The organism is Halomonas heilongjiangensis (assembly GCF_002879645.1).
Taxonomy (GTDB): domain Bacteria; phylum Pseudomonadota; class Gammaproteobacteria; order Pseudomonadales; family Halomonadaceae; genus Halomonas; species Halomonas heilongjiangensis.
Window position 1 is genome coordinate 55,414 of the sequence record NZ_PNRE01000019.1, and the last position, 111,787, is coordinate 167,200.

102 protein-coding genes, 1 tRNA gene and 4 pseudogenes (1 of these 107 cut by a window edge) are annotated in these 111,787 nt (G+C 67.4%); 66 read left to right on the forward strand and 41 right to left on the reverse strand.

What is annotated here, in order from left to right:
• Window positions 1-624: the 5' portion of a chromosomal replication initiator protein DnaA gene (gene dnaA / locus C1H66_RS03465; protein ID WP_102626523.1), read on the reverse strand. Its footprint begins 852 nt before the window's first position; the window shows 624 of its 1,476 coding nt (coding positions 1-624); the start codon lies at window positions 622-624; its stop codon lies off the left edge, out of view.
• A gap of 519 nt (window positions 625-1,143) precedes the next feature.
• Between dnaA and rpmH the strand changes: the two genes are divergently transcribed.
• The 4 genes from rpmH (at window position 1,144) to mnmE (ending at window position 5,066) form a co-directional block, all read left to right on the forward strand.
• Window positions 1,144-1,278 carry a 50S ribosomal protein L34 gene (gene rpmH, locus C1H66_RS03470; protein WP_010626003.1) on the forward strand — a complete coding sequence of 45 codons (135 nt, stop codon included), beginning with the start codon at window positions 1,144-1,146 and terminating at the stop codon, window positions 1,276-1,278.
• 13 nt (window positions 1,279-1,291) lie between these two features.
• Complete coding sequence (gene rnpA / locus C1H66_RS03475) at window positions 1,292-1,663, forward strand: ribonuclease P protein component (RefSeq protein ID WP_102626524.1); 372 nt, start codon at window positions 1,292-1,294, stop codon at window positions 1,661-1,663.
• Window positions 1,664-1,901: 238 nt separating this feature from the next.
• The gene (gene yidC, locus C1H66_RS03480) at window positions 1,902-3,593 is read left to right on the forward strand and encodes a membrane protein insertase YidC (protein WP_102626525.1); all 1,692 of its coding nucleotides are present in this window, start codon (window positions 1,902-1,904) and stop codon (window positions 3,591-3,593) included.
• 102 nt (window positions 3,594-3,695) lie between these two features.
• Window positions 3,696-5,066 (forward strand): tRNA uridine-5-carboxymethylaminomethyl(34) synthesis GTPase MnmE, encoded by a 1,371-nt coding sequence (mnmE, locus tag C1H66_RS03485; RefSeq protein WP_102626526.1) that lies wholly within the window; start codon window positions 3,696-3,698, stop codon window positions 5,064-5,066.
• Between the two features lie 5 nt (window positions 5,067-5,071).
• Here the strand turns inward: mnmE and C1H66_RS03490 are convergent, their stop codons facing one another.
• The 4 genes from C1H66_RS03490 to rdgB all read right to left on the reverse strand — a co-directional run bounded on the left by C1H66_RS03490 (window position 5,072) and on the right by rdgB (window position 8,544).
• Window positions 5,072-5,920 carry a 23S rRNA (adenine(2030)-N(6))-methyltransferase RlmJ gene (locus C1H66_RS03490; protein ID WP_102626527.1) on the reverse strand — a complete coding sequence of 283 codons (849 nt, stop codon included), beginning with the start codon at window positions 5,918-5,920 and terminating at the stop codon, window positions 5,072-5,074.
• Between the two features lie 86 nt (window positions 5,921-6,006).
• Window positions 6,007-6,687 carry a YiaD family glycine zipper/OmpA-like lipoprotein gene (locus C1H66_RS03495; RefSeq protein ID WP_240618206.1) on the reverse strand — a complete coding sequence of 227 codons (681 nt, stop codon included), beginning with the start codon at window positions 6,685-6,687 and terminating at the stop codon, window positions 6,007-6,009.
• Window positions 6,688-6,727: 40 nt separating this feature from the next.
• A complete protein-coding gene (hemW, locus tag C1H66_RS03500; protein WP_102626617.1) occupies window positions 6,728-7,924 on the reverse strand; it encodes a radical SAM family heme chaperone HemW in 1,197 nt (398 codons plus the stop codon).
• 8 nt (window positions 7,925-7,932) lie between these two features.
• On the reverse strand, window positions 7,933-8,544 hold the full coding sequence (rdgB, locus tag C1H66_RS03505) for an RdgB/HAM1 family non-canonical purine NTP pyrophosphatase (protein WP_102626528.1): 612 nt from the start codon (window positions 8,542-8,544) through the stop codon (window positions 7,933-7,935).
• A gap of 407 nt (window positions 8,545-8,951) precedes the next feature.
• Here rdgB and C1H66_RS03510 point away from each other — a divergent pair, with 407 nt between their 5' ends.
• Window positions 8,952-9,650: a response regulator transcription factor gene (locus C1H66_RS03510; protein WP_102626529.1), complete on the forward strand. Its 699-nt coding sequence runs from the start codon at window positions 8,952-8,954 to the stop codon at window positions 9,648-9,650.
• Between the two features lie 12 nt (window positions 9,651-9,662).
• Here the strand turns inward: C1H66_RS03510 and C1H66_RS03515 are convergent, their stop codons facing one another.
• The 5 genes from C1H66_RS03515 to C1H66_RS03535 all read right to left on the reverse strand — a co-directional run bounded on the left by C1H66_RS03515 (window position 9,663) and on the right by C1H66_RS03535 (window position 15,480).
• Window positions 9,663-10,916 (reverse strand): P-loop nucleotide/nucleoside kinase family protein, encoded by a 1,254-nt coding sequence (locus C1H66_RS03515; RefSeq protein ID WP_102626530.1) that lies wholly within the window; start codon window positions 10,914-10,916, stop codon window positions 9,663-9,665.
• Between the two features lie 38 nt (window positions 10,917-10,954).
• Window positions 10,955-12,244: a glutamate-1-semialdehyde 2,1-aminomutase gene (gene hemL, locus C1H66_RS03520; RefSeq protein WP_102626531.1), complete on the reverse strand. Its 1,290-nt coding sequence runs from the start codon at window positions 12,242-12,244 to the stop codon at window positions 10,955-10,957.
• Between the two features lie 165 nt (window positions 12,245-12,409).
• A complete protein-coding gene (gene thiD, locus C1H66_RS03525) occupies window positions 12,410-13,261 on the reverse strand; it encodes a bifunctional hydroxymethylpyrimidine kinase/phosphomethylpyrimidine kinase (protein ID WP_240618207.1) in 852 nt (283 codons plus the stop codon).
• Entirely contained in the window at window positions 13,261-13,692 is a 432-nt protein-coding gene (hemJ, locus tag C1H66_RS03530) for a protoporphyrinogen oxidase HemJ (RefSeq protein WP_102626532.1), read from the reverse strand. Before hemJ ends, thiD begins: the two co-directional genes overlap by 1 nt.
• A gap of 9 nt (window positions 13,693-13,701) precedes the next feature.
• Entirely contained in the window at window positions 13,702-15,480 is a 1,779-nt protein-coding gene (locus C1H66_RS03535) for a chloride channel protein (RefSeq protein WP_102626619.1), read from the reverse strand.
• Between the two features lie 160 nt (window positions 15,481-15,640).
• On the opposite strand from C1H66_RS03535, the gene argC reads away from it, so the two are divergent.
• The 26 genes from argC (at window position 15,641) to C1H66_RS03665 (ending at window position 42,855) form a co-directional block, all read left to right on the forward strand.
• Window positions 15,641-16,675, forward strand: coding sequence for an N-acetyl-gamma-glutamyl-phosphate reductase (gene argC / locus C1H66_RS03540; protein ID WP_102626533.1), 1,035 nt, complete (start codon window positions 15,641-15,643; stop codon window positions 16,673-16,675).
• 122 nt (window positions 16,676-16,797) lie between these two features.
• Complete coding sequence (erpA, locus tag C1H66_RS03545) at window positions 16,798-17,151, forward strand: iron-sulfur cluster insertion protein ErpA (RefSeq protein WP_102626534.1); 354 nt, start codon at window positions 16,798-16,800, stop codon at window positions 17,149-17,151.
• A gap of 96 nt (window positions 17,152-17,247) precedes the next feature.
• A complete protein-coding gene (locus C1H66_RS03550) occupies window positions 17,248-18,036 on the forward strand; it encodes a transporter substrate-binding domain-containing protein (RefSeq protein ID WP_102626535.1) in 789 nt (262 codons plus the stop codon).
• A gap of 86 nt (window positions 18,037-18,122) precedes the next feature.
• The gene (locus C1H66_RS03555; RefSeq protein WP_102626536.1) at window positions 18,123-18,794 is read left to right on the forward strand and encodes an amino acid ABC transporter permease; all 672 of its coding nucleotides are present in this window, start codon (window positions 18,123-18,125) and stop codon (window positions 18,792-18,794) included.
• A 31-nt stretch (window positions 18,795-18,825) separates the two neighbouring features.
• A complete protein-coding gene (locus C1H66_RS03560; RefSeq protein ID WP_102626537.1) occupies window positions 18,826-19,593 on the forward strand; it encodes an amino acid ABC transporter ATP-binding protein in 768 nt (255 codons plus the stop codon).
• Window positions 19,594-20,156: 563 nt separating this feature from the next.
• A complete protein-coding gene (gene mnmG, locus C1H66_RS03565; RefSeq protein ID WP_102626538.1) occupies window positions 20,157-22,052 on the forward strand; it encodes a tRNA uridine-5-carboxymethylaminomethyl(34) synthesis enzyme MnmG in 1,896 nt (631 codons plus the stop codon).
• Complete coding sequence (gene rsmG, locus C1H66_RS03570) at window positions 22,049-22,708, forward strand: 16S rRNA (guanine(527)-N(7))-methyltransferase RsmG (protein WP_102626539.1); 660 nt, start codon at window positions 22,049-22,051, stop codon at window positions 22,706-22,708. The genes mnmG and rsmG overlap by 4 nt, the downstream gene beginning before the upstream one ends.
• A gap of 60 nt (window positions 22,709-22,768) precedes the next feature.
• A complete protein-coding gene (locus tag C1H66_RS03575) occupies window positions 22,769-23,539 on the forward strand; it encodes a ParA family protein (protein ID WP_102626540.1) in 771 nt (256 codons plus the stop codon).
• Window positions 23,540-23,576: 37 nt separating this feature from the next.
• Complete coding sequence (locus tag C1H66_RS03580) at window positions 23,577-24,485, forward strand: ParB/RepB/Spo0J family partition protein (protein ID WP_102626541.1); 909 nt, start codon at window positions 23,577-23,579, stop codon at window positions 24,483-24,485.
• 184 nt (window positions 24,486-24,669) lie between these two features.
• Window positions 24,670-25,065: an ATP synthase subunit I gene (locus C1H66_RS03585; protein WP_102626542.1), complete on the forward strand. Its 396-nt coding sequence runs from the start codon at window positions 24,670-24,672 to the stop codon at window positions 25,063-25,065.
• Between the two features lie 17 nt (window positions 25,066-25,082).
• The gene (atpB, locus tag C1H66_RS03590; protein WP_102626543.1) at window positions 25,083-25,910 is read left to right on the forward strand and encodes a F0F1 ATP synthase subunit A; all 828 of its coding nucleotides are present in this window, start codon (window positions 25,083-25,085) and stop codon (window positions 25,908-25,910) included.
• Window positions 25,911-25,978: 68 nt separating this feature from the next.
• A complete protein-coding gene (atpE, locus tag C1H66_RS03595; protein WP_089682691.1) occupies window positions 25,979-26,206 on the forward strand; it encodes a F0F1 ATP synthase subunit C in 228 nt (75 codons plus the stop codon).
• 72 nt (window positions 26,207-26,278) lie between these two features.
• Window positions 26,279-26,749, forward strand: coding sequence for a F0F1 ATP synthase subunit B (locus C1H66_RS03600; RefSeq protein WP_102626544.1), 471 nt, complete (start codon window positions 26,279-26,281; stop codon window positions 26,747-26,749).
• Between the two features lie 11 nt (window positions 26,750-26,760).
• Window positions 26,761-27,297 carry a F0F1 ATP synthase subunit delta gene (locus C1H66_RS03605; protein ID WP_102626545.1) on the forward strand — a complete coding sequence of 179 codons (537 nt, stop codon included), beginning with the start codon at window positions 26,761-26,763 and terminating at the stop codon, window positions 27,295-27,297.
• Between the two features lie 16 nt (window positions 27,298-27,313).
• Window positions 27,314-28,858 carry a F0F1 ATP synthase subunit alpha gene (gene atpA, locus C1H66_RS03610; RefSeq protein ID WP_102626546.1) on the forward strand — a complete coding sequence of 515 codons (1,545 nt, stop codon included), beginning with the start codon at window positions 27,314-27,316 and terminating at the stop codon, window positions 28,856-28,858.
• 69 nt (window positions 28,859-28,927) lie between these two features.
• The gene (gene atpG, locus C1H66_RS03615) at window positions 28,928-29,818 is read left to right on the forward strand and encodes a F0F1 ATP synthase subunit gamma (protein ID WP_102626547.1); all 891 of its coding nucleotides are present in this window, start codon (window positions 28,928-28,930) and stop codon (window positions 29,816-29,818) included.
• Window positions 29,819-29,883: 65 nt separating this feature from the next.
• Window positions 29,884-31,260 carry a F0F1 ATP synthase subunit beta gene (atpD, locus tag C1H66_RS03620; RefSeq protein ID WP_102626548.1) on the forward strand — a complete coding sequence of 459 codons (1,377 nt, stop codon included), beginning with the start codon at window positions 29,884-29,886 and terminating at the stop codon, window positions 31,258-31,260.
• Between the two features lie 25 nt (window positions 31,261-31,285).
• Window positions 31,286-31,714 (forward strand): F0F1 ATP synthase subunit epsilon, encoded by a 429-nt coding sequence (locus tag C1H66_RS03625; RefSeq protein ID WP_102626549.1) that lies wholly within the window; start codon window positions 31,286-31,288, stop codon window positions 31,712-31,714.
• 138 nt (window positions 31,715-31,852) lie between these two features.
• Window positions 31,853-33,226, forward strand: a complete 1,374-nt coding sequence (gene mgtE / locus C1H66_RS03630; RefSeq protein ID WP_102626550.1) for a magnesium transporter — start codon at window positions 31,853-31,855, stop codon at window positions 33,224-33,226.
• Window positions 33,227-33,344: 118 nt separating this feature from the next.
• The gene (locus tag C1H66_RS03635) at window positions 33,345-34,142 is read left to right on the forward strand and encodes an undecaprenyl-diphosphate phosphatase (RefSeq protein ID WP_102626551.1); all 798 of its coding nucleotides are present in this window, start codon (window positions 33,345-33,347) and stop codon (window positions 34,140-34,142) included.
• A 34-nt stretch (window positions 34,143-34,176) separates the two neighbouring features.
• On the forward strand, window positions 34,177-35,250 hold the full coding sequence (locus tag C1H66_RS03640; RefSeq protein WP_102626552.1) for an FAD:protein FMN transferase: 1,074 nt from the start codon (window positions 34,177-34,179) through the stop codon (window positions 35,248-35,250).
• 83 nt (window positions 35,251-35,333) lie between these two features.
• On the forward strand, window positions 35,334-36,701 hold the full coding sequence (glmU, locus tag C1H66_RS03645; RefSeq protein WP_102626553.1) for a bifunctional UDP-N-acetylglucosamine diphosphorylase/glucosamine-1-phosphate N-acetyltransferase GlmU: 1,368 nt from the start codon (window positions 35,334-35,336) through the stop codon (window positions 36,699-36,701).
• Between the two features lie 11 nt (window positions 36,702-36,712).
• The gene (gene glmS / locus C1H66_RS03650) at window positions 36,713-38,548 is read left to right on the forward strand and encodes a glutamine--fructose-6-phosphate transaminase (isomerizing) (protein WP_102626554.1); all 1,836 of its coding nucleotides are present in this window, start codon (window positions 36,713-36,715) and stop codon (window positions 38,546-38,548) included.
• 154 nt (window positions 38,549-38,702) lie between these two features.
• Window positions 38,703-40,412, forward strand: coding sequence for a DUF945 family protein (locus C1H66_RS03655; protein ID WP_170064078.1), 1,710 nt, complete (start codon window positions 38,703-38,705; stop codon window positions 40,410-40,412).
• Window positions 40,413-40,493: 81 nt separating this feature from the next.
• Complete coding sequence (locus C1H66_RS03660; protein WP_102626556.1) at window positions 40,494-41,324, forward strand: DUF72 domain-containing protein; 831 nt, start codon at window positions 40,494-40,496, stop codon at window positions 41,322-41,324.
• A gap of 190 nt (window positions 41,325-41,514) precedes the next feature.
• Window positions 41,515-42,855 carry a sodium-dependent transporter gene (locus tag C1H66_RS03665; protein WP_102626557.1) on the forward strand — a complete coding sequence of 447 codons (1,341 nt, stop codon included), beginning with the start codon at window positions 41,515-41,517 and terminating at the stop codon, window positions 42,853-42,855.
• A gap of 118 nt (window positions 42,856-42,973) precedes the next feature.
• On the opposite strand, the gene C1H66_RS03670 is transcribed toward C1H66_RS03665, so the two are convergent.
• The gene (locus C1H66_RS03670) at window positions 42,974-43,189 is read right to left on the reverse strand and encodes a PA3496 family putative envelope integrity protein (protein WP_102626558.1); all 216 of its coding nucleotides are present in this window, start codon (window positions 43,187-43,189) and stop codon (window positions 42,974-42,976) included.
• 273 nt (window positions 43,190-43,462) lie between these two features.
• Between C1H66_RS03670 and hexR the strand changes: the two genes are divergently transcribed.
• From hexR to C1H66_RS03685, 3 genes are all read left to right on the forward strand, one after another.
• Window positions 43,463-44,326, forward strand: a complete 864-nt coding sequence (gene hexR, locus C1H66_RS03675; RefSeq protein WP_102626559.1) for a transcriptional regulator HexR — start codon at window positions 43,463-43,465, stop codon at window positions 44,324-44,326.
• Between the two features lie 192 nt (window positions 44,327-44,518).
• Window positions 44,519-46,726, forward strand: coding sequence for a DNA helicase II (uvrD, locus tag C1H66_RS03680; protein ID WP_102626560.1), 2,208 nt, complete (start codon window positions 44,519-44,521; stop codon window positions 46,724-46,726).
• Between the two features lie 174 nt (window positions 46,727-46,900).
• A complete protein-coding gene (locus C1H66_RS03685) occupies window positions 46,901-48,001 on the forward strand; it encodes a TRAP transporter substrate-binding protein (RefSeq protein WP_102626561.1) in 1,101 nt (366 codons plus the stop codon).
• Between the two features lie 61 nt (window positions 48,002-48,062).
• On the opposite strand, the gene C1H66_RS03690 is transcribed toward C1H66_RS03685, so the two are convergent.
• Window positions 48,063-48,470 carry an acyl-CoA thioesterase gene (locus C1H66_RS03690; RefSeq protein ID WP_102626562.1) on the reverse strand — a complete coding sequence of 136 codons (408 nt, stop codon included), beginning with the start codon at window positions 48,468-48,470 and terminating at the stop codon, window positions 48,063-48,065.
• A 161-nt stretch (window positions 48,471-48,631) separates the two neighbouring features.
• Here C1H66_RS03690 and C1H66_RS03695 point away from each other — a divergent pair, with 161 nt between their 5' ends.
• From C1H66_RS03695 to C1H66_RS03725, 7 genes are all read left to right on the forward strand, one after another.
• Window positions 48,632-49,576 (forward strand): PstS family phosphate ABC transporter substrate-binding protein, encoded by a 945-nt coding sequence (locus C1H66_RS03695; protein ID WP_102626563.1) that lies wholly within the window; start codon window positions 48,632-48,634, stop codon window positions 49,574-49,576.
• Window positions 49,577-49,641: 65 nt separating this feature from the next.
• Window positions 49,642-50,871, forward strand: a complete 1,230-nt coding sequence (locus tag C1H66_RS03700) for an ABC transporter permease subunit (protein ID WP_102626564.1) — start codon at window positions 49,642-49,644, stop codon at window positions 50,869-50,871.
• A complete protein-coding gene (gene pstA / locus C1H66_RS03705) occupies window positions 50,871-52,427 on the forward strand; it encodes a phosphate ABC transporter permease PstA (RefSeq protein ID WP_102626565.1) in 1,557 nt (518 codons plus the stop codon). The genes C1H66_RS03700 and pstA overlap by 1 nt, the downstream gene beginning before the upstream one ends.
• 36 nt (window positions 52,428-52,463) lie before the next feature.
• Window positions 52,464-53,279, forward strand: coding sequence for a phosphate ABC transporter ATP-binding protein PstB (gene pstB, locus C1H66_RS03710; protein ID WP_102626566.1), 816 nt, complete (start codon window positions 52,464-52,466; stop codon window positions 53,277-53,279).
• Window positions 53,280-53,302: 23 nt separating this feature from the next.
• A complete protein-coding gene (phoU, locus tag C1H66_RS03715) occupies window positions 53,303-54,031 on the forward strand; it encodes a phosphate signaling complex protein PhoU (protein ID WP_102626567.1) in 729 nt (242 codons plus the stop codon).
• 94 nt (window positions 54,032-54,125) lie between these two features.
• On the forward strand, window positions 54,126-54,857 hold the full coding sequence (gene cysZ / locus C1H66_RS03720) for a sulfate transporter CysZ (protein WP_102626568.1): 732 nt from the start codon (window positions 54,126-54,128) through the stop codon (window positions 54,855-54,857).
• 65 nt (window positions 54,858-54,922) lie between these two features.
• Window positions 54,923-55,402 carry a copper chaperone PCu(A)C gene (locus C1H66_RS03725; RefSeq protein ID WP_102626569.1) on the forward strand — a complete coding sequence of 160 codons (480 nt, stop codon included), beginning with the start codon at window positions 54,923-54,925 and terminating at the stop codon, window positions 55,400-55,402.
• Window positions 55,403-55,478: 76 nt separating this feature from the next.
• On the opposite strand, the pseudogene C1H66_RS03730 reads toward C1H66_RS03725, so the two are convergent.
• A pseudogene (locus tag C1H66_RS03730) lies at window positions 55,479-55,772 on the reverse strand (cytosine permease); the annotation flags it as partial.
• Between the two features lies 1 nt (window position 55,773).
• Here C1H66_RS03730 and C1H66_RS03735 point away from each other — a divergent pair.
• Window positions 55,774-56,001 (forward strand): annotated as a pseudogene (locus C1H66_RS03735) (4Fe-4S dicluster-binding protein); the annotation flags it as partial.
• Window positions 56,002-56,081: 80 nt separating this feature from the next.
• Here the strand turns inward: C1H66_RS03735 and phoR are convergent.
• From phoR to C1H66_RS03755, 4 genes are all read right to left on the reverse strand, one after another.
• Complete coding sequence (gene phoR, locus C1H66_RS03740) at window positions 56,082-57,419, reverse strand: phosphate regulon sensor histidine kinase PhoR (protein WP_102626570.1); 1,338 nt, start codon at window positions 57,417-57,419, stop codon at window positions 56,082-56,084.
• A 1-nt stretch (window position 57,420) separates the two neighbouring features.
• Window positions 57,421-58,110 carry a phosphate regulon transcriptional regulator PhoB gene (gene phoB, locus C1H66_RS03745; protein WP_102626571.1) on the reverse strand — a complete coding sequence of 230 codons (690 nt, stop codon included), beginning with the start codon at window positions 58,108-58,110 and terminating at the stop codon, window positions 57,421-57,423.
• A gap of 87 nt (window positions 58,111-58,197) precedes the next feature.
• A complete protein-coding gene (gene ubiA / locus C1H66_RS03750) occupies window positions 58,198-59,094 on the reverse strand; it encodes a 4-hydroxybenzoate octaprenyltransferase (RefSeq protein WP_102626572.1) in 897 nt (298 codons plus the stop codon).
• Between the two features lie 37 nt (window positions 59,095-59,131).
• Window positions 59,132-59,698 (reverse strand): chorismate--pyruvate lyase family protein, encoded by a 567-nt coding sequence (locus C1H66_RS03755; protein ID WP_370741205.1) that lies wholly within the window; start codon window positions 59,696-59,698, stop codon window positions 59,132-59,134.
• Between the two features lie 109 nt (window positions 59,699-59,807).
• Between C1H66_RS03755 and C1H66_RS03760 the strand changes: the two genes are divergently transcribed.
• The 4 genes from C1H66_RS03760 to yccS all read left to right on the forward strand — a co-directional run bounded on the left by C1H66_RS03760 (window position 59,808) and on the right by yccS (window position 64,185).
• On the forward strand, window positions 59,808-60,968 hold the full coding sequence (locus tag C1H66_RS03760) for an FAD-dependent oxidoreductase (protein ID WP_102626573.1): 1,161 nt from the start codon (window positions 59,808-59,810) through the stop codon (window positions 60,966-60,968).
• 228 nt (window positions 60,969-61,196) lie between these two features.
• Complete coding sequence (locus C1H66_RS03765) at window positions 61,197-61,472, forward strand: HU family DNA-binding protein (RefSeq protein WP_102626621.1); 276 nt, start codon at window positions 61,197-61,199, stop codon at window positions 61,470-61,472.
• 77 nt (window positions 61,473-61,549) lie between these two features.
• Window positions 61,550-61,906: a hypothetical protein gene (locus tag C1H66_RS03770; RefSeq protein ID WP_102626574.1), complete on the forward strand. Its 357-nt coding sequence runs from the start codon at window positions 61,550-61,552 to the stop codon at window positions 61,904-61,906.
• A gap of 110 nt (window positions 61,907-62,016) precedes the next feature.
• Window positions 62,017-64,185 (forward strand): YccS family putative transporter, encoded by a 2,169-nt coding sequence (gene yccS / locus C1H66_RS03775; protein ID WP_102626575.1) that lies wholly within the window; start codon window positions 62,017-62,019, stop codon window positions 64,183-64,185.
• A 17-nt stretch (window positions 64,186-64,202) separates the two neighbouring features.
• Here yccS and recG read toward each other — a convergent pair whose 3' ends face one another.
• Both recG and C1H66_RS03785 read right to left on the reverse strand, forming a co-directional pair.
• Complete coding sequence (gene recG / locus C1H66_RS03780) at window positions 64,203-66,296, reverse strand: ATP-dependent DNA helicase RecG (protein ID WP_102626576.1); 2,094 nt, start codon at window positions 66,294-66,296, stop codon at window positions 64,203-64,205.
• Window positions 66,293-67,213, reverse strand: a complete 921-nt coding sequence (locus C1H66_RS03785; RefSeq protein ID WP_102626622.1) for a hydrogen peroxide-inducible genes activator — start codon at window positions 67,211-67,213, stop codon at window positions 66,293-66,295. Before C1H66_RS03785 ends, recG begins: the two co-directional genes overlap by 4 nt.
• A 113-nt stretch (window positions 67,214-67,326) precedes the next feature.
• Here C1H66_RS03785 and C1H66_RS03790 point away from each other — a divergent pair, with 113 nt between their 5' ends.
• A complete protein-coding gene (locus tag C1H66_RS03790; protein WP_102626577.1) occupies window positions 67,327-68,208 on the forward strand; it encodes an SDR family oxidoreductase in 882 nt (293 codons plus the stop codon).
• Window positions 68,209-68,289: 81 nt separating this feature from the next.
• Here the strand turns inward: C1H66_RS03790 and C1H66_RS03795 are convergent, their stop codons facing one another.
• The 16 genes and pseudogenes from C1H66_RS03795 to C1H66_RS23150 form a co-directional block, all read right to left on the reverse strand.
• Window positions 68,290-68,793 (reverse strand): acyloxyacyl hydrolase, encoded by a 504-nt coding sequence (locus tag C1H66_RS03795; protein WP_102626578.1) that lies wholly within the window; start codon window positions 68,791-68,793, stop codon window positions 68,290-68,292.
• A 31-nt stretch (window positions 68,794-68,824) separates the two neighbouring features.
• A complete protein-coding gene (gene thpR / locus C1H66_RS03800) occupies window positions 68,825-69,340 on the reverse strand; it encodes an RNA 2',3'-cyclic phosphodiesterase (RefSeq protein WP_102626579.1) in 516 nt (171 codons plus the stop codon).
• Window positions 69,337-69,726 (reverse strand): RidA family protein, encoded by a 390-nt coding sequence (locus C1H66_RS03805; RefSeq protein WP_102626580.1) that lies wholly within the window; start codon window positions 69,724-69,726, stop codon window positions 69,337-69,339. Before C1H66_RS03805 ends, thpR begins: the two co-directional genes overlap by 4 nt.
• 93 nt (window positions 69,727-69,819) lie before the next feature.
• A complete protein-coding gene (locus tag C1H66_RS03810) occupies window positions 69,820-71,955 on the reverse strand; it encodes a RelA/SpoT family protein (protein WP_102626581.1) in 2,136 nt (711 codons plus the stop codon).
• Between the two features lie 66 nt (window positions 71,956-72,021).
• On the reverse strand, window positions 72,022-72,282 hold the full coding sequence (rpoZ, locus tag C1H66_RS03815) for a DNA-directed RNA polymerase subunit omega (protein ID WP_102626582.1): 261 nt from the start codon (window positions 72,280-72,282) through the stop codon (window positions 72,022-72,024).
• A gap of 94 nt (window positions 72,283-72,376) precedes the next feature.
• A complete protein-coding gene (gene gmk, locus C1H66_RS03820; RefSeq protein ID WP_102626623.1) occupies window positions 72,377-73,009 on the reverse strand; it encodes a guanylate kinase in 633 nt (210 codons plus the stop codon).
• A 65-nt stretch (window positions 73,010-73,074) separates the two neighbouring features.
• Window positions 73,075-74,028 carry a glutaminase B gene (gene glsB / locus C1H66_RS03825; protein WP_306417653.1) on the reverse strand — a complete coding sequence of 318 codons (954 nt, stop codon included), beginning with the start codon at window positions 74,026-74,028 and terminating at the stop codon, window positions 73,075-73,077.
• A 106-nt stretch (window positions 74,029-74,134) separates the two neighbouring features.
• Window positions 74,135-75,598, reverse strand: coding sequence for an alanine/glycine:cation symporter family protein (locus tag C1H66_RS03830; RefSeq protein ID WP_102626583.1), 1,464 nt, complete (start codon window positions 75,596-75,598; stop codon window positions 74,135-74,137).
• A gap of 380 nt (window positions 75,599-75,978) precedes the next feature.
• Window positions 75,979-77,403: a sigma-54-dependent transcriptional regulator gene (locus C1H66_RS03835; protein ID WP_102626584.1), complete on the reverse strand. Its 1,425-nt coding sequence runs from the start codon at window positions 77,401-77,403 to the stop codon at window positions 75,979-75,981.
• Window positions 77,404-77,456: 53 nt separating this feature from the next.
• The gene (locus tag C1H66_RS03840) at window positions 77,457-79,226 is read right to left on the reverse strand and encodes a transporter substrate-binding domain-containing protein (RefSeq protein ID WP_102626585.1); all 1,770 of its coding nucleotides are present in this window, start codon (window positions 79,224-79,226) and stop codon (window positions 77,457-77,459) included.
• Between the two features lie 366 nt (window positions 79,227-79,592).
• Window positions 79,593-81,137 carry an SLC13 family permease gene (locus C1H66_RS03845; RefSeq protein ID WP_102626586.1) on the reverse strand — a complete coding sequence of 515 codons (1,545 nt, stop codon included), beginning with the start codon at window positions 81,135-81,137 and terminating at the stop codon, window positions 79,593-79,595.
• 171 nt (window positions 81,138-81,308) lie between these two features.
• Window positions 81,309-83,414: a dihydrolipoyl dehydrogenase gene (gene lpdA / locus C1H66_RS03850; RefSeq protein ID WP_102626587.1), complete on the reverse strand. Its 2,106-nt coding sequence runs from the start codon at window positions 83,412-83,414 to the stop codon at window positions 81,309-81,311.
• A gap of 12 nt (window positions 83,415-83,426) precedes the next feature.
• Window positions 83,427-84,704 (reverse strand): dihydrolipoyllysine-residue acetyltransferase, encoded by a 1,278-nt coding sequence (aceF, locus tag C1H66_RS03855; RefSeq protein WP_102626588.1) that lies wholly within the window; start codon window positions 84,702-84,704, stop codon window positions 83,427-83,429.
• Between the two features lie 17 nt (window positions 84,705-84,721).
• Window positions 84,722-87,385: a pyruvate dehydrogenase (acetyl-transferring), homodimeric type gene (aceE, locus tag C1H66_RS03860; RefSeq protein ID WP_102626589.1), complete on the reverse strand. Its 2,664-nt coding sequence runs from the start codon at window positions 87,383-87,385 to the stop codon at window positions 84,722-84,724.
• Window positions 87,386-87,421: 36 nt separating this feature from the next.
• Window positions 87,422-89,692 (reverse strand): NADP-dependent malic enzyme, encoded by a 2,271-nt coding sequence (locus C1H66_RS23465; RefSeq protein ID WP_102626590.1) that lies wholly within the window; start codon window positions 89,690-89,692, stop codon window positions 87,422-87,424.
• Between the two features lie 195 nt (window positions 89,693-89,887).
• Window positions 89,888-90,005 (reverse strand): annotated as a pseudogene (locus C1H66_RS23150) (TAXI family TRAP transporter solute-binding subunit); the annotation flags it as partial.
• 346 nt (window positions 90,006-90,351) lie between these two features.
• Between C1H66_RS23150 and C1H66_RS03875 the strand changes: the two are divergent.
• Window positions 90,352-90,661, forward strand: a pseudogene (locus C1H66_RS03875) (transposase); the annotation flags it as partial.
• A gap of 95 nt (window positions 90,662-90,756) precedes the next feature.
• Here C1H66_RS03875 and C1H66_RS03880 read toward each other — a convergent pair.
• Window positions 90,757-91,620, reverse strand: coding sequence for a YicC/YloC family endoribonuclease (locus C1H66_RS03880; protein ID WP_102626592.1), 864 nt, complete (start codon window positions 91,618-91,620; stop codon window positions 90,757-90,759).
• A 113-nt stretch (window positions 91,621-91,733) separates the two neighbouring features.
• On the opposite strand from C1H66_RS03880, the gene rph reads away from it, so the two are divergent.
• Complete coding sequence (gene rph / locus C1H66_RS03885) at window positions 91,734-92,456, forward strand: ribonuclease PH (RefSeq protein ID WP_102626593.1); 723 nt, start codon at window positions 91,734-91,736, stop codon at window positions 92,454-92,456.
• Window positions 92,457-92,565: 109 nt separating this feature from the next.
• Here the strand turns inward: rph and C1H66_RS03890 are convergent, their stop codons facing one another.
• Window positions 92,566-93,333, reverse strand: coding sequence for an exodeoxyribonuclease III (locus C1H66_RS03890; RefSeq protein ID WP_102626594.1), 768 nt, complete (start codon window positions 93,331-93,333; stop codon window positions 92,566-92,568).
• A gap of 76 nt (window positions 93,334-93,409) precedes the next feature.
• Here C1H66_RS03890 and pyrE point away from each other — a divergent pair, with 76 nt between their 5' ends.
• The 4 genes from pyrE (at window position 93,410) to rep (ending at window position 97,378) form a co-directional block, all read left to right on the forward strand.
• Complete coding sequence (pyrE, locus tag C1H66_RS03895) at window positions 93,410-94,123, forward strand: orotate phosphoribosyltransferase (protein WP_102626625.1); 714 nt, start codon at window positions 93,410-93,412, stop codon at window positions 94,121-94,123.
• 45 nt (window positions 94,124-94,168) lie between these two features.
• Entirely contained in the window at window positions 94,169-94,729 is a 561-nt protein-coding gene (locus tag C1H66_RS03900; protein WP_102626595.1) for a YfaZ family outer membrane protein, read from the forward strand.
• Between the two features lie 78 nt (window positions 94,730-94,807).
• Window positions 94,808-95,323 (forward strand): tRNA (uridine(34)/cytosine(34)/5-carboxymethylaminomethyluridine(34)-2'-O)-methyltransferase TrmL, encoded by a 516-nt coding sequence (trmL, locus tag C1H66_RS03905; protein WP_102626596.1) that lies wholly within the window; start codon window positions 94,808-94,810, stop codon window positions 95,321-95,323.
• 3 nt (window positions 95,324-95,326) lie between these two features.
• Window positions 95,327-97,378, forward strand: coding sequence for a DNA helicase Rep (rep, locus tag C1H66_RS03910; RefSeq protein WP_102626597.1), 2,052 nt, complete (start codon window positions 95,327-95,329; stop codon window positions 97,376-97,378).
• A 112-nt stretch (window positions 97,379-97,490) separates the two neighbouring features.
• Here rep and C1H66_RS03915 read toward each other — a convergent pair whose 3' ends face one another.
• Window positions 97,491-98,390, reverse strand: coding sequence for a c-type cytochrome (locus tag C1H66_RS03915; protein ID WP_102626598.1), 900 nt, complete (start codon window positions 98,388-98,390; stop codon window positions 97,491-97,493).
• A 248-nt stretch (window positions 98,391-98,638) separates the two neighbouring features.
• Here C1H66_RS03915 and C1H66_RS03920 point away from each other — a divergent pair.
• From C1H66_RS03920 to C1H66_RS03935, 4 genes are all read left to right on the forward strand, one after another.
• Window positions 98,639-98,715, forward strand: a tRNA-Arg gene (locus C1H66_RS03920).
• A 374-nt stretch (window positions 98,716-99,089) separates the two neighbouring features.
• Window positions 99,090-99,653 (forward strand): alkyl hydroperoxide reductase subunit C, encoded by a 564-nt coding sequence (gene ahpC / locus C1H66_RS03925; RefSeq protein ID WP_102626599.1) that lies wholly within the window; start codon window positions 99,090-99,092, stop codon window positions 99,651-99,653.
• Window positions 99,654-99,825: 172 nt separating this feature from the next.
• The gene (gene ahpF / locus C1H66_RS03930; protein ID WP_102626600.1) at window positions 99,826-101,382 is read left to right on the forward strand and encodes an alkyl hydroperoxide reductase subunit F; all 1,557 of its coding nucleotides are present in this window, start codon (window positions 99,826-99,828) and stop codon (window positions 101,380-101,382) included.
• Between the two features lie 241 nt (window positions 101,383-101,623).
• On the forward strand, window positions 101,624-103,309 hold the full coding sequence (locus tag C1H66_RS03935) for an EAL domain-containing protein (RefSeq protein WP_102626601.1): 1,686 nt from the start codon (window positions 101,624-101,626) through the stop codon (window positions 103,307-103,309).
• Between the two features lie 8 nt (window positions 103,310-103,317).
• On the opposite strand, the gene C1H66_RS03940 is transcribed toward C1H66_RS03935, so the two are convergent.
• The 3 genes from C1H66_RS03940 to flgA all read right to left on the reverse strand — a co-directional run bounded on the left by C1H66_RS03940 (window position 103,318) and on the right by flgA (window position 104,920).
• Window positions 103,318-103,767 (reverse strand): flagella synthesis protein FlgN, encoded by a 450-nt coding sequence (locus C1H66_RS03940; RefSeq protein ID WP_102626602.1) that lies wholly within the window; start codon window positions 103,765-103,767, stop codon window positions 103,318-103,320.
• The gene (flgM, locus tag C1H66_RS03945; protein WP_102626603.1) at window positions 103,764-104,051 is read right to left on the reverse strand and encodes a flagellar biosynthesis anti-sigma factor FlgM; all 288 of its coding nucleotides are present in this window, start codon (window positions 104,049-104,051) and stop codon (window positions 103,764-103,766) included. Before flgM ends, C1H66_RS03940 begins: the two co-directional genes overlap by 4 nt.
• 155 nt (window positions 104,052-104,206) lie before the next feature.
• On the reverse strand, window positions 104,207-104,920 hold the full coding sequence (flgA, locus tag C1H66_RS03950; protein ID WP_102626604.1) for a flagellar basal body P-ring formation chaperone FlgA: 714 nt from the start codon (window positions 104,918-104,920) through the stop codon (window positions 104,207-104,209).
• A 167-nt stretch (window positions 104,921-105,087) separates the two neighbouring features.
• Here flgA and flgB point away from each other — a divergent pair, with 167 nt between their 5' ends.
• The 9 genes from flgB to C1H66_RS03995 form a co-directional block, all read left to right on the forward strand.
• Window positions 105,088-105,501: a flagellar basal body rod protein FlgB gene (gene flgB, locus C1H66_RS03955; protein ID WP_102626605.1), complete on the forward strand. Its 414-nt coding sequence runs from the start codon at window positions 105,088-105,090 to the stop codon at window positions 105,499-105,501.
• 26 nt (window positions 105,502-105,527) lie between these two features.
• Complete coding sequence (gene flgC, locus C1H66_RS03960) at window positions 105,528-105,932, forward strand: flagellar basal body rod protein FlgC (RefSeq protein WP_102626606.1); 405 nt, start codon at window positions 105,528-105,530, stop codon at window positions 105,930-105,932.
• A 4-nt stretch (window positions 105,933-105,936) separates the two neighbouring features.
• Window positions 105,937-106,629 (forward strand): flagellar hook assembly protein FlgD, encoded by a 693-nt coding sequence (locus C1H66_RS03965; protein ID WP_102626607.1) that lies wholly within the window; start codon window positions 105,937-105,939, stop codon window positions 106,627-106,629.
• Between the two features lie 53 nt (window positions 106,630-106,682).
• On the forward strand, window positions 106,683-107,933 hold the full coding sequence (flgE, locus tag C1H66_RS03970; RefSeq protein WP_102626608.1) for a flagellar hook protein FlgE: 1,251 nt from the start codon (window positions 106,683-106,685) through the stop codon (window positions 107,931-107,933).
• A 25-nt stretch (window positions 107,934-107,958) separates the two neighbouring features.
• Window positions 107,959-108,714 carry a flagellar basal body rod protein FlgF gene (locus C1H66_RS03975; protein WP_102626609.1) on the forward strand — a complete coding sequence of 252 codons (756 nt, stop codon included), beginning with the start codon at window positions 107,959-107,961 and terminating at the stop codon, window positions 108,712-108,714.
• A gap of 44 nt (window positions 108,715-108,758) precedes the next feature.
• On the forward strand, window positions 108,759-109,541 hold the full coding sequence (flgG, locus tag C1H66_RS03980) for a flagellar basal-body rod protein FlgG (protein ID WP_102626610.1): 783 nt from the start codon (window positions 108,759-108,761) through the stop codon (window positions 109,539-109,541).
• A gap of 25 nt (window positions 109,542-109,566) precedes the next feature.
• The gene (locus C1H66_RS03985; RefSeq protein WP_102626611.1) at window positions 109,567-110,250 is read left to right on the forward strand and encodes a flagellar basal body L-ring protein FlgH; all 684 of its coding nucleotides are present in this window, start codon (window positions 109,567-109,569) and stop codon (window positions 110,248-110,250) included.
• 30 nt (window positions 110,251-110,280) lie between these two features.
• Complete coding sequence (locus C1H66_RS03990; protein WP_102626612.1) at window positions 110,281-111,411, forward strand: flagellar basal body P-ring protein FlgI; 1,131 nt, start codon at window positions 110,281-110,283, stop codon at window positions 111,409-111,411.
• On the forward strand, window positions 111,411-111,787 hold a 377-nt coding region (locus C1H66_RS03995; RefSeq protein ID WP_205738623.1), incomplete at its 3' end, for a rod-binding protein. The genes C1H66_RS03990 and C1H66_RS03995, both read left to right, overlap by 1 nt.

A 111,787-nucleotide genomic window follows, 5' to 3' on the forward strand; every position in this document is an offset into this window, starting at 1 on the left:
GGCATGCATCAGGTGGGTCTTGCCGAGACCCACGCCCCCATAGAGGAAGAGCGGGTTGTAGGCCCCTCCAGGATTCTCGGAGACCTGCCTCGACGCCGCCCTCGCCAACTGGTTGGACTTGCCCTCGACGAAGGTCTCGAAGGTGAAGTTCGGATTCAGTCCGCTGTTGTGCTTGAGGCTGCCCTCTACCTGGACCTGGCGCTCGCCGGGACGCCGACCGGCTGCGCCCCCCTCATCGCGCAGCGCTTCGATCTCGCGCTCGTCCCCGACCTCTCCGCGGCCACGCGACGGCACCTGGACCGCCGGTGCCACCGGTTGTCGGGGGCTGGCCGACACCGGATTGCCGAGTTCCCGCGGCTGGGGAGCGGTCGCCGTGCGACGACTGCCCACCGACAGCACCACCTTGGGTGGCTTGGCGGGCGACAGCTCCCGCATCAACTCACTGATGCGCTTGGCATACTTGTCGCTGACCCAGTCACGGACGAACCGGTTGGGTGCCAGCAGACAAAGCTCGTTGGACTCCCCCTCCTCCGCCTGCAAGGGGCGAATCCAGGTATTGAACTGCTGGGAATTCAGTTCGTCCTGCAGGTAGTCCAGACACTGTTGCCAGAGAGCGAGCGACACGCGACCTCACCATTCATCGAAAAAACGACCGACATTGTATCGTTCAGGGCCAAGGTTATCCACATGAGCCACCCCCTCGCGGCATGCTGTGGACAACCCGGATGATCGGCGGGGACAGCCGCGGGATTCCCCTGGGGGCGGCCCGGCCCTGTGGATGGATGCCCGGCGGGGTACACCGTCGATGCACAGGCCATCCTCCGGTCATGCGAGACTTGCCCACAGCCAAGTCTATCAAATAACATTTTGATCTAATGCGGTTAATTGCACATATCCACAGAAGCTGTCCCCAGTATTAATAACAACATCATCTAAAGATCTTTAATTATAATGACTGATTCGTGGCAGGGCGGCGTTCCCCTTCCCCTGCCATCCACCGGCATCGATACGGAAAAATTGCACCCGAGCACCGAAATCACTACAATTTCCGGTCTTGAGCCGAATCCCCCCGGGTTCCGATACGGGATCCGGACGCCTCGACATTGTCGATTCTTCCTGAAAACCACGTGGGAATAACGAGTTATGAAACGCACCTTTCAGCCCAGCGTTCTCAAGCGCAAGCGCGTGCACGGCTTCCGTGCCCGCATGGCCACCAAGAATGGTCGTGCCGTTCTGGCGCGTCGTCGCGCCAAGGGTCGCAAGCGCCTGAGCGCCTGAACGCGGACCGCACGTGTCCCGTCAGGATTTTCCCCGGCGTCTGCGTCTTCTGACGGCCGGGGATTTTCGGCGCGTCTTCGATACGGCTGCATACAAGGTCCATGGCAAGGGGTTGATGGCACTGGCCTCTCCCAACGACCTGGGACACCCCCGACTCGGCCTGGTCTTCAGCAAGAAGAACGTCCGGCGAGCCGTCGACCGCAACCGCCTCAAGCGACTCGCTCGCGAGTCGATCCGGCTGCAGCAACAGCGCCTGCCCTCCGTGGACATCGTGATTCTGGCCAGGCGTGGCGTTCACGAGCTCGACAACGCCAGCCTGCATCGCCAGCTTCACGGCATGTGGAAGCGTCTGACGCGAGACGTGCAGAAGTCGAAGACCGGCTGATGGGCCCAGGGCAACTTGCCAGCTGCGTCGCCGCGTATCGGCATCGGCGCGGCGCGGCCAGTCACGGAGTCTGCATGAGAGCCACCACCTCTTGCCGGACGATCATCGCTACCAGCATGCCGAGTGCCGAGAATCCGTGTACTGAGCCTAGCCTGCCTTCGGCAGGCTTTCGTGTATATCGGGCGTGCGACCCGCACCACGCCATCGGAATGTTCACCACCCATCGGGCAGACCCCTCATGGACGTAAAACGACTCCTCTTGCTGATTCCCCTGGCGGTGCTCGCCTACCTGATCGTCGTGCAGTGGAACCAGGATTACGGTCAGGTAGCGCCTGAACCGACAGCCCCCTCCTTCACCACTGGAGCCCCTGGCGAGGACACCGCCGCCCCGGATGGAGACGACGACCTCGCCGTCCCGACGACGCCGCGGGCCGAAGGTGAGGTGGGCCAGGAGATGCCCGGCGAGCCGACCACGACCACGCGCAGTCGCGACCTGGTGGCCGTGATCACCGACGTGCTGGATGTGCGCATCGACCCGCAGGGGGGAGACATCGTCTATGCCGCCCTACCGCAGCATCGCTTCACGCTGGACTCCGAGCGCCCCTACGTGCTGCTTTCCGACGGCGAAAGCCGCAGCTACGTGGCACGGTCGGGGCTACAGCTCGATGGCCACGCCGGGCGCATCACCTTCACGCCCGAGAGCACCGAATATCGCCTGACCGAGAACGACAATCGCCTCGAGGTGGACCTGTCCGCCGAGGTCAACGGCGTCGATGTCGTCAAGCGCTTCACCTTCGAGCGCGGCAGCTACGCCGTGGACGTGAACTACTACCTCGCCAACCCTACCGAGGAGCCGGTCAGCGCCCGCTTCATCGGCCAGTTGGCCCGGGACAACAGCCCCGACCCCTCCAGCGGCGTGGCGCTCGGCATGAGCAGTTACCTGGGCGCCGCCTACTCCTCGCCGGATGACCGTTACCAGAAGGTCGGCTTCGACGATATCCAGTCAGGCAAGTTCACGAACCGTGACGTCGAGGGCGGCTGGGTGGCCATCATCCAGCACTACTTCGTCTCGGCCTGGGCGCCACCCCAGAACCAGCAGAACCTCTTCTACGCCACTACCGACTCGCAGAATCGCAACGTGGCGGCCTTCGCCGGCCCGATCAGCAGCGTCGCCCCGGAGGGCGAGGCCCGCCTGGGTGCCACCCTGTACATGGGACCCAAGGTCCAGGACTACATGGAGGCCGTGGCCCCCAACCTGCGCCTGACCGTGGACTTCGGCTGGCTGTGGTTCATCGCCAACCCGCTGTTCTGGCTGCTCGACCAGATCCACAACCTGATCGGCAACTGGGGCTGGTCGATCGTCTTCCTCACCGTCCTGGTCAAGCTGGCCATGTGGCCGCTCTCCGCCAAGGCCTACAAGTCCATGGCCCGCATGCGCAAGCTGGGGCCGGAGATGCAGCGCCTCAAGGAGCAGTACGGCGACGACCGCCAGAAGATGTCCCAGGAGATGATGAAGTTCTACCAGAAGGAGAAGATCAATCCTCTGGGCGGCTGTCTGCCCATCCTGGTGCAGATGCCGGTCTTCATCGCGCTCTACTGGATGCTGCTCGAGTCCGTCGAGCTGCGCCATGCGCCCTTCATGTTCTGGATCCAGGACCTGTCGGTGAAGGATCCGTTCTTCATCCTGCCGATCCTGATGGGCGCCTCGATGTTCGTGCAGCAACTGCTCAACCCGACCCCGCCGGACCCCATGCAGGCGAAGATCATGAAGATGCTGCCGATCGTCTTCACCTTCTTCTTCCTGTGGTTCCCGGCCGGCCTGGTCATCTACTGGGTGGTCAACAACGTCATCTCGATCGCCCAGCAGTACGTGATCACGCGCAAGATCGAGAGCGACCCGAGCGTCGGCAAGGGCATGAAGACCAAGTAACCCGGTCCCGCCCCGCGCCCGAAGACCCCCGCCCCTGGCGGGGGTCTGGCGTTTCCGGCCCCCCGTGCAGACAATGGCGCAGAGCGCGACGAGGAGAAGACGATGGCCGAGCCCCTTTACGTCCAGGACACCATTGCGGCACTCGCCACCCCGCCGGGACGTGGCGGGGTGGGCATCATACGTGTCTCCGGGCCTGCCTGTGCGGCGATCGCCGAGGCGATGATCGGGCACTGCCCTGCCCCGCGCCGCGCCCACTACGGCCCGTTCCGGGGCCAGGCCGCGGTGATCGACGAGGGCCTCGCGCTCTACTTCGCCGGCCCCTACTCGTTCACCGGAGAGGACGTGCTCGAGCTGCAGGGCCACGGTGGCCCGGTGATCATGGACCTGCTGCTGGAACGCTGCGTGCAGCTGGGCGCCCGCCTCGCCCGCCCCGGTGAGTTCTCCGAGCGCGCCTTCCTCAACGACAAGCTCGACCTGGCCCAGGCCGAGGCCATCGCCGACCTGATCGATGCCAGCTCGCGCAGCGCCGCCGAGAACGCCCTGCGCTCGCTGCAAGGCGAGTTCTCGCGCCGGGTCGAGGCCCTGGTACGACGGCTGGTCGAGCTGCGCATGTACGTCGAGGCGGCCATCGACTTCCCCGAGGAGGAGATCGACTTCCTCGCCGACGGCAAGGTCGCCGCGATGCTCACCGCCGTCCAGGCCGAGCTGGCCGAGGTGCGTGCCGCCGCCGGCCAGGGCGCATTGATGCGCGAAGGCATGAGTGTGGTGATCGCCGGACGCCCCAACGCCGGCAAGTCGAGCCTGCTCAATGCCCTCACCCAGCAGGACACCGCCATCGTCACCGAGATCGAGGGCACCACCCGGGACGTGTTGCGCGAACATATCCACATCGATGGCATGCCGCTTCACGTGATCGATACCGCCGGCCTGCGCGATACCCCCGATGCCGTGGAAAGGATCGGCGTGGCCCGTGCCTGGGACGAGATCGGCAAGGCCGACCGCGTGCTGTTGATGGTCGACGCCGCCATGACCGACGTCACCGACCCCATGGTCATCTGGCCCGAGTTCGTCGCTCGCCTGGCCGACCCCTCTCGCCTGACCCTGGTGCGCAACAAGATCGATGCCAGCCACGAAGCCCCAGGCATCGACTCGTCCACAGCCACCCCGGTGATCCGGCTCTCGGCGAAGACCGGCCAGGGGGTGGATAATCTCAAGGAGCACCTCAAGGCGGTGATGGGCTATGCGGCTACCACCGAGGGGCACTTCTCGGCGCGTCGACGCCATCTGGACGCTCTCGACCGGGCGAAGCGAGCGCTCACCAACGGTGAGGAGCAACTGGCCGGCTACGGTGCCGGGGAGCTGCTCGCCGAGGACCTGCGCGACGCCCAGCAGGCACTGGGCGAGATCACCGGGGAAGTCAGCGCAGACGACCTGCTCGGCGAGATCTTCGGCAGCTTCTGCATCGGCAAGTGAAGCCCCTACTCGGCCACCCACCACTCGTCGCGGTAGGTCGCGGTGTCACCCAGCAACGGCGTGATTCGGGCCATGGCGGCGGCGAGCCGCTCGTCGAGCCCCCAGGGTGGATTCACCACCAGCATGCCGCTGCCATACATGCCCCGCTCGTCCGTGGCGGGCTCGCGCAGGCTCAGCTCGCTGCGCCAGATCTTGCGCAGCCCACCGTCGCGCAGGCCCTCCAGCAGTTCGCGGTGACGCCCGGCCGGCAGCAGCGGATACCACACCAGCATCACCGCATGACGCGCCTTCCCCATTGCACTCGACACCGCCTCCGCCACCTCGGCGTACTCCGCCTTGCGCTCGAAGCTGGGATCGACCAGCACGCAGAGCCGCGGCGTCGATACCGGCAACCGCTTCAGGAGCCCCTGCAGACCATCGCCGTGGGTGCGCCGCACGTTGTCCGGCAGGTGCTGACGGGCCAGGTGATCGTGTTCGCCGGGATGCAGCTCGAACAGCCTCAGGCGGTCCTCGGAGCGTAGCCGCTGGGCCAGCCACCAGGGCGACCCGGGATAGTGATCCAGTTCTCCTTCCCGCTGCTGCACCCTCGCCAGGGACTCCAGCCAGGCGCGGAGCAGTGGCTCCTCCGCCAACGCCTGGCGTGCCTGCCAGAGCGGCACCACCCCCTGGCGGTACTCCTGCAGCTTTCGCGTCTCCTCCGCCGCCAGCGGATAGAGGCCCCGACCGGCATGGGTATCGATATACGTAACAGGTGAAGATTTACGTAATAAATGATCGATGACGGCAAAAAGCGTCAGATGCTTGTGAACGTCGGCGAAATTGCCGGCATGGTAGGCGTGCTGATAGGAAAGCATGGATCGACATCCGTGATTCGGCAAGCAAAGGGCCCGCCACTGAGACAGTGGCGGGCCCGTATCGGCGACATCGAGCAACAGCGGGCTTATTGCTGGAACTGGGACTCGATGGGCGACAGGGTGATCTCGACGCGACGGTTCTGGGCACGCCCCGCCTCGTTGTCGTTGCTGGCGACGGGCTGGGTCTGGCCGTAGCCCCTCATCTGGAGGCGGTTACGCGCGACACCGGACTGGGCCAGATAGTTGCCGACGGCCTCGGCACGACGCTCCGAAAGCCGCTGGTTGTAGTCGGCATTGCCGGTACTGTCGGTATGGCCGGCGATGTTGACCCGGGTATCGGAGTATTGGGTCAGTACCGAGGACACGTCATTGAGCGCATTGCGGGCGTTCATGGTCAGTTCGCTGGAATCGAAACCGAAGGTCACGCCGCTCGGCATGTTGAGCACGATGTCGTCACCACGACGATCGACCTCGATCCCGGTGCCCTGGGTGCTGGCGCGCAACTGCTCCTCCTGACGGTCCATGTAGGCGCCGACGCCGGCACCCGCAGCGGCACCCACGGCGGCACCGATCAGCGCGCGATCACGGCGGCTGGTGCTGCCGCTGCCGGAGAGCGCGCCCGCAGCCGCACCCACGGCGGCACCGATGCCGGCACCGGTCATGGTACTCGAGCGCTGGGTCTGCCCGGAGTAGGGGTCGGAGGTGGCACAACCCACCAACAGGGCGGCGGCGGCCACCGGCACGAAAAGACGAAGAGGCTTGATCATGGGGTCGTGTCTCCTTGGTATTCGAAATGACCTGCGATGCTCATCCCTGACAGCCCCGGTCCTGACTGATCAGGGCCAGCAGCTCGTTCAAGAATAATAGACCTTGAGGGGATGCCTGCAGTCGGCCGGCATCTTCCACAAGAAGTCCTTTTTTGCGCGGCGCCGCCAGCCTGTCCTCCAGGCATGACGGCGCCCGACCGGTACGCGTCGACCAGGCAGAGAGGGGAACGCCCTCCACCAGGCGCAGGGCGTTCATGGCGAACTCCAGTGGCAGCTCCACTTCGTCGATGAGGCTGCGGCCGGCGACGAAGCCGCGCGGATCCTTGGAGCGCCGCAGGTAGGCATCCGGTTGGCGCGATTTCCAGCGCCGCTCGATGGCCATCACACCCTCGGCACCGAACCGGCTCAGCTTGCCGTGAGCCCCCGCACCGATCCCCAGGTAATCGCCGAAGCCCCAGTAGTTGAGGTTGTGACGCGAGCGCCGGCCGCCACGCGCATAGGCGGAGATCTCGTAGCGCACCAGGCCGGCCGCTTCGAGGCGCTCGTGGCCCAGGTCCTGGATGTCCCACAGCACCTCCTCCTCGGGCAGCGGCGGCGGGTGGGAATGAAACGCGGTGTTGGGCTCCAGGGTCAGCTGGTACCACGAGAGGTGCTCCGGTGACAGCATGAGAGCCGCCTCCAGGTCGGCCAGGGCCAGGGCCGGGGTCTGTCCCGGCAGGCCATGCATGAGATCGAGGTTGAGGTTGTCGAAACCGGCCCGCCGGGCCTCGTCGACGGCCGCCGCGGCATCGGCACCCGAGTGGATCCGTCCCAGCGCCGCGAGCTGCTCGTCCTGGAAGCTCTGCACCCCCAGCGACAGGCGGTTGATCCCTGCGGCCCGGTAACCGGCGAAGCGGCCACGCTCCAGGGTGCCCGGGTTGGCCTCCAGGGTGATCTCGATGTCCCGCGCCAACGGCAGCCTCTCCGCCAGGGCCTCGAATAGCCGCGAGTAGAAGTCGGCGGACATCAGGCTAGGGGTACCGCCGCCGATGAAGATGCTGGCAAGCGGGCGCCCGGCGGCCAGCGGCAGATCGGCATCGAGATCGGCGATCAGGGCCGCCAGGTACTCCTCCTCGGGCAGCACCGCGCCACGCCCGACCCCATGGGAGTTGAAGTCGCAATAGGGGCACTTGCGCACGCACCAGGGTACGTGGACATAGAGCGCCAGCGGCGGCAGGGCAGGGGCGTCGTCCATCATGCGGTCGCTCATCGACGATCGGGCGCCTCGCGCAGGATCTCCACCAGGGCCTGCAGGGCACGCCCACGGTGGCTGAGGCGATTCTTCGCCTCGGGTGCGAGTTCGGCAACGCTCATGCCCTGGTCGGGGAGCCAGAACAGCGGATCATAGCCGAAGCCGGCTTCGCCGCGCGGATGCGCCAGGATCTCGCCTTCCCAACTGCGCTGCACGATCAGCGGCACCGGATCCTCGGCATGGCGCAGGTAGACCAGCACACACCAGTAACGCCCGGTGCGACGCCCCTCGGCCACCGCGGACAACGCCTCCAGCAGCTTCGCGTTGTTGCGCTCATCGCTCCTGGGTTCGCCGGCATAGCGCGCCGAATGGATACCCGGCCGGCCATGCAGGGCATCCACCTCGAGTCCGGAGTCATCGGCCAGGGCAGGCAGACCGCCGACCCGGCTCGCCTCGCGGGCCTTGAGCAGGGCATTCTCGACGAAGGTCAGCCCGGTCTCCTCGACGTCGGCCACCCCGAAGTCCGCCTGGGGCCGGACCTCGAAACCCAGCGGACCGAGCAGTTGATGGAACTCCCGCAACTTGCCGGCATTACCGCTCGCCAGCACCAGAGGGGTCGGGGTCATGGGCGGTTCTCCAGGAAGGGGGCGTGGGTGCCCATTCTACGGGTCGGGCCTGGCCAGGGGAATGCGGGCGAACGGGCGATGAACGTCATCCTGTCGGCATGTAAAAAGCCATGCTAAAGATTGAGCATGAAACACAAGACTGGCACGGAATGAGCATGAATTTCATTGTCTCGGCGATTGGCGACACCCGTTCCAGAGTCCTGCGAGCCATACAACAGTCTGTTTTGCCTGGGCATTTATATAAGACAAGAAATATCGTCTAAAAGGGAAGAAAGAAATAACCAAAAGTTAGTAATAAATTGTTACATTTTGTCCAACACTCAGTTGACCACTTAAGAAAGTCCCGCTCAGCCTGAAGGGTGGTCAGGGATGGGGGGCTCTACCCGCTCTTCCGTGGGAGTCGCATCATGAATCAGGACAAAGGCATCGTACTGCTGGTGACCACCAGCAATCCACAGACGCAGCTTTTCATCGATTATCTGCATCAGCAACTCGACTGTCCGGTATCGGTCGTGGCACCGGCGGCCGACTGGAAGGGCAGGGACCCCGCTCGGGTGCTGGTGCTGCTCGATGCGGATCACATCGACGAAGCCACCATGCAGCAGTGGCATGTCAAGGCGGCCGAGGAGGCCGGCATGACGCTGGCCGCCTTCAACCTGCGTGACGAGGATCATGCGGTAGAGGTGCTGTCCGCCATGAACCTGCAAGGCGTCTTCTACCGCAGCGACCCCCTGCCGTTGATCTGCAAGGGACTCAATACCCTGCTCGAGGGCTATCTCTGGATGTCGCGCTCGCTGATGACCCGCATGATCCAGTTCTTCCGTCGCCAGCAGCTCAACTCCTACCGCCCGGTCTGCGGCCTGACCCATCGGGAACTGGAGATCATCGCCATGCTGGGGACCGGGGCCTCGAACACCGAGATCGCCGACCAGCTGTTCGTCAGCGAACACACCGTCAAGTCGCACCTCTACAACATCTTCCGCAAGATCAAGGTGCACAATCGCATCCAGGCAGTGAACTGGGCGCGCCAGAACCTCGGGGCCCCGCCGCCTCTGGTCGGCCGACGACGACGCAACGAGCCCCCGGCGGCGTCCAACGGCCACTGAGCCGGGAACACCTCAGAACAGCCGAACGTGCTCCTGGATCAGCCCCGCCAGGGTCTCGGCGGCGTTGTCGGCGGTGGTATCGAGATGGACCAGGTGGAGTCGCTCCTCGTCGGCGAAGGGCTCGAGATCGGCCTGCTGACGGGTCAGCACCGACAGGCTCTCTTCCACGGCCCCCCCCTGCTGCCGGGCCCGTTTCTCGATGCGCCGTCGCAGGGTGGCATCGTCGGCCTCGAAACTGACCAGCAGGCACGGCAAGCCCCGCGCCTCGGCCTGCTGGCGCAACAGGTCGCGCTGCCAGCGGCGCAGGAAGGTCCCATCGACACAGGCCGGGATCCCGGCGTCCAGGAGCACACCGGCGCAGGAGGCGAGTCGCCGGTAGGTGCGTGCCGTCGCCGCCTCGGAAAAGATATCCACAGGGGCGCCACCGGCGACGTCCTGAGGATAAGTCACATCGAGACCGTGCAGGCGTCGACGCTCGATATCGGAACAGACCCGGATCGCTCCGAGCCGCGACACCAGTCCGCTGGTGAAGCGACTCTTGCCACTGCCGGCGACGCCCACGGCGATCACCAGCGGCGGGAAACGAAACTCGGCGATGACCTCGGCAAGGGCGAGGAAGCGACGGCACTCGGCCATGCTCTCGGCCTGCAACGCGGGATGTTCGGGATCCCGATTCAGTGGCGGACGCCGCGAGAGCGCACGCCGCGCGCCGCTCAGGGCATGACAGGCCCCGAGCAGCGACAGCAGCCGCGTCATCTCGTAGTCGCCGGAGAGCCGCAGATAGCGATCCAGGGCCAGCCGCGTCAGCGCCGTCTCCTCGCGACTCTTCAGGCCCACCAGCAGCGCGGCCAGGTCACTGGCCGGATCGGCGGGAAGATCGCCCCCGGGGACACCAGGATCCCGACCGATGGCATTGGCCAGCAGGACCCGCCCCTGGTGGCAGAGCCGGCTATCGGCGTTCTCGAGAGCCCAGCTACGACAGAGCCGCTCCCGGCGGGCCTCGAAGACCGGTGCGAGACGCTGGATATCCTGCTCCAGCCACGCGGCGAGGTGCTCCAGGCGCTCCCGGTCGTCGTCACCGTCGAGGCACTCGCGGATCGCCCGCACTTCGCCCCTGGCCATGACCAGCGCCGCCTGCTGCCCGGCACCGGCGGAAGCCGCCGGCCTGCCGGCGTCACGGTGAAAGGCCACCAGTCGCTCGACCAGCGCCTCCAGTTCGAGGACATCACCACCAGAGGAGGGGGCGAACCCCGTTGCCTGGCTCATATCACGTCTCCTTCCGGTATCGGCAAGCGGGCGGCGTCTCAAGCCTTCTGCATGGCGGCCAGGGCCTGTTCGGCCGCATCCAGCGTCACCTGGATGTCCTCCGGCGTATGGGCACTGGACATGAAGCCGGCCTCATAGGCCGAAGGCGCCAGGTAGACCCCCCGGTCGAGCATCGCCGAGAAGAAGCGACGGAAGGCGTCGGCATCGCAGGCGGTGGCCTGGGCGAAATTGTCGACCCGGCTCTGGCGAGTGAAGAAGACACCGAACATGCCGCCGACCCGCTGGGTGATCATGTCGACACCGGCCGCATCGGCGCGCTCCTGCAGGCCATGGCAGAGGGTATCGACCCGCTGGGCCAGGGCATTGTGGAAGCCCGGGACCCGCAGCTTGGTGAGCAGGGCGATGCCGGCGGCCATGGCCAGTGGATTGCCCGAGAGGGTACCGGCCTGGTAGATCGGGCCCAGTGGCGAGATGTTCGACATGAGCGTCTCGCTGCCGCCGAAGGCGCCCACTGGCATGCCGCCGCCGACGATCTTGCCCAGGCAGGTGAGATCCGGCGTGACGCCATAATGGGCCTGGGCACCGCCCAGGGCGACCCGGAAACCGGTCATCACCTCGTCGAAGATCAGCACGCTGTCGTGGGCGTTGCAGACCCGGCGCAGGGTCTCCAGGAAGCCCGGCTGCGGCGGGATGCAGTTCATGTTGCCGGCGACCGGTTCGACGATGATGCAGGCCACCTGGTCGCCGATCTCCTCGAAGCACTGCTCCACCGCATCCAGGTCGTTGTAGGGCAGGGTGATGGTGTGCTCGGCCAGGGACGCCGGCACGCCCGGCGAACTCGGCTCGCCGTGCGTCAGGGCGCCGGAGCCGGCCTTGACCAGCAGCGAATCGGAATGGCCATGGTAGTTGCCCTCGAACTTGACGATCTTGTCGCGCCCGGTGACGCCGCGCGCCAGGCGAATCGCCGACATGGTGGCTTCGGTACCGGAGTTGACCATGCGCACCATCTCGATGGAGGGGAGCATCTCGCAGATCAGGTCGGCCATGGTGGTCTCGATGGCCGTGGGCGTCCCGAAGGAGAGGCCGTTGTCGAGCCGCTCGCGCACCGCGGCGAGCACGTCGGGGTCGGCATGGCCGGTGATCATCGGTCCCCAGGAACCGACATAGTCGACATAGCGCTTGCCTTCCACATCGAACAGGTAGGCGCCCTGGGCACGCTCCATGAACACCGGCGGGCGCTCCAGCCCCTTGAAGGCACGTACCGGCGAATTGACGCCACCGGGGATGTGACGGCAGGCCTGTTCGAAGAGCTGTGCGGATGTGGTCATGTCTACCTCAAGCAAACGAAGATGGTGTCAGCCCGTGGCACCGGGCTGTGGACAAGTCACTGGACAACCTGCCGGCAAGCGGGGGAAGGGCGGTGAAGAAGTCCCCCTGCCTGCCGACCGCTATGCTCCATTCTCGGTGGTCGCGTCGGCGATGGCCAGCCCCCCTCATCCACGCGACGTGTCACCGGGGAAGCTCACCACCGCCGGCAGCTGCCAGAGCCGCCGCGGCAGCGCCTGATCGTGACCCGGTCGCCAGCCATGGGCCAGCGCCTGCCAGGTGAACGCCTGAGCCTGCTCGCAGGCCGTCACCACCGTCTCGCCGGCCGCCAATCGCGCCGCCAGTGCCGCGGCGAGCGTACAGCCTGATCCATGGAAGGTGCCGCCGAGGCGCGGCCAGGACCACTGCCGGCTCACGTCCGTGGCATGCAGGGTGTGCTCCACCCGGTCGGCCGGCACGCGCCCGCTCGGGTCGTCGGTGCCGGTGACCAGTACCGCCTGGCAACCCAGGGTCATCAGTTCCACCGCCCGCTCGGTGTCATCCCCCTCGGCACCGGCCGACAGCCTTGCCAGCTCCTGCCGATTGGGGGTGAGGATATCCACAAGGGGCAGCAGCCGCTCGCGGAAGGCATCCACCAGCTCGGCTGTGGATAACTCACTGCCGCCGCCGGCACGTAACACCGGATCCACCACCAGCGGCACCCCGGGATGACGGCGCACGATATCGGTCACGGCATCGAGGGTCGCCGTGTGGGCCACCAGTCCTACCTTGATGGCGGCGATTTCGAACCCCTCGAGTGCAGCCACCATGCGCCGCATGGTACCGGGATCCACCGGCACCACCTCGGCCACATCGCGACAGTTCTGCACGGTCAGCGCCGTGGGAACGGTCAACGCCCAGCCGCCACAGGCGGCGATCGCCTCGGCGTCGGCCATCAGGCCGGCCCCCCCGGTGGGGTCGTGACCCGCCAGCACCAGCACCACCGGCAGATGGGGGGCAACATTGGAAGTGGTCATCATCAGAACGGCTTGAGCACGGCGAGCAGGACGATCGCCAGCAGCGCGATCACCGGCAGCTCGTTGAACCAGCGGAAGAAGACGTGACTCCTCGTGCAGCGGCCCGCGGCGAACTGCTTCAGGTAGATCAGGCAGACATGGTGATAGGCCACCAGCAGCGCCACCAGCAGCAGCTTGACGTGCATCCAGCCCTGGCCGAGCCAGACCGGTGTCAGGAAGAGCATCCCGCCACCCAGCACCAGCACGGCGATCATCGACGGCGTCATGATGCCGCGGTAGAGCTTGCGCTCCATCACCAGGAAGTGATCGATGGCCTGTTGCTCGCCACGATCACGGGCCATGGCGTGATAGACGTAGAGTCGCGGCAGATAGAACAGCGCGGCGAACCAGGTCACCATGGCGATCAGGTGCAGGGCCTTGATCCACAGGTACATTTGGGCTCCTCAGGAGGGCGACGACGGGTCGAAACGGTAATAGCGCTCGATGGCGCCGCGGGTGATGATACCGGAAATCCGCTTCTGCTTCGGCCGGTGACCATGCTCCACGTAGAGGGCATCCACCGCCTGGTCGTTGAGACGGGCAAAGGCCTCCGAGAGGGTCGCCTGCAGGTGGATCGGTGCCATCTCCAGGCGCAGGCCGGGAATCTCCAGCAGGTCGAGCAGTTCACCCTCATCGCGCTCCCGCTCGTCCTCCGTCGCCTCCTGCCCCATCAGCCAGCGCGCCAGGTCGGCGGCCTTGAGGGCCAGGGTCAGCTTGTCGTCGGTGGAGCGTTCGATCAATACCCAGACCGGGTTGGCCTCGAGCAGACCCCGTGCCTGGTCGCGGGTCACCATCCGCGGCGTGCGCACCAGGTTGCGCTCCATCACCGCCGGCACCGAGACCCGGGAGAGCGCCTGCATCAGCGGCTGCTGCAGGGGATGCAGGCCGTGGCGGGTGACGCTGATGAAGAACCCGTCGCAGCGACACAGCTGGCGGGTGGTGAGGCCGGATACCACCACCGCCAGCATGCCGGGCAGGATGATGTTGGGGTTATGGGTCAGCTCGAGCAGCGCCATCAGCGCCGCCAGTGGCGCCTGCAGCACCGCCCCCATCATGGCCGCCATGCCGAGCATGGCATAGAGCCCCGGGTCGGCGGCGGTGCCCGGCCACAGCCAGCCCCCCGCCAGGCCCATCAGGGCACCCGCGGCGGCACCGATCACCAGCACCGGACCGATGATGCCGATGGGAATGCCGCTGGCCACGGTGATCGCCGTGAGCAGCAGCTTGGCCACCACCAGCGCCAGCAGCACGTCCACGGCCAGGTCACCGACGAGCGACGCCGCCAGGCTGTCATAGCCGATGCCCTGTGCCTCCGGGTACCACCAGGCCACGCCCGCCGTGGCCACCGCCACCAGCGACAGGCGCAGCCAGACCGGCAGGCCGGTGAGCCGCGCGCTCTTCGCCACATGGATGAAGGCGCCGGCCAGCAGTCCGATCAGCAGGGCGGTGATCACGATCCAGGGCAGGTTGAACATCGACCCCAGGCTCACCGTGGGTACCTGGAAGGCGGGTTCGGAACCGTAGACCAGCTGGGCCACCACGGCCCCCATGGTCGAGGCGAGGATCACCGGCATGAAGCCGGCGATGGTGTACTCCATCATCACCACTTCCATGGCGAAGATGACCCCCGCGATGGGGGTATTGAAGGAGGCCGAGATACCCGCCGCGGTACCGCAGGCCACCAGTACCCGCAGGCTGTTGTGGGGCAGCCGCAGCCGTTGCCCCAGGCCACTGGAGGCCGCCGCCCCCAGGTGGATCGCCGGCCCCTCGCGGCCGGCGGAGAGCCCGCCGAGCACCGAGACCACGCCGACCCACCACTGGTTGAGCCAGTTGCGCAGCGGAAAGCGCCCCTGGTGGTAGGTCAGTCGCTCGATCACGTGGCCGACGCCCAGCTTGCGGGCCGCCGCCGGCTGGCGCCACAGCAGGAGTCCGATGACGGCCACCGCCACCATCGGCAGGGCGGCCCGCACCTCGCGGGAGAGCCCCTCGAAGGCCTCGGAATCGCCCCCCGGCATGAAGGCCAGGGCCCCCAGGTCGAGCAGCAGGCGGAACCCCACCATCAACCCCCCGGTGATCAGCCCCGAGAGCACGCCCAGCACGCACAGCTGGGGCAGGGCATCGACATTGGCCAGCTGGCGGCGGAAGCCTTCCAGGCTGAGGTCGGGGAGCGAGAAGCGCGGCACGGCGACGGTCCTGTTCATCCGGTGGCGGAGAGCGGCCTGGGTAGGCGCCCCCTCTCTTGTGTATCATAAGCGTCATCAGAGGTCCCGGCTGCGGCAGGCGTTCGACGCAGCGTCCACGCCGGGGCGACAGGCTCGTCAAACCATCGGGAAGGAGGGCATCGTGATCAAGGTCGGAATCGTCGGCGGCACCGGGTACACCGGGGTCGAATTGCTCAGGCTGCTGGCGCAGCACCCCGAGGTCGAGGTGGAGGCGATCACCTCCCGCTCCGAGACGGGCGTGCGCGTCGGCGACATGTACCCCAACCTGCGCGGCCACTACGACGACCTCGCCTTCAGCGAGCCCGACGCCGAGCGCCTCGGCGCCTGCGACGCGGTGTTCTTCGCCACCCCCCACGGGGTCGCCCACGCCCTGGCCGGCGAGCTGCTCGACAAGGGCACCCGGGTGATCGATCTCTCGGCCGACTTCCGCCTGCGCGACGCCGCGGAATGGGCCCACTGGTACGGCCAGCCCCACGGCGCCCCGGCGCTGCTCGACGAGGCGGTCTACGGCCTGCCGGAGATGCACCGTGAACGCATCCGCAAGGCGCGCCTGATCGCCGTGCCCGGCTGCTATCCCACCGCCGTGCAGCTCGGCCTGCTGCCGCTGCTCGAGGCCGGCCTGATCGACGCCGACCGGGTGATCGCCGACTGCAAGTCCGGTGTCACCGGTGCCGGCCGCGGTGCCAAGGTGCCCTCGCTGCTCGCCGAGGCCAGCGAATCGATGAAGGCCTACGGTGCCGGCGGCCATCGCCACCTGCCGGAGATCCGTCAGGGGCTCGGTGATGCCGCGGGCGGCCCGGTGGGACTGACCTTCGTGCCCCACCTGACGCCGATGATCCGCGGCATCCACGCCACCCTCTACGGGCGGCTCACCGCCGAGCCGGACGACCTCCAGGCGCTGTTCGAACGGCGCTTCGCGGACGAGCCCTTCGTCGACGTCATGCCCGCCGGCAGCCACCCCGAGACGCGCAGCGTCAAGGGCGCCAACCTCTGCCGTCTCGCCGTGCACCGCCCCGGCGACGGCGACACCGTGGTGGTGCTGTCGGTGATCGACAACCTGGTCAAGGGCGCCTCCGGCCAGGCGGTCCAGAACCTCAACCTGATGTTCGGCTTCGACGAACGCGCCGGCCTGTCGGCCCCCGCGCTGATGCCCTGATCTCACTCCCCTGGACATTGAGGGCGCCGAGGGAAGGTCCCTCCCACAAAAGTTGACCCTTTTGCTGGGGATTGGGGATAATGGACGGTCGAATACTCCATTTCCCTTCAGGGAGCTCTTCCATGAGCGGTGCCGAATCCTTCGTCCCCACCCCCTTGATGCTGTCGGACAGCGCCCGTGCGCGCCTCACGGCATTGATCGAGGAAGAGGGCAATGCCGAGCTGAAGCTGCGGGTCTACGTGACCGGCGGCGGCTGTTCGGGCTTCCAGTACGGCTTCGACTTCGCCGACGAGATCGCCGAGGACGACACCCTGATCCCCTTCGGCGATGTCGCCCTGGTGGTCGACCCGCTCTCCTACCAGTACCTGGTCGGCTCCACCGTGGACTTCGAGGAGGGGCTGGCCGGTGCCCGCTTCCTGGTCCAGAACCCCAACGCCACCACCACCTGCGGCTGTGGCGCGTCTTTCATGGTCTGATCCCCCGCTTCCCCGCGACTTGACGCTGTCATGGAACCTCGCCAAGGTTGAAAGGGCGAATCCCACCGGTAAAAGTCCTACAAAACGGGGAGCCACATGAACAGATCCACCATCGCTTCATCGCTGCCGAAGCAATCCGCACTGGCCGCCACCCTGGCGCTGGGCCTCGGCCTCGCCGGCCAGGGCATCGCCCAGACGCCCACCGTCAAGGTCGTCACCGACCCGAGTTTCGTCCCCTTCGAGATGATGGATCCGGACACCGGCGAGATGATCGGGTTCGACATGGACGTCATCAACGCCGTCGCCGAACGGGCCGGCTTCGAGGTGGACCTCACCACCATGGAGTTTGCCGGGATCATTCCCGCGGTGCAGACCGGCAGTCAGGAGATCGCCATCGCCGGCGTGACCATCACCGAGGAACGCGCCGAGATCGTCGACTTCTCCGACCCCTACTACGACTCCGGCCTGCAGATCATCGTGCGTGCCGACAACGACAGCGTCGAGACCATCGAGGACCTCGAGGGCATGTCCATCGCCACTCGTATCGGCTCCACCAGCTACGACTTCCTCGAGGAGACCCTGGGCGACCGCGCCGACATCACTCCCTACCCGGGCAACAGCGACATGTACATGGCGCTGCTCGGCCGCAACGTCGATGCCGCCTTCTACGACGCCCCCAATGTCGCCTACTTCTCCCAGACCCGCGGCGAAGGCCGCACCAAGGTGGTCGGGCCGCTCTACGAGGGCCAGCAATACGGCATCGTCTTCCACAAGGGCAGCCAGTGGGTCGAGCCGGTGAACCAGGCGCTGGCCGAGATGCGCGAAGACGGCACCTACGACGAGATCTACGAGAAGTGGTTCGGCGAGTCGCCGAGCGACGACTGAGCGACCAGTCGGCCTGAGCGGGGCCGGGCGGCAGGCGCTCCCGGCCCCGCGTCGTTTCCGGCCCCCGACACTCCGGAGAACCTCACGTGGAAGTGACCTTTCAATTCGACTGGGCGGCGGCCCTGCGCTCGATTCCGCACCTGTTGCCGGGCATTCCCTGGACCCTGCTGATCTCCTTCGGCGGCCTGGCCATCGGCTTTTTCATCGGTATCTTCTTCGGCCTGCTGCGCATCAGCCCACTGCGCTGGCTGCGCTTTCCCGCCATCCTCTACATCGAGGTGTTCCGCGGCACCCCGATCCTGGTCCAGGTGCTGTTCATCTTCTACGGCCTGCCACAGCTCCTCGGCGGCCCGATCAACGCCCTCACCGCCGGCATCGCCGCCATCGCGGTCAACTCCGGCGCCTACATCTCCGAGGTGGTGCGTGGCGGCGTTCAGTCCATCGAGCGCGGCCAGCGCGAGGCGTCGCTGTCGCTGGGGCTCTCCCGCGCCCAGGCCTTCCGCTACGTGATCTGGCCCCAGGCCTTCCGACGCATGATCCCGCCCCTCGGCAACCAGGGCATCATCAGCATCAAGGACACCTCGCTGTTCTCGGTGATCGGCGTCGGCGAACTGGTGCGCCAGGGGCAGATCTACATCGCCACCACCTTCACCGCCCTCGAGGTCTACTTCATGGTGGCCCTGATGTACCTGGCCATCACCTGGAGCCTCTCCATCGCGCTGCGCCTGCTCGAGCGCCGCGGCCTGGTCGGCCAGTGAAGGTCCACGAGACTGCTAGGGGAACCACCGCATGACACAGAGCAAGACGACCACGACGCCCATCGTGCGCATGGCGAGGGTCAACAAGCACTTCGGTAACCTGCACGTGCTCAAGGATATCGACCTCGAGGTCCAGCCCGGCGAGGTGGTAGTGGTGATCGGCGCCAGCGGCTCCGGCAAGTCGACCCTGATCCGCTGCATCAACGGCCTCGAGGAGTTCCAGCAGGGCCATATCGAGGTCGACGCCAAGGAGTTGCTGCCCGACGGCAAGAGTGCCAGGGCGCTGCAGAAGATCCGCACCGAGGTCGGCATGGTGTTCCAGCAGTTCAACCTCTTTCCCCATCTCAGCGTGCTCGACAACGTCATCCTGGCCCCCATGAAGGTGCGCGGCTGGAGCCGGGCGGATGCCGTCGAGACCGCCGAACGGCTGCTCGAGCGCGTCGGCATCGCCGACCAGAGTGCCAAGCATCCCGGCCAGCTCTCCGGCGGCCAGCAGCAGCGGGTGGCCCTGGCCCGGGCGCTGGCCATGGAACCGCGGCTGATGCTGTTCGACGAACCCACCTCGGCGCTCGACCCGGAGATGATCGGCGAGGTGCTCGACGCCATGCGTGAACTGGCGAAGGAGGGCATGACCATGGTGATCGTCACCCACGAGATGGGCTTCGCCCGCGAGGTGGCCGACCGGGTGATCTTCATCCACCAGGGGGAGATCGTCGAGCAGGCCCCCCCCGAACGACTCTTCGACTCACCGCAGAACGAACGCACCCGGAACTTCCTGTCACGGGTGCTCAAGCACTGAATCCTGCCTTTCCGGCCACCTTCGCGGCCCTGTCGTCAACGACAGGGCCTTTTTTCTGCCTGTGGACAGAATTCCTGCACAGGTCCTCTCCAAGGCGCTGAACCCCCCGCCACCGTCGGCTTCGTTGCACCCGCGAAGGGATGTTCACAGCTACGGGCACAAGCCCGGTAGCCGGCGGTGGACAAGCGGTGCGCCCGCGTCGCTGTGGGCAAGTCGCCATTCCGTCCACAGCCTCTCGACCAGCTGTACGCAGCCACCCGCCCCCTTGTCCAGCTCTTGGTCAACAATGCAACCAGTGGATAATAAAAGAGAAAACATGGTTATCCCCGGATTTTGTCCACACCTATAGTCACTACCACAACAGAACTTCTCTCTTTTATTCTGTTTTATCTGATTAGCTGGCAAGCCCGCAGGCGGCCTTCGGCGAGACCCGGTGTGGAAAACCCTGACGATTACCCACAGGAGGTTTATACTGCCGGGCTGATTCGGACTCACTTTCCGACGGTCCCTATCGACGACCCGAAACAACGACATCGGCGCCACGGCGCCAAACGAGGTGCACCTTGGAGTATCCCGACCGCTTTGACGTCATCGTCATCGGCGGTGGCCATGCGGGAACCGAAGCCGCTCTGGCCTCCGCTCGCATGGGCTGTCAGACCCTGCTGTTGACCCACAACATCGAGACGCTCGGCCAGATGTCCTGCAACCCCGCCATCGGCGGGATCGGCAAAAGCCACCTGGTCAAGGAGATCGATGCCCTGGGCGGTGCCATGGCGTCGGCCACCGACCTCGGCGGGATCCAGTTCCGGGTACTCAACGCCCGCAAGGGGCCCGCCGTACGCGCCACTCGCGCCCAGGCCGACCGGGTTCGCTACAAGGCGGCCATCCGCGGGATGCTGGAGAACCAGCCCAACCTGACGCTGTTCCAGCAGGCCGCCGGCGATCTCATCGTCGATGGCGACACCGTGCGTGGCGTGGTCACCGAGACCGGCATCCGCTTCCGCGGCGAGACCGTCGTGCTCGCCACCGGCACCTTCCTCGGCGGGGTGATCCATATCGGGCTCGACCGGAGTCGCGGCGGCCGCGCCGGGGATCCACCGTCCAATGCCCTGGCCGAGCGGCTGCGGGCACTGCCGTTCCGGGTCGATCGCCTGAAGACCGGGACGCCGCCGCGCCTCGATGCCAGGAGTCTCGATTTCTCGGTGCTCGAGGAGCAGCCCGGTGATACCCCGACGCCGGTGATGTCGTTCATGGGCCGGCGCGATCAGCATCCGCGCCAGGTGAGCTGCCACATCGCCCACACCAACGAGCGTAGCCACGAGATCATCCTGGCCAACCTCGACCGCTCGCCGATGCATTCCGGGGTGATCGAGGGGGTCGGGCCGCGCTATTGCCCCTCCATCGAGGACAAGGTGCACCGCTTCGCCGACAAGGCGAGCCACCAGGTGTTCATCGAGCCCGAGGGCCTCGACACCCACGAGCTCTACCCCAACGGCATCTCCACCTCGTTGCCCTTCGACGTGCAACTGCAGGTGGTGCGCTCCATCGCGGGCCTCGAGAACGCCCATATCACCCGGCCCGGCTACGCCATCGAGTACGACTTCTTCGACCCGCGGGACCTCAGGCACTCCCTGGAGACGAAGTTTATCCACAACCTGTTCTTCGCCGGGCAGATCAACGGCACCACCGGCTACGAGGAGGCCGGCGCCCAGGGGCTGCTGGCCGGGCTCAATGCCGCCCGGCGGGCCAAGGGGCTCGAGGCCTGGTGGCCACGCCGCGACGAGGCCTACCTGGGCGTGCTGGTCGACGACCTGATCACCCTGGGGACGAAGGAGCCCTACCGCATGTTCACCTCGCGGGCCGAGTACCGGCTGCTGTTGCGGGAGGACAACGCCGACCTGCGCCTCACCGAGACCGGCCGCGAACTCGGGCTGGTCGACGATGCCCGCTGGGCGGCCTTCGCCACCAAGCGCGAGGCCATCGAGCGGGAGAGCGCCCGGCTCAGGGCCAGCTGGGTGCAACCCGGCAGTGCGGCCGCCGAGGCCGTCGAGGCCAGGACCGGCAAGGCGCTGGCACGCGAGTACAGCCTGCTCGACCTGCTCAAGCGTCCCGAGCTCGGCTATGGCGACGTGGCCGGGCTTGCCGGCCAGCCGGTGAGCGACGCCGCGGTCGCCGAACAGGTCCAGATCCAGGCCAAGTACCAGGGCTATATCGACCGTCAGCAGGACGAGATCGACCGGCTCAAGCGTCACGAGGCCACACCGCTGCCCACCGACCTCGACTATGACCGGGTCGAGGGGCTCTCCCACGAGATCCGTCAGAAGCTGGCCGCGGCCCGCCCCGAGACCCTGGCCCAGGCCTCGCGCATCTCCGGCGTGACCCCGGCGGCGGTCTCGATCCTGCTGATCCACCTCAAGAAGCGCCGGCTTCTCGAGAGCGGTCGGGTGGCCAACGCATGATACCGCCCCCCTTCGAGTCGACCGTCGGCACCCGCCTCGAACGCGGCCTGACCGAGCTGGGCATCGACGTGGATGACGAGCAGTCCCGTCGGCTGCTGGGCCTGCTGGCGCTGTTGCACAAGTGGAACCGCGCCTATAACCTCACCGCGATACGCACGCCCGACGAGATGGTGGCCCGGCACCTGCTCGACAGCGCCGCGGTGCTGCCCTTCGTCCAGGGCCCGACCCTGCTCGACGTGGGCTCGGGGCCGGGGCTGCCGGGGCTGGTACTGGCGATTCTCAGGCCGGACCTCGCGGTCACGCTGCTCGACAGCAACGGCAAGAAGGTACGCTTTCAACGCCAGGCCGTGCTGGAATTGGGGCTGACCAACGTCACCCCGGTGCAGGCCCGGGTCGAGGCGTTCGAGGGACGCTTCGACCAGGTGATCTCGCGGGCCTTCGCCAGCCTCGGTGATTTCATCGGTCTCACCGGCCATCTGCTCGCCCCGGGAGGCAAGTGGCTGGCCATGAAGGGGCCGGCCGTGGAGGACGAACTGGCGGGGCTGCCGGAAGACGTCGTCCCGGTCGCGAGGCACGCGCTCACGGTGCCCTTCGATGTCGGCAGTCGTCTGCTGGTGCTCCTCGAGCGTCGGGGGGCCACCCAGGCCCACCCGTGAGTTGTTCGTTCGAGGGGAGCGCCGCGTGTACATCCGTGTTTCCCAGCAAGGGAGTTGCCCGTGACCAAGATAATCGCCTTGACCAACCAGAAGGGCGGCGTGGGCAAGACCACCACCGCCGTCAATCTGGCCGCCAGCCTGGCGGCGCTGGACCGCCGCGTGCTGCTGGTCGATCTGGATCCCCAGGGCCATGCCACCATGGGCAGCGGCGTGGACAAGCATGAGCTCGACGGCAGTGTGCTCGACGTGCTGCTGGGGGATCGGCGCTCCGCCGAGGTGATCCTCGACTGTCCGGCGGCCGGCTTCGCGCTGCTGCCGGGCAACGGCGACCTGACCGCCGCCGAGGTCGAACTGCTCGACCGCGACGAGGGGCGTGAGCGTTGTCTGATCGAGGCGCTCTCCGACGTGGCCGGCGAGTACGACGTGGTGCTGATCGACTGTCCGCCGTCGCTCAACATGCTCACCGTCAATGCCCTGACCGCCGCCCACGGCGTGCTGATTCCCCTGCAGTGCGAGTTCTACGCCCTCGAGGGGCTCTCGGCGCTGCTCGATACCGTCGAACAGATCAAGGACAGCGTGAACCGGGACCTGGAGGTCTACGGCATCCTGCGCACCATGTTCGACTCGCGCAACAGCCTGACCCGGGATGTCAGCAAGCAGTTGCGCGACTACTTCGGTGACGCCCTGCTCAAGACCACCATCCCGCGCAACGTGCGGGTCGCCGAGGCGCCGAGCCATGGCCTGCCGGTGACCAAGTACGCGCGCTTCTCGCGCGGCAGCCAGGCCCACCGGGTGCTGGCCAAGGAGCTGATCCGCCGGCTGTCGCTGTAGGCCGAGCGCTGTAATCCGCTGTGATGAGGGAATGTCGATGACGCGCAATAAACGCGCCCTGGGACGCGGCCTGGATGCCCTGATCGGTGCCAATGCCCGCCGCCGCGAGAACCTGGATCTGCCGGGCGTCGACCCGACCCGGCCGGAGGAGGGCGAGGCGCCGGCAGCCGAGGAGCGGCTCGAACGCCTGCCGCTGGGCCAGCTCACCCGTGGCAAGTACCAGCCGCGGCGCGATATCCAGCCCGAGGCGCTGGAGGAACTGGCCGACTCGATCCGTGCCCAGGGCGTGATGCAGCCCATCGTGGTGCGTCCCGTCGGCGCGGAGCGCTACGAGATCATCGCCGGCGAGCGTCGCTGGCGCGCCGCCCAACTGGCGGAGCTGGACGTCATTCCCGCGGTCATCCGCGAGGTCAGCGACCAGGTGGCGCTGGCGCTGGCGCTGATCGAGAACATCCAGCGCGAGAACCTCAATCCGGTGGAAGAGGCGCTGGCCCTCAAGCGGCTGCTCGAGGAGTTCGAGCTCACCCAGCAGCAGGCGGCCGATGCGGTGGGCCGGTCCCGTGCCCAGGTCGCCAACCTGCTGCGCCTGCTGGCGCTGGACCCCGAGGTGCAGACCCTGCTCGAGCGCGGTGATCTGGACATGGGCCACGCCCGGGCCCTGCTGGCGCTTTCCGGGGCCAAGCAGCGCAAGGCCGCCCACGAGGTGGTCAACAAGGACCTCACCGTCCGCGACACCGAAGCGCTGGTCAAGCGTCTCGCCGCCGGCGAGCCGCGCAAGGCCGAGCGGCCGACACCGAGCCCCGATGTAGCACGCCTCGAGACCCGGCTGGGTGAGCTGCTCGGCGCCCCGGTGAAGATTCAGCACGGCCGCGGGGGCAAGGGGCGGGTCACGATCCGCTACGCCAGCCTCGACGAGCTCGACGGTATCCTGGAGCACATCCGCTGAGTTCTCCGCGACGGGCTGTCGACAGGATCTGCACCTTTGGTCGAAAAGTGAGCGGCTATCGCGTGAAATCGGCGCCGTGTCGGTTGAAGGCCCGGGGGGGCTTCCCTATAATCCGCGGTGGTTTGCCTGCGCCCTCCGGGGCGTGAAATGTCATGACACGCAGTTCGGCAGCGGATCCGGCAACATGCGCAGAGCTTCTGCCGCCCGGCGGCGACCGTCATTTCGCCGCCTGCTGGTGGTTCAGGGGCTCGTCGTGCTGGCCATGGTGCTGGTGGCCGGCCTGGCATCGGGGAGCGAAGCCCTCTCCTCGGCGCTCGCCGGCGGGCTGGTCTGCCTGGTCCCCCAGCTCTATTTCGTCTGGCGGCTGGGTAGCGTCCGAGGAGGAAGGCAGGCGAGGCGCTACGTGTCGAATTTCTACCGCGCCGAGGCGGGAAAGTTCGGTTTGACGGTGGCACTGTTCGTGGTGGTCTTCATCACAGTGCCCCCCTCAAACCCGATTTTTTTCTTCAGCGCATATGTGGCGGCACTCTTCGTGCACTGGCTGGCTCCCTGGCTGCTGCGTGAAAGGCCGACCCCCTGAACCGAGGTAATCACCGCATGGCAGCAGGTAATGAAGTCACGGCGACGTACTATATCCAGCACCACTTACAGAATTTGACCTTCGGCAAGCATCCCGAGAACGGCTGGTCCCTGGCCAGCACCTCCAGCGAGGCTGCCGAGATGGGCTTCTGGGCCATTCACCTGGATACCATGGGCTGGTCCATCGCCATGGGGCTGGTGTTCGTCGGGCTGTTCCGCAAGGCCGGCAAGCTGGCCACCACCGGCGTCCCCGGCAGGCTGCAGAACGGCGTCGAGATGGTCATCGAGTTCATCGAGAACCTCACCCGCTCCGCCTTCCACGGCAAGAACCCGGTCATCGCCCCGCTGGCGCTGACGCTGTTCATCTGGATCCTGCTGATGAACAGCCTCAAGATCCTGCCGGTCGACTACTTTCCCGAGCTGTTCTCCCGCCTCGGGGTCGAGTACATGAAGATCGTGCCCACCACCGATCCCAATGCCACCCTGGGCATGGCGCTGGGTGTCTTCATCCTGATCATCTACTACAGCATCAAGGTCAAGGGCGCCGGTGGTTTTGCCAAGGAACTGTCGCTGACGCCGTTCAACCATTGGGCCCTGATCCCCTTCAATCTGGTACTGGAAATCATCGGCCTGCTGGTCAAGCCGCTGGGTCTCGGCCTGCGACTGTTCGGCAACATGTTCGCCGGTGAGGTCATCTTCATCCTGATCGCCCTGCTGCCGTTCTGGGCCATCTGGGTACTGGACGTGCCCTGGGCGATCTTCCACATCCTGGTGGTCACTCTGCAGGCCTTCATCTTCACGACGCTCTCCATCGTGTACCTGAGCGCCGCGCACGAGCACCACTGAACCCGAGCAACGCTTGCAACTTCATCAACCAATAACCCATTGAAAATCAACATACTAGGAGCACTATCATGGAAATGGTCTACATTGCTGCTGCCATCATCATCGGTCTGGGCGCGCTGGCTACCGGTATCGGCTTCGCCCTGCTGGGCGGCAAGCTGCTCGAGTCCACCGCTCGCCAGCCGGAGCTGGGTGACCAGCTGCAGACCAAGACCTTCATCATGGCCGGCCTGCTCGACGCCGTGCCGATGATCGGTGTCGGTATCGCGATGTACCTGATCTTCGTCGTCGCCGGCTAACGACAGCACCGAGCGCGCCGCGCTCGGTTTGCTCGTTTCCGGTCGCCACGAATCCGTCAGAGGTACATCCCTGTGAATATCAACATGACGCTTATCGGGCAGACGATCGCCTTCGCGATCTTTGTCTGGTTCAGCATAAAGTACGTGTGGCCGCCGATCAGCAATGCGCTCCATGAGCGCCAGCGGAAGATCGCCGATGGCCTCGACGCGGCCAGCCGTGCGACGCGTGACCTCGAGCGTGCCCAGGAGCAGGCTTCCGAGACCCTGCGCGAAAGCAAGGAACAGGCCTCCCAGATTCTCGAGCAGGCGCACAAGCGGTCTTCCCAGATGATCGAGGAAGCCCGCGAGCAGGCCCGAGCCGAAGGCGAGCGCCTGGTGGCCAGTGCCCGCGCCGAGATCGGGCAGGAAGTCAATCGCGCCAAGGACGAGCTCCGTGCCCAGGTATCGACGCTCGCCGTCACCGGTGCCGAGCGTGTCCTGGAAGCCTCCATCGATGAGAAGGCGCATCGCAAGCTGCTCGACAAGCTTGCCGCCGAACTGTGAGGAGGTGATCCATGGCGGAAACGTCAACCGTCGCTCGACCCTACGCCAAGGCGGCATTCGAGTACGCGCGCGATCATGGGGCGTTGGATGACTGGGCCGGGTGGCTCGGAAAGCTGAGCCAGGTGGTGGCGAGCCATGACGTCCAGAAGCTCCTGTCGAGTCCCAGGCTGACCACCGAACGCAAGGTGACCCTGGTCATCGAGGTGGCCGATGCCAACGTCGACGACGCGGCACGTCGCTTCCTCGCGACCCTGGGCGAGAAGGGGCGCCTGTCGACCCTTCCCGCCATCGCCGAGCAGTTCGAGCGCATGCGCGCGGAGCATGAGCAGCGCGTCGACGTCACCGTGGTCTCGGCCTTCGCACTGGACGACAAACAGCAGCAGAAGCTCGCCGGCGCGCTCAAGAAGCGCCTGAATCGCGAAATCTCCATTACCACTCAGGTGGATCCGAAGCTTCTCGGAGGCGTCATCCTGCGCGCCGGCGACACCGTCATCGACGGGTCGGTGCGCGGTCGACTGAGCCGCCTCTCCGAAGCCCTTACCGCCTGAGTCTGAGGGACATGGCATGCAGCAACTGAATCCTTCCGAGATCAGCGACATCATCAAGCAGCGGATCGAGAAGCTTGATGTCGCATCCGAAGCCCGCAACCAGGGCACCATCGTCAGCGTCTCCGACGGCATCGTGAAGATTCACGGCCTCGAGGACGCGATGTTCGGCGAGATGATCGAATTTCCCGGCAGCATCTACGGCATGGTGCTCAACCTCGAGCGCGATTCCGTGGGCGCCGTGGTGCTGGGCGACTACCTGCAGCTCGAAGAGGGCATGACCGCCCAGTGTACCGGGCGCATCCTCGAGGTGCCGGTGGGCCCCGAGCTGGTGGGTCGCGTCGTCGACCCGCTGGGCAACCCCATCGACGGCAAGGGCGATATCGGCGCCAAGTTGACCGACGCGGTGGAGAAGGTCGCCCCGGGCGTCATCACCCGTCAGTCGGTGGACCAGCCGATCCAGACCGGTCTCAAGTCGATCGACGCCATGGTGCCGATCGGTCGTGGCCAGCGTGAGCTGATCATCGGCGACCGCCAGATCGGCAAGTCGGCGATCGCCGTCGACGCCATCATCAACCAGAAGGGCAAGGGCGTCACCTGCGTCTACGTGGCCATCGGCCAGAAGCAGTCGACCATTGCCAACGTGGTGCGCAAGCTCGAAGAGCACGGCGCCATGGAGCACACCATCGTGGTCGCCGCCGGCGCCGCCGATCCGGCCCCGATGCAGTTCCTCGCGCCCTATGCCGGCTGCACCATGGGCGAGTACTTCCGCGACCGCGGCCAGGACGCCATGATCGTCTATGACGACCTGACCAAGCAGGCCTGGGCCTACCGTCAGGTCTCGCTGCTGCTGCGCCGTCCGCCGGGCCGCGAAGCCTACCCGGGTGATGTCTTCTACCTCCACTCGCGCCTGCTCGAGCGTGCCGCTCGCGTCAACGCTGAGTATGTCGAGAAGTTCACCAACGGTGAAGTGAAGGGCAAGACCGGCTCGCTGACCGCGCTGCCGATCATCGAGACCCAGGGCGGTGACGTCTCGGCGTTCGTGCCGACCAACGTGATCTCGATCACCGACGGCCAGATCTTCCTCGAGACCGACCTGTTCAACTCGGGCATCCGTCCGGCGATCAACGCCGGCCTGTCGGTGTCCCGGGTGGGTGGTGCGGCCCAGACCAAGATCATCAAGAAGCTCGGCGGCGGCGTGCGCCTGGCGCTCGCCCAGTACCGCGAGCTGGCGGCCTTCTCCCAGTTCGCGTCCGACCTGGACGAGGCCACCCGCAAGCAGCTCGAGCACGGTCAGCGGGTCACCGAGCTGATGAAGCAGAAGCAGTATTCGCCGCTGTCGGTGGCCGAGATGGGGGTCTCCCTGTACGCCGCCAACGAGGGCCATCTGGACGACATCGACGTGAGCAAGGTGCTGGACTTCGAGCGTGCCCTGCACGACTACATGAGGTCCGAGCATGCCGAGCTGCTCGACAAGATCAACCAGACCGGCGACTACAGTGACGAGATCCAGCAAGGGCTGAAGGCGGGTCTCGAGAAGTTCAAGGCCACTCAGAGCTGGTAACCCCGCAGGCCCGCCCGTGAGGGCGGGCCCTGGAGCTTTCTGAGAGCCACGAACGAAGGGTAGATCGCTATGGCAGCTGCAAAAGAGATACGCACCCAGATCGGGAGCATCAAGAATACGCAGAAGATCACCAGCGCCATGGAAATGGTGGCTGCATCGAAGATGCGTAAGGCGCAGGATCTGATGAAGGCCAGCCAGCCTTACGCCCGCCAGATCCGCAACGTCGTGGGTCATATCGCCGACGCCCAGCCCGAGTACCGCCACGACTACATGATCGAGCGGGACGCCAGGCGGGTGGGCTATATCGTCGTCTCCACCGACCGCGGGCTGTGCGGCGGCCTGAACGTCAACCTGTTCAAGGCCGTGCTGAAGGATGCCAAGGCGTGGCGCGACAAGGGCGCGGAGCTCGACTTCTGCGCCCTGGGCAGCAAGGCCGGCGGCTTCTTCCGCAGCTACGGGGGCAACCTCGTGGCGGCGAAGAGCCACCTGGGCGAGTCGCCCGAGGTCGAGGACCTGATCGGCAGCGTGAAGGTGATGCTGGATGCCTATGACGAGGGACGCCTGGACCGGCTCTATGTGGTGTACAACGAGTTCGTCAACACCATGACGCAGAAGCCGGTGGTCAGGCAGCTGTTGCCCCTGTCGCCCGACATGGGCAACAACGGGCACCACAAGCATTCCGAAGAGAACAAGCGTCCCGGAGGCTGGGACTACCTGTATGAGCCGGATGCCAAGGCGCTGCTCGATAGCCTGCTGATTCGCTTCATCGAGTCGCAGGTCTATCAGTCGGTGGTCGAGAACGGCGCCTGCGAGCAGGCGGCGCGGATGATCGCCATGAAGAGCGCCACCGACAACGCCGGCGGTCTGATCGACGACCTGGAGATGGTCTACAACAAGGCCCGCCAGGCCGCCATCACCCAGGAGATCTCCGAGATCGTCGGTGGCGCCGCCGCCGTATAGCGCCAGGGGAGGGGGTGCCCTCCCGGCATGCAGGTTTCATTTTCAGGTATTTGAGAGGAACCAAGATGAGCGGACGTATCGTACAAATCATCGGCGCGGTGATTGACGTAGAGTTTCCGCGGGACACCGTTCCCAAGGTCTACGACGCGCTGAAGGTCTCGGAGGTCGAGACCGTACTCGAGGTCCAGCAGCAGCTGGGCGACGGCGTGGTGCGCACCATCGCCATGGGCTCCACCGAGGGGCTCAAGCGCGGCCTGGACGTCACCAGCACCGGCGCGGCCATCTCCGTGCCGGTGGGCAAGGAGACCCTGGGCCGGATCATGAACGTACTCGGCGAGCCGATCGACGAGGCCGGCGAGATCGGCGAGCAGGAGCGCATGCCGATCCACCGCAAGGCGCCGAGCTATGCCGACCAGGCGGCGTCCAACGAGCTGCTGGAGACCGGCATCAAGGTCATCGACCTGGTCTGCCCGTTCGCCAAGGGCGGCAAGGTCGGCCTGTTCGGCGGCGCCGGCGTGGGCAAGACCGTCAACATGATGGAGCTGATCCGCAACATCGCCACCGAGCACAGCGGTTACTCGGTGTTCGCGGGGGTGGGGGAGCGGACCCGCGAGGGTAACGACTTCTACCACGAGATGACCGAATCCAACGTCATCGACAAGGTGTCGCTGGTCTACGGCCAGATGAACGAGCCGCCGGGCAACCGTCTGCGCGTGGCCCTGACCGGCCTGACCATCGCCGAGAAGTTCCGCGATGAAGGCCGCGACGTGCTGCTGTTCGTCGACAACATCTACCGCTACACTCTGGCCGGTACCGAGGTCTCGGCACTGCTGGGCCGGATGCCGTCGGCGGTGGGCTATCAGCCGACCCTGGCCGCGGAGATGGGCGTCCTGCAGGAGCGCATCACCTCCACCAAGACCGGCTCGATCACCTCCGTGCAGGCGGTCTACGTGCCCGCGGACGACCTGACCGACCCGTCGCCGGCGACCACCTTCTCGCACCTGGACGCCACCGTGGTACTGGCACGTTCCATCGCCGAGCTGGGGATCTATCCGGCCATCGACCCGCTGGACTCCACCTCGCGTCAGCTCGACCCGCTGGTGGTCGGCGAGGAGCACTACGACACGGCGCGCGGCGTGCAGAACGTGCTGCAGCGCTACAAGGAGCTCAAGGACATCATCGCGATCCTGGGCATGGACGAGCTCTCCGACGAGGACAAGCAGGCCGTGGCCCGGGCGCGGAAGATCCAGCGCTTCCTGTCGCAGCCGTTCTTCGTCGCCGAGGTGTTCACCGGCTCCCCGGGCAAGTACGTGTCGCTGAAGGACACCATCCGGGGGTTCCAGGGCATCCTCAACGGCGAGTACGACGATCTGCCGGAGCAGGCCTTCTACATGGTGGGCAGCATTGACGAGGCCGTCGAGAAAGCCAACCAGATGAAGTAAGGTCGTCCATCAAGAGGACAAGACTATGGCGAACAGCTTCAAGTGCGAAATCGTCAGCGCCGAGGAAGGGGTGTTCTCCGGCCAGGTCGAGCAACTCGTCGCGTCCGGCATCATGGGTGACCTGGGCATCCTGCCCGGTCACGCGCCGCTGCTGACCGAGCTTCAGCCTGGCCCGATCCGCGTGATCCATGACGGCGGTCAGGAGGAGAACTACTACGTCTCCGGCGGCTTCCTCGAAGTGCAGCCCGACGTGGTGACCATCCTCGCCGACTCCGCCGCACGCGCCAAGGACCTGGACGAGGCGGCCGCCGATGAAGCGCGCAAGCATGCGCTGAAGGCGTTCAACGACAAGTCCGCGGAGCTGGATTACACTCGCGCCGCGGCCGAACTCGCCGAGGCCGTGGCGCAACTGCGTACCATCCAGCAACTGCGCAAGAAGGCCGGCAAGGGCTGATCGACGCTCCTGCCGTGGAAGACGCCCCCCGGATCCTGGTTCGGGGGGCGTTTTCGTGTCTGATATCATGCTCGCTGCACAACACGTCTCCACGCAGGCCACCATCGCCTGCACCCTGGCGGCGTCAGGAGGATGCCCATGTCATTGAACGAGACCCTGCTGGAACAGAAGGAGGCGCTGCTGACCGCCCTGGCCGAGGACCAGAGCGAGCGTCTCGCCGAACTGCTGCCGGAGTTGCGTTCCGCGGATCTCGCCGAGATCGTCGAGGACATCCTCGCCGAAGAGGATGACCTGCCCATCGCCCTCGCCCTGCTCGACAGCCTGCCCATCGAACGGCGGGCCAATGTGCTCGGCTACCTGCCGGGCGAGGAGCAGACCGACGTGGCCGAGGCCATGTCCGACGAAACGCTGCTCCCGGTGCTCGAGGAGATGGGCTCGGACGAGCGCGCCGACCTCTTCAACCTGCTCGACGAGGATCGTCGCGAGGGCCTGTTGCGCCGCATGGCGCGCCAGGAGCGCGAGGACCTCAAGCGGCTGGCGAGCTACGAGGAGGGCACCGCCGGGGCGATCATGACCTCGGACTACGTGGCCATCCCCAGCGGCATGACCGTGTCCCAGGCGATGATGCGGGTGCGCCAGACGGCGCCGGACGCCGAGACCGTCTATCAGCTCTACATCATCGACCCGGATGGCCGCCTGGCCGGCACCATGTCGCTGCGTCAGCTGATGGTGGCGCGTCCCGGGGCCAGGGTCGACGACCTGATGATCAAGGACGTGATCAGCATCTCCGTCGACGAGGAGCAGGAGGAGGTCGCCCGCGTGGTGGCCCGCTACGACCTGCTGGCGCTGCCGGTGATCGACGCCGAGGCGCGTCTGATCGGCATCGTCACCCACGATGATGCCATGGACGTGGCCGAGTCCGAGGCCACCGAGGATATCCACAAGGGGATGTCCATCGGCCAGCTCGAGGACGGCGTCAGCCGGGTGCCTCTGTGGAGCCTCTACCGCAAGCGAGTGATCTGGCTGGTGCTGCTGGTGTTCGGCAATCTCTTCTCCGGCGCCGGCATCGCCTACTTCGAGGACACCATCGCCGCCCAGGTGGCGCTGGTGTTCTTCCTGCCGCTGCTGATCGGCAGTGGCGGCAACGCCGGGGCCCAGGCCGCCACCCTGATGGTACGCGGCATGGCCACCGGCGACGTCGGAGTCAAGGACTGGGGCAAGCTGCTCGGCCGCGAGCTGCTGGTGGCCGGGTCCCTGGGGCTGACCATGGCGCTGGCGGTGGCGCCGATCGGGGTGCTGCGTGGCGGCGAGGCGGTAGCCATGGTGGTGGCCATGAGCATGGTCACCATCGTGCTGTTCGGCAGCCTGCTGGGCATGTGCCTGCCCTTCCTGCTCGATCGCCTGGGCTGGGACCCGGCCACCGCTTCGGCGCCGCTGGTGACCACCCTGATCGATGCCTCGGGGGTGCTGATCTACTTCAGCATCGCCACGGCGATCCTGGCCGGGCTATGATCGGCGATGCGACCGTTGCCGATAGCAGACAGCCTCGGTTCGGCCGCCATGGTGATGAGGCGGACAATGCCATGACGGATGTGTATGCTCGGCTTCGTTTGTCCACACAGGAATCGCCATGGACTGGCTTCAGGTCGCCGTACTCTCGATCGTCCAGGGACTGACCGAGTTCCTGCCGATCTCCAGCTCCGCTCACCTCATCCTGGTACCGGTGCTGACCCCCTGGGACGACCAGGGACTGGCCTTCGACGTGGCGCTGCACCTCGGCAGCCTGGCGGCGGTGGTGCTCTATTTCCGCCATGAGCTGCGCCGGATGGCCGTCAGTTGGGCCGGTTCGCTGCGCGGTGGGGCGGCCGACGAGGATGCCCGCCTGGCCTGGTGGGTGCTGCTCGCGACGATCCCGGTCTGCGTGGTCGGTTTCGTCCTGCATGACCCGATCGAGGTCGGCATGCGCTCGCCGCTGATCATCGCCGCCGGCCTGATCGTGTTCGGCGTGTTGCTGGGGGTGGCCGACTGGCGCCGGCGGACCGGACGCAGCGAGTACCAGTTGACCCTGAAGGACGCCCTGCTGATCGGCGGCGCCCAGGTGCTGGCGCTGATTCCCGGCACGTCACGCTCGGGCATCACCATCACCGCGGCGCTGCTGCTGGGGATGAGCCGGGAAGGAGCGGCGCGCTTCTCCTTCCTGCTGTCGATCCCGGTGATCGTGCTGGCCAGTGGCCTCGAGATCGTCGGGCTGGTCGGCGCGCCCCAGGCGGTGGACTGGTCGACCCTGGTGGTGGGTACCCTGCTGTCGGGTATCAGCGCCTTTCTCTGTATCCACTACTTCCTGGTGTTCATTCGCCGGATCGGCATGCAGCCCTTCGTCATCTATCGCATCGTGCTGGGGCTCTGGCTGCTGTGGCTGTTCTGGTAAGCTCGCCCCACCTGCCTGCTGGAGACCCTGCGCAATGAATCCTTCCCGTCTGCTGTCGTTGTCGCTGCTGCTGCTGGCGTTCACCGTGTTGCTGGCGGCCTGTTCGGAGAGCGACCGGCCGCTGGAGTCACCGGTGCGCCTCGAGGGCAGCATCTTCGGCAGCTTCTACCAGGTGACCATCGCCGATTCCTTGACTCAGGGCAGGGCCCGGGCGCTCGAGGAGGGCTTCCTCGAGGAGCTGGAGGCGGTGGATGCCTCGATGTCGATCTATCGTGAGGACTCGGAACTGGTGGTCTTCAACCAGTCGCCGGTGGGCGAGTGGCAACCCCTCTCCGACGAGCTGGTCGAGGTCCTGGCGATCGGCCAGTCGGTGGCCGAGGCGTCCGGGGGTGCCTTCGATACCACGCTCGGTGCCCTCGTCAACCTCTGGAGCTTCGGTTCCGAGGCCCGCCCCCGGGAAATTCCCGACGACGAGACCCTGGCCGAGCGACTGGCCGAGATCGGACCCGACAGCGTCGAACTCGACGTGGAAGGGCTCCAGGCGCGCCGCCTGCGCGATGTCTTCGTCGATCTCGGTGGCGTGGCCAAGGGCCATGGCACCGACCGGGTGGCGGCCTACCTGGATCGTCAGGGTATCGAGCACTACCTGATCAATCTCGGCGGGGACCTGAGCGTGCGCGGCTACCGCGACGGTGAAAGCCAGCCCTGGCGGATCGGCATCGAGGCTCCCCTGGACGACCGCCAGGAGGCGCGGCATGTGGTGCCGCTGCATGACGTCTCGGTGGCCACTTCCGGCGACTACCGCAACTACTTCGAGGAGGATGGTCGGCGCTACTCCCATACCCTCGATCCTCGCACCGGCCGGCCCATCGAGCACCGGCTGGCCTCGGTGACGGTGGCCCACCCCTCCAACGCCTGGGCGGATGCCTGGGCCACGGCACTGATGGTGCTGGGCGAGGAGCAGGGGATGGCGCTGGCCAGGGAGCAGGGGCTCGGCGTGCTGATGATCGTGCGCGAGGACGAGGACTGGAGCAGTCGGGTCAGCCCCGGCTTCGTCGAGATCTTCGGCGAGGCACTGACCGAGGAACTCGGCCTCGAGGTTCGGTGAGGGCAAAACCGGCTCGGCATGGAGTGCCGGAGCCGTAACCATCTAGAATGTAGCGATTGACGAGAATGGACAAGGAGTCATTGATGACGCTCGACGTGGTGATTCTGGCGGCCGGACAGGGCACGCGGATGCGCTCGACGCTGCCCAAGGTGCTGCACCGCCTGGCCGGCAAGCCGATGGTGCGGCATGTGATCGATACCGCCCAGGGGCTGGCCGCCGATCGCACCCATGTGGTGATCGGTCACGGCGCCGACCGGCTGCGTCAGGCGCTTTCCGACTGCGAGGTACGCTTCGCCCTCCAGGCGGAACAGAAAGGCACCGGCCACGCCGTCGCCCAGGCCCTGGACGGGCTCGGCAGCGGCAAGGTGCTGGTGCTCTACGGCGACGTGCCGTTGATTCGCCGCGAGACCCTGGCGACGCTGCTCGAGGGGGTCGACGAGCAGCATATGGGGCTGCTGACCGTGACCCTGCCCGATCCCGGCGGCTACGGGCGCATCCTGCGCAACGCGTCGGGCGAGGCGGTGGCCATCGTCGAGCACAAGGATGCCTCCCAGAAGGAGCTCGCCATTCGCGAGTGCAACACCGGCATCATGGCCATGACCGCGGCCCAGCTCAGGCGCTGGCTGCCGCAGCTCTCGGCCGACAACGCCCAGGGCGAGTACTACCTGACCGACGTGATCGCCATGGCGGCGGCGGAGGGGGTGAAGATCGTCACCACCCAGCCGGCCCAGGCGCTCGAAGTGGAGGGCGTCAACAATCGGGCCCAGATGGCGCGGCTGGAACGTGCCCACCAGCGCGAGCTGGCCGAACGACTGATGGCCGAAGGGGTGGCACTGCTCGATCCGGCACGGCTCGACATCCGTGGCAGCCTGACCTGCGGCCACGACGTGGAGATCGACGTGGGCTGTGTCTTCGAGGGTGACGTGGAGCTGGGGGAAGGCGTGCGCATCGGCCCCCACTGCGTGATCCGCGACAGCCATATCGGCGCCGAGACGCTGGTCGAGCCGCACAGCGTCATCGAGGGCGCGGTGGCGGCCGGCCGCAACCGCATCGGCCCCTTCGCTCGGCTACGCCCCGGTTCGCGGCTCGCGGTGGGCGCCAAGGTCGGCAACTTCGTCGAGACCAAGAACGTCGAGCTGGGCGAGGGCAGTAAGATCAATCACCTGAGCTATGTGGGCGACGCCTCGCTGGGCCGTGACGTCAATGTCGGTGCCGGCACCATCACCTGCAACTACGACGGTGCCAACAAGCATCGTACCGAGATCGGCGACGAGGCCTTCATCGGTTCCAACACCGCCCTGGTGGCGCCGGTCAGCGTCGGCAAGGGGGCCACCGTGGGGGCCGGCTCCACCATCAGCAAGGACGTGCCCGACAATGCCCTGGCGGTCTCCCGCGGTCGCCAGATCAGCAAGGCCGACTGGCCGCGGCCGACCAAGCGCCAGGAACCCTGAGGAGAGAACGCATGTGTGGAATCGTCGGTGCCGTCGCGGAGCGCAACGTCCAGGGTATCCTGCTCGAAGGGCTCAAGCGACTCGAGTATCGCGGCTATGACTCGGCGGGCATGGCCGTGCAGTCGCCCGAGGGCACCCTGCAGCGGTGCCGTGCCGTGGGCAAGGTAGTGGCCCTCGAGGAGCGACTGGTAACGGAGCCCCTGCCGGGGCGCTGCGGTATCGCCCATACCCGCTGGGCTACCCACGGCAAGCCCAGCGAGGCCAATGCCCACCCGCACCGATCCGGCGAGCGGGTGGTGGTGGTGCACAACGGCATCATCGAGAATCACGAGGCGCTGCGACACGAACTGCTCGACGCCGGCTATGCCTTCGATTCCGAAACCGATACCGAGGTGGTGGCCCACCTGGTGGACCGGGAATCCCGCGACGGTGTTGACCTGCTGACCGCGGTACAGCACGCCCTGGCCCGGCTCGAGGGGGCCTATGCCCTGGCGGTGATGCATGCCGACCAGCCCGACGTCATCGTCGGCGCCCGCAAGGGTAGCCCGCTGGTGGTGGGGGTGGGCATCGACGAGGCCTTCCTGGGCTCGGACCCCCTGGCCCTGCTGCAGGTCACCGACCGCTTCATCTATCTGGAGGAGGGCGATGTGGTGAGGCTCTCGTCACGCGGTGGTGTCGCGGTGTGCGATGCCGCGGGGCAGTCGGTCGAGCGCGAGGTGCAGACCTTCGAGCACGCTGACGGGGCGGCGAGCAAGGGCGACTATCGTCACTTCATGCTCAAGGAGATCCATGAGCAGCCGGCGGTGATCGCCGCGGCCCTGGAGGGGCGTCTGGGCGAGCGTTCGGTGCTGGTGGAGAGCTTCGGGCCCGAGGCCGAGGCATTGTTCGGCCGGGTGCGTCAGATCCATATCGTCGCCTGCGGCACCAGCTATCATGCCGGCATGGTGGCCCGTTACTGGCTGGAGCGTTTCGCCGGAGTGCCGGTCCAGGTCGAGGTCGCCTCGGAGTACCGCTACCGGCAGGTGGTAGTGCCGGAAGGGACCCTGTTCGTGACGCTCTCCCAGTCCGGTGAGACCGCCGACACCCTGGCGGCCCTGCGCTTCGCCCGCACGCGCGGCTACCTGGCCAGCCTGGCGATCTGCAACGTGCCGGGAAGTTCGCTGGTGCGCGAGTCGGACCTGACCCTGATGACCCAGGCGGGACCCGAGATCGGCGTCGCCTCGACCAAGGCCTTCACCACCCAGCTCGCCGCCCTGATGCTGTTGACCCTGGCGCTGGGCCGGGTCAAGGGCCTCGACGGCGGCGTGCAGGCCGAGCTGGTGCAGGCGCTGCGCGGTCTGCCCGGCCTGGTCGCCAGCGTACTGAAGCTCGACCCACAGATCGAGGCGCTCTCCATGGCGTTTGCCGAGAAGCAGCATGCGCTCTTCCTGGGGCGCGGGGCGCATTTCCCCATCGCCCTCGAGGGTGCGCTCAAGCTCAAGGAGATCTCCTACATCCACGCCGAGGCCTACCCGGCCGGTGAGCTCAAGCACGGCCCGCTGGCGCTGGTGGACAGCGAGATGCCGGTCATCTCCGTGGCCCCCAACGACGAGCTGCTCGACAAGCTCAAGTCCAACCTCCAGGAGGTGCGGGCCCGGGGCGGTGAGCTGTTCGTCTTCGCCGACGAGCGGGTCAAGCTGGAGGAGGAGGAGGGCATCCGGGTGCTGCGCCTGCCCCATGTCCACGAGGCGCTGGCGCCGATCCTCTACACCGTGCCGCTGCAACTGCTCAGCTACCACGTGGCGGTGCTCAAGGGCACCGACGTGGACCAGCCGCGCAACCTGGCCAAGTCCGTGACCGTGGAGTGACTCGACCGATGACATGCCAGCGTGGCGGCTGACCCTATTTCCCCTTTCTTGTTGATTGTTACTACAATACGTGGCTTGAGCTTCCGGCTGTCACAGGGGCTTTCCCGTGACAGCCGGACGTCGATGGAACGAAACAAGAAAAAGGGGAACCGACGTGGAAAACGAAAAGGGACGTTCGAGAGGCCGCTGGAAATGGATCGTCACGCTGCTGGTGGTGCTGGGCGTGGTGGCCGGGGTGGGGGCACCCAACTGGCTGGGACGACAGATCGAGCAGCAGCATGCCGACTATCTCCAGCGGCTGGCGGGGCTGGCCTATCTCCAGGTCGAGGATGCCGAGTATGAACGGGGCTGGTTCTCGGCACGGGCCGACTATGACCTCATCCTCGATCCACGCTTCGCCCTGTCGCTCAGGGAGCTGTTCGCCGGCATGGACGTGCCGGAAGAGCCGTTCCGCATCAGCGTCAGCGAGCGGATCACCCATGGCCCCTTGACCGGAGGCCTGGCCAGCCTGGAAGGCGATGCCGCGGTGTCGGGGTGGCTGGTCGAGGAAGTCGTCACCGTCGAAGGTGACCGGCCGGACTACCGCTATGATGCCCGGGTCGGTTATGACCGGGTCGTCCAGGGCGAGTGGGAGCCCATGGCGGTGGCGGTGTCCGCCGGCCCGCTGCTCAGCGACGCCGGCCTGAACACGCGCTATGTCACGGATTACCGAGGCGGTGACTTCAGCTACGATCCCGGTTCCGGCGTGTATCGCGCCACCCACCACCTGGGCCCTTCCCGCCTGGAGGAGCCCGCTGCCGTGCACACCTTCGAGGGGTCCACATCCCACCATCTGGTGCGTTTCTCGTCGGGGGTGCTTCGCGAGCTGCGACTGCAGTCCCGCGATTCCCTGACATCGTCGGAGCGCCGCGATGCCGACCGGCCACTCGATACCCGTATCGAGGGCCAGACCGTCGACATTGGACTCCATTTCGACGACCAGGGGCGTTTCGAACGCATCGTCTCGCACTTGGGTATCGAGGGGTTCCAGGGGCAGAAGCCGGATCAGTCCCTGCAGATGGATGGCATGGCACTCGAGTTCACCGGCTCGCGCCAGGACGAGTACAGCTGGTATGGAGAGCTGGGCCTCGCGTTCGATGGCCTGGACATGCGCGAGAAGGGCGCGCCGGGTGTCTCGCTCGACGCCATGCGGTTTCAACTGGGTCTGGAGCCCGAGACGGAGGCTTCACTCGCGTTGGTCACGCGCCTGTCGTCACGCGATCTGCGTATCCAGGGCATGGACGAACCGCTTCAGTACCATGTCGAATCGCGCCTTGGCCAGCTGCAGCGCGCCGGGTACGACGAGCTCTGGCGGCTGTTCTACCGGGCCATGGACGAATTCCGGTTCGACGACCCCGATGGCTCACTGGCCGTGCTCGAGCGGATGGGAGAAGCCGGCATGGCGATGATGGGGGATCGCTCGACCCTGACGGCCAAGCCGGTGACGTTACGCATTGGCGACGCGAATCTCGACATGGCACTGGAAGCCGATGTCCAGTTGCAGGACTTCGCGCTCCTTGGCGAGCAGGCGCTCTTCTCGCCGGGCAATCGGCTGGATTTCAGTGCCGACGTCTCTGCGTTGCTGTTGCACAAGCTGGCCCGCGAGTCGATCCGCCAGCAATACAACGGCCTATCGTCTCCGCCCGAGGGCAAGGAACTCGAAGCGATGGCCAAGGACCTGGTGGCGGGGGAACTGGCGTCGATGCTGGAACTCGGCATCGTTCGCCGCGAAGAAGGCGACCGCTACACGCTGCACCTGCAGCTGACGGACGGTGAGCTGTTGCTGAACGGCGAGTCCGGCGACTGGCTGCTGGGCCAGTTCTGAGGCGTCGCTGCCCATGCCGGCCCCTTGCCTTGCGGTGACAGAAGAGTGACCGGTAGGGCCGGCCTGCATCTCGGCTTGCCCATGTGGGCCAAGCAGGCGTGGCGTGGCACCCTCTATCCACCCCATGGTGGCGACGCCGGCCTGCTCGAGGAGTATGCCCGGGTGTTCTCCACCGTGGAGGGCAATACCACCTTCTACAGCGGGGCGCCGCGTCCCGAGACGGTGGCGACCTGGGCGCGCCAGGCCCCGGCGGACTTCCGCTTCTGCTTCAAGTTGCCGGCGGCCCTGACGCACCAGCGGCGCCTCGCCGGGGTCGCGGCCGACGTCGATGGCTTCCTCGAGGCCCTCGCCCCCCTGCACGACCGCCTCGGTCCGGTGATGGTCCAGCTGCCGAGAGACTTCGGTGCCGATGAGCTGCCACAGTTGGAAGGCCTGCTGTCACGCTGGCCCACAGGCATTCCCTGTGCGGTGGAGGTGCGTCACAGGGAATTTTTCCACAAGGGGACGGCCGAGATCGCCCTGAACCGGTTGTTGATAACTCACGGCGCCGACCGGGTGATGCTCGATGTACGGCCCCTCTTCTCCACACCGGCCGGCGACCATCCCGGCCTGCTCAAGGCCCAGGGCGAGAAGCCGAAACGCCCATTACACGTGCTTTCCACGGGAGGCAGGCCGCTGGTGCGCTTCATCGGCCACGTCGACCCGGCCATCAACGAGCGCTATTTCCAGCCCTGGATCGACCGCCTCGCGCTGTGGATAAAACAGGGGAAAACCCCTTTCCTGCTTGTGCATACGCCCGACAACCGGCAGGCGCCGGAACTGGCACGGCGCCTCCATTCCCGCCTGGCCGAACACTGTTCACTCCCACCGCTTCCGGGCTTCCCGGGCGAGCGCCAGGAAGCGCTGTTCTGAGATCGAGGCCGGGCAGGCGGCGTGCCTCGCGCCCCGTGAGCGGGCTTTCATCATCGGCGGCTGGCCATCAAGCGTATGATCGGATAGATTTGCGGGTTTAATGGCATATCACAGCACGATCTTGCTGACAGGTATGTCTGATATAGATCAATACCGAATACATATCGATACAGACAACAACAGGTGATTCATGTCGAAACTCGCACATGCACAGTGGTCGTCGAAGATGACCTTCGTGCTCGCCGCGGCCGGCTCTGCGGTGGGGCTGGGCAATATCTGGCGTTTCTCCTACATGGTCGGCGACAGCGGAGGCGCCGCCTTCGTGCTGGTCTACCTGATCTGCGTGGCGGTGGTCGGCATGCCGATCCTGGTCGCCGAGTGGCTGATCGGCCGCCGCGCCCAGAAGAATCCCGTCAACGCCATGGCGGAACTGGCCGGCCAGAGTGGCCAGCCGCGGGCCTGGGCGCTGCTGGGGGCCAGCGGGATACTGGCCGCCTTCCTGATCCTCTCCTTCTACAGCGTGATCGGCGGTTGGTCGCTCTCCTATACCCTGAATTCGGTGATCGGCACCTTCACCGGCCAGGATGCCGATGGGGTGAGCGCCATCTTCGGCAACCTGCTGGCCAGCCCCGGCGTGCTGCTGCTGTGGCACACGGCCTTCATGGCGCTGGTGGTGTGGATCGTCGCCCGGGGCGTGACCAAGGGCCTGGAGGGGGCGGTGCGCACCATGATGCCGGCCCTGGTGGTGCTGATGCTGATCCTGGTCGGCTACGGCATGACCACCGGCCACTTCGGCGAGGCGCTGGCCTTCATGTTCCGTCCCGACTGGAGTGCCCTCACCGGCGGCGTGGTACTGGCCGCCATGGGCCAGGCCTTCTTCACCCTGTCGCTGGGCATGGGCATCATGATGGCCTACGGCTCCTACCTGGGGGAGGAGGTCAACCTGCTCGGCACCGCGCGCACGGTGATCATCCTCGATACCGTGATCGCGTTGCTGGCGGGCCTGGCGATCTTCCCCATCGTGTTCGCCAACGGGTTGAGTGCCGGCGAAGGCCCGGGGTTGATCTTCGTCACCCTGCCGCTGGCCTTCGGCAACATGACCGGCGGCACCCTGCTCGGCCTGATGTTCTTCCTGCTGCTGACCTTCGCGGCCCTGACCTCGGCGATTTCGCTGCTCGAGCCGGTGGTGGAATTCGTCGAGGAGCGCACGCCGCTGTCCCGGGTGATGGCCACCCTGGCCGGCGGCGCGGCGGTCTGGGCGCTGGGCATCGCGGCGCTGATGTCGTTCAATGTCTGGGACGTGCCGGTGCTGTTCGGCCTCAACGTCTTCGACCTGCTGGACACCTTCACCAGCAAGATCCTGCTGCCGTTGACCGGCCTGGGCGCGATCGTCTTCGTCGCCTGGTGTCTGGAGCGCAAGAGCGTGGCCGCCGAGCTGAATCTCGCCGGTGGTGCCGAGAAACTCTGGCACCTGGTGGCGCGCTACGTGGCGCCCATCGGCGTGATCCTGGTCTTCGTCTCCAGCCTGTGAGGCGTCCAGGGATCGAGACGAGCGGCTGAGGTAACGGGGGCAAGTGCCCCGGCGAGCCCCGCCCCGGCGGGGTTCGCTGATTCTGGGGGCTTCCTCGACCCGTCACGGGTCGGGGCGTTCAGTGCATCTCGTCCTCGGCCAGTTCGTCCTCGGGCAACGGGGCGATGTCCCGGGACAGACGCTTGAACTCGTTGTGCAGCTCGATGCCGCGGCGGGCGCGTAGGTTGCGCTGGGCGGCGGTCCGTGAGCGTTGCTCGTGTTCGGCGACCTGCATGCTCATGAAGATGTCGAGAAGTTCACTCTTCAGGGAGGTTAACCGTTCGACATTGCGCATGATCGACTCTCCTGTCTGCAGTGAATGTGCCGGCATCATGGACGCTGCGCGACACTGCAATTCTTACTATACCTCACTTGACAGAATGATGACGACGTGGGCCGGTCGGAGACAACGCTGTGCCAACGCAAGGCCAGGCAGGCGGTTCCCGGGCAGAATGCCGCGGCCAGTGCGCATCGCCCTTCGGCTTGGGGCATACTGTGACCATGAACCCGCCATCGTTTTCGTCGCTTCGCCCCCCGGGGGTGGCGACCCGCAAGCAAGGAGTTCCGCGTGAGCCGCGCCCTGTTCGATGAGATGAGACGTCGCATGGAGCACTTCCGCCGCTCCGAGCAGAAGGTCGCGCGCTTCGTGCTGCGCAACCCCGAGGAAGTCATCCACATGCGCATCGTCGACCTGGCCACCGAGGCCAAGGTCAGCGAGCCGACGGTGGTGCGCTTCTGCCGCGCCCTGGGCTGCAACGGTTTCCAGGACTTCAAGCTCAAGCTCGCCCAGATGCTGGCCACCGGCAGCCAGTTCGCCCAGTTCTCGATGAACGACAGCGACTCGGTGGCGGAATTCTCCCACAGTATCTTCGACTCCACCGTGGGTACCCTGCTGTCGGTGCGCGACCGACTCGACAACGAGGCGTTGAGCCGTGCGATCAACGCCCTGGCCATGGCCAACCGCGTCGAATTCTACGGCTTCGGCGCCTCCGGCGCGGTGGCCTTCGACGCCCAGCACAAGTTCTTCCGCCTGCAGATCTCCACCGCCGCCTATGCCGACCCGCACATGCAGAACATGTCGGCGGTGACCCTGGGCGACGGTGACGTGGTGGTGGCGATCTCCCAGACCGGCCGCACCCGGGCGCTGGTGGCCAGCGTGCGCCTGGCCCGCGAGGCCGGGGCCACGGTGATCGGGCTGTGTCCCAGCGGCTCGCCGCTGGCCGAGGAGGTCACCCTGCCGCTCTACATCGACGTCCACGAGGACACCGAGATCTACACACCGATGAGTTCGCGCATCGCCCACCTGGTGCTGGTCGACGTGCTCGCCGTGGGGGTGGCCAAGACCCGCGGACCCAAGCTCGCCGAGCAGCTCAAGGCGGTGAAGAAGAGCCTCACCCCGCTGCGCTTTCCCGAACAGGAAGGCAAGCCGTAGCCACCTGAAGACGCGGCTTTCCCGGCGACAGGTCGATGCGGAGGCGCTGTGAACCCATCCTTGGGCGCTACATTCGTCATCCCTGACGAATGACCTCCGCTTCGACCTGTCCCCGGCGCCGCTCGCCGCGATGATTGGGCTGGCTGATATGCTAAGCTGGGTCTCCATTTTCGACCCGGCTTTCCCCGCACCATGGACGACGTCACGGCGATTCTCGACCACCTGAACACCGCCCAGCGCGAGGCGGTCAGCGCCCCCCAGGGCAACATGCTGGTGCTGGCCGGCGCCGGTTCCGGCAAGACCCGGGTGCTGGTGCATCGCATCGCCTGGCTGATGCAGGCCGAGGGGCTCTCGCCCTATGCGGTGCTCGCCGTGACCTTCACCAACAAGGCGGCCCGCGAGATGCGCACCCGCCTCGAGGCACTGCTCGGCCTGTCGCTGCGCAACGTCTGGGTCGGCACCTTCCACTCCATCGCCCACCGCCTGCTGCGTACCCACTGGCAGGACGCGCGACTGCCCCAGCACTTCCAGATCATCGACTCGGACGACCAGCTGCGGTTGATCAAGCGCCTGCTCAAGGATCACCGCATCGACGACGAACGCTTCCCGCCGCGCCAGGTGCAGTCGTTCATCTCGGGGTGCAAGGAGGAGGGGCTGCGCCCCCATCAGGTCGACGCCCATGGCGACGCCTACATGGGGCAGATGGTCGAGCTCTACGAGCACTATCAGCTGACCTGCGAGCGGGGCGGGCTGGTCGACTTCGGCGAGCTGCTGCTGCGGAGCCTGGAGCTGCTGCGCGACACTCCCGCGCTGCTCGCCCACTACCAGGAGCGCTTCGCCCACGTGCTGGTCGACGAGTTCCAGGACACCAACACCCTGCAGTACGCCTGGCTCAAGCTGCTCTCAGGGATGAAGACGCCGATGACGGTGGTCGGCGACGACGACCAGTCGATCTACGGCTGGCGCGGCGCCCGGGTCGAGAACATTCGCCGCTTCGAGCAGGAGTTCCGCGATACCCGCACCGTGCGCCTGGAGCAGAACTACCGCTCCACCAGCGCCATCCTCGACGCCGCCAACGCCCTGATCAGCCACAACACCTCGCGCATGGGCAAGGAGCTGTGGACCGCCGGCAGTCGCGGCGAGCCGATCTCGGTCTATGCGGGCTTCAATGATCTCGATGAAGCCCGCTTCATCGTCGATACGATCAGGGAGAAGGTGAACGAGGGCCACGCTCGCCGCGAGATCGCCATTCTCTATCGCTCCAACGCCCAGTCCCGGGTGCTCGAGGAGACCCTGATCCGCCAGGGCGTCCCCTACCGTATCTACGGTGGCCAGCGCTTCTACGAGCGGCTCGAGATCAAGAACGCCCTGGCCTACCTGCGACTGCTGCTCAACCGCGACGACGACGCCTCGCTCGAGCGGGTGATCAACGTCCCGGCCCGGGGCATCGGCACCCGCACCGTGGAGCTCCTGCGCGAGCGTGCCCGGCACACCGGGGTCTCGCTGTGGCAGGCGCTGCACGACGGCCTCGGTGACGCCTCGCTCAGGGGCCGGGCCGGCACGGCGGTGAAGGCCTTCGCCGACCTGATCGAGCGGCTCGACAACGACACCGCCGGGCTGGCACTCCACGAGATCATCGACCACGTCAACGAGGTCTCCGGGCTGGTCGAGCACCACCGCAGCGAGAAGGGCGAGAAGGGCCAGGCGAGGGTCGAGAACCTCGAGGAACTGGTCACGGCGGCCCGTGCCTTCACCCAGGGCGAGGCCCTGGACCCGCCCGTGGCCGGCGAGGGGGCCGTGGCGCTGGAGGCCTTCCTCGCCGAGGCGGCGCTCAACGCCGGCGACCACGAGGCCGACGACTTCGAGGACTGCGTGCAGCTGATGACCCTGCACTCGGCCAAAGGGCTGGAGTTCCCGGTGGTGTTCATTGCCGGGGTCGAGGAGGGGCTGTTTCCCCACCGCATGTCCATCGAGGAGCCGGGACGCCTCGAGGAGGAGCGTCGGCTCTGCTACGTGGGCCTGACCCGCGCCATGCGCAAGCTCTACCTGACCCACGCCGAACTGCGCCGCCTGCACGGCAAGGAGACCTTCCAGCGGCCGTCGCGCTTCCTGCGCGAGCTCCCCGAGGAGCACCTCGAGGAGGTGCGCCTGCGCGGGCAGATCTCGCGGCCGGTGACCGCCAGCCGCCCGGCCGTGGGCCTCTCGCGTCAGACCTCGGTCAACGGTGGCGGCGACCTGCCGAGCCTGAGCCTCGGGCAGCGGGTCCAACACCCGGTGTTCGGCGAGGGGGTGATTCTCAACGCCGAGGGTGAGGGCGAGCGTGCCCGGGTGCAGGTCAGCTTCGAGGGTGAGGGCGACAAGTGGCTGGTGCTGGGCTTCGCCAAGCTGACGCCGCTGTAGGCATCGACCGAGTTTCCGTTGACGTCCACGTCAAAGGGCCGCGCTTGCCGGGCAATTCAGCATTGAAGCATACTCACTGGCGGACATACCGCGCTTCGGGAACCGCTGATTCATCGCTCGAGCGGCTCCCGGGATGAGCTCGGATCAGAACAATCACCAGGAGTCACGCTCGCCATGCAACGCCGTCTTTTTCTCAAGAACAGCCTCAAGACCGTGGGTCTCGGTGCCGCCGGTGTCGTCGCCGCGCCTTTCGTTTCCACCGCCAAGGCCCAGGAGACCATCACCTGGGACATGGTGACCTCCTGGCCGAAGAACTTCCCCGCCCTGGGCACCGGCGCCAACGACTTCGCCGAGCGCATCGAGAAGCTCTCCAACGGTCGCATGCGCATTCGCGTGCACGGGGCCGGCGAGCTGGTACCGGCGCTGGAGGTCTTCGATGCGGTCGCCGCCGGCACCGCCGAGATGGGCCACTCCGCCTCCTACTATTGGCGCGGCAAGGTCGCGGCCTCCCAGTTCTTCACCGCCGTGCCCTTCGGCATGAACACCACCGAGACCAACGCCTGGCTCTACCACGGCGGCGGTCAGGAACTGTGGGACGAGGTCTACGCCAAGCACAACCTCAAGCCGTTCCCGGTGGGCAACACCGGTACCCAGATGGCCGGCTGGTTCAAGAAGGAGATCAACTCGCTCGCGGACATGCAGGGCCTCAAGCTGCGGCTGCCGGGCCTGGCCGGCGAGGCGATGAACGGCATCGGCGTCACCACGGTGAACATGCCCGGCGGCGAGATCTTCACCTCCATGCAGACCGGCGTGCTCGACGCCGCCGATTGGGTCGGCCCCTACAACGACCTGGCCTTCGGCCTGCATCAGGTGGCCGACTACTACTACACGTCGGTGTGGAACGAGCCCAGTGCGATCCTGGAAGGGACCGTCAACCTGGATGCCTGGAACGCCCTGCCCGACGATCTCAAGGACGTGGTGCGCGAAGCCGCCAAGGCCTCGAACCTGTCGATGATCAGCGAATTCGCCTATCGCAATGCCCAGGCCCTGGACACCCTGGTCAACGAGCATGGCGTACAACTGCGCACCTTCCCGGAGGACGTCATGGCGGCGCTCTATGACTCCTCCATGGAAGCGATCCAGGCGCAGGTCGACAGCGACCCGGACTCGGCCAAGGTCTACGAGTCCTATCTCGCCTTCCAGAAGCTGGTGCGGCCGTTCAGCGACATCGGTGAATACTCCTACCTGAAGGGGCGAGATGCGGTAGGGATGTGACCGCCGGCGGGTCGCTCAAGCTCATGGGCGCCCAGGTGGCGCCCATGCTCGGTCATGGGGGTCAGTCGTTCTGGCGTACGGCGCGGATGCGGCCGTTGTCGTCCAGCGCCACCATCACGAAGCGCGCCTCGGTGACCTTGTGCAGCTCGTCCGGGTCGCGCTCCTGGGGCGAGCGGATCCACACCTCCACGTCGATCTTGATCGAGCTGTGGCCGATCTCGCGCACGGTGGTGAAGATGTTGACCATCGAGCCGACGCGTACCGGGCAGAGGAAGTCCATGGCCTCGATGGCCACGGTGGCGGTGCGGCCGCGGGCCTCGCGGCCGGCGGCCAGCTCGGCGGCCTGATCCATGCGGGCGACCAGCCAGCCACCGGCGATATCGCCGTGGAGGTTGGTATCCTGGCGGCTCGCCAGCAGCTTGAGGGTCAACTGGCCCTGGGGGGCGGGTACATCATCGAGTTCGGTCATGATGGGCGTCTGCCTGACTTGTTGTTGTGCAATTCCATGAGGGTAGTTGCCGGTCGACGGTGGCAGGCCGGTCAACAGCGGCATGGTATACGCTGGACGTGCCTCGTCACCAGTATTGCGACATCATGACTCGCCCCAGGGGGCGTTTCTCGGGAGGCAGCATGCTACGACGCGGGAAGGTACGACGCCGCTGGCTGGGTGTCCTGATGCTGGTGCTGACGATGCCCATGGCCATGGCCGACGAAGTGGTGGGCACCCTGGGGGCGGTCGGGTCGGATACCCTGGCCGGGCTGATGCTGCGTTGGGGGGAACAACTCACCGACCGGCATCCCGGCGTCCGACTGCAGCTGCAGGCCAGCGGCTCCGCCAGTGCCCCGCCGGCGCTGATGGCGGGCACGACACGGCTGGGGCCCATGTCCCGGGCCATGTCCGACGCCGAACGCGGCGACTTCGTCGAGCACCATGGCTATCCCCCGGTAGCGATCGAGGTCGCGCGGGATGCCCTGGTGGTGGTGGTACATCGCCACAACCCACTGGAGGGCCTGCGTCTCACCGAGGTGGATGCGATCTTCTCGGATACCCGCCGCTGCGGTGGTGAGCAGGCCATCACCCGTTGGCGCGAGCTGGGCATCGAGCGACCGGATGGGCCGCTCGCGCTGCATGGCCGCAATGCCGCCTCGGGCACCTACGGGCTGTTCAGGCAACGCGCGCTGTGCAACGGCGACTTCCGGGTCCGCCTCGACGAGCATCCCGGCTCGGCGGCGGTGGTGGCGGCGGTGGCGGCGTCGCCGCGCGCCATCGGCTACGCCGGCCGCAACCACCTCACGGCGGGGGTTCGCGCCCTGACCCTGGTCGATGCCGAGGGTAACGCCTACCGTCCGGACCCCGAGCGCGTTCGCCAGGGCGACTACCCCCTCTCCCGGACCCTCTACCTCTATCTCAACCTGCCCCCGGGCCAGGCGCTGCCCGGCCCCGAGCGCGCCTTCGTCGAGCTGATCCTCTCGCCCGAAGGGCAGGAGACGGTAACCGAACTCGGCTTCGTCGCCCTGCCCCAGGCGACCCTGGAACGCCAGCGCCGACGGCTGGGGTTGAACGATGCCCCCTGACCCTGTCACGGGAATGTCATGATTCTGTCGTATTCTGCTGGTGCAACTCCTCGAAGGCCGTGGCCATGAGCGACCCCTCCCCGTCACTGCATCTGCGGCAACGCCTGCGCCGGGGCCGCGATCGTCTGGCCACCGCGCTGATCACCGCCGGCGGCATCGGGGTGGTGGCCGCGCTGCTGGCCATCGGGGTCTTCCTGGTGGTGGAAGTACTGCCGCTGTTCTGGCCCGCCCCGGCTGACACCGGCGCCGACGTGAGCTGGCAGGCGCTGTGGCTGCCGCAATCCTACGAGGGCTACGACGCGCCACAGCATCGCTGGCAGCCCACGGTGACCTCGGCGGAGGAACGACCGCAGTACGGCATGACCCCGCTCGTCTGGGGGACCCTCAAGGCAGCGGCCTGGGCACTGGTGATCGCCGTGCCGCTGGCGCTGGGGGCGGCGATCCACTCCGCCTTGTTCATGTCGCGGCGGCTGCGCAGCCGCATCAAGCCCACCCTGGAGCTGATGGAGGCGCTGCCCGGCGTGGTGATCGGCTTCATCGCCGGCCTGGTGCTGGCCCCCTGGGTGGAGCGGCACCTGGCCGGGGCCCTGGCGATGGTGGTGCTGCTGCCGCCGGGGGTGTTGATCGCCGGCTGGGGCTGGACGCGCCTGCCGGCACCGCTGCGTCGCGGCCTGCCGCTGGGCTGGGCGGGGCTCTGGCTGATCCCCTGGTTGCTGGTGCTGGTGACTGCGGCGCTGGCCCTCGCCCCCTGGCTGGAGGCCGGGTGGTTCGGCGGTGACCTGCGCGGCTGGCTGGAGACCCGCCTGGGGCTCGAGTATGCCAGCCGCAATGCCGTGATCGTCGGGCTGGCCATGGGGTTCGCGGTGATGCCCAGCATCTACGCCCTGGCCGAGGACGCGCTGTCCGGCGTCCCGGCCAGCCTCGCCGAGGGCGCCCAGGCGCTGGGCGCGACCCGCTGGCAGACCCTGTGGCAGGTCATGCTGCCCGCGGCCAGCCCAGGGGTCTTCTCGGCGGTGATGATCGGTGCCGGTCGGGCGGTGGGCGAGACGATGATCGTGCTGATGGCCAGTGGCAATGCCGCGCTGATGACCCTGAGCCCCTTCGATGGCATGCGCTCGATGGCCGCCAGCATCGCCATCGAGCTGCCCGAGGCCGCTCTCGGCGGTACCCACTACCGGCTGCTGCTGCTGGCGGCCCTGGCGCTGTTCGTCTTCACCTTCCTGGTCAATACCCTGGCCGAGGTGGTGCGTGTTCGACTGCGGCGCCGCTACCGGCGCCTGGGCGGTGCACCATGATGCCCCGCGTCCTTCCCCGGCGGCGCTGGGGCGAGGGGCCCTGGCCCTGGCTGGCGGCAGGCAGCGTGGCGCTGTCGCTGCTGGCGCTGGGCGCCCTGCTGCTGCTGTTGGCGGGGCGTGGCCTGGGCCACTTCTGGCCGGCGCCGGTGGCCCTGGTCGAGCTCGAGAATGGCCACCGGCTGGCCGGCGAGGCGGTGAAGGAGGAGCCGCCAGGCGAGGAGGCGAGCGGAACCCGCGGGCGCGAGCGGCTCTATCGCACCGCGAACCGCGACCTGGACGCTGGCAGCTGGACCTGGGTGGCGCTGGAGGCGATCGCCGACGTGAGTCATCCGAGCGAACTGGTGGTGCTCGAGCGTCGCCGCTGGGGGGACTTCATCGGCCGGCTGGTGGCGGTGGAGCGCGACGGACGCGCGCTCGGCGAGGGAGCATCGGCCTGGCCGGTGCTCCAGGCGCGCCTCGATGCGCTGCAGGCGCTGCGCGACGAGCAGGCCAGGCTGCGCCGGGAGTCGATCCTGCCGCTGGCGGCACGCTTGGCGGCCGGCCCCGACGCCGAGGCGAGCCGAGAGCTGGCCCTGGCCAATGCCCGGCGGCGCGCGCTCCAGGCCGAGGCGGACCGTGATCGCCTGGTGCTGGAGAGCGTCGACGGCCGACGACTGGAGCAGCCGCTGGCCGAGGTGGTGCGCGCCTGGCGACCCAATGCCATGTCGCCGCTCGAGAAGCTCGCCGCCTGGGGCCAGGGCGTCTGGCGCTTCCTCTCCGAGGGACCGCGGGCCGCGAATACCGCCGGCGGGGTATGGCCGGCGATCTTCGGTACCGTGCTGATGGTGCTGCTGATGTCGGTGCTGGTCACCCCCTTCGGCGTGCTCGCGGCGGTCTATCTCAACGAGGTGGCGCACCAGGGGCGCCTCACCCGGCTGGTGCGCATCGCCGTGCGCAACCTGGCCGGGGTGCCGTCGATCGTCTACGGCGTCTTCGGCCTGGGGGTGTTCGTCCATGGCATCGGTGGCTCACTGGATGGCTGGTTCTTCGAGGAGGCACTGCCCTCGCCGACCTTCGGCACCGGGGGGCTGCTGTGGGCGTCGCTGACCCTGGCGCTGCTGACCCTGCCGGTGGTGATCGTGGCCACCGAGGAGGGGTTGGCGCGGATCCCCGACCACCAGCGCGAGGGCGCCCTGGCCCTGGGCGCCACCCGCCTGGAGATGCTCGCCCGGGTGGTGCTGCCCATGGCGGCGCCGGCGATGCTCACCGGGGTGATCCTGGCGGTGGCGAGGGCCGCCGGTGAGGTGGCGCCGCTGATGCTGGTGGGGGTGGCCAAGCTGGCGCCTCAGGTGCCGGTGGACGGTGACTTCCCCTTCCTGCATCTTGACAGGAAGTTCATGCACCTGGGCTACCACATCTTCGACACGGCCTTCCACGGCGGCGATGTCCAGGCCGCCTTGCCACTGGTCTACGCCACCGCGCTGCTGCTGGTGCTGGTGATCCTGGTGCTTAACCTGACTGCAATATTTCTGCGCCATCATCTGAAGGTGCGTCATGGGGCGCTGCCGCGCGTCTGATCGTCGGACGCCGTGGTGCCGGGAGGAGTGAGCTCGATGTCCGTGTTTCCGCAGCCGCGAACGTCTTCGATCGGGCCGATTCTCGATGTCGACCGCGAGGCCAGTTGCCTGGAGATCGAGGGCCTGAGCCTCGCCTATGGCGACAAGCCGGCACTGCGCGGTCTCGCGTTGCGAGTGCCCCGGCATCGGGTGACGGCCTTCATCGGGCCCTCGGGCTGCGGCAAGTCGACCCTGCTGCGGGCTCTCAATCGCCTCCACGACCTCAACGAGGAGGTCCGCCACGAGGGGAGAATCCTGCTCGAGGGGCAGGACATCCACGCCCCCGAGGTGGCGGTGGCCGAGCTGCGGCGGCGGGTGGGCATGGTGTTCCAGGTACCCAACCCCTTCCCGATGTCGATCTACGACAACGTGGCCTTCGGTCTGCGCCTGCTGGGCGGGATGCGCCGGCGGCAGATGGACGACGTGGTCGAGTGGGCTCTGACCTCGGCGGCACTGTGGCACGAGGTGAAGGATCGCCTGAGGGCCTCGGCCTGGTCGCTGTCCGGTGGCCAGCAGCAGCGCCTGGTGATCGCCCGGACCCTGGCGGTGAGGCCCGAGGTGCTGCTGCTCGACGAGCCGGCCTCGGCCCTGGACCCCATCTCGACGCTGAAGATCGAGGAACTGATCCGCAATCTCAAGTCGCAGCTGACCCTGGTGCTGGTTACCCACAACATGCAGCAGGCGGCACGGGTCTCCGACTACACCGCCTTCCTGCAGGAGGGGGAGCTGGTGGAGTACGGCCCCACCGACGACCTGTTCACCAACCCGCGCCTGCGGCGTACCGAGAACTACATTACCGGGCGCATGGCCTGACGCCCTGCCCCCAGGAGAGCCTCATGGACATCACCAGCGATACGCATAGCCAGCATATCTCCCGGCAGTTCAACCAGGAGCTCGAGGAGCTCAAGACCCGCCTGATGGCCATGGGGGGGCTGGTCGAGAAGCAGGTCCAGGACGCGGTCACCGCGCTGCTCGACGGCGATACCCGCCTGGCCGAGCGGGTGATCGACAACGACAATCAGGTCAACGCCATGCAGATCCGCCTCGACGAGGAGTGCACCCGGGTACTGGCCCGCCGCCAGCCGGCGGCGTCCGACCTGCGCCTGGTGCTGGCGGTGATCCGCGCCGCCTCGGACCTCGAGCGCATCGGCGACGAGGCCAGCAAGATCGCCCGCAACGCCATCGGCCTGGTGGAGGCCGACAACGGTTCCCGCGGCTTCGTCGAGGTGAGGCTGATCAGCGAGCATGTGCGCATGATGGTGCGCGACGCCCTGACCTCGTTCGCCCGTTTCGATACCGAGCTGGCCCTCAAGGTGGTCCACGAGGACGAGCAGGTGGACAGCGAGTACCAGAGCGCCATGCGCGCGCTGATGACCTTCATGATGGAGGACGCCCGCGCGATCTCGCCGGTGCTCAGCGTGATGTGGATCCTGCGCGCCCTGGAGCGCATCGGCGATCATGCCAACAACCTGGCCGAGTATGTGGTCTATCTGGTCAAGGGGCTCGACATCCGTCACACCGACCCGGACGAACTCGACGAGCAGTCGCTGACCCGCAAGGGTTGACCGGCAAGCGGGTTTGGCCGTCAATGACGCAGGCCACCGTCTCCGGGCGGTGGCCTGTCGTGTTGTTGAGTGCGTCGCTTCCTCGAGGTCCCCCATGCTCGATGCCTTCTCGGCCCTTTCCCGCGGTACCCGGCTGGTCTATACCCGCGGCCTGCGCCGCTATGTCTTCGTGCCCATCGCCGTCAACCTGCTGGTCTATGCGGCCATGCTGCGCTACGTGCTGGCCAACTTCGGTCTCTGGCTCGACGGCTGGATGGCCATGGTCCCCGGCTGGCTCGCCTGGCTCTCCTGGCTGATCTGGCCGCTGTTCGTGATCAGCCTGGTGCTGATCGTGTTCTTCACCTTCACCCTGGTGACCCACCTGATCGCTGCGCCCTTCTACGGCTTCCTGGCGGCGAAGGTCGAGGTGGTCGCCACCGGCCGGCCGCCGCTGGACGACCGGGGCCTGGCGAGGACCGCGGTGGACGCCCTGGGCCGCGAGCTGGTCAAGCTGGCCTACATCCTGCCGCGCATGGCGCTGCTGTTCGTGATCAGCTGGATCCCGTTGCTCAATCTGGTCGCCCCGCTGCTGTGGCTGGCCTTCTCGGCCTGGATCATGGCCATCACCTACCTCGACTATCCCATGGACAACAACAAGGTGAGCTTCGCCGACATGCGCCGCCGCCTCGCCGCCCGCTGGTGGCCGACGCTGAGCTACGGTGGCTGGGTGACCCTGATCACCTGGATCCCGCTGGCCAACCTCTTCCTGCTGCCCGGCGCCGTGGCCGCCGCGGTGCTGATGTGGGAACGCCACTATCGTGGCCAGTGCGATCTTTCGCCGCATTGAGCGGCTTCCCCGGAGCGACCTGCTATCCTCAGGCAAACCCCAACACCGACAAGGACCTATGCAAGATGCGCGTGATCGCCTCCCTGCTGCTGGCCGCCGGCCTGGTGCTCTCCACCGTCGCCACGGCCCACGACTATCGCCTGGATGACGTGCGGGTCAGCCACCCCTTTGCCACCCCGGCACCGCCCGGCGTGCCCCACGGCGCGGCCTATGTGGACATCGGCGTGGAGGGGGATGAGCCCGCCGTGCTGGTGGGCGCCCGCAGTCCGGCGAGCGAGACGGTCGAGTTCCATGACATGTCCATGGACGACGGCGTGATGCGGATGCGCCGGGTCGAACGGATCGATATCCCCGCCGGCACCCTCCAGACCATGCGTCCGGGCGGCGGTTATCACCTGATGCTGATGAACCTCGTCACCCCGCTCAACGAGGGCGAGCGCTTCCCGCTGACCCTGGAGTTCGCCGAACGCGGCGAGATCGAGGTGGAGGTCTGGGTACAGGGCGCCCGGGAGGGCAGCGGCGACGCCGCGGATCACCATCACTGAGGCGGGGCAGGGAAGCCCGCCGGCCCAGGGGGCAGGGCAGCTTATCGATCTCGATGCCGGTGGCCGCGGTGACGGCCGGCAGCGGTGACAGCAACAGGCTGGCCACGTAGTAGATGACCGCCCCGAGGAGCGAGCCGGTGAACCAGCCGTAGTCGTAGAACCAGTACAGGGTGCCGGTGGTCAGCGACAGGAGGGTCAGCGACACCGGTATGCCGAAGGCGATGAAGCCGGCGACATTGACGGCCGGGTAGGCCTGCCCATCCCGATACAGGCTCGGCACGTCGAGCTGCTGGCGCTTGATCAGGAAATAGTCCACCGCCATGATCCCGGCGATCGGCCCCAGCAGGCTGGAATACCCCAGCAGCCAATTCGGCTTTCGCATCGTCGAGGAGATGAAGGACGGGCTGTCGCGCTGGATGGCCGCGAAGGGCTACCGCTCGATCGAGGCGTTCTCCGGCAGGGCGGTGACCAACACCACCGACTGGAAGCACCTCGACATGAACTTCCGGACCATCGCCCACATCGACCAGGACGCGTGCATCCAGTGCGGGCGCTGCTACATCGCCTGCGAGGACACCTCGCACCAGTCGATCGCCAAGGGCCCTTTCGGAAAATCGATAAAAAACAAGCCTATACTCGGATCATACACAAGTAGCCACCACGGCGACAGCGAGGGGGCCTAGGGCGCGGGATCGAGCGAGCCGCGGGGACTGGCCGGGGCGGCGGAGGCGGGTGCCGCCAGGCGGGCGGCCGGATACACGCAGCGGAACAGGGCGCCGTGGCCGGGGCGGGAGTCGATCTCCAGGCGGGCGTCGTGGCGCAACAGCACGTGCTTGACGATGGCCAGGCCCAGGCCGGTGCCGCCGCTGGCGGCGCTGCGCCCCTTGTCGACCCGGTAGAAGCGTTCGGTGAGCCGGGGGAGATGCACCGGGTCGATGCCGTCGCCGTCGTCCTCCACCTCCAGGCAGGCGCCCTGGGGGTGGGGCCTCCAGCGCAGGGTGACCCGGCACCCCTCGGCGGTGTAGCGCACGGCGTTGAAGGCGAGGTTGGAGATGGCGCTGCGGATCTCCTGCTCGCTGCCGATCAGTCGCCGCGTTTCCTCGACCTCCACGGTGATTCGCTGGCGCCCGGCGGAGAGCGCCTCGGCATCGCGGCGTACGCTCTCCAGCAGGGTGTCCATGGCCAGGGGCGCGTGGTCGTCGCCGCCCTGGTCGATCTCCAGCCGCGAGAGCAGCAGCAGGTCGTTGACCAGGTTCTGCATGCGCGTGGTCTGCTCCTGCATCCGGGTCAGGCCGCGGACCAGGCGCGGGGGAAGGCCCTCGACCAGGTCGTGGTAGGTCTCCAGATAGCCGGTCAGCACGGTCAGGGGCGTTCGCAGCTCATGGGAGACGTTGGCCACGAAATCGCGGCGCATCTCCTCCAGGCGGTGCAGGCGGGTGATGTCGCGGGCCATCAGCAGCCGCTCGTCGTCGCCGTAGAGGGTGATCTGGAACTGCAGGATCAGCCGTTCGTCGATCGGCGAGGGCAGGGTCAACGGCTCGCGGTAATCGCGGGCGTGGAAGTAGTCGACGAAGCGCGGGTCGCGGATCAGGTTGGTGACGTGCTGGCCACGGTCGTGGGCGGCCTCCAGGCCGAGCATCCGGGTGGCGGCACTGTTCCACCACTCCAGGTCGCCGTGCCGGTCGAGCATCACCACGCTGTCGTGCATCGCCTCGGAGGATTCCTGGATACGCTTGAGGGTGCTGCGCAGCCGGCTCTGGGTGAGGCGCTGGCCCTTCTGGTAACGGTAGAGGCGGTCGAACAGCTCGCCCCACAGGCCGCTGGCGGCGGGGGGCTCGGCATGGGGGTTGTGGGTCAGCCAGGTGTGCAGGGCGTGCAGCTGGCGCAGGTGGTGGAGCAGGCAGAGGGCCAGGCCGGCGGCGAGTCCGAGGCCGGGGGCCGAGAACGTCCAGCCTGCCAGGGCGCCGATGCCGGCGAGCAGGCCCAGGCGCCAGAGTTCACGGCTCCAGGGGCGCACGTCAACCCTTGGCGGAGAATCGGTAGCCGGTGCCGCGCACGGTCTGGATCAGATGCTGGTGGGCGTCGCCCAGTGCCTTGCGCAGGCGGCGGATATGCACGTCCACGGTACGCTCCTCGACATAGACATTGCCGCCCCACACCTGGTCGAGCAGCTGACTGCGAGTGTAGGCGCGCTCCTGATGGGTCATGAAGAACTGCAGCAGGCGGTACTCGGTGGGTCCCATCTCCAGGGCGCGGCCGGCGGAGCTGACCCGGTGGCTGACCGGGTCGAGCAGCAGCCCGTCGACCTCCACCGGATCCTCCACGCCCCGCGGCGTGGAGCGACGCAGCACGGCCTTGAGGCGTGCCACCAGCTCCCGCGGCGAGAAGGGCTTGGTGATGTAGTCGTCGGCGCCGGCCTCGAGGCCCTGGATCTTGTTGTCCTCCTCGCCCTTGGCGGTGAGCATGATGATCGGCAACTCGCTGGTGGCCTCCTCGCGCTTGAGCCGCCTGGCGAGCTCGATGCCGCTGGTGCCGGGCATCATCCAGTCGAGCAGCAGCAGGTCGGGCTGGTGGTCGACGACCATGGCGTGGGCGGTCTGGGCGTTGTCGGCCTCGAGCACGCGATAGTCGGCCATCTCCAGTGCCACCGCGATCATCTCGCGGATCGGTGCTTCATCATCGACGATCAGAACGGTCTTGGCGGTCATCCCGGGGCCTCGTGGTCAATGACGGGTCGATGACGATGACAGCATGTCCTTGTGACAATAACGTGACAGTGCCGTGCCGCGCCAGGTTCAGCCGCCCTCCAGCGCCGGCCACAGGCTGAGCGCGATACCGGCGAACACCACCAGGCCCGACCAGTGGTTGTTGAGGAAGGCCTGGAAGCAGCGCTCGCGATCCCGGTGGCGGATCAGGAACTGCTGATGGATGAAGGTCGCCGCCATGGCCGCCAGCCCCACCCAGAAGAAGCCGCCCAGGGCCAGGCGGGTACCGGCCCAGGCCAGCAGCACCAGCGTCAGCCCCTGCAGCAGGCCGATCATCAGCCGATCGGCGTGGCCGAACAGCACGGCGGTGGACTTGATGCCGATCTTCAGGTCGTCGTCGCGGTCGACCATGGCGTATTCGGTGTCGTAGGCCACGGTCCAGGCCACGTTGGCGAGGAACAGCAGCCAGGCCTCGGCCGGGACCCGTCCCAGCACCGCGCCGAAGGCCATGGGGATCGCCCAGGAGAAGGCGGCGCCCAGGAACAGCTGCGGCAGGTGGGTGTAGCGCTTCATGAAGGGGTAGATGAAGGCCAGCACCACGCCCACCAGAGAGAGCATCACGGTGAACGGGTTGGTGAACCAGACCAGCACGAAGGCGGCGCTCACCAGCACCAGGAACAGCGCCTGGGCCTCGCCTTCGCCGATACGCCCGGTGGCCAGGGGGCGGTGCCTGGTGCGCTTGACGTGGCCGTCGAAGTGGCGATCGGCATAGTCGTTGACCACGCAGCCGGCGGCACGCATCAGGTAGACCCCGGCGACGAAGATCAGCAGCACGTCGCGGCCGGGCACGCCCTCGGCGGCGAACCACAGGGCCCAGAGGGTGGGCCACATCAGCAGCCAGGTGCCGATCGGGCGGTCGAGGCGCGTCAGCTGCAGGAAGTCGGGCACTCGGGCCAGGCCCTTGGGGCGCATCAGGGATCGGTCCATCTCGTCCTCGTGATATCCGGTTTGGCTGCCACGGAGCCTAGCGCGAAGGCAGCCCCAGGTCATCCGCCATGCGCTCGAGAAAGAACTCCTGCACCAGGACCGCGAAGCGCCCGTGGCGGAACACCGAGCGTCGCCCCCAGGGGCCGCTGGCCGCATGGAAGGGCGGCGGTGAGGCGGTGACCTCGATGGGGCTGCGCTCCAGGCCCGGCTGGCGGAACAGCCAGCTGCCCAGCGAACGCTCGCCGAGCCGCTCGAGGCGTTGGCCGCGCAACCGGGCCAAGGGTGCCACCGAGCGGGCCACCACCCAGGGGTGCCCGTCGAGGCACAGTGCGACCTCGCGGCACCAGGCATGGCGGGGGTAGGGAAGGCCCAGTACCCGGGCCTCGTCGTGCCGGGGGCGAATCAGCCGCTGGTCGAGCAGCCGGACCCGGAAGCGCCGCTCGCCGCCGGCGGCGATCAAGCGCGCGGTGAGGGAGTCGCGTGAGGCGACCCACCGCCACCAGTCGGGGCTCATGGCCGGACGGGCCGCCGCCAGGGGCCGCCAGCCGGGAGGGGGGCGGGTCTCGGGCGTCTGGTCGTCGTGCACCGGGTCGCTCCGCGTCACGTTGTCTATCCAGGTCGGTCGGGGGGCGCATAGTGTAACATGTCGTTCCGACACGCTTCCCTGTGGCAGCCCGGCGCAAGCGTCCGGCGGACATCGTGCAAGGAACACCATGAGCGCACCCCTCACCATCATCGGCTCCGGCATGGCGGGCTTCGGCCTGCTCCGCCAGTTGCGGGCCCTGGACGCCGAGCGCCCCGTCACCCTGATCACCGCCGACGGTGGCGACGACTACGCGAAGCCGCTGCTCTCCACCGGCTTCGCCAAGCATCTGCCCCCGGGGCGCCTGGCGGCTCGGTCGGCGCTGGACGTGGCCGACCGGCTGGGTGCCGTGGTGCGTACCCATACCCGGGTCGATGCCATCGACCCGCGGGCCCGTACCCTGAGCATCGGCGCCGAGACGCTGGCCTGGAGCGAGCTGGTGCTGGCCACCGGGGCGGCCCCGGCACTGTCCTTCGATACTGCCGAGGCGCTGCACGATCGCATCTTCACCATCAACGACCTGGACGACTACCGGGGCTTTCACGCTGCCTTGACGGCGCTCGGTCGCCCGGCACGGGTGGCGATCGTCGGTGTCGGCCTGGTGGGCTGCGAGTTCGCCAACGACCTGGTCGCCGGCGGCCATCGGGTGAGCCTCGTGGCGCCGGAGCGTGCCCCCTTGCCACGGCTGTTGCCGGAGCCGCTGGGCCGGGCCCTGGGCGAGGCCTTCGCCGGCGCCGGCATGCGCCTTCGCCTGGGACGCACCCTGGCCGCCTTCGAAACGCTGGGCAGCGAGGTCGGGCTGGCGCTGGACGACGGTAGCCGGCTCGAGGCCGACCTGGTGCTGGTGGCCACCGGCTTGCGGCCGCGTGCCGCCCTGGCCGAGGCCGCAGGCCTCGAGGTCGGTGTCATGGGGATCCAAACCGACCGTCTGCTCGCCACCTCCGCCCCCGGCATCCATGCCCTGGGCGACGTGGCCTGCGTCGACGGGATCAATGCGATGTTCGTCCAGCCGCTGCAGGCCGGTGCCAAGGCCCTGGCCAGGACCCTTGCCGGGACCCCCACGCCGGTGGCCTATGGGGCCTGGCCGGTGCTGGTCAAGACGCCGTTGCTGCCGGTGGTGGCGCTGCCGCCCACGCGGGCGCCGGCACGCTGGCGCATCGAGGGCGAAGGCGGCGATCTGGCCGCCTTCGCCGAAGACGAGGACGGACGTTTGATCGGTTTTGCGTTGACAGGGACCTGCGTCCGTCGGAAAGTCGAACTGGCGCGGGCGGCCCCGCCGTTGCTAGGCTAGTGTCGTCAACGACGGCGCTGCCGGCGATCTGGCCGGGTCTGCTGCACCGTTGCTGGTAGGTGTCATTCGCATGTCGTCATTCCGTGGGCCCGTCGCCCGTCGCGAAGGCGAGTGCTGCGGGGAGGCCGCATGCGAGTGATGCAGGAGCAGGGTTTCATCGACTCAGATATCAACAACAACACCGGCGAGCGGTTTCGTCGGGAATCAAGCCAATACCAGGAGGGCTGTATGCGTAAACCAGAACTCGCTGCGGCGATTGCCGAGCGTGCCGATCTCTCCAAGGACAAGGCGAGCCAGGTGCTCAACGTCATCCTCGACGAGATCACCGGCAGCGTGTCCCAGGGACAGGATGTCTCGTTGATCGGTTTCGGTACTTTCACCGTACGCGAGCGCGCCGCACGGACCGGCAAGAATCCCCAGACCGGTGCCCCGCTCAAGATTCCGGCCAGCAAGACCGTGGCCTTCAAGCCGGGCAAGGGGCTCAAGGACGCCGTCGCCAAGTAAGGCGGTACTATACAACGGCCCGCGGAAACGCGGGCCGCAGGCTCATCCCCCTTCACCCCCCGGGCGGCGGAACCGACATGAAGCTGCGACTGATGCTCTGGCTGCTGGGACTGCTGCTCAAGCGTGCCCTGCGCCGCAAGCCCCGCTTCCGCGAACTGCTCACCGAAATGCGCGGCCTCGACTGGGGCATCGCCACCGAGGATCTCTCCGTCGCCCGCTTCTACCGCATGTCGCCCCGCGGGATCCGGGCGGGTGCGGGGCTGCCGGTGGATCTCGATCTCGAGCTGCGTTTCGAGGACGAGGCCACGGCCCTCAAGGTCTTGAAGCAGCCCACCCAGCAGGCGTTCCTCGACGGCATGATCGCCGGCAAGGTGCGTCTGGTCGGCGACTCCGGCGACCTGCAGAAGCTGCAGAAGCTGCTCAGGCATCTCTAGGCGCGGTCCGGACAGCGTACGGGCTCGGTCCCCGCGACACGCCGTCGTGGCTTATACTAACGTCTGATTCCTGCGGCGCGTCCTCGCGCTGACTGCCACGACCGGAACGTATGCCGTCGACTCCCCTCTCCCAAGCCCTGCGACACCTCTGGACCCTGGAGCCCTTCGCCTACAGCCTGCGAGTGTTCATCGCCCTGGCCGGGGTGATGGTGCTGTGCTGGTGGCGTGGCGACATGGCCAGCCTGATCCCTCTGTTCCTGGGCATCATCGCCAGCGCCCTGGCCGAGACCGACGACAACTGGCAGGACCGGCTGCGGGCGCTGCTGGTAACCCTGGGGTGCTTCACGGTGGCGGCGCTGGCCGTCGAGCTGCTTTTCGACCGGCCCTGGCTCTTCGCCACCGGCCTGGCGCTCTCGACCTTCGCCATGACCATGCTCGGCGCGGTGAACCAGCGCTACGCGACCATCGCCAGTGCGACGCTGATCCTGGCGATCTACACCATGATCGGTCTCGAGCAGCGCGGCGCCGCCGCCCTCGACGAGCTGTGGCACGAGCCGGCGCTGCTGGTGGCGGGGGCCGCCTGGTATGGTGCGATCTCGGTGGTGTGGTGTGCGCTCTTCTCGCGCCAGCCCCTCAAGCAGGCCCTGGCGCAGGTGTTCCGCGAACTCGCTCGCTACCTGGTGCTCAAGTCGGCGCTGTTCGAGCCGCTCCGCGATCTCGACGTGGAGGCCCGCCGCCTGGCGCTGGCGCGGCAGAACGGTCGGGTGGTCGAGGCCCTCAATCAGGCCAAGGAGATGCTCTTCCGGCGCCTGCCGGGCCAGCGCGACGGCGGCAAGCTGGACCGTTACCTCCACCTCTACTTCATCGCCCAGGACATCCACGAGCGTGCCAGCTCCACCCACTATCCCTATGTCGACCTGGCCGCGGCCTTCTTCCACCATGACGTGCTGTTCCGGGCCCAGCGCCTGCTCGACCAGCAGGGGCGGGCCTGCAAGGCGCTGAGTCGGGCGCTACTGCTCAATCGCTCCTTCGACCATGCCCAGAGTGGGCGGGCCCTGGAGGATCTCGACGCCTCGGTGGCTCACCTGCGGGCCCAGGGACGCCCCGAGTGGCGTGACCTGCTGCACTCCCTGGAGGCGCTGGTCGCCAACCTGGCGACCCTGGAGCGCGCCCTGGCCGGAGCCCAGCAGCCCGAGCCCGGGGCGGAGGGCGGCGACGACACTCTCTACGATCGCACCCCCCGCGGCGTGAAGGACGTTCGCGAGCGCATTCTCGTCCAACTGACGCCGGGGTCGCCGGTGTTCCGCCACGCCCTGCGCCTGACCGTGACCCTGGTGACCGGCTACGGCGTCCTGCACCTGATCCATCCCACCCAGGGCTACTGGATCCTGTTGACCAGCGTATTCGTCTGTCGCCCCAGCTTCGGCGCTACCCGGCGCTTCCTGTGGCAGCGCATCCAGGGCACGGTGCTCGGCCTGGTGGCGGGCTGGGCGCTGATCACCCTGTTCCCGGCGCCGCTGGTGCAGGCCGCCATCGCGGTGCTCGCCGGGGTCGCCTTCTTCGCCCTGCGCGGCCGCCACTATACCCTGGCCACGGCATCGATCACCCTGATGGTGCTGTGCTGTTTCAATCAGGTCGGCGACGGCTTCGGGCTGATCTGGCCGCGACTGTTCGACACCCTGCTGGGGGCGGGCATCGCCGGGCTGGCGGTGCTGCTGATCCTGCCCGACTGGCAGGGCCGCCGGCTACACCGCCAGGCGGCGGCAGCCCTGGCCGCCAATCGTGCCTACCTGGGGGCGATCCTCGATCAGTACGACCAGGGCAAGCGCGACGATCTCGGCTATCGGCTGGCCCGGCGCAATGCCCACAACGCCGATGCGGAGCTCTCGACGCTGCTCGGCAACGTGCTGCAGGAGCCCGGGCCCTTCCGCAAGGACGCCGACACCGGGCTGCGCTTCCTGCTCCACTCCCATACGCTGCTCAACTACCTCTCTACCCTGGGGGCCCATCGTGGCGAGGGCGAGGGTACGCGCGACGCCCCGATCGGGGAGCTGGCCACGGCGATCGAGGCGTCGCTCGAACGCCTGGCCCATGGCCTGGCCCGGCGTGAGCCGGTCGCCGGCGAAGACGAGGCGTTCGGGATGCTGACGGCTCGTCTGGAACGGCTGGCCGGTGAGGAGACCCAGGGCGCGCGGCGCTTGCTGCAGACCCAGCTGGCGCTGATCGGTCGTCAGCTGGGTCCGCTGCGTGAGGTGGCGGCGCAGCTGGTGGCGAGATAACCGCGCATACCGGGCGTCTACACCTGCCCGTAGCGCCCGGCCTCCTCGCCCAGCCAGCGCCGGATCAGCGGCCGGCTCGCTTCGGGGTGGCTGGCGAGCAGTGCCTCGGCCAGTGGCGAGACCCGCTCGAGCAGGTCGGCGTCGCGCTCCAGGTCGGCGATCTTCATCTGGGCGAGCCCCGTCTGGCGGGTGCCCAGCACCTCGCCGGGGCCGCGCAGCGCCAGGTCCTTCTCGGCGATGCGGAAGCCGTCGGTGGTCTCGCGCATCACCGACAGGCGCTCCCGGGAGTGGGCCGACAGCGGCCCGTGGTAGAGCAGCACGCAGAAGCTCTCGGTGGAACCGCGCCCGACCCGTCCGCGCAGCTGGTGGAGCTGGGAGAGCCCCAGCCGTTCCGGGTTCTCGATGATCATCAGGCTGGCGTTGGGCACGTCGACGCCCACCTCGATCACCGTGGTGGCCACCAGCAGGTCGAGTTCGCCGGCCTTGAAGGCGTCCATCACCGCGGCCTTCTCGCCGGCCTTCATGCGTCCGTGGACCAGGCCGACGGAAAGCTCCGGCAGCGCCTCGGTGAGTTCGTCGCGGGTCGCCTCGGCGGCCTGGCACTGCAGCGCCTCGGACTCCTCGATCAGGGTGCAGACCCAGTAGGCCTGGCGGCCCTCGGCGCAGGCGTGGCGGATACGCGCCACTACCTCGGGACGGCGCTCGTCGGGCACCACCACCGTCTTCACCGGGGTGCGGCCGGGGGGCAGCTCGTCGATCACCGAGACATCCAGGTCGGCGTAGGCGCTCATCGCCAGGGTGCGGGGAATGGGGGTGGCGGTCATCACCAGCTGGTGCGGCGTCAGCCCCCCGGCCTCGCCCTTCTCGCGCAGCGCCAGGCGCTGGTGCACGCCGAAACGGTGCTGCTCGTCGACGATGGCCAGCCCCAGGCGCTGGAAGTGCACGTCGCCCTGGAACAGGGCATGGGTGCCCACCACCATGCGCGCCCGGCCGTCGAGGATCGCCGCCTTGGTGTCCAGCCGCGCCTTGCCCTTGAGCTTGCCGGCCAGCCAGGCGACCTCGATGCCGAGCGGCTCGAACCAGGCACGAAAGGCGCGGAAGTGCTGCTCGGCGAGGAGCTCGGTAGGCGCCATCATCGCCGCCTGGCAGTCGCCGGCGATGGCCGACAGCGCCGCCATCGCCGCCACCACCGTCTTGCCCGAGCCCACGTCGCCCTGCACCAGGCGCAGCATGGGCACCTCGCGGGCCAGGTCGGCGGCGATCTCGTCGAGCACCCGGCGCTGGGCGCCGGTCAGCGAGAAGGGCAACTGGGTGAGGAAGCGCGCCTGCAGGCTGCGTCCCGAGGGCAGGGCGGGCGCGCCATCGGCCTGGATGCGCAGGCGCACCTCGCGCAGGCTGAGCTGGTGGGCGAGCAGCTCCTCCAGGGCCAGGCGACGGCTGGCCGGGTGGCGGCCGCTGGCGAGCAGTTCGGGGTCGGCCTCCGGAGGCGGCTGGTGCAGGGCCCGCAGGCAGTGGTGCAGCTCGAGCAGGTCGAAACGCCGGCGCAGCGCTTCGGGAATCCAGTCGGGCAGCGCCTCCGGCGCGGCGTCGAGGCACGCGAGGGCCTGCTCGATCAGCGGCCGCAACCGGGTCTGGTGGAGTCCCTCGGTGGTGGGATAGATCGGCGTCAGGTGATCCTCCACCGGCGGGGCGCCGGTACCGAGCAGCCGATACTCCGGGTGGTAGAGCTCCAGGCCAGTCGCACCGGCGCGGGCCTCGCCGAAGCAGCGCACTCGCGCGCCGGGATGGAACTGCTGCTGCTGGGCCGGCGAGAAGTGGAAGAAGCGCAGGCTGAGGATGCCGGAGCCGTCGCGCAGCCGCACCAGCAGGCTGCGCCGGCGGCCACGGACCACTTCACCGGCCACCACCTCCCCCTCCACCACCGCCTCGTGCCCGGCACGCAGGGTGCCGATGGGGGTGATGCGGGTGCGATCCTGGTAGCGCAGCGGCAGGTGAAACAGCAGGTCGGCCACGCTGGCGATACGCAGCCGCGCCAGCTTCAGCGACAACGCCTCGCCGACCCCCTTGAGTGACGTGACCGGTGCGTCGAGAGCATTGGTGTCAGCGCTCATGCCGGCTCGGGGTCGGCCTGGCGGCAGTGGGCGATGGCGTCGGTCACGGCGTCGATGGCCCTGGGCCGCGGGAAGCTGGCCCGCCAGGCGATGGCCACGGTGCGCGAGGGCGCCGGCGGGCTGAACGGCCGGCTGGCCAGCAGGCCGCTCTCGTAGTGGCCGGTACCGATGGCCGAGCGCGGCAGTACCGTGATGCCGAGCTTGGAGGCCACCATGTGGCGGATGGTCTCCAGCGAGCCGCCTTCGGCGGTGAGGGTGTTGCTGGGACTGTTGAGCTTGTGGCTGATCGCCGGGCAGGCCTCGAGGATCTGGTCGCGAAAGCAGTGGCCCTCACCCAGCAGCAGCAGGCGCTCGTCGAGCAGGGCCTCCTTGTCGATGCGCGTGCGCTCGACCCACGGGTGGTCGGCCGGGATCAGCACCTCGAACTCCTCGTCGTAGAGGGCCTTGGTGACCACGTCGGTCTCGGTGAAGGGCAGGGCGATGATGATGGCGTCGAGTTCGCCGTTTCTCAGCTTGCGCCTCAGGTTGCCGGTGAAGCCCTCCTCGATGTAGAGCGGCATCTGCGGGGCGCTGGCCGCCAGGGCCGGCACCAGGTGCGGGAACAGGTAGGGCCCGATGGTATAGATGGCACCGAGGCGCAGCGGGCTGGCCAACTGGTCGCGGCCGGCCGTGGCCAGCTCCTTGATCACGCTGCTCTGTTCCAGCACGCGCTGGGCCTGCTCGACGATCTTCTCGCCCATGGGGGTGACCTGGACGGTGGACTTCGAACGCTCGAACAGCGCCACGCCAAGCTCCTCCTCGAGCTTCTTGACCGCCACCGACAGGGTCGGCTGGGACACGAAGCAGCGCTCGGCGGCGCGACCGAAGTGGCGTTCCTGGGCCAGGGTTACGATGTAGCGAAGTTCTGTTAGAGTCATCTTGGTGCCGGTAGGCATCCTCTCGATACGGGTATTGCCCCGCTGCACGGGGGCATGAAGCACAGGGAAAGAATAATGCCAATAGGGACTTTTTATCAGGGGGCGAAGGAAAGGTGAAGAAGACGACACTCATTCTGGGTTGTGGCGACATCGGCACGACCCTGGGACGGCGCCTTCGGCAGGCGGGCCAGCGGGTGGTCGGCGTGCGGCGCAACACCGCGGCCCTGGCAGGGGAAGATAGTGGCATCGAGGCCATCTCGGCCGACCTGACGGATGCGGCGAGCCTGGCCGAGCTCCCGGATGCCGATGTGCTGGTCTACGTGGCCACCGCCGACCACTTCGACGAGGAGGCCTATCGTGCCGCCTATCCGGATGGCCTCAAGGCGGTGCTGGCCGAATACGCCGCCCGCGACAAGGCGCCGAGACACGTCTTCTTCGTCTCCTCGACCAGTGTCTACGCCCAACAGGATGGCGAGCGGGTCGACGAGACCAGTCCCACGGCGCCCTCGGGCTTCTCCGGCCAGCTGATGCGCGAGGCCGAGCAGGCGCTGATCGAGCACGAGCTGCCGGGCAGCGTGGTGCGCTTCGCGGGCATCTACGGCCCCGGACGCGACCGCTTGATTCGTCAGGTGAGCGAGGGGCGTATCGCCCCGGCCAGCCCGGCCATGTACACCAACCGCATCCATCGCGACGACTGCGCCGGGGTACTGGCGCACCTCATCGACCTCGCCCTGGCCGGCGAGTCGCTCCATGAGCTCTATCTCGGCAGCGATTGCGAGCCGGCGCCGCTGCACGAGGTGATGGCCTGGCTGGCCAGGCAACTCAAGGTCGAGGCCACCGAGACCATCCAGTCGCCACTGCGTCGGCGGGCCAGCAAGCGCTGCGACAACACCCGACTGCTCGAGAGTGGCTACGTCTTTCGCTACCCCAGCTACCGCGAGGGCTATGCCCAGGTGTTGAAGGAGGGGGGCTTCCTGGCCCCCGAGAAGGTCTAGAGCGAGAAGCGATAGCCCAGCGTCAGGGTCTCGAGACCGCCGACTGGAGAGCGGGCGCCCGATCCCATCGGGGGACCGGGCTCACAGCGAGAAGCGATAACCCAGCGTCAGGGTCTCGAAACCATCGTTGGGGCGCCGGATACCGGCGTTGGAGTAGTGGGTCAGGGCCAGCGAGAGTTCGCCGCTGGCCCACGGCATGCCCAGCGCCAGGCGGTCCTCGAACTGGAAGGCGGTGGAGAGTTCCCGTGATTCGACCCGGGTGTCGAGGAACAGGGCCGCACCGATCCCCCCCTCGAGGAAGAGCCCGCGTTCCCCGGCGAAGGTGTAGCGCAGCGCCGGGGAGAGCAGCCAGGCCGCGTTGCCGTCCTTCTCGCGGCTGGACAGCAGCAACAGGCCGGTGGCCAACCGCAGGTCGAGGCGGGGATGGAAGCGCTCGAGCCCGATCATCCGATCGATCTCGACCGTCAGGGCCGCCGTGGATTCGCTGGAGGCGCCGGCGGCGACATACCAGTCGGCCATGGCGGGCGCGCTGCCCAGTAGTGCCGCCAACGCGGTGACGATCGCCCTGCCTGTCCTGCGGGACATTCCCTTCTCCCTCTGTTTTTCCACCGGCGGTTCAAGGGCTCCCTGACCGCGCCAGGGTGGCATAGCGAGCGCCCCGGTGGTCGGTGATGGAGTGAATAAGCTCAAGCTGATTATAGGGCCAGTCGAGCCGGATGTCCGGCAGGCCGTCGGTCTCGAGGGCGTGGGCGTGCCGCAGCAGGGTGACGTGGGGGATATAACGGCCGGGGCGACCCCCGATGCCCCGCGGCGCCAGTTCATCCCACAGGCGACGCTGCAGGGCCTCGAGGGGCGGATCCGGGTGGCGACCGCCGACCCAGACGATTCCCGGGCGCTGGAAAGTGCCCCAGCGATCGAGCCGCCAGTCGCCGGGGGGGATCTCCAGCGAACGCACCCAGCCGCCCAGCGCCACGGCCTGTACCTCGTCCACCTCGCCGAGAAAGGCCAGGGTCAGGTGCAGGCTCGCGTCGGGCATGCGCCGCCCGCCGCAGCGGGCATGGGCGAGATCCGCCAGTTCCGCGAGCCGCGCCCGCAGTGCGGGCGGCGGCACCAGCGCCAGGAAGAGTCTCAATCGCCGATGACCATGATCGCCTCTGCCTCGAACTGACTGCCCTTGGGCAGCGCCTTCACCCCTACCGCGGCGCGGGCCGGGAAGGGGGCGCTGAAGAACTCCTCCATCACCTGGTTGACGATGGCGAAGTTGTCCAGGTCCACCAGGTAGAGGTTGATCTTGACGATCTCGCCGAGCGAGCCCGCGGCCTCCTCGCAGACGGCCTTGAGGTTGGTGAAGACCTGACGGGCCTGGGCCTCGAAGTCGTCGGAGACGATCGTCATGGTCGCCGGGTCCAGCGGGATCTGGCCGGAGAGGTAGACGGTGTTGCCGGCCTTGACGGCCTGGGAGTAGGGGCCGATGGCGGCGGGCGCCTTGTCGGTGTTGATCACGGCCTTGTTGCTCATGGGCGTTCTCCGTGGTGTCGTTGGAAGGTTGTGATACATGAAAGAAATGGCTCGCCCACCGTGGCCACGGGGGCGGGCCGCTCGGGGAATGACTCAGTTGCCGACGCGCGAGATCCTGCCGATGTGGGACAGGTTGCGCAGGCGCTTGATGATCCTGGCCAGGTGCACGCGGTCGTGCACCGCCAGGGTCAGGTGCACGATCGACAGCCGGGCGTCACGCTCCTCGATGCCGATGCGCTCGATGTTGGCCCCGGCGTCGGTGACCAGGCCGGCGAGTTCGGCCACCAGACCGCGGCGGCTCTCCACCTCGAGGCGCAGCGCGACGGGGAAGTCCTCGTCGATCTCGTCGGACCACTCCAGGGGGAACAGCTTGTCCGGGTCGTTCTTGAGTTCGCCGAGATTGCGGCACTCGGTGCGATGCACCACGATCCCCTTGCCTACCGAGAGATGGCCGATCACCGGGTCGCCGGGCAGCGGGTGGCAGCAGCGGGCGAACTTGATCACCATGCCCTCGGCACCGCTGATCACGATGGGACCGTGGGGCCGGCCCTGGCGATCCGTCGTCTCGCGCGCCTCGCCGTGCTGCAGGTCGATCAGCCGGCGTGCCACCACGTGGGCGACCCGGGTGCCCAGGCCGATGGACTCGAGCAGGCCCTCCTCGTGCTTCAGCGCCAGCTCGGCCAGCAGGGTGTGGAGCGGGCCGCCGGGCAGCTCCTCCAGGCTGGTCTCGAAATCGGCCAGGGACTTGTTGAGCAGGCGCCGGCCGAGCTGCACCGCCTCGGTCTGCTGCTGGTGCTTCAGGGCATGACGGATCGCCGAGCGCGCCTTGGCGGTGACCACGAAGTTGAGCCAGGCCAGGTTGGGCTTGGCGCCGGGGGCGGTGATGATCTCCAGGGTCTGGCCGCTCTCGAGCCGGGTGGAGAGCGGTGCCAGGTGGCGGTCGATGCGGCAGGCGATGCAGCTGTTGCCGATGTCGGTGTGCACGCTATAGGCGAAGTCGATCACCGTGGCGCCCTGGGGCAGCTCCATGATGTCGCCCTTGGGCGTGAAGACGTAGATGTCGTCGGGGAAGAGGTCGTTCTTGACGTGCTCGATGAACTCCAGCGAGTCCCCGGCGTGGCGCTGCATCTCCAGCAGCCCCTTGACCCAGGCCCGGGCCCGGGCGTGGCTGCCCTCGGCGATGGGGTGCTCGGTCTGGCCGGCCTTGTAGAGCCAGTGGGCGGCGATGCCGTTGTTGGCCATCGCCTCCATCTCGCGGGTGCGGATCTGCACCTCGATGGGCATGCCGCTCGAGCCGAACAGGGTGGTGTGCAGGCTCTGGTAGCCGTTGGCCTTGGGGATGGCGATATAGTCCTTGAAGCGGCCCGGCACCGGCTTGTAGAGGTTGTGCACCACGCCGAGGATACGGTAGCAGCTGTCGACGTCGTCGGTGATGATGCGGAAGCCGAAGACGTCCATGATCTCGGCGAACGGCTTGCGCTGGTCGCGCATCTTCTTGTAGATCGACAGCAGGTGTTTCTGGCGGCCGACCACGGTGCCGGGCAACCCCTCGTCGTCGAGGCTCGTCTGCAGGGCATGCTGGATCTGGCGGATCGCCGAGCGGCGGTTGCCGCGGGCGCTGGAGACGGCGCGCTTGATGCGCTCGGCGCGCATCGGGTGCAGGGCCTGGAAGGAGAGGTCCTCGAGCTCCACGCGGATGGTGTTGATGCCCAGCCGGCTGGCGATGCGGGCGTAGATCTCGAGCGTCTCGCGGGCGATGCGGCGCTTCTTCTCGGGGCGCAGGGCGCCCAGGGTGCGCATGTTGTGCAGGCGGTCGGCGAGCTTGACGATGATCACCCGGATGTCCCGGGACATCGCCAGCACCATCTTCTGGAAGTTCTCGGCCTGGGCGACCGCCTTGTCCTCGAAGGTGATCTGGGTCAGCTTGGAAACGCCGTCGACCAGCTCCGCCACCGGCTTGCCGAACTGCTCGGCCAGGGCCTCCTTGCCGACCCCGGTATCCTCGATCACGTCGTGCAGCATGGCCGCCATCAGGCTCTGATGGTCCATGTGCATGTTGGCCAGGATATTGGCCACGGCCAGCGGATGGGTGACATAGGGCTCGCCGGAGCGACGCCGCTGGCCATCGTGGGCCTGCTCGGCGTAGTAGAAGGCGCGCTTGACCTGCCGGATCTCGTCGGGAGGAAGGTAGCCGCCGAGACGGTCGGCCAGGTCATCGATGGTGAACATGCGGCGCGCCCTGAATCCTGCGTGAGTGCCCTGCGAAATGAGGCGGCGGGAAGCCGTCGGGCGGGGTCACTCCTCGGCGGCGAAGCCCGGCTCGGGTTCGCGGCGGATGCGCACCGGCGCCTCGACCGGCTCGTCGAGCACGTTCTCGTCGATCAGGCCTTCGGCGATCTCGCGCAGGGCCATGACGGTGGCCTTGTCGTTCTCCCAGGGCAGCAGGGCATCGCGGGAGCCGCGGGCCAGCTGGCGGGCACGCTGGGTGGAGATCATCACCAGCTTGAAACGGTTTTCGACGTTTTCCAGACAATCTTCGACTGTGACTCGCGCCATGGGTGCCTTCCTGAATGCCGGTGGGGAATCGACGCGGGGCCCGCGGTGAGGGTGGTCGCGGGCGAGGATTCCACCAATGGATAGACCCAATAGGTTACTCGACGCCCGGCTCGCCTGACAAGAGGGCAGCGAGCAGGGGGCCGTGACGCTCGCGGACCCGCGCCAGGGTCAGGCGGCGGGCGATGACCAGTGACTGGAGCTCGCGCAGGGCGGTGGTGAAGTCGTCATTGATCACCAGGTAGTCGTACTCATCGAAGTGCGACATCTCCTTGACCGCCTCGCGCATGCGGCGGGCGATCACCGCGTGCTCGTCGGTGCCACGGCTGGCCAGGCGGTGCTCCAGCTCGCTGCGGGAGGGGGGCAGGATGAAGATCGACACGGCCTCGGGCAACTGGCTGCGTACCTGGCGTGCGCCCTGCCAGTCGATCTCCAGGATGACGTCCTGGCCGGCGGCCAGCATGGCTTCCACGGCCGGGCGGGAGGTGCCGTAGTAGTTGTCGAACACCCGGGCGTATTCGAAGAACTCGCCCCGTTCGATCATCGCCTCGAAGCCCGGCACGTCGACGAAGTGATAGTTGACGCCGTCCACCTCGCCGGGCCGGCGCTGACGCGTGGTGTGCGAGACCGAGACCTGGAGGCCGTCGAGGCTCTCGATCAGCTCGCGCACCAGGCTGGTCTTGCCGGCACCGGAGGGGGCGGAAACGATGAAGAGTGTACCTTGGGCCATGGGCATGGGTCCGATCGAGCCGCTTCGAGGAAGGGCGTACATTATCGCACAATGCCCACCGGCTTCTACCTGGAGCCGCCCCCCACTCCGGCTGGAGCGGTATTGGCGATCCGGACTCCCAGCTTGTCGGTGAGCAGCTCGAGGGCATGCTGGGCGGCCACCGAGTTGCCGGCCGCGTCGAGCGCCGGCGACCAGGCGCAGACCGACAGCCGGCCGGGTACGATGGCGACGATGCCGCCCCCGACGCCGCTCTTGGCCGGCAGGCCCACGCGGTAGGCGAAGTCACCCGCGGCATCGTACATGCCGCAGGTGAACATGATCGAATTGATCCGGCGCGCCAGGTCCGGTGTGATGAACGACTTGCCGGTCGCCAGGGCGTGGCCGTCCGCGGCGAGGTAGTTCATGGCGACGGCGAGGTCGAGGCAGCTCATGCGTAGCGAGCAGCAGGAGAAATAGGCGTCGAGGACGGCGTCGACCTCGTTGTCGATATTGCCGAAGGCCTTCATCAGGTAAGCCATGGCGGCATTCCTGGAGCGGTGCTGCCATTCCGACGCCAGCACGTGCCTGTCGATCAGGATCGAGGCGTTGCCGGACAGCGTCCTGGCGATGTCCTGGATGTGCTTCGAGGGGGTGGCGAAGGCGCTGACCAGATGGTCGGCGACCACGATGGCGCCGGCGTTGATGAAGGGGTTTCTGGGCTTGCCGCGCTCCGCTTCCAGCTGCGTCAGGGAGTTGAATGGCATTCCCGAGGGGTTGAGGCCGACCCGTTGCCACAGCGCGTCCCCGTGCGCGCGCAGGGCCAGGGTCAGCAGGAACACCTTCGACAGGCTCTGGATGGAGAACGGCTCCTGGGCATCGCCGGCCGTGTATCGCGCCCCGTCGTTGGTGCAGATCGCGATGCCGAAGCGATTGGCATCCTGCTCCGCGAGCGCCGGGATGTAATCGGCGACGCGGCCCTGCCCCAGCGTCTCCCGTGCGCGTCGGTCTATTTCCTCCACCCATGACTGCATCGTCAGCATGGCGCCGGGCCTCGGGTCGGATCATGTTTCGTACGGGTAGTCATGTGTCGCCGTGACCCCTGACAGGGACGAGGGAAGGCCCGGCCATGGCCGGGCCGGTTGAGGCCTAGCTGGACGAGGGGCTGGCTGCTGGCTGCTGCCGCGCGAGCAGGTCCTCGGGCTCGATGTCCCAGGCGGCCGGGTCGATGTCCAGGTCGGTGAACTTGCCGGCATCGAAGATGGGCTGTTCGACGCCGGCGGCGATCTGCGCGTCGAAGTCGCGCATGATCCTGAGGCCGGGCTTGAACAGCATGATCAGGGCGATGAGGTTGGCCAGTGCCAGAAAGCCCATGGTCACGTCGGCGAAGCCGAACACCGTGCCCAGGTCGGTGGTGGCCCCCCAGGCGCACAGCGCGATGATGGCGACACGGAAGGCATTGAACAGCGTCACGTTCTGGCGGCTGAAGAAGTTGAGGCTGTTCTCCCCCAGGTAGTAGTTGTAGAGGATGGTGCTGAAGCCGAACAGCAGCAGCGCGATGCTGACGAAGCTGCGACCCCATTCGCCCACGTGCTCGGCCAGAGAGGCCTGGGTCAGCGCCACGCCGCCGATATCGGCGGTGCTGGCCGGGTCGTAGATGCCGCTGAGCAGGATGATGAAGGCCGTGGCCGAGCAGATGATCAGGGTATCGATGAACACCGAGAAGGCCTGCACGATGCCCTGGTTGGCCGGGTGCGGCACGTAGGCGACCGCCGCCACGTTCGGCGCGCTGCCCAGCCCCGCCTCGTTGGAGAACAGGCCGCGCTTGACGCCCATCATGATGGCCGCGCCGATGCCGCCGCCGATCGCCTGCTCGAGCCCGAAGGCGCTGTGGACGATCAGCAGGAACACCTCGGGGAGGCGGGTGACGTTCAGGGCCAGCACCACGATGGCGACCAGCAGGTAGCCGACCGCCATCACCGGTACCAGGACCTCCGTCACCCGGGCGATCCGCTTGACGCCGCCGAAGATGATCAGGCCGACGATCACGGCCATGGCGATCCCGGTGAAGAGCACCGGCACGCCGAAGGCATCGTCAAGCGAGGTGGCGACGGCATAGGACTGCAGGGCGGTGAAGCCGAAACCGAAGGTCACCAGCAGCAGTGCCGAGTAGAGCAGTGCCAGCCAGCGCCATTGGCTGCCCAGCCCGCGGGCGATGTAGTACGCCGGCCCACCCCGGTAGGTGCCATTGGGTTCGGCCGTCTTGTAGGTCTGGGCGAGGGTGCATTCCAGGTAGCTGGTGGCCATGCCCATCAGGCCGACCACCCACATCCAGAAGATGGCCCCGGGGCCGCCGAGGGTGATGGCGACCGCCACCCCGGCGATGTTGCCGCCGCCGACACGGCCGGCCACGGACAACAGCAAGGCCTGGAAGGAGCTCAGGTGGCCGTGCTTGTCCCGCCGGAATGCCTGGCTGGCACTCAGGATCCGGAACATGCGGCCGAAGTGGCGGAACTGGACGAAGCGGGAGGCGAGGGTGAAGCCGATGCCGACCGCGATCAGCAGCACGATCAGTATCTTGCCCCAGAGTATGTCGTTGATGATATCCAGCATCATGAGTCTCCACCGGTGGTTGTTGTCGGCATGGAAAGGCGCGTAGCAGCCGTGTCGGCCGGCGCCAGGATTGTTCTTGGCATGATGATTCGAACCCCTGAATCGTCTCTGTCGTTGCCGGGCTATCCGGGGCCCGTGTGACGTCACGGGCCGGCAGCTACCACGCAAATCGCGTGCCACCCCGGGGAGAACATATAACCCACTGTCATATAAGGGATAATGGTGATGAGCCACGGGGCGGGGCGAGGCGAAGGGGTATAACCACGGGCCTCCAGATGACTGCCGTTGGCATGGAAAACACAATCAATACAATGGTTTGTGAAGTTCTATAACCAGGGTTATGGGTATGTCGCCGGTTATAGGGGTTGGCGGCAGGCTGTCTAGCCGTCCGGCCTGGCTTCGCGCATCTTCTTCAGCCGCTTGCTCAGCGCCGGCTGGGAGATGCCCAGCAGGCGCGAGGCGATGGACTGGTTGCCTTCGGCGCGCTTCATCGCTTCGTCGACCAGCTGGTCGGCGACCGCATGCAGTGTCGGCAGGGGTTCGTCGGGCGCGAACGCGGTGTGCCGGGTGACGGGGTGGGGCAGCGGCGTGTCGTTCGTGCGCTGCATGGCGCGCTTGAAGACCTCCATGGACAGGGTCCTGGAGCGGTGCACGCTCATGGCATCGAAGACCATGGCGCGCAGCTCGCGCACGTTGCCGGGAAAGCCGTAGTTGGACAGCAGTACCGGCAGTTCCGGGGGATAGGAGGGCTTGTGCTTGCCCAGCTCGTCGGCCGCTTCGGCGAGGAAATGCTCCAGCAGCAGCGGGATGTCCGACTTGCGTTGTCGCAGCGACGGGATATGCACCTGGTGGGTGCGCAGCCGGTAGTAGAGGTCCTTGCGAAAGGTGCCCGCCCGCTGCTTCTCATCCAGGTCCTGGTGGGTCGCCACCACGACCCGCGCCCGCATGCGCCTGGGGCGGTCGCTGCCGAGGGGATAGTAGTCGCCCTCCTGCAACAGGCGCAGCAGCTTGACCTGGGAGGCCATGCTCAGATCGCCGATCTCGTCGAGCAGGAGGGTGCCATCCGCCGCCTGCTCGATCATGCCGGCACGCTCCTGGTCGGCGCCGGTGAAGGCGCCGCGCTGGTGGCCGAACAGGGTATCGGCGAAGACGTTGTCGTCGAGCCCCGCCACGTTGACGCACACCAGGGGGCCCTGGCGGCCGCTCAGGTCATGGGCCGCGCGGGCGATCAGCTCCTTGCCCACACCGCTCTCGCCGCCGATCAGGATCGGCTGGCTGGTGGGCGCCACCGACTCCAGGTACTGGAAAACCGAACGCATGCCCTTGTCGGCAGTGACGATGCGGGCGAAGGCCTCGGGGTGTTCGAGGGTATCGTTGAGGAAGCGCTTGCGCAGCTCCTGGTTCTCCTGGCGCAGCTCCTGCAGGCGAATGGCGCGTTTGATGCCCTCGAGTAGCCGGCCTTCCTCGTCGGTCTTGACGAAGTAGTCGAAGGCCCCCTGCTTGATGCAGTTCACGGCTGTTTCCACCTGATTCAGGCCGCTGATCACGATCACGCCGACGTCCGGGTGCTCCTCGACGATGCGGGCCAGCAGCTGCTCGCCCGAGAGGTGGGGCATGGTCAGGTCGAGGGTCACCAGGCCGATGTTCTCGCGTTCCAGCAGCGTCAAGACCTCCCGGCTGTCCTGGCAGCGGTGGATGTTGGTGATGCCGCCCGAGCGCTCGAGCGCGATGCTCAGGCTGCGCAGGAAGGAGGGCTCGTCATCGACGAGCAGCAGGCCAAAGGAGGGGTAGAGATTCTTCGTCATCGGACGCTTTCCACCTAACAGTCCAGGAGTGCGTGGGGTGCTCTCGCGACTTTTCAGCCCGGCGCCGGGGGCGACGGCGCCTCGGCGGGGGGCGGTTGCGGTGGCACCGGCAGGGCGAGGGTGACGGTCGTGCCCTCGCCCGGGCTCGACGCGAAGGTCAGGGTGCCATGGTGCTCGCGCACGATGCCGGCGGAGACGGACAGCCCCAGCCCGGTGCCGCCGCATTCGCGCCGGGTGGTGAAGAAGGGGTCCGTCAGCCGGCTCATCGCGTCGGGCTCGATGCCCCGACCCTCGTCGCGGACTTCCAGCACGACCCTGCCCGTGGCGCTATCGTGGCGCGTCGTCAATTGAATGCCCTGCGCCGGGTCCTGTAGCGCCTGGCAGGCATTCAGCACCAGGTTGATCACCACCTGCTCGATGCGCTGGGCATTGCCTTCGATGACGGGCAGGTCCTCCGCGTAGTGCGTGGCGAAGCGCCGGGTGGCCTTGCGAATCGAGCTATCGACCAGGCGAATGGCGGTGCCCACCACCGCATTGAGATCGACGCTCTCGCCCTGCTCGTCACCGCCCTGGCGGGCGAAATCCTTGAGATCGCCGACGATGCGCTTGATGCGACGGGTGCCCTCCTGCATGTCGTCGATCATGCAGGGAAGCTCCTCGCGCATGCGTGAATAGGGCAGCCCGCCGAACCGGAAATCGCCGTGGGTGCGGTAGTGCGCCTCGAGAATGGGCTCGGCGTCGGCATAGGCGTCGCGCAGCACCGGCAGGTTCAGCAGCAGCAGGCTGCTGGGGTTGTTGATCTCGTGGGCGACGCCCGAGACGAGAATGCCGAGGGAGGCCATCTTGTCGGCCTGGATCAGTTGCTGCTGATGCTGGCGCAGCTCCTCGGTGCGGCTGGCGACCTGTCGCTTGAGCGTCCGGTTCCAGATCACGATGGCGCCTAGTACCAGCAATAGCAGCGCGGAGAGCGCCGCGCCGACCTGGCCGACCTTCTGCCACGGGATGCCCTCGCGGCCCTCCAGCGGGCCCAGCCAGCGATCATAGATCGCCTGGTGACGGCCGGTGTTCTTGAGGATGGCGAGCCCCTCGCTGAACTTGGCCAGCAGGTTGGCATCGCCCTGCCTCACCGCGTAGCCGTAGCGCAGCGAGAAGGGCCGCGCCACCGGCACCAGGTTGGTCAGGCCCAGCTCGCGGCTGAGGTAGAGCGCGGGCAGGTTGGCGACCAGGGCATAATCGTGCTGGCCGGCGGCCAGCGCCCGCAGCGCGTCGGCGTGGGTGTCCACGGGGATCACCACGGCGCCGATGTCGTGCTCGATCAGGTAGTCGTGCATGATGTCGCCGCGCTGGACGATCACCTCCTTGCCGTGCAGCGCCTCGACTTCCACCACCGGGTCGCCGCGGCGGGCGAAGATCGACTGATGGACGATGGCGTGGGGCGGCGTGAAGTCGAAGTGTGCGGTACGCGCCTCGGAGTAGGACATGCCCTGGAGGATATCGATCTCGCCCTGCTCCAGCTCACGGCGTACCTCGCTCCACGGCTTCAGTTCGATGCGCACCTCGATGCCCATGACCTCGGCGATGGCCCGGGTCAGCTCCACGTTATAGCCGGCCGGCTCGCCGTCCTCGTCGAGGAACTCGTAGGGCGGGTGGTAATGATCGCCACCGACGACGATGACCTCCCTGGCGCCATCGGGAGCGTCCGCCTCGGCCTGCCCCCAGCCCGGCAGGGGCGCGGCCAGCCAGGCGACCAGTGCCGCCAGCCGCACCCACCGCGAGACGGCGGGGAGAGGCGTTCGACAGGACACCGCCCGGCTTGCCGTCATCCGTACCTCGACTCGTTATTCTGGATCTTGAAATAGGGTGGCGATATTTTTTTAATCAGCAATCAGAAAGTTACATTTTGGTTGGGTGGCTGGAATGCAGGCTTGCTCCCCAATCGGCTGGGGCTCCCAATCGCTACCGGGACTGACGGGGTGCTGCCCGGCCAGGGGACTGAGGGCATTCTACTGAAGCGGTACGGCAGTGGCTATTGACTGCCTGCACCGCCGCCCCCGGCCAGTGTGGCCGAGCTCCGCCGATTGGCTCATGGTGACGCCGGGTGTCGGGTCGTCGCCCCATTCGCGGGGCAAAGAGGCGGCGCTGCGTCGAACCGGGCCACGGTCCGTCGCGGCACCGCCCACCGCCGGGGATCAGAACTGCAGCCCGAGCGCGAAGCCGCCGATCATATAGCAGAAGAGGGTGATCAAGACGACCCCGACAACGTTGAGAACGACGCCGCCGCGCGCCATCTGGGCGATGGTGACCGCGCCGGTGCCGAAGACGATGGCGTTCGGCGGCGTGCCGACCGGCAGCATGAAGGCGCAGGTCGCGGCGAAGGCGGCCGGGATGAGCAGCGTCATCGGGTCGGCGCCGATGGCGAGCGCCACACCCCCGAGCACGGGGATGAAGGTCGCGGCCGTCGCCGTATTGCTGGTGACCTCCGTGAGGAAGAGCACGATCGTGGCCACGGCGGCGACCAACAGGATGATCGGCAGCACCTGAAGCCCGGTGATCTGCTCGCCGAACCAGCTGTCGAGACCGGTCCCCGCGACCGCACCGGCGAGGCTCAGGCCACCGCCGAACAGCAGCAGTACCCCCCAGGGCAGCCCGTCCTCGGCGTCCTGCCAGGTCAGCACCATCTCGCTGCGCCCTCGCGCGGGCAGGATGAACATCGCGATGCCGGCGGCGATGGCGATGGCGGTGTCGTCGAGCTCGGCCAGCGGCCCCAACCGCTCACCTATCCACGGCAGGTTGGAGAGCACCCCGGGGACGACCCACAGGAACGCCGCCGAGCCGAAGACGAGCATCACCATCTTCTCGCCCTGACTGAGCGGGCCGAGCTTGTGGATCTCGCCGTCGATCATCTCCTTGCCGCCGGGGATCTCCGCGACCTTGAACCGGTAGAGCACGCGGGTCATCAACACCCAGCCCACCAGGATGAAGGTAAGGCCCAGCGGCACGCCGAGCATCATCCATTCGAGGAAGCCGATGGTGCGACCCAGCTCGCCGGCGGCGTAGCCGGCGACGATGGCGTTCGGCGGGCTGCCGAGCAGGGTGCCGAGGCCGCCCATGCTCGCCGACCAGGCGATCGCCAGGAGCAGGCAGACGCCGAACCGCTGGATGTTCTCGTCGAAGATGAAGTCCACATGACCGGCCCGGTGGTGGTCATGTTCGTGGCCTGCGGGGTCGTGGCCGGGGGCGACCGATTCCGCGGACTCGCCGCTGCGCTCCGCCACCAGGCGGAGCACGGACAGCCCGATCGGCAGCATCATCAGCGTCGTCGCGGTATTGGAGACCCACATCGACAGGAAGCCCGTGGCGAGCATCATGCCGAGCACGATCCGCTGCGGCTCGACCCCGACCCGGGCCAGCGTCAAGAGCGCGATGCGGCGGTGGAGGTTCCATTTCTCCATGGCGATGGCGATCAGGAAGCCGCCGAGGAAAAGGAACACGATGGAACTGGCATAGGGCGCCGTGGCCTGGCCAACCGTCCGCTCCGTCAGCATCGGGATCAGCACGATCGGCAGCAGGGCCGTGGCCGAGAGCGGGATCGCCTCGGTCATCCACCAGACCGCCATCAGGGTGGCGATCGTGGCGACCCAGCGCGCATCCGATGACAGCCCTTCGGCCTGGCCCATGGCGAGCCAGACCAGCAGCGCCATGAGCAACCCGAAGGCGCGCAGGCCCCATGTCATTTTCGCGGATCGCCCACCGGCCCCTTGCTCCCCGGAAAAGTCTTCGTATTCTCCTTGCTGGCGAGGTTGTGCGGCCATCGTCATCTCCTCCTGGATTCATGCATGTTCCGCCGTGACAAGGTTGACGGCTGATGTCGGGCATCCGACATCAGCAGTCCGATGGCATTCGCCCTAGCGCTTCTTCTGCGGTGGCAGATCGGTACAGACGCCTTCGAACAGTTCGGCGGCCATGCCGACCGACTCGCCCAGGGTCGGATGCGGGTGGATGGTCTTGCCGATGTCGACCGGGTCGCAGCCCATCTCGATGGCCAGGCACAGCTCGCTGATCAGGTCCCCCGCCTGGGTGCCGACGATGGCGCCGCCGATGATGCGATGGGTCTCCTCGTCGAACAGCAGCTTGGTGAAACCCTCGTCGCGGCCGTTGGCGATCGCCCGACCGCTGGCCGCCCAGGGGAAAACCGCCTTGCCGTACTTGATGCCCTCGGCCTTGCATTCGGCCTCGGTCTTGCCGGCCCAGGCCACTTCCGGGTCGGTGTAGGCCACCGAGGGTATCTGGCGGGCATCGAAGACACTCTTCTGGCCGGCGGCGACTTCCGCCGCGACATGGGCCTCATGCACCGCCTTGTGAGCCAGCATCGGCTGGCCGATGATGTCGCCGATGGCGAAGATGTGCCCGACGTTGGTGCGCATCTGCTTGTCGGTGGCGATGAAGCCGCGTTCGTCGACCGCCACGCCGGCGTTCTCGGCACCGATCTTGTTGCCGTTGGGGCTGCGCCCGACCGACTGCAGGATCATGTCGTACAGCTGTGGCTCGGCGGGGGCGTTGTCGCCCTCGAAGCTGACCTTGAGGCCGTTCTTCTGGGCCTTCACGGCGGTGGTCCGGGTCTTGAGCATCACCTTGTCGAAGCGCGGCGTGTTGACCTTCTCCCAGACCTTGACCAGGTCGCGGTCGGCGCCGGTCATCAGCCCGTCGAGCATCTCGACCACGTCGATGCGGGTGCCCAGGCTGGAGTAGACCGTGGCCATCTCCAGGCCGATGATGCCGCCGCCGATGACCAGCATGCGCTTGGGGATGGTGGTCAGTTCCAGGGCGCCGGTGGAGTCGACCACCCGGGGGTCGTCGGGAATGAAGGGCAGTGTCACCGACTGCGAACCGGCGGCGATGATGCACTTGTCGAACTTCACCACCTGCTTGTCGCCGGTCGGCTCCTGGCCATCGCCGCTGGTCAGGGTGACTTCCAGGTGATGCGGGTCGAGGAATTTCCCTACCCCGCGCACCGTCTGGACCTTGCGTGCCTTGGCCATGCCGGCCAGGCCCCCGGTGAGCTTGCCGACGACCTTTTCCTTCCAGCCGCGCAGTTTGTCGAGATCGATCTTCGGCTTCCCGAAGGCGATGCCGTGATCGGCCAGGTCATTGGCCGCGTCGGTGACCGCCGCCACATGCAGCAGCGCCTTGGAGGGGATGCAGCCGACGTTCAGGCAGACCCCGCCGAGGGTGGCATAGCGTTCCACCAGCACGGTCTTCATGCCCAGGTCGGCGGACCGGAAGGCGGCCGAGTAGCCGCCCGGCCCGGCGCCGAGCACCAGCATCTCGCATTCGAGGTCGGCCCCGCCGGTATGGGTGGCCGCCGCAGGCGCAGCCGCTTTCTGTTCGCCTGCTCCCCCGGCGGCAGCGGGTGGGGCGGCGGGGGATTTGCCTTCCGCTTCCAGCATCAGGATCGCCGAGCCTTGCGAGACCTTGTCGCCGACCGTCACCAGCACCTCGCTGACCTTGCCGGCCTTGGGCGCGGGCACGTCCATGGAGGCCTTGTCGGACTCCACGGTGATCAGCGGGTCCTCGGCACGGATGGTATCGCCCGCGCGTACCAGCACTTCGATGATCGGAACGTCGCCGAAATCGCCGATGTCCGGCACCCGAACCTCTTCCAGGCTGCCGCCGCCATAACCACCGCCGGCATCGCCGGGCGCCGCCGAGCCAACCCCTTTGTTATGGACCGTCGGATGCGGTTCGTGGTCCGCCACCCGGGATCCGGTCTCGGCCGGCTCCAGCATCAGGATGGTCGAGCCTTCGGAGACCTTGTCCCCCTCCTTGACCTTGAGCTCTCCGACCGTGCCCGATATCGGGGACGGCACGTCCATGGAGGCCTTGTCGGTCTCCAGGGTGATCAGCGGGGTTTCGATGTCGATCGCATCGCCCGGCTTGACCAGCACTTCGATGATCTCGACGTCCTTGAAATCACCGATGTCGGGCACCTTGACTTCGATTGCATTGGCCATGTCGTCGATTCCTCACATGATGATGCGCCGCATGTCGGCGAGCAGGTTGGCGAAATGGACGTTGAAACGGGCCGCGGCGGCGCCGTCGATCACCCGGTGATCCCAGGACAGCGACAGCGGCAGCACGAACCGCCACTCCGACTGCTTGCCGTCCGGCGAGACCTGCTTCCAGTAGGAGCGACACACGCCCATGATGGCCACTTCCGGGGCGTTGATGATGGGCGTGAAATAGAGCCCGCCGATCCCACCCAGCGAGGAGATGGTGAAACAGCCGCCCTGCATCTGGTCGGGCTTGAGCTTGCCGTCGCGGGCCAGCTTGGCCAGCGCCCCCATTTCCTGGGCGATCTCGGCCACGCCTTTCTGGTCCGCGTCGCGGATCACCGGCACCACCAGGCCATGGGGCGTGTCGGCGGCGAAGCCGATGTGGTAGTACTGCTTGAGGATCAGGTTGTCGCCGTCCAGGGAGGCATTGAACTCGGGGAACTGCTTCAGGGAGGCGACCGCGGCCTTGATCATGAATGCCAGCATGCTGACCTTGATGCCGGCCTTCTCGTTGGCCTTGTTGAACTGTACCCGGAAGGCCTCCAGGTCGGTGATGTCGGCCTCGTCGTGGTTGGTGACGTGGGGAATCTGCACCCAGTTGCGATGCAGGTTGGCGCCGGAGATCTTCTTGATGCGCGACAGCGGCTTGGTCTCCACCGGGCCGAACTTGGTGAAGTCGACCTTGGGCCAGGGCAGCAGATCCAGGCCCCCGCCAGCGGTTGGAGCGCCAGTTGAAGCGCTAGCCGCCGCCGGGGCGCCACCCTTGGCGAAGTTGCGTATGTCCTCCTGGGTGACCCGGCCCTTGAGGCCGGTGGGCGGCACTCGGGGCAGGTCCACCTCGAGTTCGCGGGCCAGACGGCGAGCCGAGGGACTGGCGTGAACCCGGCTGAAATCCGCGATCTGGCCGGTCGACGGTGCGCTGGAGGGAGCCGCCGACGGTGGCGGCCTGTTCCCTGCTTCCTCGGCGGGAGAGGGGGCAGGGGCGGAGGGTGAATCCCCCTCACCCTCTCCTTCCGCCTCCAGCATCAGGATCGTCGACCCCTCGGAGACCGTGTCGCCGAGCTTGACCTTGACCTCCTTCACCGTACCCGCGGCAGGCGCAGGCACGTCCATGGAGGCCTTGTCGGACTCCACGGTGATCAGCGGGTCCTCGACCTGGATCTTGTCGCCGGCCTGGACGTGGATTTCGATGATCGGGACATCGGTGTAGTCGCCGATGTCCGGTACCTTGATGTCTTGGATGGCCACTTTTGTTCTCCTCCGGCTCAGGCGTACAGGGGGTTGGGCTTTTCGGGGTCGATGCCGTATTTCGCGATGGCATCCCGGACCTTGCCGCTCTTGAGCTTGCCCTCGTCGACCAGGGCCTGCAGCGCGGCCAGGGTGACGTAATGACGATCCACCTCGAAATGGCGGCGCAGGGCCTCGCGGCTGTCGGAGCGGCCGAAGCCGTCGGTACCCAGTACCTCGTAACACCGCGGCACGAAGGGACGGATCTGTTCGGCGAACATCCGGATGTAGTCGGTGGAGGCGATGACCGGCCCTTCGGTGCCTTCCAGGCACGCCTCGACATGACTCTTGCGCGCTCTCTTCCCGGGATGCAGCCGGTTCCAGCGCTTGACGGCGTGGCCGTCGCGGGCCAGTTCATTGAAGCTCGGGCAACTCCAGACGTCGGCCGCCACGCCCCAGTCGTCGTGCAGCAGGTCCACCGCGGCAATCACCTCGTTGAGGATGCTGCCACAGCCCAGCAGCTGTACCCGTGGCCCCTTGCCCTCGGCCTTGCTGAAGGAGTACATGCCCTTGATGATGCCCTCTTCGGCGCCTTCGGGAAGTGCCGGATGATGGTAGTTCTCGTTCAGCGTGGTGATGTAGTAGAAGACGTTCTCCTGATCCTCGTACATGCGCTTGAGGCCATCGCGCACGATCACCGCCACCTCGTAGTGGAAGGTGGGGTCATAGGCGATGCAGTTGGGGATGAACTGGGCGAACAGCTGGCTGTGCCCGTCCTGGTGCTGCAAGCCCTCGCCGTTCAGGGTGGTGCGCCCCGAGGTGCCGCCGATCAGGAAACCCCGTGCCAGCATGTCCCCGGCCGCCCAGGCCAGATCGCCGATGCGCTGGAAGCCGAACATGGAGTAGTAGACATAGAACGGGATCATGGTGACCCCGTGGTTGCTGTACGACGTGGCCACGGCGATCCATGAGGACATGGCCCCGTCCTCGTTGATACCCTCCTGCAGGATCTGGCCTTTCTGGTCCTCCCGATAGGGCATGATCTCCTCGGCGTCCATGGGCACGTACTTCTGCCCTTCGGGGGCATAGATACCGATCTGCCGGAACATGCCCTCCATGCCGAAGGTGCGCGACTCGTCGGCGACGATCGGGGTCAGCCGCGGCCCCAGGGTCTTGTCCCGGGCCAGGGAGACCATGATGCGCACCATGGCCATGGTGGTGGACATGGTGCGCTCACCGGTGTCCGCCAGCACCTGCTTGAACATCTCCAGGGGGGGTGCCTCGAGCCGATCGCCGTTGCGCTGGCGCTGGGGCAGGTAGCCGCCCAGCGCCTTGCGCTGCCCATGCAGGAGCTGCATCTCGGCGCTCTCCTCGGGGGGCTTGAAGAACGCCGCCTTGGTGACCTGTTCGTCGCTCAAGGGCAGGTCGAAGCGCTGGTGGAAGTAGCGGAGGTTATCCTCGCCCAGCTTCTTCTTCTGGTGAGTGATGTTCTGGCCCTCGCCCCCTTCGCCCATGCCGTAGCCCTTGACGGTCTTCATCAGCAGCACCGAGGGCTTGTCCCGGGTGTTGACCGCCGCGTGATAGGCCGCGTAGACCTTCTGCGGGTCGTGGCCACCGCGGATCAGCTTGTAGTAGATGTCGTCGTCCGACATATGGGCGACCATTTCCTTGAGCTCCGGATACTTGCCGAAGAAGTGCTCGCGGATGTAGCCGCCACCCTTGACCTTGAAGTTCTGATACTCGCCGTCGACGCACTCCTCCATGCGCTGGCGCAACAGCCCCTTGGTGTCCTTGGCCAGCAGCTCGTCCCAGCCCGACCCCCACAGGCACTTGATGACGTTCCAGCCCGCGCCCCGGAAGTTGCCCTCCAGTTCCTGGACGATCTTGCTGTTGCCCCGCACCGGGCCGTCCAGGCGCTGCAGATTGCAGTTGATCACGAAGATCAGGTTGTCGAGCTTTTCGCGGCTGGCCAGGGCGATGGCACCCTGGGACTGGGGCTCGTCCATCTCGCCGTCACCCAGGAACGCCCAGACCTTGCGTCCCTCGGTATCGGCCAGCCCCCGGTGGTGGAGGTACTTCATGAAGCGTGCCTGATAGATGGCCATGATCGGCCCCAGGCCCATGGAGACGGTGGAGACCTGCCAGAAGTCCGGCATCAGATAGGGGTGGGGATAGGAAGAGATCCCCTTGCCATCCACTTCCAGGCGGAAGTTCTCCAGCTGCTCCTCGGAGAGCCGCCCCTCCAGGAAGGCCCGTGCGTAGATGCCCGGGGCGCAGTGTCCCTGGAAATAGATGATGTCTCCCCCGTGGCTGTCGGTGGGGGCCTGCCAGAAGTGATTGAAACCCACCTCGTACATCACCGCCGAGGACTGGTAGCTGGCGATATGCCCTCCGGGTTCGGCGGGCTTCTTGTTGGCGCGCACCACCATCGCCATGGCGTTCCAGCGCAGGTAGGCGATCAGCCGCTGCAGCAAGGCTTCGTCGCCGGGCAGCTTGGCCTCCTTGTGCGGCGGTATGGTGTTCACATAGGGCGTGCGGGTGGTGTCCGGCGCCTCGGCGCCGGTCCGATAGGCTTCTTCCACCGCCTTGTGCAGCAGGTAGGTGGCCCGCTCGGGGCCCACCCGCTCCACCACCACATCGACGGCTTCCTGCCACTCCCGGGTTTCCTGTGGATCGAAGTCGCTGTAGTTTTCGAATGCCATGGATCATCTCCCTTGATTGGGTCGGAATTGTTCTAGTTATTGATCGGTCTGTGCCTCGACCACGGCGAAGGCGCTCATGTTGGCGATACCCCGTGCGGTGACCGTGCGGTTGAGCACATGAACCGGCTTGGCGGCCCCCAGCAGGATGGGGCCCACGGACACGCCGTTGCCCAGCACCTTCAGGGCGGTAAAGGCGATGTTCGCCGCGTCCAGGTTGGGCATGATCAACAGGTTGGCCTCGCCGTCGAGCAGCGAGTCGGGCAGGATGCGCCCGCGCACGCCGGTGGACAGCGCCGAGTCGGCCTGCATCTCGCCGTCCACTATCAGATCCGGTGCGCGCTCCCGGATCAGCGCCAGCGCCTGGCGCATCTTCTCCGCGCTGCCGAAGTCGGAGCTGCCGAAGTTCGAGTGGGAGACCAGGGCGGCCCGGGGCGTGATGCCGAAGCGGCGAATCTGTTCCGCGGCCAGCAGGGTGATCTCGGCGATCTGACCGGCATCGGGGTCGTAATTGACGAAGGGGTCGGCGATGAACAGGGTGGTCCGTTCGAGGATCAGCAGCTGCAGGGCGGCAGGCGTGCTGACGTCCTCGCGCAGGCCGATGACGTCCAGTACCTGGTCCAGGTGCTCGTGGTAGGTGCCCACCGGGCCGGCGATCATGGCGTCCACATCGCCCCGGCGCAGCAGCAGCGAGGCCAGGATGGTGGCCCGGCTGCGGACGCGCTTCTCGGCGGCCTCCGGATGGACACCACGCCGTCCCATCAGCTGGTGGTACTCGCTGGCCAGTTCGGCGTAGTCGGGATAGTCCTGGGCGTCGATCAGCTCGAAATCGACACCGGGCGTCACCGGCAGCCCCAACTCCTCGATGCGGGCCTCGATGACTGCACGGCGGCCGATCAACAGGGGTTTGGCATAGCCCTGAGTGACACAGACCTCCATGGCGCGGAGGACGCGCTCGTCCTCGCCCTCGGCGTACAGCAGGCGGAGGGGATTCTGTCGTGCTCGCTCGAACACCGGCTCCATCACGTTGCCGGAGCGGTAGACCAGGCGTGACAGCGAGCGGGTGTAGGCGTCCAGGTCGGCGATGGGGCGCGCGGCCACACCGCTGTCCATGGCGGCCTTGGCCACCGCCGGCGGGATGGTGTCGATCAGGCGCGGGTCGAAGGGTTTGGGCAGAATGTACTCCGGGCCGAAGGTCAGCGCCTGTCCGCCATAGGCCACCGCCACCGTTTCCGGCACCGTGGTGGTCGCCATGTCGGCGATGGCCTTGACGGTGGCCAGCTTCATCTCCTCGTTGATGGTGGTGGCGCCGCAGTCCAGGGCGCCGCGGAAGATGAACGGGAAGCACAGGACGTTGTTGACCTGGTTGGGGTAGTCCGAGCGCCCGGTGGCGATCACCGCATCCGGGCGTACCGCCTTGGCGTCCTCCGGCATGATTTCCGGGGTGGGGTTGGCCATGGCCAGGATCAGGGGGCGCTCGGCCATGGTCGCCACCATCTCCGGCTTGAGGGCGCCCCCGGCCGAGAGGCCGAAGAAGACGTCGGCCCCGTTGACGGCATCGGCCAGGGTGCGGGCCTCGGTCCGGGCCGCATAGCGCGCCTTGTAGGGATCCATGTCCTCGTTACGGTCGGTGTGGATCACGCCGCTGCGGTCACAGACCAGGATGTTCTCCTTGCGGACCCCCAGGGACACCGCCAGGTCCAGACAGGCCAGGGCAGCGGAGCCAGCGCCGTTGCAGACCAGGCGGATGTCGCCGATCTCCTTGCCCACCACCCGCAGGCCGTTGAGCAGGGCGGCCCCCGAGACGATGGCGGTACCATGCTGGTCGTCGTGGAAGACCGGGATCTTCATCCGCTCGCGCAGGCGCCGTTCGATCTCGAAGCATTCCGGTGCCTTGATGTCTTCCAGGTTGATGCCGCCGAAGGTGGCCTCCAGGCCGGCGATGATCTCGATCAGCTTGTCCGGGTCGCGCTCCTCGATCTCGATGTCGAACACGTCCACGTCGGCGAACTTCTTGAACAGCACGGCCTTGCCTTCCATCACCGGCTTGGAGGCCAGGGCGCCGATGGCACCCAGTCCCAGCACCGCCGTGCCGTTGCTGATCACGGCCACCAGGTTACCGCGGGCGGTGTACTCGGCCGCCATCAGGGGATCACGTTCGATCTCCTCGCAGGCCGCGGCCACCCCGGGCGAATAGGCCAGCGACAGATCCCGCTGGCTGGCCATGGGCTTGATCGCCTGGATCGCCAGCTTGCCGGGGCGGGGGAATCGATGGTACTTCAAGGCGCTGTCGCGCAAATCGTCTGCCATGTGCTTTTCCTCGCTCGCTTTCACTCGCGGCGACAGCGGCATCGATGACCGCTGCCGATCGCCTTCTCGAACTGCTGCCAGACCGGCCTCTCGTGGTGCGGTGCGGGGCAGCCGATCGGGTCAACGGCTTACAGCTTCAGGTCTTCCGGGATCTCGTAACCGTTCTCCTCGTACCAGCGCACGGCACCCGGTCAGGTTGGCCCAGCCGGAGCCATAGACGACGTAGGTGCCGCCCTGGTGGGCGGTGTCCGCGGTGAAGCTCTCGGGCCAGTCGCTGCGGTCCGACTGGGCCGAGGCCGAGGCGGCGAAGCAGGGAGCCGGCGAGGAGCCGAGAGGTTGCGTTGCGAATGACGTCTCTCCTGCTAGGCGGTTGTGCGCTTGTGAAATGCCCGGGCGATCGTGCCCCGGGGGCATGCGTCGCCCCAGTATGGTCACCGGTTGCGGGATCTGCCGTGAGCCAGGCCGGGGTGGCATCAACGCTCATCACAAGGCAATGGCCATGCCTTCTTATTAAAATGTCTGGTATTTCACATGGTTGTGATAGCGTCATTCGACCTTGGTCGAAGCATGGTGGGCGGGGGTGGGCTGGAATCCCGCACGGGGCAGATATTGCGCTGTGTGGGTTTCCGCACAGCGTCTCGTACTACAGCCGTAACTGGATACCCTACCTTCAGGGACTGCTCAGCCAGTGCGAACGAAAGAATGGCTGGCATCTCGCCGAGTGGCTCGGGGATGCATCCCGGATGGGGTGCAGTACCTGTTGTTGGATCGTGCCCGCTGGGATGCGGTGGCGGCACGCGATCTCCTCCGCCAAAGGCCCATCGCTACGCTGGGCCCGCCTGAAGGTGTCCTGGTCCTGGACGACACCGGCTTTATCAAGAAAGGTCTGCACTCGGCCGGTGTGCAACGCCAGTCAGTGGCACCGCCGGCCGTATCGACAATAGTCAGATTGGGGGCTTTCTTCTCTACACCACTTCGGATCATCGTGGATAACCATAGACAAGCTTCGTCTTATGGTACATAGAAAACAATAGCTTATGGCCTTGTGTGGAGGAGCGTGGAGATCACTCTATGTTCTGGATCTGCTCGCGCATCTGCTCGATCAGCACCTTGAGCTCCACCGCGCAGCGCGTGGTACTGGCGACCACCGCCTTGGAGGAGAGGGTGTTGGCCTCGCGGTTGAGCTCCTGCATCAGGAAGTCGAGGCGCCGCCCCACCGGGCCCTGCTGGCCCAACTGACGTTCGACCTCGGCGACATGGGTCGCCAGGCGGTCGAGTTCCTCGTCGACGTCGGCCTTCTGGGCCAGCAGCACCAGCTCGGCCTCGAGCCGCTGGGGCTCGAGGTCGGCCTTGACCGTCTCGAGGCGCTCCAGCAGCTGGGCGCGCTGGCGCTCGAGGATCTCCGGCATCAGCCGGCGAACCTCGGCCACCTGGGCGTTCACCGCCACCAGCCGCTCGCGGATCAGGACCGCCAGCTTGTCGCCCTCGCGGGCGCGACCGGCGACCAGGTCGTCGAGGGCGGCGTGGAACAGCGCGGTGGCCTCGGCCTTGACGGTCTCGAGGTCCGGGCCCCGGGCGTCGAGCACGCCGGGGTGGTCGAGCAGTGCCAGGGCGTCGGGCATCGGGGCCTCGCTCACCACGCCGCGCACCTCGCCCAGGGCCGCGGCGAGAGCCTCGAGCCGTTCGCGGCTGACGGCCAGGGTCGCCGCGCTGCTGGCCGGCTCGAAGCGCAGGGTGCACTCCACCTTGCCGCGGGCCAGGCGCGAGCGCAGCGCCTCGCGGAAGGGCGGCTCCAGGTCGCGCAGGCTCTCCGGCAGCCGGAAGTGGGGGTCCAGGTAGCGCTGGTTCACCGAGCGCAGCTCCAGTTGCAGGCTGCCCCAGTCGGCTTCCCGGCTCAGGCGGGCGAAGGCGGTCATGCTGTGAGCCATGGGAACTCCTGTTGCATCGCGGCGTGGGGCACCAGTGTACCCGATTAAGGGTGTAGAATGGCGCCCCCAGGCCGGCAGCGGCCGTGATGCTCAATCGAACGACGAGAGGTTCTATGCGCCCCAGTGGACGACAGCCCGACCAGCCCCGCGAGATCCGCCTGACCCGCGACTATACCCGCCACGCCGAGGGGTCGGTGCTGGTGGAGTTCGGCGATACCCGGGTGCTGTGCAACGCCAGCGTCGAGGCCGGGGTGCCGCGCTGGCTACGCGGCAAGGGCCAGGGCTGGGTCACTGCCGAATACGGCATGCTGCCCCGTGCCACCCACACCCGTGGCGGGCGCGAGGCGGCGCGCGGCAAGCAGGGCGGGCGCACCCTGGAGATCCAGCGGCTGATCGGCCGCTCGCTGCGGGCGGCGGTGAACCTCAAGAAGCTCGGCGAGTTCACCATCACCGTGGACTGCGACGTGATCCAGGCCGACGGCGGTACCCGCACCGCCTCGATCACCGGTGGTTGCGTGGCGCTGATCGATGCCATCCGCTACCTGCAGCGCGAGAAGAAGATCAAGGGCGACCCCTTCAAGCAACTGGTCAGCTCGGTCTCGGTGGGCATCTTCAAGGGCGTGCCGGTGGTCGACCTCGACTACCCCGAGGACAGCGGTGCCGACACCGACATGAACGTGGTGATGGCCGAGAGCGGCGGGATGATCGAGGTGCAGGGCACCGCCGAGGCGGGCACCTTCTCCCGGGCCGAACTCGACGCCATGCTCGATCTGGCCGAGAAGGCCGGCAACGAGCTGTTCGCCCATCAGCGCGAGGCGCTGGGGATTCGTCTCTGAGCCGGGACGACCGGCATGGCCCGGCGCCACTTTTTGCAAACGCAACACGCCGGCCCCTGGGCCGGCGTGTTGCGTTCCGGACGGGCCGGAGCGGCGACGAAGGGCGCGATCAGAGCGTCAGGTCGTACTCGACGATCAGCGGGGCGAACTCGGAGAAGGTGGCGTCATGGTCGATCCAGGCGTCGACCACATGGCGGCGGAAGTTGGGGCCCACCACCTGATAGTCGATGCGCCAGCCCTCCTGGCGTGAGCGCGGCTGGTCCTGGTCGAGTGCCGGCCACCAGGTGTACTCGCCGGCATCGCGGTTGATCTCGCGGAAGGTGTCGATGAAGCCGGTGGGGCCGAACACCTGGTCCATCCAGGCACGCTCCTCGGGCCTGAAGCCGGGGGTGGTCTGGTGGTCCGCCCAGTTGGCCAGGTCGATGGTCTTGTGGGCGATGTGCCAGGTGCCGCAGATGATGTATTCCCGGCGCTTGCGGGCCATCTTGGCCAGGTACTCCTGGTACTGGGCCATGAAGGTCAGCTTGGCGTTCGGATCGCTGCCGTCGGGCATCAGGAAGCTGGCGATGCTGAAACGGTCGTAGTCGGCCTGCAGGAAGCGGCCTTCGTGGTCGCACTGCGGGAAGCCCAGGCCGTACATGATGGCCTTGGGGATCTTGCGGCAGTAGAGCCCCACGCCGGAGAAGCCGTCCTGCTCGGCGTCGAGGAAGTAGCCCTCGTAGCCTTCCGGGTAGAGGATGCTGTCGTCCAGCTCGAAGCTCTTGGCCTTGAGGTTCTGTACGCAGACGACATCGGCATCCTGGTCGGCCAGCCAGTCGAGAAAGCCCCGACCGACCGCCTCCCGGATGCCGTTGACATTGATGGTGGCGATTTTCATACATGGTCCCTTTTGCGTCGCGCGTGTATGATACCCGACGTTTCGACGTTTGGGTAAATGGCCTTTGCCCATGAACATGATAAGAGAGGCCGAGGGGGAGAGTTCCGGCGTGCCCAGGCAGCAGAACGGCGAGTTGCAAGCCTACCAGCGAGAGTTCATCGAGTTCGCCATCGAGCAGGGGGTGCTGCGCTTCGGCGAGTTCACCCTGAAGTCGGGCCGGGTCAGCCCCTACTTCTTCAACGCGGGGCTGTTCCGCACCGGCCGGGCGCTGGCTCGCCTCGGCCGTTTCTATGCCCGGGCCATCGCCGACAGCGGCCTGGCGGTCGATGTGCTGTTCGGCCCCGCCTACAAGGGCATTCCGCTGGCGGCTACCACCGCCGTGGCCCTGGCCGATCACCATGATCGTGACCTGCCCTACGCCTTCAACCGCAAGGAGGCCAAGGCCCACGGCGAGGGTGGCAGCATCGTCGGCGCCGAGCTCGAGGGCCGCATCCTGATCATCGATGACGTGATCACCGCCGGCACCGCCATCCGTGAGGTGATGGGGCTGATCGAGGCCGCCGGCGCCCGGGCCGCCGGCGTGGTCATCGCCCTGGACCGCCAGGAGCGCGGCAATGGCGCGCAGAGCGCCATCCAGGAGGTCGAGGCCAACTTCGGCATGCCGGTGATCAGTATCGTGACGCTGGACATGGTCCTGGCCTATCTTGAACAGCATGCAGGCGATGATCTCCGGGATCATGCGGCGGCCATTCGTGACTATCGCGCGCGCTATGGTGTGCGGGTCGGCTGACCGCAGCACAGCAGTGATGCCCAAGGGGCGGACAAGGAGAGTGACATGAGACGGGTCATCATCACCATCGTCGGGGCGATGCTGCTGGGCGCCGTATCCCTGTCCCAGGCCCAGACCGCCACCCTGGACCTGAACCTCGGCCAGGACGCCGTGCAGTTCGAGGCGGCCGGCGAGCTGACCGACGGTATCTCCCTGGGGGGGGGCGTGATCGACAGCGACGACCGTGGCGATGCCACGGCCTTCCATGCCCAGCTGCTCGGCGTGGAGCGCAACGCCGACTACGATATCGGCGTGGGTGCCCGCTGGACCCAGTTCGACACCGACCATGGCGACGGCGGCGGCCTGGGCCTCGGCGGCTACGGCTATGCCTATGTGCCTGCCATGCCGGCGCTGTCGCTGGGGGGCTACGGCTTCTACACCCCGAGCGCGGTCAGTACCCGTGACCTGAATGACGGCTACGAACTGGGAGTGCGCGCCCGCTATGCCTTCACTCCCAACGTCGACGGCTATGTCGGCTACCGGGCCCTGCGTGCCGATTTCGACAACGATGGCGGCTCGCGCACCCTGGACAGCGGCCCGCTGCTGGGCGTGCGTCTCTCTTTCTGAGCCGCCCCGTGCCGTCGGTGTCGGGCCCCGGATGGGGCCCGACTGCGTTGCGGGTAAGGGCCACCCAGCGGGAGTTTCATGCTCGATATCGTCCTCTACCAGCCGGAGATCGCCCCCAACACCGGCAACCTGATCCGCCTGTGCGCCAACACCGGCTTCCGCCTGCACTTGATCGAGCCGCTGGGCTTCGAGCTCGACGACCGGCGCCTGCGGCGTGCCGGGCTCGACTACCACGAGTGGGCCCGGGTGACGACACACCCCGACTGGCGCGCCTTTCTCGAGGCGGTGGCGCCCGAGCGGGTGTTCGCCGTATCGACACGGGGGCGGACCGGCTATCATGAGCCGGCCTATCGAGAGGGCGATGCCCTGGTGTTCGGCCCCGAGACCCGCGGCCTGCCCCAGGCGATGCTCGACGCCCTGCCGGAATCCCGGCGCCTGCGCATTCCCATGCTGCCCGATAGCCGCAGCCTGAACCTCTCCAACGCCTGCGCGGTGATCGTCTTCGAGGCCTGGCGCCAGCTGGGATTCAGGGGGGCCGGCCTGCCGGGGGCCGGCCTGGTGCCCCCCGGGAACCTCGGCACCCCGAAGGAGTAAGCGATGTCGATCAAGCAGCGCCTGGCCAAGTTGAACCCCCGCCAGCAGGAAGCGGTGCGCTATATCGATGGCCCCTGCCTGGTGCTGGCCGGCGCCGGCTCGGGCAAGACCAGCGTGATCACCACCAAGATCGCCTACCTGGTGCAGGAGTGCGGCATGAGCGCGCGGCGGATCGCCGCCGTGACCTTCACCAACAAGGCGGCCCGCGAGATGAAGGAGCGGGTGGGCCAGATGCTCAAGGGGCGCGAGGGGCACGGCCTGACCGTCTCGACCTTCCATACCCTGGGCCTCAACATCATTCGCGCCGAGCTCAAGGCCCTGGGCTACAAGCCCGGTTTCTCGCTGTTCGACCCCGAGGACGCCAAGGCGCTGCTGCGCGACCTGATGAACAAGGACGCCCAGGTCGATGCCGACCAGATCAACCGGGTCCAGCACCAGATCTCCCAGTGGAAGAACGACCTGATCCTGCCCGGCCAGGCGCTCTCCCATGCCGCGGACGACGACGAGCAGTACGCGGCGAGGGTCTTCGAGGCCTACGGCCGCCACCTCAAGGCCTACAACGCCGTCGACTTCGACGACCTGATCCTGTTGCCGGTGGTGCTGCTGCGCGACGATCCGGAGGCGCTCGCCCGCTGGCGGCGCAAGATCCACTACATGCTGGTGGACGAGTACCAGGACACCAACGTCAGCCAGTACCAGCTGGTCCAGCTGCTGATGGGCGAGCGCAAGACCTTCACCGTGGTCGGCGACGACGACCAGTCGATCTACGCCTGGCGCGGTGCCCGGCCGGAGAACCTGGTGACCCTGGGCGAGGACTTCCCGCGGCTCAACGTGATCAAGCTGGAACAGAACTACCGCTCCACCGGTACCATCCTGCGCGCCGCCAACACCCTGATTGCCAACAACCCCCACGTCTACGAGAAGACCCTGTGGTCGGAGATGGGGCAGGGCGCGGCGATCCGCGTGGTGGTCAACCGCCACGAGGAGGCCGAGGCCGAGCGGGTGGCCAGCGAGATCCTCACCCGGCGCATCAAGGAGCGCGCCGAGTGGCGCGACTTCGCGGTGCTCTACCGCGGCAACTTCCAGGCGCGGCTGCTCGAGCTCAAGCTGCAGCACTACCAGATCCCCTACAAGCTCTCCGGCGGTACCTCCTTCTTCTCGCGCAACGAGATCAAGGACGCTATGGCCTACCTGCGGCTGCTGATCAACCCGGCCGACGACAACGCCTTCCTGCGCATCGTCAACGTGCCGCGCCGTGAGATCGGCCCCGGTACCCTGGAGAAGCTCGCCAACTACGCCACCGAGCGCGGGATCTCGCTGTTCGCCGCCTGCCACGAGCTGGGCCTGGAGCAGTTGCTGCCCACGCGGGCCGTGGAACGGCTGTCGCGCTTCACCCACTTCATCGATGGCGTGCGCCGGCGCATGGATCGGGGCGATGCCATCGCCGCCATCCGCGACATGCTGCGCGAGATGGATTACGAGGCCTGGCTGTACCAGAACGCCAGCGCCCCGACCATCGCCGAGCGGCGCATGGCCAACGTCTGGATCCTGATCGACCAGCTCGAGAAGTCGATGCAGCGCGAGCCGGAAGAGACCACGGCCAGCGAGGAGACCGAGACCGAGGGCGTCGAGGCCGCCATCGCGCGCCTGGTGCTGCGCGACATCCTCGAGCAGCAGGCCGAGGAGGACGACTCCGACCGGGTGCAACTGCTCACCATGCACGCCTCCAAGGGGCTGGAGTTTCCCCACGTCTACCTGATGGGGCTCGAGGAGGAGCTGCTGCCCCACCGCAACGCCATCGAGGCCGGCACCGTCGAGGAGGAGCGCCGCCTGGCCTATGTGGGCATCACCCGGGCCCGGCAGACCCTGACCCTGACCCTGGCGCGACAGCGCAGGGCCTACGGCGAACTGATGGACTGTGCGCCGAGCCGTTTCCTCGACGAGCTGCCCGCCGATGATCTCGACTGGGAAGGGCGCGCCGACAAGGAGGACCCGGACAAGAAGCAGGCCCGGGGCCAGGATGCTATCGCCGGGCTGCGCTCGCTACTGGGATGACGGCTGTCCGGTGGTTCCTCGGTGCGTTCCGGGTTCGCGACCGGGTTGCACCGGGCCAAAACGCAAGCGGGGCGCCAGTTGGCGCCCCGCTGTTCGTTGCGTTGTCGACGGCTCAGCGCACCGATTCGACCAGGAAATCCACGGCGGCGCGAACCTCGTCGTCGGAGAGGCTGGTATTGCCCCCCTTCGGCGGCATGGCACCGATGCCGTTGATGGCATGGTCATAGAGGGTGGCCATGTCCTGATCGATACGACCTTCCCACTCGCCGGCTTCGCCCAGGCGCGGAGCACCGGCGGCACCGGTCATGTGGCACGCCATGCACGCCTGGTTGTAGATGGCCTCACCGTCGATATCGGCGTCGCCGCCGGCGGCCTCTTCATCAGCGGCTGCGTCGTCGTCGGTGGCGGCTTCTTCATCAGCGGCTGCGTCGTCGTCGGTGGCGGCCTCTTCATCAGCGGCTGCCGCTGCGTCGTCGTCGGTCGCGGCTTCTTCGTCGGCTGCCGCTGCGTCCTGAGCGGTGCCTTCGTCGTCGGCGGCCTCATCCGCAGGGGCTTGCTCTGCCGCAACATCTGGCACGTCCATCACCGGCTCCAGCAGGTAGGCGGTGACGGCTTCCATCTCCTCGTCGGAGAGGTTGGGGTTGCCGCCGCGGGCCGGCATGGCACCGATACCGTTGATGGAGTGGTCCAGCAGGGTGTCGAAGCCCTGGTCGACGCGCTCGGCCCAGGCATCGGTATCGCCGCGCACCGGGGCGCCGGCGGCACCGCTCTCGTGGCACGCCATGCAGACCCGGTTATAGATGGCCTCGCCATCGGCTCCGCCCGCGGCGGCATCGCCATTCTCGCTGGCGGCGGCTGCGGTGCCACACTCCTCGCCCTGCAGGCACAGCTGGCCCACCGGCGTGAGACGCTCGGCGATGGCGTCACGGTCTACCTCGGCCTGGGCGGAGGCCATGCCTGCGGTCAGGCCGAGGGCGGCAAGGCCCCCCATGATCAGCTTGCTGGATTTCACTCTCACCACCTCTTGACGGTCCTGTAATCGAATCTGCCCGTGGCGACGTCGCGAACGGCATCACGACAGCCGGGGGACGTCCTGGCGCGCACAATGGGCGACAGTATACCGGCAACGCTTTCGGCTGGAAAATGCCGCGGCCAACGTCTTTGGCCGTAAGCCCCCGGCTATCACGAGGCTCTCGCTGGACAGGAGTGGGGCAGCCGGGTAGGATGTGGACCGCCCGATGACGCCGTCGCGGGCGACAAGCGCCCGTAGCTCAGCTGGATAGAGTATCGGCCTCCGAAGCCGAGGGTCGCAGGTTCAAGTCCTGCCGGGCGCGCCAGACATAGGCAAGAAGGGCCTGCGAGAGATCGCAGGCCCTTCTTCGTTGCAAGGGGTACCGGAACTGCCACCCGGTGTCTGCTCACCACGGAGGCGGGCGGAGGCGAGGGAGGTGCGGCTCCAGAAGGCCGGCCGCGTGGCGCCGGGGCTGGATTTCCTGGTGGCCGGCTGATAGGTTCGATGGCTTCGCGGGGCGCCGCCCCGAGGGCCGCCGGGGCGCGTTCCCTGGAAGCGGTCTCGTGCCAGGGAATGGCGTGGCATAGGCGCCACCTATCGTCTCCATGCCGCCATTCAATTTAGCCCATCGGCCAAAAGGGGCTACCATGGCCCCCGTATCCTGATCCACCCCCCACCCATCAAGGAGTGATCCACGCGATGTCCCTGATCAATACCGAAGTCAAGCCGTTCAAAGCCACCGCCTTCCACAATGGCGAGTTCATCGACGTCACCGAAGCGAGCCTGAAGGGCAAGTGGAACGTTTTCTTCTTCTATCCGGCCGACTTCACCTTCGTCTGCCCCACCGAGCTGGGTGACCTGGCAGACAACTACGAGGAGTTCAAGAAGCTGGGCGTCGAGGTCTACGGCGTCTCCACCGACACCCACTTCACCCACAAGGCGTGGCACGACAGCTCCGAGACCATCAACAAGATCCAGTACCCGATGCTGGCCGACCCGACCCTGGCCATCTCGCGCAACTTCGAAGTGCTGATCGAGGAAGCCGGCCTGGCCGAGCGCGGCACCTTCGTGATCGACCCGGAAGGCAAGATCCAGATCGTCGAGATCAACGCCGGCAACATCGGCCGCAACGCCGAGGAACTGCTGCGCAAGGTCAAGGCCGCCCAGTACGTGGCTGCCAACCCGAACGAGGTCTGCCCCGCCAAGTGGAAGGAAGGCGAAGCCACCCTGGCTCCTTCCCTGGACCTGGTCGGCAAGATCTAAGCGATCGACGACCCGCCGCGAGGCCGCCCCCCGGCCTCGCCCGTCCTCTACCCGGGCGGCTTCCGCCCGGGTACCCGTTTCGAGTCCCGATGCCGTCTGCGCGACACCCCTCCGGTGGTCGTCATGGGCAGGTCGTGACGTTTGACACCCGAACATGAAGGAAACCGCTGTCATGTTGGACGACAATCTGAAAAGCCAGCTCAAAGCCTATCTGGAAAAGGTCACCCAGCCGTTCGAGATCGTCGCCTCCCTCGATGACGGCGCCAAGTCTGAAGAGCTGCACAGTCTGCTCACCGACATCGTCGGCCTGACCGACAGGATTTCCCTGCGTACCGACGGCACCGATCCGCGCAAGCCGTCGTTCGCGCTCAACCGCCCGGGGGAAGAGACCGGCCTGGCCTTCGCCGGCATCCCCATGGGCCATGAGTTCACCTCCCTGGTGCTGGCGCTGCTGCAGGTCGGCGGTCATCCGCCCAAGGCAAGCGACGAGGTGATCGACCAGATCAAGGGCCTCGAGGGCGAGCTGCGTTTCGAGACCTACTTCTCGCTCTCCTGCCAGAACTGCCCGGACGTGGTGCAGGCGCTGAACCTGATGGCAATCCTCAACCCCGACGTCCATCACGTCGCCATCGACGGCGCGTTGTTCCAGGACGAGGTGGAAGAGCGCCAGGTGATGTCGGTGCCGAGCATCTACCTCAACGGCGAGCCCTTCGACCAGGGCCGCATGAGCCTCGAGCAGATCCTGGCCAGGGTCGATACCGGTGCCGCCAAGCGCGAGGCCGCCAGGCTCAACGACAAGACCGCCTTCGACGTGCTGGTGGTGGGCGGTGGCCCGGCCGGCGCCGCGGCGGCCGTCTATGCGGCGCGCAAGGGCATCCGCACCGGTGTCGCCGCCGAGCGTTTCGGCGGCCAGGTGCTCGACACCCTGGCGATCGAGAACTTCATCTCCGTGCAGCAGACCGAGGGGCCCAAGCTGGCCGCGGCGCTGGAGGAGCACGTCAAGCAGTACGACGTCGATATCATGAACCTGCAGCGTGCGGTCGCGCTGGTGCCGGCCGCCCGGCCCGGCGGCGAGCACCGGGTGCAGTTCGCATCCGGCGCCACGCTGTCGAGCAGGACCCTGATCCTGGCCACCGGTGCCCGCTGGCGCGAGCTGGGCGTGCCCGGCGAGGCCGAGTACCGCAACCGCGGCGTGGCCTACTGCCCGCACTGCGACGGCCCGCTGTTCAAGGGCAAGCGGGTGGCGGTGATCGGTGGCGGCAACTCCGGTGTCGAGGCGGCCATCGACCTGGCCGGCCTGGTCGCCGAGGTCACCCTGATCGAGTTCATGGACGAATTGCGCGCCGATGCGGTGCTGCAGAAGAAGCTCAAGAGCCTGCCCAATGTCGAGGTCATCACCGGTGCGAAGACCACCGAGGTGAACGGCGACGGTACCCGCGTCAACGGCCTGACCTACGAGGAACGCGCCAGCGGCGAGCGCCACCGGCTCGACCTCGAGGGTGTCTTCGTGCAGATCGGCCTGGTGCCCAACACCGAGTGGCTCGAGGGCTCTCCGGTGGAACTCTCCGAGCGCGGCGAGATCATCACCGACGAGCGCGGCATGACCTCGGTACCCGGTATCTTCGCCGCCGGCGACGTCACCACCGTACCCTACAAGCAGATCGTCATCGCCATGGGCGAGGGCTCCAGGGCCGCGCTGGGCGCCTTCGATCATCTCATTCGAAGCTGACGACACCCCGGCTTGTGGCCGCCATGGTGGCCACCACAGTCACGGCGCCCCCTCCGGCCACACCGGCGGGGGCGCCGTCGTTCGGGGCGAGTTGATCCACGCCGGGAAAAGATGCAAGGCATCGTCAAGTTTCCCCTGTCGAGGCCGAAACTATGTACAGTTAGGCTGTATCTGAAAGGTCGACGAAAGGAGGCAGTTTTCAGATAAACCCGGATGCCACCAGCTATTCCAGGAGATCACCATGGCCGTCGACGCCTCCGGGCCGCCATCAGGCCCCTCTTCGCCGCCCCCCGGCGGTCGCGTTGCCGCTCACCCGATGGGGCAGTCGGCACTGGCCTTCGAGCGAGCGCCAGTGGGCCTGGCCGTGGTCGATGGGCGTGGCCTGCTCCAGATCGCCAACCTGCGGTTCTGCGCCCTGACAGGGCGGTCGCTCAAGGCCATGCGCGGCCGGTCGATCGGTGAGCTGCTGCCGGTGGCGCTGGCGGGCGACGCAGACGAGGCGTCGTCGGCATGGCATACGCTCGAGCTCGATGACCCCGCGGGCGTCGCCCGTGAGCTGCTGGTCATCGTGCAGCCGCTGGACGACGGGAAGTCGAGATTGCTGACCCTGGCGGCGCTTGACGAAGCCATGGCGGGGGACGCCCTCACCGGCCTGGCCAGCGTCTGGCTGTTCCAGGATCGCCTTGTCCACGCCATGGAGCGGGCCGATCGCCTCGACCAGGGGCTTGCCCTGCTGTTGATCGAACTCGACGGCCACGAGGCGTTGCCCGGGCGCGTCGGGCCGGTGGTTGCCCGCGGACTGGAGCACCAGGTGTCCCGGCGTATCGAACAGACCTTCCGGGGCGAGGACAGCGTGGCGCGCCTTGGCTGGGCCCGCTGGGGGGTGCTGATCGAACATCCGGTCTCGCCGCAGAGTCTCCAGGTCGCCGCCCAGCGCTTTCTCGAGGCGATGGATGCCCCCTTCGATGCCGCCGACCGGCCACTGCTGTTGACCACCTCCATCGGCATCGCCCGCTATCCCGAGGACGGTGAGGATGACGAGGCGTTGATGGCCCGGGCCGCAGAGGCGTTGTCCCGGGCCGGCAAGGCGGGGCCCGGTCGCCACGATTTCTTCGATGTCCGTCTGCGGCGCCACCTCGAGGAGCAGGAGGCCTTCCGTCGCCAGCTCCTCGAGGCGTTGCTGGCGCCGGGCAAGCACTTCCACATCGTCTACCAGCCCCAGGTCGGCCCCCTCGGCGGGACCTGCCAGGGGCTGGAGGCACTGGTACGCTGGCAGCACCCGCGCCGCGGCTTGCTGCATCCTGGTGACTTCCTGCCCGAGGCCGCCGCGATGGGCCAACTGATCCGGCTGGATCGCTGGGTCCTGGAGCGGGTCATCCTCCAGCATCGCCAGTGGCGGGAGGAGGGCTCGACGCTGGCCTCCCTCGGGGTATCGGTGAACCTCGACGTGGCGATGCTGGAGCAGTCGGTCTTCGACAGTCGTCCGCTGGATCACTTCCTGCGCCAGCAGGCGGAGGATCTCTCCTGGCTCTCGCTGGAGATCGAAGGTGCCGGCCTGATGGCCAGGGGCGAGACCCATGCCCACCTGCTCAAGCGACTCGGGTCGCTGGGTGTCCGCCTGGTGGCCGACGAACTGGGCTGCGATCCCCTCGACCTCTTCCAGCTCTCGGCGTTGCCGGTCGGCCGGGCCAAGGTCAGCCGCCGGCTGGTGAGCGGGCTGGGCCGCCGTCCCAATGCCGATCGCACCCTGGGGGCGCTGGCATCATGCCTGGCGGCGCTGGGGGTGCAGGCCGTGGTGGTGGGCGTCGAGACCCGGGCTCAGCTGGAGGCCGTTCGCGGGCTGGATTTCGCCGCGATGCAGGGCAATCTCTTCTCGCCACCGTTGGGTGTCGCCGAGCTGGCGACCTGGCACGCGGCGCAGGCGTGACGGGGCGATCAGGCCGAGGCGTTGAGTCGCCCCGGCTGGCGGCCGGTGCGGCCGCGGGGGTCGTAGAGGGTCTTCTCCGACACCGCATGGATGAAATCGAGCATGCGCTGGTTGTGCGACAGGCGCATGGCCAGCAACTGGCCGGCCAGGCCATTGAGGCGGTCGGCGCGCTCGGTCGCGTCGAGGGTGGCCTCCCAGCCCGCCAGGCAATCGGCGTCACTGGCCGCTTCTCGGGCGCCCTGGTGGCCGTCGCGATAGCCCAGGCGCCGCTGGACCTGGCGGCGCAGCTGCTCCATGCGCTCGAGCTCGGCCAGCAGGGCCTGCTTCTCGGCCGCGATCCGTGCCAGCCGGTTGCCATCGATCTGCCCGACGGTGAGCGCCTCGAGCTCTTCCTCGAGCAGCACGACGAGGCTGGCGAGCCGCGCCTGCTGGTCGTTCAGCAGTCGTGCCAGGCTCATGCCTCGTCTTTCCCCAGCATCTCGCGCACATTGGCGATCAGGCCATCGGCGATCCGGTCGGCGCGAATCTCCAGGCGCCCCTCGCGGATCGCCTCGCGAATCTCCTCGACCCGCGCGGTGTCGATGTCCTGGCTGCCGTCGGCCGCATGTCGGCTCAGGTGGGTCGTCGCCGCCGGACCGGCATCCTGGCCGCTCGCCGGGTTCGGGCCCTTGACCTTCTGGGTCTCGTCGCGCTGCTGCGTCTGACCGGGGCGGATCGGCGGGTTCTGGTTGTCGATCTTCAAGATGGTTGCCTCGTGACCGGTGCCTTTGTCCAGGAAGTGAGCCCAGGAAATGAGTCCCGCAAGCGGGTTGCTGGGTGCTTGACCGGACTATCGGCGGCCTCGCCGGAAACTTTAGGCCTGCCGGCGCCGTGGCTGGCAGCCTAGCCAAGGGAGGCTCAGAAGTCCACGGCGAGCCGGGCGTCACCGACGACCGTGGCGGTGACCAGCTCGCGGTTGGTGAAGCGCACCCTCACCCGCTCGCCTTCGCCGCCGGGCTCCAGCGCCTCGCCTTCGCGGGTCACGCGAAAGCTCGGTCCTTGCGCTTCGACCGTCACTTTCTGGCCGCGTTCGACCAGGGCGCGAGCCTGGAACTGATGGGCCTGCAACGGCGAGCCGGCGGCCAGCGCACGACGGGCGACCTGGCCGAGCACCGCCGCCTCGTCGAGCACCGCCTGACGCGGCAGCCGGCTCAGGTCGCCGCGGCGGGTCTCCAGCAGGTCGGCGGTGATGGCGGTGCCGGGCGCGATCTCGCGGGCCGCGACCGGGTAGTCGCCGATCACCCCCACTTCCGCCTGCAGGTAGCGCACCTGCCGGCCCTCGGCCCCGCAACGCACCCCCACCGAGACCCTGCCGAGCACCGGCTGGGAGGCATGGGTCAGGAAGGGCCGCGGTGTCTCGCAGGCCGGCAGGCGGGCGGAAGGCGGACGCACCTCGATGACCACCTCCTCGCCATGAGCCTGCGCCTGCTCGTAGAGGAAGGCATGCACCCCGGCCGTCAGGGCGTCGTCCGCCAGGGTCGGCCGATGGGCAAGCAGCAAGGCCAGCGCCAGGCAGGCACCGAGCAGCCTCGTGGAAAGGCGGGAGGGGCGGCGGGTGGTGGCATCGATCATGGTGTGCTCGCGAGGGTCGGGGGGACGCCAGGAGCATTCTAGCGAGGCGGTCGCCGACGAAAGAGTCGAAATGGACCCGGAATGCGGGGCTGTTCGTCCCTTTGGGATGACGCCGGGCTGGCTATTCTCCATCGTCAACGAATTCCGTATTCAGGGAGAGCGCCGTCGTGATCGATCAGCTCGAAGCCGCCTTCAACTTCCATCAGCAGGCCCTGGGTCTGCGACAGCAGCGCCACAAGGTGCTGGCCAGCAACATCGCCAACGCCGATACGCCGGGCTACAAGGCGCGGGACATGGACTTCGCCAGCGAGCTGAAGAAGGCCGTGGCGCACGGACCCAGCGGTGGCGAGGGGCTGGCGCTCGCGCGCACCGCCGAGCGGCATATCGCCGGCCAGGGGGGCGCACCGGCCGGCAACGGCCTGCTCTACCGCGTGCCCGACCAGCCCAGTCTCGACGGCAATACCGTGGACATGGATCGCGAGCGCACCCAGTTCGCCGACAATTCGGTGCGCTACCAGGCCGGTCTGACCATCCTCAACAGCCGCATCCAGGGCCTCAAGACGGCCATGCAGCCCGAATGATCCGCTAACGATCAGGAGTTTTCGCCATGTCGATGTTTTCCGTGTTCGATATCGCCGGCTCGGCGATGAGCGCCCAGTCGCAGCGCATGAACGTCACCGCCAGCAACCTCGCCAATGCCGACAGCGTGGCCGGGCCGGGCGGCGAGGCCTACCGTGCCAAGCAGGTGATGTTCGAGAGCCGCGCCGCCGCCCGGGGGATCGGCGGCGTCGGCGTGCGCGAGGTGGTCGAGGATCCCTCGCCGATGCGCCTGGAGTATCGCCCCGAGCACCCGCTCGCCGATGACCAGGGCTACGTGACCATGCCCAACGTCGAGCCGGTGCACGAGATGGTCAACATGATCTCCGCGTCGCGCTCCTATCAGGCCAACGTCGAGGTCATGAACACCAGCAAGCAGATGATGCTGAAGACCCTGACCCTGGGCGAGGGCTGACCCCATGACATCGCCGATCGGTAGCAACGTTCTCAATACCGTCAACGCCGGCTCGGCCGCGGAGGCCAATGCCCGTCAGTCGGCCGAGCTGCGCGACAACTTCATGACCCTGCTGATCACCCAGTTGGAGAACCAGGACCCGCTCAATCCCATGGAGAACCATGAGATGACGTCCCAGCTGGCCCAGATCAACACCGTCAGCGGGATCGAGAAGCTCAACGAGACCCTGAGCGGCATCACCAGCCAGATCGATGCCGGCCAGACCCTGCAGGCCACCGGGCTGATCGGCCAGGGAGTGCTGGTGCCGGGCGACCGGATCCTGCTCGAGACGGATGACGAGGAGGCGGCTCATACCACGCCCTTCGGCATCGATCTCGGCGAATCCGCCGACAACGTGCGGGTGACCATCCACGGCAGTGACGGCCAGGTGATCAACCGCTACGACGTCGGCCCGGTGGGTGCCGGGGTGGAGTCCTTCACCTGGGACGGCAAGACCCGCGAGGGCGACACCGCCGTTCCGGGGGCCTACCGGGTGAGCGTCGAGGCCACCCGGGGAGACGACTCCCTGAAGGCCGAGACCCTCAACTATGCCGTGGTCGGCGGGGTGACCCCGCCCGATGACGACGGCGGCGTGCGCCTCGACCTGGGGGCCGTCTATGGCCAGGTCACCCTCGATCAGGTCAGGCAGATCCTGTGATCCGCATCCGCAGCACCACCACCAAGACAAGCCGGTAGGCAGAGGAACCAGAGATGAGCTTTTCACAAGCACTGAGCGGCCTGAATGCCGCCAAGTCCAGCCTGGGTGTGCTGGGCAACAACATCGCCAACTCCCAGACCGTGGGCTTCAAGGGGGCGAGCAGCCAGTTCGCCGATGTCTTCGCCAACTCCAGGGTCGGCCTCGGCACCCGGGTCTCGGCGGTGCTGCAGGACTTCAGCGAGGGCAATCTCGAGGCCACCAACCGCAACCTCGACCTGGCCATCTCGGGCCAGGGCTTCTACCGCTTCGAGCAGGGCGGCGAGATCGTCTACTCCCGCAACGGCCAGCTCAGCATGACGCCGGATGGCTTCCTCGAGAACGCCAACGGGGCGCGGATCATGGGCTACGGCCTCAATGCCCAGGGCCAGGTGCAGACCGGCGGCCAGCCCCAGGTGCTCAACGTCGCCGCCGACGAGATGCCGGCCAGCGCCACCACCAACGTGGCCACCACCTTCAATCTGGATTCGCGGATGGTGGTGGGGGAAGACACCAGCGAAGTGACGGTGCGCAACGACATTGCCGACCCCGACAGCAACGAGGACTTCGCGTACCACTACTCCAACAACTTCACCGTCTACGACTCGCTGGGCAATCCGCGCAATATCACCGTCTACTACGAGAAGGCCGGCTCCAACGCCTGGGATGCCAGGGTGGTGATGGACGGTTACTACGATGCCGCCAATGACTTCGGCGTTGCCTTCAACAACAACGGCACCCTGGGCGCCGTGGCCGGGGCGAACGTGGTGGATGGCGTGCCCCGGATCGCTTTCAGCCAGGCACAGCTGGGCGGTGATCCTGCCCCGCTGGACTTCGGGCTCAACATCGCCGGCTCCACCCAGTTCGGCAACGGCTCCACCACCAGCGCCCTGACCCAGGACGGCTATACCTCCGGCGCCCTGGTCGGCATCACCATCCGGAACGACGGCACCATCATGCGCAACTACGCCAACGAGCAGTCGCGCCCGGCGGGCCAGATCGCCCTGGCCTACTTCCGCAACCCCGAGGGGCTGAACCCGGCGGGTGACAACGGCTGGAGCGCCTCCAATGCCTCAGGCCAGGAACTGCTGGGCGCACCGGGGACCGGGCTGCTGGGCAGCATCGAGTCGGGGGCCATCGAGACCTCCAACGTCGACATGGCCAAGCAACTGGTCGACATGATCGTCTCCCAGCGCGCCTACCAGGCCAATTCCCAGACCATCAAGACCCAGGACGAGCTCCTGCAGACCGCCATCAACCTGCGCTGAGGCGCCTGACCCGGGAGCCTGAACCATGGATCGCATTCTCTACACCGCCATGAGCGGCGCCAAGCAGAGCATGGACCAGCAGTCGGTGGTCAGCCACAACCTGGCCAACGTCGACACCGCCGGCTTCCGTGCCCAGCTGCATGCCATGCGCGCCGTGCCGGTGCAGGGCGAAGCGGCGCTGGCCACCCGCACGTCGGTGGCGGCCAGCACGCCGGGCTCGGACTTCTCCCAGGGGCCGGTCATGCGCACGGGGCGCGAGCTCGACGTGGCGCTCGAGGGCGATGCCTGGCTCGCCGTGCAGGCCCCGGACGGTGGCGAGGCCTACACCCGCCGTGGCGACCTGCAGGTGGACGGCGATGGCCTGGTCACGCTGGTCGGGCGTCCGGTGCTGGGCGAGGGGGGGCCGATCATCGTGCCGCTGGGCTCGCGTGTCTCGGTAGGCGCCGACGGCACGCTGAGCGCCATCGGCCCTGGCGAGGATCCCAACGCCCTGGTGGATGTCGGTCGCCTCAAGCTGGTCACTCCCGACGCGGCACTGCGGCGCGGCGAGGACGGCCTGTTCCGCCCGGCGCCGGGACCGGAAGGCGCAGTGGCGGCGCTGCCCGCCGACGAGAATGCCAGGGTCGCCAGCGGCGCCCTGGAGGGCAGCAACGTCGGCGCCATCGAGGCCATGGTCGCGATGATCGACGTGGCCCGCCGCTACGAGATGCAGATGAAGGTCATCGGCACCGCCGACGAGAACGCCCAGCGCGCCAACAACCTGCTCTCCTTACAGGGCTGAGGGCTCTCTCCAGGGCTGATGCCCGAGCAAGAGGAACACCCGACATGATCAAGTCACTCTGGACGGCCAAGACCGGCCTGGAATCCCAGCAGGTCAAGCTGGACGTCATCTCCAACAACCTGGCCAACGTCAGCACCAACGGCTTCAAGCGCTCCCGGGCGGTGTTCGAGGACCTGCTCTACCAGAACCTGCGCCAGCCCGGCGCCCAGAACGACGTGCAGAACCGGTTGCCATCCGGCATGCAGGTCGGTACCGGCGTGCGCCCGGTGGCCACCGAGCGGCTGCATACCCAGGGCGGCCTCGAGCACACCGGCAACTCCCGCGACCTGGCGATCAACGGCAGCGGCTTCTTCCAGGTGCTGATGCCCGACGGCTCCACCGCCTATACCCGCGACGGCAGTTTCCAGCTCGACGAGAACGGGCAGATGGTCACCGCCAACGGCTACCCGCTGGAGCCGGCGATCATCATCCCCGACAACGCCCTCTCGGTCTCGGTCGGCGAGGACGGCATCGTCTCGGTGACCCAGCCGGGGACCACCCAGTCGATGCAGGTGGGGCAGATCACCCTCTCCACCTTCGTCAACCCGACCGGGCTCGAGAGCATCGGCGGCAACCTCTACCTGGAGACCACCTCCTCGGGCCCGCGCAACGAATCGATGCCGGGCATGAACGGCGCGGGGCGGCTGTTCCACGAGTACGTGGAGACCTCCAACGTCAACGTGGTGGAGGAGATGGTCAGCATGATCCAGACGCAGCGGGCCTACGAGATCAACAGCAAGGCGGTACAGACCAGCGACGAGATGCTGGCGCGCCTGGCGCAGCTGTAAGGCCTGGCGGCCGGGAGTGAACGCGATGAGACGGTGGATTTCTCTGCGGCCGGCGATGCTGCTGCTGGCGCTGGCAATGCTGGCCCTGGGCGGCTGTGCCCAGGTGCCCCGGGCGTCGGTGGTCGGCGAGCAGGAGAAGATCACCATCGCCGAGCCACCGCCACGGCTGGCCAACGGCTCGATCTACCAGGCCCACCGGGGCGTCCAGCCGCTGTTCGAGGATCGGCGCCCGCGCATGGTCGGCGACATCCTGACCATCGTGCTCGACGAGCAGGTCAGCGCCAGCAAGAACTCGCAGTCCAGCATGAACCGCAACGGCTCGGCGAGCCTCGACCTGGCCCAGCTGCCCGACGCCCTGGAGCGGCTCGCCGAGATCGGCTTCGACCTCTCGGGGACCAGTGACTTCAACGGCGGCGGTGGCTCCGAGGCCAACAACAGTTTTACCGGCACCATCACCGTCTCGGTGCTCGAGGTGATGCACAACGGCAACCTGCGGGTGCGCGGCGAGAAGCAGATCGCCATCAACCAGGGGGCGGAGTTCATCCGCTTCTCGGGGGTGGTCAACCCGCGCACCATCACCGGCCAGAACACCGTGCCCTCCACCTCGGTGGCCGATGCGCGCATCGAGTACGTGGGCAACGGTTATATCAACGAGGCGCAGCACCTGGGCTGGATGCAGCGCATCTTCCTCAATATCTCGCCCTTCTGACGGGTCGGCAGCATGGAGTCTCGACGTGACATGACCAGGACCGAACCGACGCCGCGCCGGCGCCTCGTCACGCGGCTGCTCGTCCTGCTGCTGGCCGCCCTGCTGGCGCTGCCGGCCCAGGCCGAGCGCATCCGCGAACTCGCCGGCTTCGCCGGGGTGCGCGACAACGTGCTGGTGGGCTACGGCCTGGTGGTCGGCCTCGACGGTACCGGCGACCAGACCATGCAGGCGCCCTTCACCGGCCAGAGCCTCTCCAACATGCTCTCCCAGCTCGGCATCACCGTGCCGCCGGGCACCAACATGCAGCTGCGCAACGTGGCGGCGGTGATGGTCACCGCCGACCTGCCGCCCTTCTCGCGCCCCGGCCAGCGGCTCGACGTCAACGTCTCCTCGGTCGGCAACGCCCGCAGCCTGCGCGGCGGCACCCTGCTGATGACCCCGCTCAAGGGGGCCGACGGCGACACCTACGCCATCGCCCAGGGCAACCTGCTGGTGGCCGGCGCGGGAGCCGCCGCCGGTGGCAGCAGCGTGCAGATCAACCAGCAGGCCGGCGGGCGCATCGCCGGGGGGGCCATGGTCGAGCGCGAGGTGGCGCTGGATCTCGGCGCCAACGGCGGCCTGCTCGAGCTCGAGCTCAAGGAGACCGACTTCGGCACCGCCCAGCGGGTGGTGAGCGCCATCAACAACGAGTTCGGGCGCCCGGTGGCCGCGGCACGCAACGGCCGGGTGATCGCGCTGGACGGGCCGGCCAACGACAATTCCCGGGTCAGTTTCATGGCCCGGGTGGAGAACATCCGGGTCACGCCCATGGAAGCCGCCGCCAAGGTGGTGTTCAACTCGCGTACCGGCTCGGTGGTGATGAACAGTGCCGTGACGCTGCACCGCGCCGCGGTGGCCCACGGCAACCTCTCCATCGTCATCGACACCCGGTTCGGGGTCAGCCAGCCGGCACCCTTCGGCGAGGGCGAGACGGTGGTGATTCCCGACACCGAGATCGAGATCCAGCAGCAGGACGCCTACCTGCGGGTAGTGGAGGGCGCCGACCTGGTCGACGTGGTCAACGCGCTGAATGCGCTCGGCGCCACGCCCGACGACCTGATGGCGATCCTCGAGGCCCTCAAGGCCGCCGGCTCGCTGCGCGCCGACCTGGAGATCCTCTGATGAGCATGGAAGAGCTCGGCGGCCAGTTCGCCCTCGACATGCAGGGCCTCAACCGCCTCAAGCACAGCGCCCGCCAGGACCCCGCCGGCGGGGTGCGGGGCGCCGTCCAGCAGTTCGAGGCGCTGTTCATCCAGATGATGCTCAAGAGCATGCGCGACGCCGTGCCCACCACCGGCTTGATCGACAGCAAGCAGACCGAGTTCTACCAGTCATTGCTCGACCAGCAGTGGTCCCAGACCCTGGCGTCCCGGGGCATCGGCCTGGCCGACAGCCTGGTGGCCCAGCTCGAGGGCAGCGGCATGGTGCCGGCGCGCCGGCAGCCGGGCAGCGCCGTCGACGAGCTGATCGCCGGCATCCCCCGTGGCGCGCCGCGGCC

Excerpts from the sequence above, each read along its gene's own strand:
- C1H66_RS03785 (WP_102626622.1), bottom strand. The coding sequence starts at position 67,213 with ATGACTCTAACAGAACTTCGCTACATCGTAACCCTGGCCCAGGAACGC.
- C1H66_RS03670 (WP_102626558.1), bottom strand. The coding sequence starts at position 43,189 with ATGCGCAATGTCGAACGGTTAACCTCCCTGAAGAGTGAACTTCTCGAC.
- C1H66_RS03940 (WP_102626602.1), bottom strand. The coding sequence starts at position 103,767 with ATGAGCCTGGCACGACTGCTGAACGACCAGCAGGCGCGGCTCGCCAGC.
- C1H66_RS03890 (WP_102626594.1), bottom strand. The coding sequence starts at position 93,333 with ATGAAAATCGCCACCATCAATGTCAACGGCATCCGGGAGGCGGTCGGT.
- C1H66_RS03510 (WP_102626529.1), top strand. The coding sequence starts at position 8,952 with ATGAATCAGGACAAAGGCATCGTACTGCTGGTGACCACCAGCAATCCA.
- C1H66_RS03635 (WP_102626551.1), top strand. The coding sequence starts at position 33,345 with ATGGACTGGCTTCAGGTCGCCGTACTCTCGATCGTCCAGGGACTGACC.
- uvrD (WP_102626560.1), top strand. The coding sequence starts at position 44,519 with ATGGACGACGTCACGGCGATTCTCGACCACCTGAACACCGCCCAGCGC.
- C1H66_RS03695 (WP_102626563.1), top strand. The coding sequence starts at position 48,632 with ATGCTACGACGCGGGAAGGTACGACGCCGCTGGCTGGGTGTCCTGATG.
- hemW (WP_102626617.1), bottom strand. The coding sequence starts at position 7,924 with ATGATGGACGACGCCCCTGCCCTGCCGCCGCTGGCGCTCTATGTCCAC.
- C1H66_RS03830 (WP_102626583.1), bottom strand. The coding sequence starts at position 75,598 with ATGCTGGATATCATCAACGACATACTCTGGGGCAAGATACTGATCGTG.
- atpD (WP_102626548.1), top strand. The coding sequence starts at position 29,884 with ATGAGCGGACGTATCGTACAAATCATCGGCGCGGTGATTGACGTAGAG.
- lpdA (WP_102626587.1), bottom strand. The coding sequence starts at position 83,414 with ATGGCCAATGCAATCGAAGTCAAGGTGCCCGACATCGGTGATTTCAAG.
- C1H66_RS03965 (WP_102626607.1), top strand. The coding sequence starts at position 105,937 with ATGACATCGCCGATCGGTAGCAACGTTCTCAATACCGTCAACGCCGGC.
- C1H66_RS03490 (WP_102626527.1), bottom strand. The coding sequence starts at position 5,920 with ATGCTTTCCTATCAGCACGCCTACCATGCCGGCAATTTCGCCGACGTT.
- erpA (WP_102626534.1), top strand. The coding sequence starts at position 16,798 with ATGAGCGGTGCCGAATCCTTCGTCCCCACCCCCTTGATGCTGTCGGAC.
- C1H66_RS03805 (WP_102626580.1), bottom strand. The coding sequence starts at position 69,726 with ATGAGCAACAAGGCCGTGATCAACACCGACAAGGCGCCCGCCGCCATC.
- atpB (WP_102626543.1), top strand. The coding sequence starts at position 25,083 with ATGGCAGCAGGTAATGAAGTCACGGCGACGTACTATATCCAGCACCAC.
- rep (WP_102626597.1), top strand. The coding sequence starts at position 95,327 with ATGTCGATCAAGCAGCGCCTGGCCAAGTTGAACCCCCGCCAGCAGGAA.
- atpA (WP_102626546.1), top strand. The coding sequence starts at position 27,314 with ATGCAGCAACTGAATCCTTCCGAGATCAGCGACATCATCAAGCAGCGG.
- glmU (WP_102626553.1), top strand. The coding sequence starts at position 35,334 with ATGACGCTCGACGTGGTGATTCTGGCGGCCGGACAGGGCACGCGGATG.
- C1H66_RS03560 (WP_102626537.1), top strand. The coding sequence starts at position 18,826 with ATGACACAGAGCAAGACGACCACGACGCCCATCGTGCGCATGGCGAGG.
- C1H66_RS03975 (WP_102626609.1), top strand. The coding sequence starts at position 107,959 with ATGGATCGCATTCTCTACACCGCCATGAGCGGCGCCAAGCAGAGCATG.
- C1H66_RS03765 (WP_102626621.1), top strand. The coding sequence starts at position 61,197 with ATGCGTAAACCAGAACTCGCTGCGGCGATTGCCGAGCGTGCCGATCTC.
- C1H66_RS03605 (WP_102626545.1), top strand. The coding sequence starts at position 26,761 with ATGGCGGAAACGTCAACCGTCGCTCGACCCTACGCCAAGGCGGCATTC.
- trmL (WP_102626596.1), top strand. The coding sequence starts at position 94,808 with ATGCTCGATATCGTCCTCTACCAGCCGGAGATCGCCCCCAACACCGGC.
- atpE (WP_089682691.1), top strand. The coding sequence starts at position 25,979 with ATGGAAATGGTCTACATTGCTGCTGCCATCATCATCGGTCTGGGCGCG.
- rpmH (WP_010626003.1), top strand. The coding sequence starts at position 1,144 with ATGAAACGCACCTTTCAGCCCAGCGTTCTCAAGCGCAAGCGCGTGCAC.
- C1H66_RS03550 (WP_102626535.1), top strand. The coding sequence starts at position 17,248 with ATGAACAGATCCACCATCGCTTCATCGCTGCCGAAGCAATCCGCACTG.
- C1H66_RS03685 (WP_102626561.1), top strand. The coding sequence starts at position 46,901 with ATGCAACGCCGTCTTTTTCTCAAGAACAGCCTCAAGACCGTGGGTCTC.
- rsmG (WP_102626539.1), top strand. The coding sequence starts at position 22,049 with ATGATACCGCCCCCCTTCGAGTCGACCGTCGGCACCCGCCTCGAACGC.
- glmS (WP_102626554.1), top strand. The coding sequence starts at position 36,713 with ATGTGTGGAATCGTCGGTGCCGTCGCGGAGCGCAACGTCCAGGGTATC.
- C1H66_RS03810 (WP_102626581.1), bottom strand. The coding sequence starts at position 71,955 with ATGTTCACCATCGATGACCTGGCCGACCGTCTCGGCGGCTACCTTCCT.
- C1H66_RS03625 (WP_102626549.1), top strand. The coding sequence starts at position 31,286 with ATGGCGAACAGCTTCAAGTGCGAAATCGTCAGCGCCGAGGAAGGGGTG.
- C1H66_RS03640 (WP_102626552.1), top strand. The coding sequence starts at position 34,177 with ATGAATCCTTCCCGTCTGCTGTCGTTGTCGCTGCTGCTGCTGGCGTTC.
- ahpC (WP_102626599.1), top strand. The coding sequence starts at position 99,090 with ATGTCCCTGATCAATACCGAAGTCAAGCCGTTCAAAGCCACCGCCTTC.
- aceE (WP_102626589.1), bottom strand. The coding sequence starts at position 87,385 with ATGGCATTCGAAAACTACAGCGACTTCGATCCACAGGAAACCCGGGAG.
- pstA (WP_102626565.1), top strand. The coding sequence starts at position 50,871 with ATGCCCCGCGTCCTTCCCCGGCGGCGCTGGGGCGAGGGGCCCTGGCCC.
- C1H66_RS03495 (WP_240618206.1), bottom strand. The coding sequence starts at position 6,687 with ATGATCAAGCCTCTTCGTCTTTTCGTGCCGGTGGCCGCCGCCGCCCTG.
- C1H66_RS03845 (WP_102626586.1), bottom strand. The coding sequence starts at position 81,137 with ATGACATGGGGCCTGCGCGCCTTCGGGTTGCTCATGGCGCTGCTGGTC.
- ubiA (WP_102626572.1), bottom strand. The coding sequence starts at position 59,094 with ATGGACCGATCCCTGATGCGCCCCAAGGGCCTGGCCCGAGTGCCCGAC.
- C1H66_RS03900 (WP_102626595.1), top strand. The coding sequence starts at position 94,169 with ATGAGACGGGTCATCATCACCATCGTCGGGGCGATGCTGCTGGGCGCC.
- C1H66_RS03515 (WP_102626530.1), bottom strand. The coding sequence starts at position 10,916 with ATGAGCCAGGCAACGGGGTTCGCCCCCTCCTCTGGTGGTGATGTCCTC.
- cysZ (WP_102626568.1), top strand. The coding sequence starts at position 54,126 with ATGCTCGATGCCTTCTCGGCCCTTTCCCGCGGTACCCGGCTGGTCTAT.
- flgE (WP_102626608.1), top strand. The coding sequence starts at position 106,683 with ATGAGCTTTTCACAAGCACTGAGCGGCCTGAATGCCGCCAAGTCCAGC.
- C1H66_RS03660 (WP_102626556.1), top strand. The coding sequence starts at position 40,494 with ATGTGGGCCAAGCAGGCGTGGCGTGGCACCCTCTATCCACCCCATGGT.
- pyrE (WP_102626625.1), top strand. The coding sequence starts at position 93,410 with ATGATAAGAGAGGCCGAGGGGGAGAGTTCCGGCGTGCCCAGGCAGCAG.
- yccS (WP_102626575.1), top strand. The coding sequence starts at position 62,017 with ATGCCGTCGACTCCCCTCTCCCAAGCCCTGCGACACCTCTGGACCCTG.
- C1H66_RS03935 (WP_102626601.1), top strand. The coding sequence starts at position 101,624 with ATGGCCGTCGACGCCTCCGGGCCGCCATCAGGCCCCTCTTCGCCGCCC.
- C1H66_RS03665 (WP_102626557.1), top strand. The coding sequence starts at position 41,515 with ATGTCGAAACTCGCACATGCACAGTGGTCGTCGAAGATGACCTTCGTG.
- ahpF (WP_102626600.1), top strand. The coding sequence starts at position 99,826 with ATGTTGGACGACAATCTGAAAAGCCAGCTCAAAGCCTATCTGGAAAAG.
- thiD (WP_240618207.1), bottom strand. The coding sequence starts at position 13,261 with ATGATGACCACTTCCAATGTTGCCCCCCATCTGCCGGTGGTGCTGGTG.
- hemJ (WP_102626532.1), bottom strand. The coding sequence starts at position 13,692 with ATGTACCTGTGGATCAAGGCCCTGCACCTGATCGCCATGGTGACCTGG.
- C1H66_RS03985 (WP_102626611.1), top strand. The coding sequence starts at position 109,567 with ATGAGACGGTGGATTTCTCTGCGGCCGGCGATGCTGCTGCTGGCGCTG.
- mgtE (WP_102626550.1), top strand. The coding sequence starts at position 31,853 with ATGTCATTGAACGAGACCCTGCTGGAACAGAAGGAGGCGCTGCTGACC.
- C1H66_RS03580 (WP_102626541.1), top strand. The coding sequence starts at position 23,577 with ATGACGCGCAATAAACGCGCCCTGGGACGCGGCCTGGATGCCCTGATC.
- C1H66_RS03840 (WP_102626585.1), bottom strand. The coding sequence starts at position 79,226 with ATGACGGCAAGCCGGGCGGTGTCCTGTCGAACGCCTCTCCCCGCCGTC.
- C1H66_RS03770 (WP_102626574.1), top strand. The coding sequence starts at position 61,550 with ATGAAGCTGCGACTGATGCTCTGGCTGCTGGGACTGCTGCTCAAGCGT.
- flgG (WP_102626610.1), top strand. The coding sequence starts at position 108,759 with ATGATCAAGTCACTCTGGACGGCCAAGACCGGCCTGGAATCCCAGCAG.
- C1H66_RS03700 (WP_102626564.1), top strand. The coding sequence starts at position 49,642 with ATGAGCGACCCCTCCCCGTCACTGCATCTGCGGCAACGCCTGCGCCGG.
- recG (WP_102626576.1), bottom strand. The coding sequence starts at position 66,296 with ATGAGCGCTGACACCAATGCTCTCGACGCACCGGTCACGTCACTCAAG.
- C1H66_RS23465 (WP_102626590.1), bottom strand. The coding sequence starts at position 89,692 with ATGGCAGACGATTTGCGCGACAGCGCCTTGAAGTACCATCGATTCCCC.
- flgA (WP_102626604.1), bottom strand. The coding sequence starts at position 104,920 with ATGATCGATGCCACCACCCGCCGCCCCTCCCGCCTTTCCACGAGGCTG.
- C1H66_RS03880 (WP_102626592.1), bottom strand. The coding sequence starts at position 91,620 with ATGGCTCACAGCATGACCGCCTTCGCCCGCCTGAGCCGGGAAGCCGAC.
- flgC (WP_102626606.1), top strand. The coding sequence starts at position 105,528 with ATGTCGATGTTTTCCGTGTTCGATATCGCCGGCTCGGCGATGAGCGCC.
- glsB (WP_306417653.1), bottom strand. The coding sequence starts at position 74,028 with ATGCTGACGATGCAGTCATGGGTGGAGGAAATAGACCGACGCGCACGG.
- phoU (WP_102626567.1), top strand. The coding sequence starts at position 53,303 with ATGGACATCACCAGCGATACGCATAGCCAGCATATCTCCCGGCAGTTC.
- rdgB (WP_102626528.1), bottom strand. The coding sequence starts at position 8,544 with ATGACCCCGACCCCTCTGGTGCTGGCGAGCGGTAATGCCGGCAAGTTG.
- rph (WP_102626593.1), top strand. The coding sequence starts at position 91,734 with ATGCGCCCCAGTGGACGACAGCCCGACCAGCCCCGCGAGATCCGCCTG.
- C1H66_RS03725 (WP_102626569.1), top strand. The coding sequence starts at position 54,923 with ATGCGCGTGATCGCCTCCCTGCTGCTGGCCGCCGGCCTGGTGCTCTCC.
- rpoZ (WP_102626582.1), bottom strand. The coding sequence starts at position 72,282 with ATGGCGCGAGTCACAGTCGAAGATTGTCTGGAAAACGTCGAAAACCGT.
- C1H66_RS03835 (WP_102626584.1), bottom strand. The coding sequence starts at position 77,403 with ATGACGAAGAATCTCTACCCCTCCTTTGGCCTGCTGCTCGTCGATGAC.
- pstB (WP_102626566.1), top strand. The coding sequence starts at position 52,464 with ATGTCCGTGTTTCCGCAGCCGCGAACGTCTTCGATCGGGCCGATTCTC.
- C1H66_RS03585 (WP_102626542.1), top strand. The coding sequence starts at position 24,670 with ATGCGCAGAGCTTCTGCCGCCCGGCGGCGACCGTCATTTCGCCGCCTG.
- gmk (WP_102626623.1), bottom strand. The coding sequence starts at position 73,009 with ATGGCCCAAGGTACACTCTTCATCGTTTCCGCCCCCTCCGGTGCCGGC.
- C1H66_RS03690 (WP_102626562.1), bottom strand. The coding sequence starts at position 48,470 with ATGACCGAACTCGATGATGTACCCGCCCCCCAGGGCCAGTTGACCCTC.
- C1H66_RS03990 (WP_102626612.1), top strand. The coding sequence starts at position 110,281 with ATGACCAGGACCGAACCGACGCCGCGCCGGCGCCTCGTCACGCGGCTG.
- phoB (WP_102626571.1), bottom strand. The coding sequence starts at position 58,110 with ATGACCGCCAAGACCGTTCTGATCGTCGATGATGAAGCACCGATCCGC.
- atpG (WP_102626547.1), top strand. The coding sequence starts at position 28,928 with ATGGCAGCTGCAAAAGAGATACGCACCCAGATCGGGAGCATCAAGAAT.
- C1H66_RS03795 (WP_102626578.1), bottom strand. The coding sequence starts at position 68,793 with ATGTCCCGCAGGACAGGCAGGGCGATCGTCACCGCGTTGGCGGCACTA.
- mnmE (WP_102626526.1), top strand. The coding sequence starts at position 3,696 with ATGGCCGAGCCCCTTTACGTCCAGGACACCATTGCGGCACTCGCCACC.
- hemL (WP_102626531.1), bottom strand. The coding sequence starts at position 12,244 with ATGACCACATCCGCACAGCTCTTCGAACAGGCCTGCCGTCACATCCCC.
- yidC (WP_102626525.1), top strand. The coding sequence starts at position 1,902 with ATGGACGTAAAACGACTCCTCTTGCTGATTCCCCTGGCGGTGCTCGCC.
- C1H66_RS03760 (WP_102626573.1), top strand. The coding sequence starts at position 59,808 with ATGAGCGCACCCCTCACCATCATCGGCTCCGGCATGGCGGGCTTCGGC.